The sequence below is a fragment of the Clostridia bacterium genome, from assembly GCA_017438525.1.
Classification (GTDB): domain Bacteria; phylum Bacillota; class Clostridia; order Oscillospirales; family RGIG8002; genus RGIG8002.
This window is the reverse complement of record JAFRVI010000004.1, coordinates 57,672-148,611: the sequence shown is the minus strand read 5'-3', so window position 1 is coordinate 148,611 and position 90,940 is coordinate 57,672. Positions and strand designations below refer to the sequence as shown.

The window sequence follows — 90,940 nt, the reverse complement described above, 5'->3', positions numbered from 1 at the left end:
ACCCACGGGACCCATTTATGGGTAGTAAGTAACAGATGCATGGCTGGCAGGCCAATCTAAAACGCACTTGTGCGTCGCCAGTATTATAAGGGCTATGCCCGAAAATGAAATACCCCCCGTTTTACGGGGGGATATTTATTCGCGCGCTTGACATTGACCTCTGAAGTCGGTATAATTATCATAGGTTTTTGGACGGATTTCCGCTTTGAAAGAGGTGCGTTATGAAATTATTTCAAAAGATGCTTGCCGTGCTGCTTGTTATTGGTTTTGCCGGCGGTCTGTTTAGTATTGTTCCCTCGCTTGTGAGCTCTGTGACCGTCGCCGCAGAGGAGATAGATGAGTATACCGCACTTTATACTTCTTTTGATATGGGCGAGGTGACCGGAGAGAACTATTTCGCCGTTCCGATGCGCGGGTATTACGATGCGGAAAGGGCGGAAAACGTGCGTTCGTCTGCTTTTAACAATTGGGCGATGCAGATGGTGGAGAGTGTTTCCGCTCCGCAGCCGACGCCGGCTTCGCGAATTCCGGAGAACCTCGCCGATTGCGACGCCGCAACGAGCTATATGACAAACACCGAATTTCCGGTCGTCATCAGCTACAAGATGCGCGAGCCGGTCAATGCGGTTGTTTATTCGATTACTTCCACGAATAACTACAACACAAACGCGCCTATGGACTGGACGTTTGAGGGATCTTTCGACGGCGAGGAGTGGATAATGCTCCACACGGTCGAGGAGCAGACATTCACGAAGCGTTCGCAGACAAAAAAGTTCTCTCTCGAGAATGGGGAGTATTACAAGTATTACCGTATGGTAATAACGAAAAAGGCCGGCGGCGAGACCTCGGGCGCGGTGCAGTTCTCAGACTTTACCATACGCGAAAACGCCGGCGCGAATAATCTTACTACAGGCGCCCTGCTTGCGGAGATCGTAGAGGGGGGACCGGCGCAATCCTTCATAGGCGTCAACAACGAGCCGTGGAACGGCGCGCACTGTATGCGGGTTACCGGCACGCATTCCGGCACGGGCAGGGGATATTCGAACGCTTATATCTTCGACCACCTTATGATCCCCGTGACCGCTAACACGTATTTCAGCTATAATGTCTTCCCTGATTTTGAGGATATTCCCGACGCAAAGCCGGAGGATAACTACGACTACGAATACACGAGCCATTACGTCGCGCTCGATATACGCTTCACGGACGGAACCTATCTCAGCGACCTCGGCGCCGTCGATCAGAACCGTCACGGCATCTCCGCGCGCGCTCAGGGCGAGACGAAGGCGCTTTATACGCGCAACTGGAATATGATCGAGACACGAGTCGGCGATTGGGCGGCGGGCAAGACGATAGACAAGATAGCCGTCGTTTACGACAAACCGTCCAACGAAGGAGAAAAGAACCCAATAGCGTATTTCGACGATATTAAGATATGCGACCGCGCTCCTCTGAAGTGCGACTGCCTCGTCGATTACACCGATCCGCGCCGCGGGAGCAACGACGGCGCCGCGCAGACTAACCGCGGCCTGACCTATCCGGCGGTATGCGTTCCGCACGCGTTCAATTTGTGGACCCCATCGACGAACGACGGCCACAGGCAGCTTTACAGATACCATCCGTCGAATCAGATACAGCATTTTATGATAACCCATCAGGCGAGTTTTCATTTGTTTGACTACGCCGCGTTTATGTTTATGCCCAATACCGGCGTGAACGATCCGTCGCGCGGCGGTATCAACTGCGCTTCGAGAAAATGCGATTTTGACCGCAATGACGAGATCTGCCACGCGAATTACTACTCGGTGGTGCTTGCCGAAGGCAGCCCCGCGAGCGGAGTCCGCGTCGAGATCGCGCCGACGGATCACGCGGGCATCGTGCGCTTTACATATCCCGAAAACGCCGCGAACGTAAACGTCATTCTCGATTCCGTCTGCTCATATACCGGTCTGTTGGATATGAAGGCCGAATGGTCGCTGACGCTCTCGGATGACGGAAAGAGCTTCAGCGCGTATATCGATTACGGCTCTCCGATACAGGACACGTATTATCCGAGGATGTATCTCTACGGCTGCTTCGATCAGGCACCGGCCGGCGCCGTCGTAACCGATATGGCTAACCGCGATATCGGCGCCGTCACGTTCGCGAAGGGAACGACCGAAGTCGTCATGCGCCTTGCGACGTCGTATATCAGCGTCGCGCAGGCGGAGAAGAACCTGCGCCTCGAAATCGCCGATACGGACACGCTCGAGGACGTGAAAGACCGGGGCGCGGCGCTCTGGAACGAGCTCCTCGGCGTTATCGAAGCCGAGGGAATGAATGAGGAGGAGACCGTCGCCCTCTATTCAAACCTGTACCGCCTTAACGTGTTCCCGACGAACATGAGCGAGAACACGGGTACCGCCGACGATCCGCATATCGCACATATAGACCTTTATCACAGCAGCGCCGACAACCCCGTTGTTAAAGACGGAGCGCTGTATACCACAAACGGCTTCTGGGATACCTACCGCACTGCGTGGGCGGCATACGCGCTGCTGACTCCGGAGCTCGACGGAGACCTGCTCGACGGCCTCGTCGCGCACTATTACGACGCCGGATGGGTAGGGCGCTGGCTCAACCCCGGCGCCGTCAACGCGATGGCGGGAACGAGCTCGGATGTCATCTTCGGCGACGCCGCGGCGAAGGGTATCGAGTTCGACAGGGAAGGCGCGTTCCTTTCGGCCGTGCGCAACGCTTCGACGCCGTCTTCCGGCAACTTCGGGCGCCCGAACGTGTCGCTGAATCCGTTTGCCGGCGTGGATAACTACGGCAACCTCTGCTGGCATCTCGAAAGCGCGGTAAACGACTACGGCATCGCTCAGCTCGCCAAGTCGCTCGGGCTCGACGCTGAATACGAATACTACCTCGACCGCGCCAAAGACTATAAAAACGACTTTTGCGAAGATCTCGATTTCTTCGTCAAGTACCGCTACGGCGCGTTTTCGTATAACGCGGATACCGACAATCCCTACGACTGGTCGCAGGGATATATCGAAACCAACGGCTGGGGCACGGCCTTCTCCGTCACGCAGGACGGCAACGGACTTGCCCGGCTTTACGGCGGCAAGGACGAACTCGCGGCGAAGCTTGAAGAGCTGCTGAACGCCTCCAACAGGTGGGAGCCCGGCTCTCTCGACTGGCAGCACGAGATGTACGAAGCCCGCGAGGTGCGTATGGGGCAGTATCAGCACAGCAACCAGCCATCTCACCACATACTCTATATGTTCAACTACGCCGACCGGCCCTACAGAACGCAGGCGCTTACGCGCGAAGCGCTCGGACGCCTTTTCGTCGGCAACCGCTTCGGTCAGGGCTACATCGGCGACGAGGACAACGGCGAAATGTCCGCGTGGTATATCCTATCCGCGCTCGGCTTCTATCCGCTGAATATGGGCTCCGGCGAGTACGCGATAACCTCGCCGCTGTATAAAAAATACACGCTGCATCTGCCTACCGGCGACCTCGTCGTCACCGCGGAAAATAACAGCGCCGAGAACGTATATGTTCAGTCGATGAAGATCGACGGCGTTCCGTATTACGACTGTTTCATCACCCATGAGGAGCTGCTGAAAGCGAAGGAAATAACCTTCGTTATGGGAAGCGAGCCGTCTGAATGGGGAGTCGGCAGCGATTTCGCCTCCGCAACGGGCAGGCGCGAAAAACTGAACACCGCCGAGGATTACTCCAAAGAAGCGGCCAAGAGCTATACGTCCGTCACTTCCGGAGCGAATCTCTTCGTCGATAATTCGTCGAGCGTCGCGACCGTAAGCGGCAGCGGCGTTGTAAACTTTACGTTCGCGGAGCCGAAGAAAGTTGAGATGATAACGGTCGCTTCCGGCAGGACGCAGAATATGACGATAGATATAAAGCTTTACGGCTCCGAGAGCGGAGAAGAGGGCAGCTACGCCGAGCTTATAAACGAGCGCGGCGTGAATTATCAGTGGACGCAGTACGTTCGTCCGTTCAAGGTCGCAGAGCCCGCGGAGTATAAGTATTACCGCCTTGAACTGTCCGGAAACGGCTCGTTCCAAATCGGCGAGGTCGAACTGCTCGGCGGTTTCCGCGAGTACGACGAAATAATCGAAGGCGATATCGACGCGGACGGCGAAGTGACCGTAGCCGACGCGCTGGCGGCGCTTCGTATCGCAATCGGTCTTGCGCCGGAGCGCGACGCCGCGGACGTTGCGGATATGGACTCCGACGGCGCGATCACCGTCAGCGACGCGCTGCGCATTCTCAAAAAGGCGGCGAACATTATATGAACGACTGGCAGGCAAGAACGCGCGCGCTGCTCGGCGGTGACGCGGTCGAGAAATTGAATAACGCTTCCGTCGCCGTTTTCGGTATCGGCGGCGTCGGCTCGTACGCCGCGGAAGCGCTCGTGCGCGCCGGAGTCGGGAAGCTGACATTCATCGACGGCGATACCGTCGCGGAAACTAACACTAACCGCCAGCTCGTCGCCGATCGCAATACGCTCGGCAGAAGCAAGGCCGAGGTTATGAAGGAGCGCGCCGACCGCATTTCGGTCGATGTGAAAGCGGAGGCGGTGACCGCGTTTTACTCCGCCGAAAACGCCGCCGACTTTGAGCTGAATAAATACGATTTCATCCTCGACTGCATCGACACCGTATCGTCGAAAATCGAGCTGATATGCCGCGCGAACGCCGCGGGAGTTCCGATAATCAGCTGCATGGGCGCGGGCAACAAGCTCGATCCGACGCGCTTCGAGGTCGCGGATATCTACAAGACGTCAGTTTGTCCGCTCGCCCGTGTGATGCGTTACGAGCTGAAAAAGCGTGGTATAAAATCGCTGCCCGTCGTCTATTCGAAGGAGGAGCCGTCCGCGCCGCCCGCCGACGCCGAAAAGCGCGAAAGCGGCAGACCCGCTCCCGCGAGCGTTTCGTTCGTGCCGTCCGTCGCCGGACTGATAATGGCGGGCGAGGTCGTCAGGAGAATAGCCGGCAAATAAGTATTGCGATAAAAGTACAAGCCCTCCCGGTCCGGGAGGGCTTTTTGCGATTTATATAGGGGTTTAAGCGCTGTAAGAATAGGATCCGGAATCGATTTCATAACTCCCGCCGCCGAAGACGACGGTTCCGGATACATTCGGCGGCAGCGTTACGTCGAGCGTTACCGCGCCGTTTTCTTTTTTCCACGACGCCGAAATATCGCCGTAAAGCGTTTCTATCGTCGCGGAGGCAAACTCCATATCGTCGGGAATATACGGCTCGATGCGGACGCGTTTGTACCCGGGCAACTCGGGAGAAATACCTGCGAGGCGCTTATACGCCCACAGCGCGGGCGCGCTTCCGAGGAAGGCGTGGTTCTGCGAACCGCCGCCGTTGAAGTGTTCGGGGAAGGTCGTCGCGCCGCAGCTTTCGATGAGATAAAGCCAGCCGCCCTGATTGCGGTTTTTTATCAGCCGGTATGCGGCGTCGCTCCTGCCGTTTTCGGAAAGGGCCTCGAGTATGCACGCTGTTCCCATGAATCCGCAGGTGGAGGTCCGGTTTCTCTCTACGTCGCTTACGAGACTTTCGGTGACCGCGGAGCGCAATTCATCGGGGCAGACGCCGAAACAGAGCGCGTGTGCGTTTGCGCTTTGGCTGCCGTTATCGTAATACGCTTCCGCGCCGCTGACGGCAAGATAACGCTTATTGATCGCTGCGCGTATCCTTTGCGCGAGCGCGGAGAAGTATTCCGCGTCGGCGCGCTCGCCGACGGCTTCGGCAAGCTCCGCGAGCAGATCGGCGCATCTGAAAAAGTATACGGAAGAGAGGAAGCGCGGGCTTGCCGGTTCCGCGGCGATCCAGTCTTTATAGCTCATATAGCTTTCGGCAATTTCATAATTCCCGTCGCAGATCTCTTCGAGCAGCGACACCCACGCCTTCATCATCGGCATGAACCGCCTTACGAGCCGCGCGTCCGCGTACTGCCGGTAAAGCGTATAAGGGATGAACACCGCCGCTGCGGGCCAGTTGACATCGATACAGTCGTCCGTCGGCATCGGAAGCTCGACGGGTATCCACCCGTTCCCGCGCTGGCTGTCGTGCATGCTTTCGAGCCATTGCGAGTAGAAGACGTGAGCGTCAAAGCTCACGCACTCCGCCTCGCAAACGGCGTAAGCGTCGGCGGTCCAGCCGCGGCGTTCGCGTTCGGGACAGTCCGTCGGTATGTTTACGAGGTTGGAAAGGAAGCTTTTCCGCGCCGCTTCGCATATCGCGTTGATCTCACCGTCGGAGCATTCGAAGCGCGAGTCGCCGAGCATGTCGCTGTGTATCGGACGCGCGGTTACGGAAACGATTTCCGCGTCGCCGTAAACGCAGACGCAGCGGAAGCCGGTGTACATAAAGCATGGGGCGTATTCCTCAACGCCGTCCGTCGCGAAGGTGTATTTGTTATACGCGCCGCGCCAGTCTGGGAAGACGGGAGCGCCGTCTTCACCGAGCTTTTCCGCGAAGCGGAGCGTGACGGTTTCGCCCGGCTTGCCTTTCATGCGGACGCTGACGAAGCCGGCGAGGTTAGTTCCGAAATCGACAAGCTTTACGCCGCCGCGATCCGTTATCGCCGCTGGCGATAACTCTTCGCCGCTTTTGACCGCGCAAAGCTGCGGACGAAGAAATAGCGGAGCGAGGTCGATTATCGGGTTCGTCTCGCCCGCGGGCTCCCAGCCGGAATCGTCGAATCCGGCTTCGGCCCAGCCGTGGAACGCCTCGCGCGCGTCGAACTCCTCGAATTTGCCGTGCTGCATGCTCTCGTCGTATCCGAGCCTGTAGCCGCCTCCGGTCTTTGATTTCCACTCTGACCGGCGGCAGTCGACGAAGACTTCCGAACCGTCGTTATACTTGATTTTGATAATTATCGACGACGTCCGCGCGAGCATAAGGCCGACTGCGTTCGTGCCTTCTTTCAGCAACGGCTTTACGTCGCGGCAGACGTACTGCGCGGTAAAGTATTCGCTCGCGCCGGGGAAGAGCGGCAGGTCGCCGATGCGTTCGCCGTTGATAAACGGCACGCAGGAATTGCCCTTGTCGCCGAACGCGCCGATAAACGCGTAAGCATAGCGTATATCGGACGCGCTGCCGAGCGTAAACTCGCGCCTGAAAAAGTGAACGGAACCGTAATGCCATATTCTCAGCCAGTCGCCGCGCCATTGGTGGGACTTGAAGAAGCCTGTGACAAAGCTTGATGAAACGGAGGGCGACTGCGCGTCGTTTTCGTCCCACACCGTCACGGTGAAGGAGTATTCGCTCATCGGGCGAAGCGGACGCTCGGGCCTGATTCCGATACCGAACTGCGCGTCGGAAGCGATCTTTCCGGAATCCCAGACCGCCCCGCCGTCCTCGTCGAAAACTTCGACGCGGTAGGCGGTCTGGCGCGCTCCTTCGCCGCCCGAAAGCTTCCAGCCGACGACCGGATTCGGATTTCCGATGCCGAGAGTTTCTTTTGCGTATTCACATGTCGTTGATAAGATCGTAAGCGGCATTTCGCACCTCGCGTTTATGAAAATCAGAGACCTTGCGGTCTCCGATTCCATTTATTTCTTTTCTTTTTTGATATACATCGAGCCGACTATGGAATTTACGAGCCCGGTCGGCAGGAGCTTGTTGAGCGCCGCGAAGAGCTTGTATTTTCCGCCCGCGACGGTCAGTGGCTTCGGTCTGCGCTTCTCGGCGAGTTTAACGATGATTTTCGCGACTTTTTCCGGCGGCATGCCGTTTATCTCGTCCTTCTCCATAACCGCCACGGACGCCTTTATCGTGTCCGAATAGAGCGACTTCTCGCCGTCGTCCTTTATCCTCGCGGCCGTGAAGCCGGTGCGGACGTCGCCTGGCATGACGGCGCTGACGCGGACGCCGAAGGGCTTCAGCTCGCTTCTCATCGCGAGGGTGAGCGAGTTTATCGCGGATTTGGATGCGGAGTAGAACGCCTGATATGGAATTGAGAATATCGCCGCAGCGGAGCTGACGTTGACAATCGCGCCCTTCGTTTCGCGGAGCATGGGAGCAGCGTGCTTCGCACAGATGAACTGCCCGAAGAAGTTGACGTCAAACTGCCGCTTCGCCGCGGCGGTGTCGGTCAGCTCGGTCGCTCCGGAAATGCCGAATCCGGCGTTGTTGACGAGGACGTCGAGCCGCCCGGTTTCGCTCTTTATGCGTTCGAACGCGGCGATGACGGCGCTTTCGTCGGAAACGTCGGCGGGTATATGCTTTATGCGTTCATCCTTCGGCGCGGTGCGGCTGAGGCAATAGACCTTGTAACCGCGGTCCGCGAACATCTTCGCGGCGCAAAGGCCTATCCCGCTTGAAGCGCCGGTTATTGCAACGACCTTTACGTCAGGCATTCTCTTCAACCACTCTCTTGATGATATCGAGGGCTTCGTCGATTATCTCCTCGTTGTGCGTCGCCATCAGACTCGTGCGAAGCAGGCACTCCGTAGGAGTCGTCGCCGGCGGCAGAACGGGGTTGACGTAAACGCCTTCGTCAAAAAGGATCTTGCCGATGGTAAGCGTGCGCACCTGTTCGTAGGTGTAAAAGGGGACGATCGGGACGCGCTTGTTGTCGGTGTCGCGGATAGCGAGACCGCGCTTCTTCATCCCGTCGCGCAGGTATTCCGCGAGATCTCCGAGACGTTCGACGCGTTCGGGTTCGCGTTTCATAATCTCAAGCGCCTTTATCGCGGTCGCGCAGCACGCGGGCGGGATGGAGGCGCTGAATATGAACGGACGGGAGCTGTGTCTGACGAATTCGCAGACCTCGCTGCTCGCCGCCATATAGCCGCCGAGACTCGCCAGCGATTTGCTGAACGTGCCCATTATGATATCGACCTTGTCGGTGAGTCCGAAATAGCTTGCCGTGCCGCGTCCGCCTTCGCCGAGGACTCCGAGTCCGTGGGCGTCGTCGACCATGACGCGCGCCTTATACTTCTCGGCGAGCGCGACGATCTCGGGAAGCTTGCACATGTCGCCGCTCATGCTGAAAACGCCGTCGGTGACGATGAGTTTCCCGGCTTCGAGCGGGACCTCACTCAGCTTCTTCTCGAGACTTGCCATATCGTTGTGCTTGTAGCGGATCGTTTCGGCGTAGCTGAGCTTGCAGGCGTCGTAAATGCTCGCGTGATTCTCGCGGTCGTTGAATATGTAGTCGCCTTTGCCGGCAATCGCGGAAATAATGCCGAGGTTTGACTGGAAGCCGGTGGAGAATGTCACGCACTCTTCCTTGCCGACGAATTCAGCGAGTTCGTGCTCAAGTTGATTGTGCAGGTCGAGCGTGCCGTTGAGGAAGCGCGAGCCGGAGCAGCCGGAGCCGTACTTCTCGAGCGCTTTTACGCCGGCTTCTATGACTTCGGGATGAACGGTGAGACCGAGGTAGTTATTGGAGCCGAGCATTATGCGGCGCTTGCCCTCCATCATTACCTCGATGTCCTGCTTTGATTCAAGTTCGTGGAAATATGGATAAATCCCCATCGCTTTGATATCTTTTACAAGATGGAAATCCCTGCACTTTTTGAATAACGGCATAGTATGACCTCCAAATATTTATACGGTAATTATACACATTTCGAGGTAATATGTCAACATAAATATCTTAGCATACATGTCGGTATTATTCCGTAAAAACGTAGCAAAATAAGCGTAATGCGTACTAAATTATCCCGGAGCGTGTTATGTCAAATAAAATGAAAGAAAACAAACTGTTCCTTGCGGGGTCGGGGTTGGATATCACAAGTTCCGCGTGCCGAAATACAAACGCCGCTGCGCTGCGGCGACTTACGCTTTCGCGGCTGAAGCTGATAGGCGCGACTTACAGAAAGGCCTTACTCGGCTCGCTTCCTGCGACAAAAAACGGAGCAGCGCGCGAATGGCTTTGTGATAACTATTATCTAATCGACAGGGAAGGCAGGTCGGCCGCCGCCGGTTTGAAAAACACCGATCCGCTTCCGACCGGAATAGACGGACTGCCGGTTGTGTATCACATTGCCGCCTCGCTGCTTCGCGCCGCGGGGAAGGCCGGACCCGGCGAGATAGAGGAGTTTTTGTCGGGCGTCCAGACGAAGTATATACTTTCAAACGCGGAGCTTTCCGTGTTTCGCGATATGCTTTCCGCCGCGGTGACGGAAGCGATCGCGAAGGAATGTGCGGCGATTGCTTCTTCGGACGGCGGCAGCGCGGAGCTGATATCGGGATGTGTCGGGACTCTCCGCGTGATGTCAGGCGCGGATATGTCCGAATGCATAGAAAGGTTGAGCGTTTCGGACGCACTGTTGAAACGCGATCCTGCAGGTATATATGCGGATATGAGCGATGATACGAAGAAGTATTACCGCGCTTGCGTGGCGCTTGGCGCGCGGCGCGAGGGAATAAGCGAGGCGGAATTCGCGGAGAATGCGCTGAAAAAGGCCGAATCCGCTTCAGGCGGAAAACGCGAAAAACACGTCGGGCTGTACCTAATCCCGAAGCGCGGCGGCGTCGGCGCGAAAGTATATGTCGCGCTATACTGTGCTGCGCCTTTTGTTATTCTCACGATTCTCGCATTACTGACGAAAAACGCGGCCGTCACCCTGCTGTTGCCCGTTCCGCTTTGGGCTATCTGGTGTGCGGTGCAGGATAACGTAACGTCGTCATTTGTAAAACGCCGCTATGTGTGCTCGCTCGATCCGGAGAGAATCACGCGCGACGTCAGAACGACGGTCGCGGTATCGTGCCTTATTACGTCCGCGGATCAAGTTAAAAAGCTTGCGAAGAATCTGCTTCGGGTGCGGCTTTCCGGAGGCGTGCTCAGATGCGGGCTTCTCGCGGATTTTAAGGAAAGCGCGACGGCGACGCGTCCGGAGGATACACATCTTCTCTCTGTGCTCGAGAATGAAATCCGCAAACTCAACAACGAGTTCGGCGGCGGTTTCTTCGCCGCGGTGCGAAAGCGTACTTTTTCCGGCGGAGAAGGCAAATATATGGGGCGCGAACGCAAACGCGGAGCTATTACGGAATTCGTGCGCTATATCAATACCGGCGTATGTGATTTCGCTTCGCTGACCGGAGACCTGAAAGGTGTAGTCGGAAGCGATTATTTGCTTACACTGGATGCGGACACTTCGCTTTCCATCAACGCCGCAGCCGAACTGACGGCGGTTTTGGAGCATCCACTCAACAAGGCGGAAGTAGTTGACAATCGTGTGATAAACGGATTCGGGATCGCGGTACCAAGGTTGACTACTGATATCGAATCGTCGTCGCGCAGTTTGTTTTCGCGAGTCTTCGCCGGAATGGGCGGGATGCACAGCTATGGCGGCTCGGGCGCGGATCTTTACAGAGATCTTTTCGGCGACGGATTGTTTACGGGCAAAGGATTGATCGACGTTAAAGCGTATTACGCAGTCGTCGACGGAGCATTCCCGAATAACAAGGTGCTGAGTCACGACGTTATCGAGGGCGGCGTTTTGCGGGCGTGCACCGTTTCCGGCACTGAGCTGTCGGACGGGTTCCCGACGACCGTTAAATCGTGGCTGACGCGACAGTCACGCTGGATAAGAGGTGATTTCCAGAACGCGTTCTTTTTGAAGAAGCATCGTAAGAACGAAGGCGGAGAGAGGGTCCGCAATGAGTTCGGGCTGTCGGACAGATTCAAGCTGTTTGACAATATAAGGCGCGGTATTACGCCTCTGTCGGTTTTCATTGCTGTCGGAGTATGCGTTTTTGTATCCGCGCCGCTGAGGATACCGCTGCTTGCTCTTGCGCTTGTTTCGGTTTCCGCCGGCGACGCTGTCGCGGCGGTGCGCGGACTGTTTAAACCGCGGATAGCATTCCGCAGGTATATTACGCGCGGGATACCCGCGTTTCTTGCCGGCTGCGCCAGGATAACGCTTAACGTTATGATGCTTCCGCAGCTCGCGGCGGTTTCGTTCTGTGAGTTGTCCAAGTCGCTCTGGCGCATGACGGTTTCCCACAAAAATCTGCTTGAATGGCTGACCGCCGCGGAAGCCGAGACCGGCAAACGTAACGGAATAATCGACTATTATCTCTATTTTCGCTTTACCGCGGTGCTCGGCGTCGCTTCGCTGCTTTCCGGACGGCTGCCGCTCGCCGTTCTCGGTGCGCTCTGGATGATCGCGCCGGCGGTTTTTTGCGAAATATCCCGTCCGGCGATCAGCAAAGGACGGGACATCGACGAGGAAGACGAGGAGCTGTTGTATTCTTTTGCCGCGGCAATGTGGCGCTTTTTCGACAAGTACGTGACCGAAGAGACGAATTATCTGCCGCCGGATAACGTGCAGTATTCGCCGTACCGCGTTGCTATGCGGACTTCGCCGACAAATATAGGGCTCTATCTTCTGTGTGTGCTCGCGGCGAGAGACCTCGGTTTTATTGACAGTATCGAGCTTTGCCGCCGCGCTTCCGCGACGCTTGAAACGCTGAAAAGTATCCCGAAATGGCACGGAAATCTATATAACTGGTACGACATCAAGACCGCCGAACCGCTGCGTCCGGAATACGTTTCCACCGTCGACAGCGGAAATCTGTTATGCTGCCTTACCGCGCTGAAGGAGGGCGTGAAAGACTACCTCTGGGAATGTTCCGAGCTCGGCGGAGTCGCCGCGCTGTGCGAAAAGCTGACGGCCGAGGCGGATATCTCGAAACTTTACAACCAACGCCGCAAGCTCTTCTATATCGGCTATGACGCCGCCGACGGCGCGTTCGGAAACAATATGTACGACATACTGATGAGCGAAGCGCGTATGACGAGCTATTACGCGATAGCCAAAAAGGTCGCGGATAAACGCCACTGGGGAATGCTCGGCAGACTTTTCGCCGGCGCGGACGGATACGTCGGTCCTTTATCCTGGACGGGAACGATGTTCGAATACTTTATGCCGCATCTGCTGCTGCCGGTCGTTTCGGATTCGCTTACCGACGAAGCGCTGCGTTACGCGCTTTACTGCCAGAAAAAGCGCACCGCCGCGCTGAAGCTGCCCTGGGGAGTTTCCGAAAGCGGTTTTTATTCGTTCGATATGGGGCAGAATTACCAGTACAAAGCGTTCGGCGTGCAGAAGCTTGGCCTGAAACGCGGGCTTGACGAAGAACTCGTTATCTCGCCGTATTCAACGTTTCTCACGCTTGCGTTTTCGCCTGCGGATTCGATAGCGAACCTTAAGCGGCTCGTCAATATGGGGATGAACGGAGAATTCGGACTGTATGAGGCGGTCGACTTCACTGCTTCGAGAACGGGCGGCGGCTTCTCGATAGTCAAGAGTTATATGGCGCATCATACAGGTATGTCGCTTGTTTCCGTGGCGAACTGCCTTCTCGGAAACGTTATGCAGAAGCGATTTATGCGCGACGCCGATATGCGCACCGCGCAAAAGCTGCTCGAGGAAGCGATATATGACGGCGTTTCACTATATAAGGGTGTGAGCGTGGATGCGAAATATAAATTGAAAAAGCGGCCCGAAGAAGGGATGATATGTTCGGAGACCGATCCGTCCCGTCCGCGCGCGCTGCTGCTTTCCAACGGCGAATTTTCCACCGTTATAACCGACGGCGGAAGCGGTTTTTCGAAGTGGGGCGGTATAGATATGACCGTTCGAAAGCGCGACCTGAGGTTGACTCCGTCCGGCGTGTACGTTGTGCTGCGCGAAAGCGGAAATACGCCGTTCGCGATCACCGCAGATCCGATACGCGACGGCGTGTCGCGCCGCGCGGAGTTCACGTCCGCTTCGGCGGTTTTCACCGCCGTTCACGATGGGCTCGAAGCCGCCATGAGCGTAAACGTACACGGAAGGATACCCGCGGAAATCCGCGTGATAAAAGTCGGCAATACCGACAGGCGTAAAAAGGACGGGGAGCTGATGATATACGCGGAACCGGTGCTTCGCGAGCACCGCCGGCATTCGGCGCATCCGGCTTTTTCCGACCTTTTCATCATGTGCGAATATCGAGAGGCGGAGAAGTGTCTGCTTGTGTGGCGGCGCGGAGACGTCGAGGAGGAGGCGTGCGCGGCGTTCGGATTTGCCGGCGACCGTGAGTTTGCCTTTGAAACCGACAGAAGCGCCGTCTTGAAAAAGGGCGTCGGGATATTCTCGCTCGGTGAGGCGTTTTCTTCGGAGTTTTCCTGCGCCGACGGCACGCCGGTAATACCTTGCGCAGCGTTCAGGACGAGGTTCGCTTTACGCGGTGGCGAAAACGAGACGTTCGTATTCATCCAATGCGCCGGCAGAAGCAGGGAAGAAGCTCTCTCGCGATTCCGCCTTATAAAAAAGGAGGGGATTCATAATATGATGAAATCCTCCTGGGAAGCGGCAGGAAACATGTCGGCTTCGATTGACTGCGGCGCGGATGAAAACCGCCTGCTCAACACGATCCTGCCGAGAGTCTTTTTCGATATGCCGAAAACGCGTGCTGCCGCGGAAGCCGCGAGGTTGAACGCGCTCGGCAGGAAGGATTTATGGAGCATGTCGGTTTCGGGCGACGAACCTATAGTTACCTGCGTCGTTTCTGGGGAAGAGGATATCGGCCGCGTGCGGACGCATCTGAAGGCGCACAAAGCCGCGGCGATCAAGGGCGCGAAATACGACCTTTGCTTTATTTACGGTGAGGGCGGAGCGTATGACGGCGGTCTCCGTTTGCTTCTTGAAGAGGCCGCTGCGCCGGATTGCAAAAACGTGTATCTCATTGACGAAAAGAAGGTCGGATTTGAAAAGGCGAGGATGCTTAAAGCGGCGAGCGTCTACTGTGAGGTCTGCGGGACGGAAGAGGAAGCTCCGGAACCGCGCGGAAGGGGTATTTCCGTCATTACGGGCGAGCCCCTGACGGAAACGGAAAAGATAGAGAGCTCAGTCCCGGGCGGATGGTTTGAAAAGGACGCGTTTACCGCGTGCCCTCAAAAGAGCAGCAGTCCTCTTCCGTGGTGCTTTCCGCTTGCCAACAAGTCGTTTGGAACGCTTGTGTCCGACTCGTCGCTTGGTTTCACGTATTATCTCAATTCTCGGCTGAATCAGATCACTCCGTGGAGCAACGACTATATGAGCGACAACACAGGAGAACGGCTCATCGCCGAGTACGGCGGAGAATACCGCGACCTGATACGCGGAAGTCTGGCTCGCTTCGGAAAGGGATTCGCCGAGTATTGCGTCGTGAACGGAAAGCTGGAAGCGCGGACGCGCGTCGCCGTTCATGATAAGCTGCCCGTGAAGATCATTCGCGTGACGCTTCGCAACCGTTCTTCCGATGCGGTCGATCTGAAGCTCGCGTACTGCGCGGAGCCGTTCCCGAACGATTGCGCGCAGAGTATGGCGAAGGTTCACGAGCGCGGCGGCGCGCTCTTTGCGGAGAATCCGTATAATGACGAGTGGCAAGGGACTGTCGCTTGCCTTTCGTGTTCGGCGGACGTATGCTTCGTGACCGGCAAAGACAGCTTCTATTCCGGCCGCTGGGACACGAAAAGCGGTATTGAGGAACGCGCGTGCGCCGCCGCGGTAACGGCGCTTCGGCTGAAAGCGGGGGAAGGCGCGACGGTGTGGTTTTACCTCTCCGCCGCCGGAGGCAAACTCGCGGCCGCGTATCCGCATCTTCTTTTTGCGGAGCGGAAGCAGGAAAGTGAAAAGCGAGCGTCGGGAGGCGATACGGCGTTCGAGATACGAACGCCGTCGGAAAACCTTGACCGGCTTATAAACTTCTATTTGCCTTATCAGACGAAGATATCGCGCGTCTACGGCAGAACGGGCTTTTCGCAAAACTCCGGCGCTTACGGTTTCCGCGATCAGCTTCAGGATGTCTGCGCGCTGTTGTACTCCGATCCGCAGCTTGCGAAAGCGCATATTCTCAAGGCGGCGTCCGCGCAGTTTGAGGAGGGCGACGTGCTGCACTGGTGGCATAAACTTCCGAAGGAAGCGGGTGGATTCAAGGGAGTGAGAACGCGCTGCTCGGACGATCTTTTCTGGCTTCCTTATGCGGTTTCCGAATACGTTTCCGTGACTGATGACGCTGAAATATTAAGCAAAATCGTAAACTTTATTAAAGGTGACAATCTTTCGCCCAACGAGTCAGAGAGATATATTTCTCCGGTTGTGTCCGGAGCGGGAAGTTTGTATGAGCACTGTAAACGCGCGCTTGAGAGAGGATACCGTGTCGGGCGTCACGGATTACTGCTGTTCGGCTCCGGGGATTGGAACGACGGTATGAACAAGGTCGGCGTAAAGGGGAAGGGAGAAAGCGTTTGGCTTACTATGTTCGCCGCCGTCGTAATGGAGAGATTCGCGGCGATAGCCGGCGCATTCGGTGACGCCCCGTTCGCCGAAACGCTGCGCAAAAGGAGCGCGTCTCTGAAGGCCGCGTCGGAAAACTGCTGGGAAAGCGATAGGTATATACGCGGCTATCATGACGACGGCGCGAAACTCGGAAGCGAAGATTGCGCCGAATGCCGCATAGACAGTCTTCCGCAGAGCTTTGCCGTTTTTGCGGGACTTGACGAAAAGCGTTCCGCGATCGCCGTTGAAACGGCAATCAAACGCCTGGTCGATAAAGACGAAAACATGGTCCGTCTTTTTGATCCTCCATTCCGCAATACGAGGAAAGAAGTCGGATATATCAAGCGTTATCCCGCAGGAATCAGAGAAAACGGCGGACAGTACACTCATGCGGCCGTGTGGCTCGCAATGGCGGCGTTCAGACTCGGGAAGCGTAACGACGGGTCGGACATTCTCGAGATGATCGGGCCGATAACGCATTCGTTCGAGCCGCGATATAAGACCGAACCGTATTTTCTGGCCGCGGATATTTACACCGCGCCGCATCGTGAAGGCAGAGGCGGCTGGACGATCTACACCGGCGCGGCTGCGTGGTATTACCGCGCTGTCATAGAGGAGATGCTCGGGTTGAAAAAGCGCGGCGATAAGCTTTATATTTCGCCTCGCGTTCCGGACTCGTGGCGGGATTTTGAGGTGAAAGCGAAGCTGGAAGGGACCGAAGTCGTGATTCTTGCAAGGAACACGGGTGTAAAACGAATTGTTATCGACGGGGTCGAGGTCGATTTCATCCGCCTCGACGGAGGAGAAAAACACGTCGAAGTTGAGTATTGACAATAAATGATCGTATCGACGGCGAACGCGCGGTTTTTGCGAGCTCGCCGCCGAAATTTTTGCGCTTGTATATTAAAAAATATACGAATATATACTTGATTATGCTCGTGCCTTGTGATATAATCAACAATGTATAAGGGTATATTATACGCAATTTTCGGAATCGAGGTCAAAACCTATGGAAGAAAGAAAACTCCTGATGATCGGAAACAGCTTTTCATGGAACGCTTACACATATCTGCAGAGCATCGCGGACGGCAGCCCGATGAAGCTCAAGGTCGGCGATCTGTGCTACGGCGGATGCAGTCTGCAGATGCATAAGAACTTTTTCGAGACCGGCGCGGAGGTATACGGTTATGAGCATACTCGCAGAAGAAGCAACGGTTCCTGTGATATAAATACCGCTCTTGAGAGCGACGACTGGACTCATATTTCTCTTCAGCAGGTCAGCGGACTTGCCGGTAACTTCGATACCTACCAGCCGTATCTCGATTACGTTTACAACTACGTTCACAAACGCGTCCCGAACGCGGAGATAATGATACATCAGACCTGGGCGTATCAGCACGATTCAACACACGAGCATTTCCCTGATTTCAACTGCGATCAGGAGTATATGTTCAAGTGTGTAAAAGAAGCGTACTTCCGCGCGGCCGAAGCGATCGGCGCGAAGCATATAGTTCCGTCGGGCGAAGCGTTTCAGCTTGCCAGAGCGAGCGCTATCGGCGATACTCTCTGCGAGGACGGCTTCCACGCAAACGCTAAAGGGCAGTATCTCGCTGGAGGCGTCTTCTTTGAGGTCGTGACCGGCGGTTCGATTTACGATTCGACCTTCAAGCCGGATAATATTTCAGATGAGGAATTCGCCATCCTCCGCGACTGCATACATAAAGCGTGCGATATTTACGGCAGATGCGAGTGATTCTTTTTCCGCTTTAACCGAACGGATTGAAAGACTGATTTAACGGGGTGACTGATATGGTTAAAAAGACGATTACCGCGCTTATAATAATCGCCATGCTGGCTTCGCTGTTTCCTTCCGCGTGGATACACGCCGAAGGTGATACCGACGCGCTCCGTGCGCAGCTTTCGGAAGCGATTGAGTTCGCGCATTCGCTGCTTTATAAAGACAACAGCGAGCAGACCGAGAAGTATCTTTATGACCGGATTCTTCGCGCGGAGGCGGCGCTGTTTGAAGGTAGCGCCGACGCGGAAACGCTTTACGGGCTTCTGGAAGACGTGTGTAACGGAGTCGACTTCCTCGCGCCGATGAAGGGCAGTGAGCGCGTCCGGCTTATGTCGTTCGATTATATCACTGCCGATGATATCGCGCTTATGGCAAACAGCGTCGGCGTCGTCAGCGTTGACGCCGTGAATAAACCGGAAGCCGCGAGGCAGTCGCTTAAGATCGTTTCCGACGGCGGCATCGTATACGACAACTCCGTTGAAGGCGGCGTTTCCGGTGCCTCTCCGTTCGGTATGGATATGTTCGATACGGACGGACTTCGTATTTGGATATCCGCCGACGCGCCCGCAATTGTTTCTCTGACCGTAGGCAAGCGCGCCGAGGCCGGCTGCTATTCGCTTACCGCTTCAGGTATTCCTGTTGACTGCGAAGGGTATATAACGATCCCGTATTATATGTTCGTTCCCGACACGGACGGCGCTCGGATCGAGACCGACGGGCTGATGAACTATATCCGCATCGCATGTGAGGGCGCGGATACGCTTTATATCGCGGATCTCCACGCTTATCGCGAGACCGTCGACATTTCCGGAAAAACGCCATATTCCGAAGAACGCATCACGACCAGAGGCGGAATCGTCGATAACGCTTATTATAAAATCTACTCCGTTGATTCCTACGGCACCGATGATCCGAAAGCGGTAACAATAACCCTCCAGCAGAACAACTACGCTTTCACGCTTGAACCCGCGGCGGAGGGCGATCCGGCGCAGCTCTGGCAGTTTACGCCGGACCCGTCGGGTAATTCGACTTACAGGATAATCAACAAAGCCACCGCCTACGCCATGACGATGGGTAACGCCGCGACGGTGCTTACATATGACACGATCGATTATAACGATACGACGCAGGAATTCGGTCTCACCGTTTCAAGAGGCGAATTCACCATACAGGTGCGCGGCGTTGCGAAGCTTACTTACGCGGGTACGACGGTCAAAGGCACGGCTTCCAACTCCTTTAAGAAGTTTGTCGTCTGCAAGGTCAACGACGGCGGGTACGTACAGACGTGGGGCGATGAGTTCGACGGCGACAAGCTCGACTCTAACATCTGGCGCGCCGACACAGGATTCTTCTTCGGCGGAAAAAACACCGCGCTTTATATCGATTCAGAAGAGACCGCCTTCGTTGAAGACGGCGATCTCGTCCTGAGAACGCTCAACAGAGATCATAACGGCTACGAGTCCGTCGCTCCGCATATTCTTTCCAGCGGCAAGTACGCTATAAGTTACGGACGCGTAGAGATACGCGCCAAGATGCCGAAGGGATTCGGTATGTGGCCCGCGCTCTGGATGATGCCGGTCGACTCGATGAATATGGCTCGTTCCGAGATAGACCTTATGGAAATGCCCGTCACCGCCGACGAATACGACAGCCAGGGCGACAAGCTCTACGCCAGGCAGATCGGAACTCTGCACTGGACGAATCCGGCCGGGACTGAATACCTTGATAAACGCGTAGATATATACGCCGAGAATTTCGAGGATCTCGCGAACGATTATCACACTTATACGGTTGAGCTGGATACCGATCAGGTGCGTATGTATTTCGACGGTGCGCTGTGTATGTCGCTCAATCTCGACGACGACGGAAAGAAATTCGCGTACGGCGACGTCGCGAGGTATATCATTCTTTCCTCCGGCGGCATCGAAGGAATCAGCAGCGCCGTCCTTGATCCCGACAGATATTACGGCGACAAGGAACTCCGCGTCGATTACGTCCGCGCCTATATCCGCTCCGAGCAGGGAACAGACGATACGCCGGATTTCACTTCCGAGTATTCCACCGTTACGTCGCAGGGCGTCGAGTATCTCGGCAGGGATTCCAACTTCTTTATGTCCAGCTTCCCGATGGATATTTCTCAGGACGGAACGCAGGGGATAATGGCGGATCAGTCCGGCATACTCTGCGTTTTCGATCCGCGCACGGGCGAGGTCCTTCGGACGGTGCCCACCACGATAAACTACAGGGCGTTTATCAGCGCCGCGTATTCTCCGGACGGCAAAAAGTTCGCGGCCGGCACTATGAACGGCTGCGCGGTAATATACGATACTTCCGATTTCTTAAAAGCGCCCGTCAGGATCAACAACGGCGCTACTATGCATTACTGTCTCGCCTTCACAAAAGACGGCGAACATCTGATCGCCGGCGGCTTTAACGGAGGTGCGCAGGCGTTGCAGAACCCCAATAACAGCTCGGTTACTAAAGCGCATTATATCAGAGTTTTCAACGCTTCTACCGGCGCGCTTGAAAATGAGATATTCGTTGAAAGCGACCCGCTCTCCGCCGATCTTTCGCCGGACGGAAGCAAACTTGCGGTTACCACCACGAGCGCCGGCGTGTTTGTTTTCAACGTCGACGACTGGAGCGAATACGCTCACTTCACGACCGAACACGTGAACACCGTGCAGTTCTGCCGCTTTTCTCCGGACGGTTCGCTGCTTGCGACCTCTGACGAAGCGGGCGAAGTCGTTATCTGGAGCGTTGCCGGTAAAAACGCCGTGCGCAGACTCGATACCGTCAACGAAAGCTCGGTCAGGAAATTCGCCTGGTCTCCGGACGGAAAATACATAGTTACCACCTGCACCGACAGCGCCGCCCGCGTTTACGGCGTTGAAAGCGGACGCTGCGTATCGCTGCTCGGCGGCTTTTCCGGACAGATCCACGAGGTCGCGTATTCGCCGGACGGCAGATTCATCGCCGCGGCTTCGCTTGACAGGACGATGAAGCTTTTCTATGCGGACGGGACTTACGTAAGCACTCTGATTCCCGGCGGCCAATCCAATTACGGTCACATCGCGTCTAAGATATGCTTCACTCCCGACGGTAAATACGTTTATACGTCGAGTTATTCTTTCCCGTCCTGCGTCAACAGATGGGAGCTGCCTCAGGCGGTCGACAAATCCGTCCTCAAGGCCGCGATCGATGCCTGCTCCGGGCAGTCGCCCGAGCTTGAGAACGCGAAAGCGGTCTACGCTATGAAGCACGCTTCCGCGAAGTCGGTCGCTTCAGCGGCCGCCGCGCTGACCGGTACCGCGCTTCCGGCTTCTTTCAGAACCGTATCCGTTTCGGCGGACGGCGAATCCTTCGCGGAATCCGCTTCGATATACCGCGGCGGTTGGCTTTATATAAGCGCCGAGGTTTCGCGCGCGTGCGAGCCCTCTGTCGTTATCAAAAAGAACGGCGAGCTTCCGGTCGAAATGCCCGTCGATCAATTCAAGATTTCGTATGACGACGCGGGCGACGGTTACGTCAGACTTCTTTTGAGAACGCATATCACCGAAGGCGAATACACGGTATATTTCGTTGATTCCGACGGCGAAGTTTCCGTGAGCGCGTCCGTCAGCGTGAGCGATGTTGCGACTACCCGCGATTTCTTCTACACGGTATCCGGCGGCGAGGTCACGATAACCGGCGCCAAGTGCGGAACCGAATCGGTTTATATTCCCGACTATATCGATGGTTATCCCGTGACCGCGATAGGCGACTACGCGTTCCAGAACTACGGCCAGACCGTGCTGCACATGAAGCTCCGTCTCCCGTCGACTTTGAAAACCATCGGCGCATACGCCTTCTACGAATGCACCTCGCTTGAGGAGCTCGATCTCCCGAACGGACTTGAATCGATAGGAACATACGCGTTCGGCAGATGCCTGTCGCTGGCGCACATCGACGTTCCGTCGAGCGTCCGAACGCTCGGATACAACGCTTTCTATTACGCCCGCGGCACGTCGTATATAAAGATCGGAAGCGGTCTTAAAAACGTTTCGGGCAATACTTTCTATATGACGGTCAGCAACCGCTGCTTCATCTTTGATGAGGGAGTGCAGACCGTTCAGGGGTATATTTCGTCCAACGCCAGACTTATAAAAAGAGTGTACGTTCCGCGCAGTATGACGAATATGAACAGAAATTTCATATCGAATATGCTCGGTACCGTAAAGCTTTACGGATATCCCGGGACCTACGCGGAAACATTCGCCGCTTCGGACGCGCGCTTTGAGTTCGTGCCGCTTGCGGCTCCGGCGATCACCGGCGTTGAGGAAGGGAAGACCTACGACCTTTATGACGGATCTGTCGCGGCGTCCTGGGATGACGGTCATATTGCGTATCTGAACGGAAAGACCTACTACGCCGGCAGACCGATTACCGAGCCCGGCGAATATACGCTGAAGGTCGTCAACGGATATGATGAGTTCACGACCGAAGTCAGCTTTACCGTTGTCGATACCACTCCGCTCAGGGGCGACGCCGACGGCGACGGAGTCATTACCGTTTCCGACGCGCTGCTTACGCTCCGCGCCGCGGCGCGGCTTTACGCTCCCGCGGAGAAAGTGATAGCCGCCATTGATCTTGACGGCGACGGAGAAATAACCGTTGCCGACGCCCTGGCGGTTTTGAGGATCGCCGTCGGTCTTGATTGAGTTGAAACCGTTTGACAGATAAATGAACGCTATGCGTTCGGAACGGAGGACAATATGATTAAAAGAGCCATTACCGCCATCGTGATATTCGCGTTTGCGATATCGCTGCTTCCGTCCGCGGTGATTTCCGCGGACGCGCCGTCGGATCAACTGCGTCAGCAGCTTTCCGTCGTGATGGAGTCCGTACGCCCGCTGCTTTTTAAAGACAACAGCGAGCAGACGGAGAAATATCTTTACGACAGATATCTTCGCGCAGAAGCGGCGTTGTATAATCGGTTTGCCGCGGAAGATGAGCTTGCCGCGCTCATCTCCGAGCTTTCCTCCGGAATCGAACTGCTCGCGCCCATGAAGGGCAGAGAGGACGTCAGGCAGCTTTCGTTTGACACGCTGACAGACGCCGATATCGCTCAGATGTCTTCCTCGGTCGGCGCGCTTCGTCTCGACGCGGAGCATAAGCCGGAAGGCGCGGCGCAGTCGGTCGAAATATCCGGCGACGGCGTTCTCGTTTACGATAACTCTATTCCCGGCGGGATTGCCGGCGTTTCCCCCTTCGGCATGGACGCCTCCGATACTGACGGCTTACGCCTCTGGGTGAGCGTTGACGCGCCTTCAACCCTCGCGCTTACCGTCGGCAAGGTTTCAGCATCCGGCGGTTATTCGCTCGCCGTTTCGGATATTCCCGTTGAGGGTGAAGGATATATCACCGTTCCGTATTACTTCTTCGTTCCGTTCGACGACGGCGCTGAGATCGAAACCAACGGCCTAATGAACAGTATTCGCGTCGAGTGCGAGGGCGCCTCCGTGCTTCGTATCGCCGGACTTTGCGCCTACCGCGAAATCGTCGACGTTTCAAACCGCAAGCCCTATTCCGAAGAAAAAATAACTTCAAGGGGCGCGATAGAGGACAACGCTTATTACAAGATTTATACCGTTGATTCCTACGGAACCGATTCTCCCAAAGCGCTCACGCTCGGTCCGGTTCCGGATGAGACGGCGCTTCTTTGGGAAGGCGCTATAAATACGAAAGATGAAAGTATGTCTTTCAGTATCGAGCCGGCTGAAGAAGGTCTGCTTACTCAGCTCTGGCAGCTTTCGCCGGATCCCTCCGGGAACGGAACGTTCAGAATAATCAACAAGGCCAGCGCGTGCGCGATGAGAATACCTTCCGCCGCATCGGTCTCTTTCGACAAGGTCGACTATAACGATATTTACGAGGAATTCGCGCTTTCCGCCGCGAAGGGAGAGTTCACAATACAGGTCAGAAGCGTCGGCAAGCTGACGTATACCGGCACTACGCTGAAAGCAACGAACGGATCGGCATATAAGAAGTTTATAATCTGCAAAGTACACGACGGAGATTATGTCAGCACCTGGAGCGACGAATTCGACGGCGAAACGCTTGACAGATCCATCTGGCAGGCGGACAGCGGGTTCTTCTTCGGCGGCGGCAACAGCGCGCTCTACGTCGATTCCGACGACACCGCATTTCTCGAGGACGGCAACCTCATACTCCGCACTTACGCCGGCGATTATAACGGCTACCAGTCCAAAGCGCCGCACCTGAAGACGAACGGCAAATACGCGATGACCTACGGCAGATTCGAGATCCGAGCGAAAATGCCGAAGGGCATGGGAATGTGGCCTGCGATCTGGCTTATGCCGGTCGATTCGATGAATATGGCGCGCTCCGAGATCGACCTTATGGAAATGCCTGTTCAGCACAAAGATTACGTAAAATACGGCGACGACCTTTACGGTCAGCAGATAGCGACGTTCCACTGGAGCGACGCGAGCGGAAAGAAAAACTGGGCGAAACCGCTGTATATCTATTCGGAAAACAAAGTTTCGCTCGATGAGGATTATCATGATTACGCCGTAGAAATCGATACCGATCAGGTTAGGATGTACTTCGACGGCGCGCTTATCGTTACGCTCAATCTTGTCAACGACGGCATCAGGTTCGCTTACGGCGACGTGCCGAGGTATATCATCCTTTCCTCCGGCGGTATACAGGGCGACGACTACTGCGTCGTATATCCGCAGTATGAGTATTACGACAGGGAAATGGTTGTCGATTACGTCCGCGTTTCCGTCCGCGAGGAGCAGTTTACCGACAGTACGCCCGATTTCACGACGGATCACTCCGTGCAGAAAGCGAGCGCCGTCGAATACATGGGAAGAAACTACAATAGCTTTATGTATAACTTCCCGATGGCGATCTCGCCGGACGGAACGCAGGCGGTAATGGCCGACCAGGCCGGCTTCCTCTGCGTCTACGATCCGCGCACAAACGAGCTGCTCGATACCGTTTCAACTGAAAAGTATAACGCCTTCCTCTCGGTCGCGTATTCGCCCGACGGAAGCAAGGTCGCCGCGGCGACCATGACCGGTTCGGTTATCATATATGACACTTCTGATTTTTCAAAGTCGCCTGTGAAAATACACAACGGCGCGACTATGCAGTATTCGCTTTGCTTCACTGCCGACGGTCAGCATATCATAACCGGCGGCTTCAATGGCGGCGCGCAGGCGCTGAAAAACCCGATAAACAGTTCCGTTACCGAGCCGCACTATCTCCGTGTATTCAACGCGGTGAGCGGCGCGAAGGAGCACGAGCTCTTCGTCGAAAGCGATCCGCTTTCGATCGACCTTTCGCCCGACGGGACAAAGCTTGCGGCGACGACCACCAGCGCCGGAATATTCATTTTTAATACCGGAGATTGGAGCGAATACGCTCGCTTCACGACCGAGCACATAAATACGATCAACCGCTGCAGGTTCTCTCCGGACGGGACTTTGCTCGCAACTGCGGATGAAGCCGGAGAGGTCGTTTTCTGGAATGTAGCCGACAAAGTCGCGGTAAGCCGCCTCGACACCGTCAACGAAAGCTCGGTCAGAACCCTCTCGTTCTCGCCGGACGGCAGATATATCGTCACAAACAGCAACGACACCGCCGCCCGCGTTTACAGCGTTGAAAGCGGCAGATGCGTTTCGCTTCTCGGCGGATTCGACGGCATAATCAACGAGGCGGCATATTCGCCGGACGGCAAATACATTGTCGTTTCCTCGTTCGACCATACGCTCAAGCTTTTCGCCGCCGACGGAACGTATATCAGCACTCTGCTTCAGAAAAACGATCTCCAGTCCGAAGGTCACGTTTCGTCCGCGATATGCTTTACCCCGGACAGCAAATACGTGCTTTGCACCGAGATTTCGCTCCCGTGCTGCGTGAACCGCTGGGAGCTGCCCAAAAACGTTGACAAGTCCGCGCTGAAAGCGGCGATAGACGAATACGAGGAGCAGGATGAAAAGCTCGAGAACGCGCAAAAGGTCTGTTCTCTGAAATACGCCACGAGCACGATGGTTTCGATGGCGGTCGCCGACCTTACCGGCGAAAGCGCGGCCGCGACGTTCCGCGCGGTCTCGGTTTCCGCCGACGCCGCGGACTACGCCGCTTCTGCGAACGTTTTCCGCGACGGCTGGATCTACGTCAAAGCCGACGTTTCGATCCTTGCGGATAACGTTTTCGTCGAGATACTAAACACCGCCGAAGAGAGCAGCGTAAGGATACCCGCCGGTCAAATTAAGATGGGCGGTGAGCTTATCGACGCGCCTTATGAAAGCGTGCTCATGCGCACTTATATCGAGAAGGCGGGGAACTACCGCATTCGCCTCGTAAACGCTGACACCGGCGAAGTTTCCTCCGCTGTTACCGTTTCGGTTGATGAGAACGCCACGACGCGCGATTTCCTCTACACCGTAAACTCCGACGATACCGTCACGATTAACTCCTGTAAGTCCGGAGCCGAGTATCTGTATATACCGGATTACATAGACGGCTATCCCGTGACGAAGATCGCCGACTACGCTTTCGCGAACTACGGCAGGACAGTACGCCATATGAAGCTCCGTCTGCCGGCAACACTTAAACGCATAGGCAACTATTCGTTCAGCGAGTGCGCTTCGCTTGAGGAGCTCGAGCTGCCGGAAGGCCTTGAATACATCGGGCAGTATGCGTTCCAGCGCTGCCTCAGTCTCGCATGCGTCGAAATACCCGACAGCGTCACAACCCTCTCTTCGAACGCTTTCCATTACGTCCGCGGAGCGAGATACGTCAAGATCGGCGGCGGATTGACTACGGTGCCGGGAAACACCTTCCCGTCGTCGATAGGCAACAGATGCTACATCTTCGCCGAGGGCGTGAAAACGATCAACGCAAACGTTTCGAATCTGGCGTTTCTGCTTGAGCGCGTTTATATCCCGAGAAGCGCGACGACCGTCAACGCAAACTGCCTGCGCGGACCGTATTACACCGTCAAGGTTTACGGCTATCCCGGCACCGCCGCCGAAACATACGCGGCGACGAGCGACAAACTTGTATTCGTCCCGCTCGCCGCTCCGGTGATAAGCGGCGTCGAAGACGGGGAGACATACGACCTTTACGACGGAGCCGTGAGCGCAACGTGGGACGACGGTCACGTCGCATACCTGAACGGCGAGTATTACGACGCGGGAAAGCCGATCACTCAGCCCGGCGAATACACGCTCAAAGTCGTCAACGGCTACGACGAGTTCACCACAGAGGTGAGCTTTACCGTGGTTGATACCACGCCCGTTCCGGGCGACGCTGACGGAGACGGAGAAATCACCGTATCCGACGCTCTGCTTACGCTGCGCGCCGCGGCGAGACTTTACGCTCCGAGTGAAAAAGTGACGGCTGCCATAGATCTCGACGGAGACGGAGAGATCACGGTAGCAGACGCCCTTGCGGTTCTCAGGAAAGCGATAGGTCTCTGATTTATAAATAATATTTGAAAAATAGTCTGGAGGAACACCAAGTGAGCGACGTTAACGAGTACAACAATGAAGTCGAAGTGATCCAGCAAACGACAACGAGGGAAGAGACGGACAAGAAGTGTCCGTCCTGCGGCGGCGTTATGGATTTCGATCCGGTTTCCGGCGGACTGCTTTGTCCGTACTGCGGGCATCAGCAGGCGATACCGCCTCATGAGTCGAACGAGGAACGCTGCATGGAGCAGGATTTCTACTCGGCGGCCGAAAGGGGAAACTGCGACTGGGGCGTCGAGAAGAAGACCGTCATCTGCAAATCCTGCGGCGGCGAATCGATTTACGACGCGCTGCAGATAGCTGACGTATGCCCCTACTGCGGCTCGAATCAGGTTATGGAGGAGGCCGCGGTCAACACGCTTGCCCCGGGCGGCGTTTGCCCCTTCAGGATCGACGCGAAGACCGCAGGCGAAAGATTCACCGCGTGGATCAAGAAAAAGCTTTTCTGCCCGTCAAAAGCGAAGCAGAGCGCCCGACCCGAATCTTTCAAAGGCGTTTATCTGCCTTACTGGACGTTCGATTCACAGACCGAGACGGACTATACCGCCCGCTACGGCATTGACCACACATACACAGACAGCAACGGAAATACTCACACAACCACGACGTGGTACAACACCTCCGGGCATTATTCCTGCTTCATAGACGATCAGGCCGTCTGCGGCACCACGCGTTATAACGAGGCGACGCTTCGTTCGATCGAGCCGTATGATACCGCGAATAATAAGAAGTACAAGCCCGAATACATAGCGGGATTCATTTCCGAGCGCTATTCCATCGGGCTCAACGACGCGTGGGAGAAGGGAAAAGGTTTCATTTCCTCCCGCCTTGAATCCGATATTACTGATCAAGTCCGCAGAGCGCACCACGCCGATCACGTCAACAACGTCAGAATGGCGACTAAGTATTTCGATATTAAGTATAAATACCTGTTGCTGCCCGTATGGCTTTCTTCGTTCAAATTTAAAGAGAAGATATTTCAATTCATGGTCAACGGCGAAACCGGAAAGGTCGGCGGAAAGTCGCCGGTATCCGCGCTGCGTGTCGCTATCGCGGTCCTTATCGGTCTTGCTCTTGCGGCCGGTTTGCTCTATCTCTACTCGAAGAAGTAATAACGCCTATGAAAAAGCCGTTTGTCAACCATATCGTGTTGACTATAGTAATTCTGCTTTTGTTGGGATTCGGAATAATGACGTGTTTTTTAACAGGGAAAAAACCAAATCCGGAGTCGGAAAACGCGGTTTTGCGGGTTATGTCTTATAACCTGCTCGTAGACAACGACGACTACGATTGGGGCACCCCTTTGGGCGATCGTCCGAGCGGCGCGGTCGAGTATATCCTGCGCGTCAGACCGGACGTTATCGGCATCCAGGAGGCAAGCCGCGGCTGGTATTCGGCGTTCAGAAAACAGCTTAAAGAAGAATACGATTTCGTAGAGCCGGACTTCGGCGACATTACGGACGGCAGCTGCACCGGTTTGATGTTCGACGTGAAAAAACTCCGCCTTATTGCGAGCGAACAGTATATCTATTCCGTTTCAAACAACGAGCGTATGCGTCTTATCGACGTCGGCGTTTTCGAGCGTATATCCGACGGTAAGCGTTTTGCCGTTTCGAGCACGCATCTCGATTCGGAGTACCCGGGCGACAGGACCGCCGAACGCCTCGTGCAGATCGATGAGCTCATCGGGGTCGCAAAGCGTTTCGTTGAGGAATACGGTTGCCCGTATATCTCCACCGGCGATATGAACATAACGCCGGATAAGCCCGAATACAAAGCTCTGACGGAAAACGGAGTTTTCAGCGACGCCGATGCCGCTCCGCTTCCGCACGTCGTCGATCACATCTTTCACACCTCCGGCGCGAAATCGCTCGGCGTCACGCTCGGCGACGACGAGAGCGTCAAAGGCGCTTCGGACCACCTTCCTTTATACGCCGATTTCAATTTGGAATAACGGCTGCTTATATTGCGAGTAAAATAATTAAATATATTTTCAGGAGGCAAAAACATGAAAACCGGCATCAAAAGAATCCTTGCGGCGCTTATTGCGTTCACTATGATCGCAACGCTTTGCGCCGTGTCGCTGCCTGCGGCGGCGAAGACCACCGGCGATAACCTTATCGTCAACGGCGGTTTTGAAGACGGCACGGACGGATGGCTCATCTATTCCGGCACGACGCTGTCTACCGAAGCGCATACCGGCAGCAACGCGTTGAGTCTTTTCGGCTCAAACAAATACGAAAAGGTAGCCAGACAGACCGGTATCGCTCTTGAGGCGAATAAGGATTACACCTTTACCTTCTGGGCGAAGGTCGCGTCGAATTCCGCCCAGGGCGCTTCCAAGGGTTTCCATATGTATATTATGGATAAAAGCGGCGCTACCAAGATAGGAACCGTTTATTTCGGCCTTACCTCCGATTGGAGAGAATACACGGTCGATTTCAACAGCGGCGATTTTACCGAGTGCTATATCAATATATCCACTCCCAGCGCGCCGGACGGCGGTATCGCCGTTATTGACGACCTCGTTATGCAGAAGGTCGAGGATCCCGACACCGCCATGATCAAGAACGGCGGCTTCGAGAACGCCACCATCGATCCGTGGCTCGTTTATTCCGAAACCGCGCTCACTGCGGAAGCGCACGAGGGCGCCAAGGCGCTCTGCCTTAAAGCTCCCGCCGGCTCCGCGAACTACACCAAGGTCGCCAGACAGAACGGCATAGCTATCGAGGCGAATAAGGACTACGTTTTCACCTTCTGGGCGAAGGCGGCTTCCGACAACACCGGAACGAAGGGCTATCACGCCTACGTTTTCGGCGACAGCAGCAACAGACTTGCGCAGAACTCCATCGCCGTAACTACCGAGTGGATGCAGTACACCATTGAGTTCAACAGCGGCGATTTCACTTCCTGCTTCATAAACTTCTCGACCGGCAGCTCGCCCGACGGCACCGCGCTTATCATAGACGATCTGTTTATGGAAGAGAAGGTCGTCGTTGACGACGCGATGATTAAGAACGGCGGTTTTGAGAACGCCACCATCGATCCGTGGCTCATTTATTCCGAAACCGCGCTCACTACCGAAGCGCACGAGGGAAGCAAAGCGCTCTGCCTGAAGGTGCCTGCCGGATCCGGCAACTACACAAAGGTTGCAAGGCAAGAAGGCATCGCCCTTAATGCAAATACGGACTACACATTCACTTTCTGGGCGAAGGCGGCTTCCGACAACACCGGTACGAAGGGCTACCACGCCTACGTTTTCGGCAACAGCAGCAACAAGCTTGCTGATAATTCTTTCTCTCCCACTGCTGAATGGAGGCAGTATACCATTGAGTTCAACAGCGGAGATTTTACTTCCTGCTATATCAATTTCTCGACCGGCAGCTCGCCGGACGGCACTGCTATCGTCATCGATGATCTGTTTATGGAAGAGAAGGTCGTTGTCGATGCAGCTATAATCAAAAACGGCGGTTTTGAGAACGCCGCCATCGACCCGTGGGAAATCTTCAACGGCAGCGCGATAACTTCCGACGCTCATACCGGAAGCAAGGCGCTGATCCTCTCCGGCTCATCTTATTATGCGAAGGTTGCCAGGCAGATGGGATTGAAGATTGAGCCGAATACCGATTATGTTTACACCTTCTGGGCAAAAGCCGCCGAGACCAGCACCGGAGCAAAGCCATATCACGCCTACGTTTTCGGCGGAAGCTCCGGACAGGATAACAAGTTTACCGACAAGACGATAGATATCACTAATGATTGGACACTCTATACCGTCAGATTCAACAGCGGTGACTTTACCGAGTGTTACATCCATTTTTCAGCCGGCAGCTCGCCCGACGGCAGCGCCGTGGTAGTTGATGATTTTGCTATGGAAGTTTCTGCAGACACAACGCTTGTTAAGAACGGCAACTTTGAAGCCGCGACCGTAGACCCCTGGACGCTTTACGAGAACACCGCAGTCACCGTGGACGCTCATTCGGGCGAAAAGGCGCTTTGCCTTCTCGCTACGGGTTCATATGCTAAAGCCGCAAGGCAGAGCGGCATCACCATAAAGCCGAACACCGATTATATCCTTTCCTTCTGGGCGAAGGGCGATCAGACCGCCCAGGGCTCGAAGGGATACCACGCCGGAGTTTATGACGCGGGCGGAACCAAGATCGTGAGCGAGTACATAGCGATACCTTCTGAGTGGACTTTCCACACAATTTCATTTAACAGCGGCGACGTTACTTCCTGCTATATCAACTTCTCCGCCTCCAGCTCGCCCGACGGAGCCGGTATGATAATCGATGACGTCGTACTTGAAGAGAAGCCCGACGAGATACTTATTAGAAACGGCGGATTTGAAGAGAACGGATACTCTCCCTGGACCACCGGCGGCACGACCGCTCTCAGCGACGTTGCTCACGAAGGCGGACATTCGCTTCGCCTAATGGGCAGCAGCTACTATCAGAGCGTTGCCAAGCAGACCGGTCTGATTCTCACAAAGAACACCGAATACATCTTGATCTTCTGGGCGAAGTGGGACTCCGAAGCCGGCGGAACGAAGCAGTATCACAGCTACGTTTTCGGCGACAAGGAGAAGCTTTGTTCCAATTCGATAGCGTTGACTGACGAATGGAGACGCTATGCCATCGCATTCAACAGCGGCGACTATTCCGACTGGTACGTCAACTTCTCCGCGGGCAGCTCCCCCGACGGCAGCGCCATATATATCGACGACGTTGAGATCATTCACAGAGACGGCAGCGGTTATTTCGGCGAATACCCCGAGCAGCTCGTTGAAGGCGCCGATATCAGAATAGTATCTTTCAATGTGCTCGTTGCACAGGAAGACTTCAGTTGGAGCCCCTGGGTGATCGGCGAAAGACCTGAGAAGTTCAAGGCGTTTATCGATTACTACAAGCCCGACGTCGTCGGTCTGCAGGAATGCTCCGAGAAGTGGCACGAGGGCATCAACCGTCTGCTCAGCGATACCTACGAGTTCCTCAACCCCGATTTCGGCGGTCAGGCAGGTATGAACTGCAGCCCGATTATATATGACAAGACCAAGCTCCGCGTTATCGCGAGCGAAGTCTATTCCTACACGATAGGCAACAGCCCGAGATTCCGCCTTATCGACATCGGCGTTTTCGAGCGCATCAGCGACGGCAGAAGATTCATAGTCAGCTCTACGCACCTCGATCCGGGCTGGGACGACGACGATCACACCGAGCAAAGAAACATTCAGGCGGGTGAGCTCGTCGTTAAGGCGAGAGAATATATCAACCGGTGGAACTGCCCCTTCATTTCCACCGGTGATATGAACTGCCCGGCCGGCGATATTCCTTATAATACTATCGTGAACAGCGGAGTATTTGTCGACGCCGACGATCATCCGGATCCCGGCGTTGTCGACCACATCTTCCACACCGTAGGCACCGAATGCCTTTTCACCGCGCGCGTGACCGACGCTGACCTCCAGGGAACGTCCGATCACTATCCGCTCATCGGCGATTTCAAATTGACCGCAATGCCGCAGATCACCGGCATCGAAGTTACCGCGCCCGAAAAGGTAGAATACGTTGAGGGCAGGGAAGAGCTCGACCTGTCCGGCGGAAAGGTAACGGTCACTTACGATAACGGTTCATCCGAAGAAGTCGATCTCACGGCTGAAATGGTCGATGGCTTTGATAACACCGTCGTAGGATCGCAGACACTGACTGTTACCTATAACGGATTCACCGACACCTTTGACGTCACGATAATCGCCTACGTGCTCATCGGTGACATAGACGGCGACGATGAAGTTACCGTTGCGGACGCTCTTGCCGCACTCCGTATGGCTGTCGGTCTTGCCGATCAACCGGAAGGAGATGCGCTCGCCGTTGCCGACGTTGACGGCGACGGTGCCGTGACAGTTTCCGACGCTTTGAGGATTCTGCGAATTGCCGCGGGCATAGCAAACAGATAAACCCTATAATTAAGTACTATCATTTAATTATTCTCAACGCTTTGAACGGAGGGACGATTATGAAAAGAAAGCTTATAGCGATTATCCTTACTCTAACCCTTCTTATGTCACTTGCGACTCTTTCGGGCGTCATTTCAGCTAAAGCTATTGACACTTCGGAGCTTCAGGAGCAGGTGATGAGCGCAAAAGCGCTTATCTACAAGGGCTACGGCGAGCAGTCGCGCAAATATCTTGCCGACCGTGTGCAGCGTGCGGAAGCAGTCGTATATAACGATTATGCGACTGAAGACGACGTTGCCGCCGCGAGTGAAGCGCTTCGCTTTGCGGTCGATTCGCTTGCGCAGATGTATGCCTATGAGCAGATTGCGCTCGACGGGATCGATGTCTGGGACGAAGCAGCGCTTTCTATGATGACGGCTTGCAGCGGCGTCCCGGTCATTGACGCTGTAAATAAACCTGCAGAAGCCGCTTTCTCGATATCTGTTCCCGGAAGTGACGGCAGCGCCTTCTTCTCGAATGAAACGCCCGATATTAACGCCATGCACACGGCTTCGCCATTCGGGAAGGATATGACTAAGGCGGACGGATTGAAGCTTTGGGTTTCTGTCGATGCGCCCGCGACACTGACTATTGTGCTCGGATACCTTTCCTACGACGGCGTCAGTTTTTCAACGGCAGAAGATGTTTACGTTGCGGAAACCGGATATATCCACGTTCCTTTTGACTGCTTCAAAGGCGATAGCATTATCAAGGACGGCAGTTTGAATATGCTGTCTATCCGTGCAGTAGGCGTTGACTCTTTCAGATTTGCGGATCTCAACGCCTACAATGAGATCATCGAAGGCAGCACCCGCACGGCTTATTCCGAAACGAAGGTCGTTTCACGCAATCAGATCAACAACAACGCTTATTATAAAATAATCGAGCCCACGAGCGGCAAGGCCATTACGCTCGGACCGGAGGTCGCTGAAACTGCGATAAGATGGGATAATACTCTTGCCATTGAAGACAGTAATCTCAAGTATTCCCTTCAGGAAAACAGGGAAGGCGACCGCACTCAGATGTGGCAGCTTTCGCCGTCTCCGTCCGGCAACGGAACCTTCAGGTTTATCAATAAGTCGAGTACGAACACGCTCACCATCTCCGGATCCGGAGGCAGCATTGAAGCGAAAGAGCCGAATCTCAACAATACCCTTCAAGAGTGGTCAATAAGCATTTCCGGCGGCAAAGCTACTATACAAGTGCGTAACGTCGGCAAGCTTACCACCGCCGGGGACACCGTAAAGGCAACAACAGGGTCCGCGTACAAAAAGTTTGAGCTTTATGAGACGGTGGAAACCGAATACGTTCAGAGCTGGAGCGACGAATTCGACGGCGATGAGCTCGACCGCAATAAGTGGTCCGTTGATGACGGCTTCTGGTTCGGCGGAACAGTTTCAACTATGCACACCGATGACGACGAGCAGCTCAAGGTTTCGGACGGTATGCTGAATATGACCGTCACACCTGACAGATACGGCGCTTTTGAAATGCAGGGCACTTATATGAGCACCAGCGGCAGGTTCGCTTTGAGTTACGGCAAGGTCGAGATACGCGCAAAGCTTGCTTACGGCAACGGTCAGTTCCCAGCGTTCTGGATGATGCCGACCGATATGATGAATATGGGCGGCGGCGAGATCGATATTATGGAGATCGTCGTCACGGATGATATCAGGGAAAACGGCACGCAGATCGGCACGATACACTGGACTACCGACGACGGATATACTCACTGGTCAAAAGTCCATTATATGGGTATCTACGGTTACGGAGAAAAGTATCTCAGCGATGAATTCCACACCTATGGCGTGGAGATGGATCGCGATCAGATAAGATTCTACTTTGACGGGATGCAGTACAATTCGCTCGTGATAAACAGCGAAGGCAAGGAATTCGCCTTCGGAGATATCGCAAGATATATCATCATAAATAACTCCACCAAAGGCGACGGCGCAAGCATCGTCAGAGAAGCGTGGGGTCTCGAGGATAAATACGAAACCCAGATAGACTACGTCAGATGCTATCTTGAAGCCGGTGAAATGAGCGATAATACCGTCGACTTCACGACTGACGACAGCGTCAACTATTCATCCGGCATAGAGGCCGTTGCCACCAACGACGCGTGGGATATCAATATGCCGATGGATATCAACTGCTACGGCAACGAAGGCGCCGCGGCGGATCATTTCTCAAATCTCTACATATTCGATCCGTATACCGGAGAAACACTCAAATACATCAACCTTGCTTCTGCGATGTCTAAGTACACCAGATCCTTCCGCGTTCTGTATTCGCCGGATGCCACGAAACTCGCTGTCGCAAATACGCAGGGATGCATACAGATTTATGATACTTCCAATTACGATAACACGCCGGTCAGAATCTATAACGGCGCCGTTATTCAAGAGAACGTTCTGTTTACGCCGGACAGTAAATACCTGATAGTCGGCGGTTACAACGGCGGCTCGCAGGCGTATCAGAATCCGCAGACCGGCGGCAAAACTGAAAAGTGGCATTTCCGCGTCTTTGACGCCTCGAGCGGCGCGAAGCTTCAGGATATAGACGTCGGCAGCGATCCGCGCTTCATAGCGCTCTCCGACGACGGTTCTAAAGTAGCGGTAACTACAACAAGCAACGGCACGTTCATCTATAACGTTTCCGACTGGAGCGAATACGGCCATATAACCGAAGGCCACGACGGAGCGATCCGCGGCGCCGACTTTTCTTCGGACGGCAGCCTGCTCGTGACTTCCGACGACAAGGGCGTCATAAACGTCTGGAACGTTTCCGATCTTTCGCTCAACAAGAAGCTCAACAACGTCAACTCCGGCTCGGTAAGGCGCGTAGTCTTCTCGCCGGACGATAAGAACGTCCTCGCGACCGCGACCTACGGCGCCGCGCGTCTGTTTGAGGTCGAGAGCGGAGAGCTTATCTCGCTGCTCGGCGGCTTCGGCAATGTCATCCGCGAGGCGACCTATTCGACGGAAGGCAAATATATCGCCGTCGCTTCCTATGACGGCGGCGCGAAGCTTTTCGCCGCAGACGGCACATATCTCGAAACGCTGAAAGCGGGAGAGACCGACGAGAACGGCGAGGGTTTCATTCTTTCCCGCATCAAGTTTTCGCCGTATAAGGACGATTACGTTATGTTCACCACTCGTACCGATCCGTACGCGGTGCAGAAGTGGGATCTTCCTAAGCAGTACGACAAAACGCAGCTTAAGCTTGCCATGAGCAACTGCGCGGACAAGACCACGCCCGAATACGCTTACGCCGCGAAGATTGCCGGCTTGAAGTATGCTACTCCGCAGATGATCTACAAGGCGTATACCGGCATCGGCGGAACGGCGAAGACCGACGAATTCATCAGCGTTTCTCCCGACAGATACACGACGCCGCCGAGCGTTACCGTCAATAAAAACGCGTTCGTCTACGTTACTGCAGGAGCGTCTCCGGAATACGCGGATCTCGCGCTTAAGATTACGAATACCGATGACGGCACAAGCGAGCTTATTCCCGCGGACGACGCCGGATTCTTTATGGATTATAATGAAAACGACGAAATTGAGGCGTATTGCCGTTACGATTTCAAGGTCAAGATGGCGGAAGCAGGCGTATTCGAGTTCGAACTTGTCGGCCTTGATTCCAACAAGGCGTTCCCGAAGGCAAGCGCTGCCGTCAACGGTGACGCTACCGCCGCGGAAGGATTCCTCTATTCTATAAAGGACGGAGAGGTCACGATAACGAAGTGCATCTCCGGAAGGCGCAACGTCGTTGTTCCGAGTGAGATAGAGGGGTACCCGGTCACCAAGATCGGTTCTTATGCTTTCGACGGCTACGGAACCAACGTTATGCATATGGCCGTTACGCTTCCCGACACGCTTAAGGTTATCGGCAGTTACGCATTCTATAACTGCTGGTCTCTGCGCGAGATAAAGTTCCCCGCAGGACTTGAAAAGATAGAACAGTACGCTTTCAGCAGATGCAGACTGCTCAGCGTCGTTGATATTCCCGCCGGCACGACCGTCAGTTCCAACGCTTTTAACAACGCCGGCGTCGGAACTATAAAGCTCAACTCCGGATCGGGTATCGCAAGCGGCGCTCTTTCCGGTATGTCGCGCGTAAGAGAAATAATCGTTGCTGACGGAATACAAAGTCTCTCGCTCAATATTTCTTCTCAGTATCTTCTCGAAGCTGTTTATATTCCCGAGAGCGTAACTTCCATAAGCGGCGGTATTTACAGTTTTGTAGACAATAACGTAAGCGATCTGCACACAAAATACCTTGCCAAGATCTACGGCGTCGAGGGAAGCTATGCGCAGACTTACGCCGAGTCGTATCCGACAAAGTTTATATTTGTTCCGATAGGCGCTCCCATCGTTCACGGAGTCGAAGACGGCGCGACCTACGACCTCTATGAAGCGCCCGTTTCAGCGACGTGGGAAAACGGACACATCGGATACCTCAACGGCGAAGCGTGCTACAGACACGCCGACGTGACCGAGCCCGGCGAATACACGCTCGAAGTTATAAACGGCTACGACGAGTATAAAACGACCGTGACCTTCACGGTCGTCGATACGACGCCTCCTCCGTACACTATTGGTGATGTTGACGACGACGGAGAAGTCACGGTTACCGACGCGCTCACGGCGCTCCGCATAGCACTCGGGATCGTCGAGCCGGAGGGCTATCAGGCGGAGGCCGCCGACGTCGACAAAGACGGCGAAGTGACAGTTTCCGACGTGCTCCGCATCCTTCGCGTCGCCGCGAAGATTGACGCTCCCTTTGAACAATAATCGTCAATCAACTCAAATTATTACTTCGTCTTTTCCGCAAAAGAAACGGAGGTAAACTATGAAAAGAAGACTCATCGCCATACTGCTTACGCTTGCTTTCGCGCTTTCTATGCTGCCGTTTTCGGCGGCGGTGACCGTCGGCGCTGACGAGCCGGAAGCGATCGACGAATATGCTTACGCCAGATCCCTTCTTTATAAAGGTTACAGCGAGCAGTCGAGAAAATACCTCGCCGACCGCATCGAGAGATGGGAAGCTACTTTTGCGGCGTATAACGACCTTGCGACCGACGAAGAACGCGAAGCCGCATTTAACGAGGTCAAAAACGCCGAGAATATGCTCGAGCCGATGCATGACGTCGAGCTTATTCAGCTTAACGGCTTCAACGGCTGGACGTCCGAGGATCTTGCCTCGATGAACGAGTCCTCCTCGGCTCCCGTTCTCGACAAAGAGCATAAGCCGGAAGGCGTTGAGTTTTCCGTCTCGGTGAGTGGAGATGAAAACGGGACCGTCCTTTCCAACGGCGCGTCGAGAAGCGGCGTCGCCGGTCAGTCTCCGTTCGGCCTTGATATGTCGAAGGCGGATGGTCTGAAACTGTGGCTCGCGCCGAATGACGGCAACGTTTTCAGCTTTACAATAGGACTGCGTTCGGCCGAGGATAACTATACTTACACCGCCTCTGATATTGTTGTATGGGGATTCGGTTATATCTATATCCCGTTTGAAATCTTTACTGCAGCAGGCGATTCGCCGCTCGCGAAGGACGGCAGCATGAACTATATCCGTATAGAGTCGAACGGTACGTCGTTTTCGGTTGCGGATCTGAACGCTTATAATGAGATACTCGAAAGCAGCGCGGCGACCGCTTATTCCGAGACGCAGATCACCGCCCGCAGTCAGATAGTCAATAACGCATACTATAAAATCATTGAGTCTTCCTCGGGTAAAGCGATAACACTCGGGCCTCCCGTTCCTGAAACGGCTATCAGATGGGGAGACAATACTCTCGCGATCGAAGACAGTTCGCTCAAATACTCGCTTGAAGAAAACAGGGAAGGCGACCGCACGCAGATGTGGCAGCTTTCAATGTCTCCCTCCGGCAACGGTGCGTTTAGGATAATCAATAAATCGAGCACAAACGTGCTTACGATTTCGGAATCCGGCACAAGTATCGAGGCGAAAGAACCGAACCTCAATAACACGCGCCAAGAGTGGTCTATCAGCATTACGGGTGGAAAGGCGACTATTCAGGTACGCAATGTCGGAAGGTTAACCGTTTCGGGTGAAACCGTTAAAGCCACTACCAGTTCGACGTATAAAAAGTTCTATCTGTATAAAGTCGTTGAAGAAGAATACGTTCAGAGCTGGAGCGACGAGTTTGACGGCAACTCGCTCGACCGCACCAAGTGGAACGTGAACGACGGTTATTCCGACGGCGCGATTTATCCGGATGACGACGACCTTATCGACGTTTCCGACGGCAATATGCATTTCAAGGGCAGATACGGCAGATACGACGCTTATGAAATGTCCGGAACGTATATGAACACCAGCGGCAAGTTTGCGTTCGGCTACGGCAAGATCGAGATCCGCGCAAAGCTGGCGTACGGCACTGGTCAGTTCCCGGCGTTCTGGCTTATGCCGACCGATATGATGAATATGGGCGCCGGCGAAGTCGACATAATGGAAATGGTCGTCGAAGATGATATAGCCAAAAACGGCACGGTCATCGGCACCGTCCACTGGACGGATGACGAGGGCAAAAAGGACTGGGCCAAGGTTATATATATGAATATCAACGGATACGGCGAGAAGTACCTGAGCGACGATTACCACACCTACGGTCTTGAAATGGACCGCGATATGATCAGGTACTACTTCGACGGAATGCAGTACAATTCGCTTCTTTATAACAGTGAAGGAAAGAAGTTTGCCTTCGGCGATACCGCCAGATATATTGTTTTCAATAACACACCGCGCGCAAGGACATCAGATTCATGGGGCAATACGGTCGACGAATCCTGGGGCGCCGAGAAAGAATACGTCATCGACGTCGACTACGTCCGCTGCTTCCTTGAAGCGGGCGAGCTGACCGACGGCACCGAGGACTACACGACCGATGAAAGCGTAAACTATTCCACCGGTCTCAACGCAGTCGCCGTCAACGATTACTGGGATATAAACTTCCCGACGGACGTCAAGCCCGACGGCACCGAGATCGCTTCCGCCGACCACATGAAGAAGGTCTATATCATGGATCCGGTCACGAACGTGACGAAGCACGTGCTTTCCACCGGATTCGACAGAGCGCTGCGCGTTCTTTATTCTCCCGACGGCAGCAAGCTTGCGGTCGCATCCACGCAGGGGAATATCGCGGTTTTCGATACCTCCGATTACACAAAGGCGCCGCGCAGGATATACAACGGCGCGGTCATTCAGGAGAGCGTGGTATTCACTAAAGACAGCAGCGCCTTGATAGTGGGCGGATTTAACGGCGGCTCCCAGAAGTATTCAAACGGCACCGGGAAATGGAAGTTCCGCGTTTTTAACGCGACCACCGGCGCCAAACTGCAGGAAATCGACGTTGGCAGCGACCCGCGCTTCATAGCGATCACAGACGACGGTTCAAAAGTCGCGGTTACGACGACGAGCAACGGTACTTTTGTCTACAACGTTGCCGACTGGACCGAATACGCTCACCTTGCCGAAGGCCACGTCAGAGCGATCCGCGGCGCGGATTTCTCATCGGACGGACGCCTTCTCGCCACCTCGGACGATAACGGAGTCGTCTGCCTTTGGGACGTCGAGAGCAAGACGCTTATAAAGAAACTCAACAACGTCAACACCGGTTCGGTAAGACGCCTCGAGTTTTCGCCCGACGATAAGAATATACTCTGCACGTCCACCTATGGCGCCGCCCGCTTGTTCGACGTTGAAAGCGGTGAACTAGTTTCGCTGCTCGGCGGCTTCGGCAACGTTATCAGAGAAGCCGCGTATTCGCCGAACGGCAAATATATAGTCGTCGCGTCTTACGACGGCGGCGCAAAGCTCTTTGCGTCCGACGGCACGTATCTCGAAACGCTGAAAGCGGGAGAGACCGACGCCAACCTCGAGGGGTATATCGTTTCGCGCATCAAATTCACGCCCGACAGCTCATACGTTTTCTTCGGTGAGCGCACCTATCCGCATTCGCTGCAGAAGTGGGCGCTTCCGAAGGAGTATGACAAATCCGCTCTGCAGGCGGCGGTCGCGCGGCTCAGTCCCTCTTCGCCGTATTACAGGATCGCCTCGAAGGTTGCCTACATGAAGTACGCGACGCCTCACATGATAGACAAAATGATGACCGCGATCGGTCCGAGGCCTACGGTTATTTACGATTTCATCAGGGTTTCGGCGGACGGTCACGAGTTCTCGGATACCGTTACCATAAACCGTAACGGCTACGTATATCTTGAAACCGTCAACTCGCCTTATTACGAGCATCCGTCCGTCAGGGTGAAGAACCTTGACGACGATACGGAAGTGATAATTCCTCTTGATAAGGATAATCTGCTTTCACTTGAAGCGGACGCAAATTATCTGAAGTTAACCCGCTTTATCAGGGTTCGTATTCCCGAAGGCGGCAGCTACCGCGTGCAGCTTGTTGACGAGGAGCGGGGAAAGTCGTTCGCTGCGGCCGACTTTACTGTCGACGGGACGAAAACAGCGACCGATGAGTTTATGTATTCTATCAATAACGAGCAGGTCACGATAACCGACTGTATCTCCGGTTTGCGCGACGTCGTCATTCCGAACGAAATAGAAGGATATCCCGTCACGGTTATCGGGCAGTACGCTTTTGCCGGCTACGGCCGAACCGTGCATCATATGACCGTTAAGCTGCCTGATACGCTTACTAAGATCGACCAGTACGCCTTCCAGGCGTGCAGCTCGCTGCGCGAAATAGAGTTCCCGTCATCGCTTAAAACGATAGGGCAGTACGCTTTCAACGACTGCAGACTGCTCGGCGCCGCGGATATTCCTGACGGTACTTCGGTCAATACTTACGCGTTCCGCAACACCGGCGTCGGCACCGTGACGGTAGGGAACGGAACGTCCTTTTCTTCCACCGCGCTTAACGGAAACTACCGCGCGAGAGAGCTTATCGTAAGAGAAGGCACGACGAGCGTAAGCGCCAACCTCGGCACACAGTACCTTATGGAATCCGTATATATCCCCGAGAGCGTCACATCTATAAGCGGAACGCTTTTCGGCGGAAACAGAAAGATCGTCAAGCTCTACGGCGTTGAGGGTTCGTATGCGCAGACGTTTGCCGAAAACAATCCGACCAAGTTCGAATTCGTACCGCTCGGAGCTCCCGTTATTACCGGCGTCGAGAACGGAGCGATTTACGACCTTTACACCGATCAGGTGCACGCGTCCTGGAACTGTGGGCATATCGCGTATCTCAACGGCGAGCGCCGCTACGGAGAAGCCGATGTGACCGAGCCCGGCGAATATGAACTCAAGGTCGTGAACGGATACGACGAGTATTCAACTACCGTTAGGTTTATCGTCGTCGACACTACGCCTCCTCCTTACACGATGGGGGATCTTGACGAAGATGGGGAGATAACCGTCGCAGACGCGCTTGCCGCGCTGCGCATTTCCGTAGGGCTTGCAGAGCCGGAGGGTTATCAGAGTCTCGCCGCCGATCTTGACGGCGACGGAGAAATAACGGTTTCCGACGCTCTGCGGATACTCCGCAAAGCCGCCGGTCTGAACGATTGATAAATACTTATCTTCTTTTTCTTCAGGAGGTATCGCTATGAAAAGAAGAATCATTGCAGTATTGCTTTCGCTGACGCTGCTGCTGACCGCTTTTCCCGCGGCTGCGGCGATTTCCGCTTCCGCCGACGGCTACGTCGGGACGTATCCCGAGCAGCTGGCCGAAGGGGCGGATATACGAATCATTTCGTATAACGTGCTCGTCGCAAAGGAAGACTTCAGCTGGAGCCCGTGGAATATTGGCACACGTCCGCAGTTATTCGCCGATTTTGTCAATTATTACAAACCGGACGTAGTCGGTCTGCAAGAGTGCTCAAAGCTTTGGCACGAGGGTATCCGCGAACTGCTCGGCGATAAGTATGAATTTATCTATCCTGATCTCGAAAGAGAGGGGGACGATGAAAACTGCTCTCTGCTTTTGTATGATAAGACAAAATACAACGTCGTCAAGACCGAGCTTTATAAGTATTCGGTATCCAACGCCATACAGATGCGCCATATGTGTATAGCTCTGTTCGAGAGCAAGACCGACGGCAGAAAGTTCGCGGTAAGCTCGACTCACCTCAATTCCGGCTGGGAAGGTTCCGGCGGCGACAATACTCCGCAGAGAACCATTCAGGCGGGCGAGCTGATCAAAAAGGCGCAGAGCTGGCTCAGTAAAAACAAGTGCCCGTTTATTTCAACCGGCGATATGAATGCCACGATCGACGAGGTACCGTATCAGAATATCGCTAACAGCAACGTTCTGTTTGATGCCGATCCGAACCCCATCAGCGGCTGCGTTGACCATATCTTCTGCAGCGTTGAAGCCACCTGTCTGCATACCGCGCAGGTCAGGGATGAGGCAATCAGAGCGGCGTCGGATCACTGGCCGCTTATTGCGGATATCAAGCTCCCTGTCGTGAAGCCCACCTATACGCTCGGCGATCCGAACAAGGACGGCGAGACCGATATCGAAGACGCGCTGCTCGCGCTCCGCTATTCGCTCGGTATCAAAAAGCCGACCGCCAATCAGCGTAAAGCCGCCGACGTCGATCTTGACGGCGTCGTTACCGTTTCGGACGTACTGATCATTATGCGCTACGTCGCGAAACTCATTGATACTTTTTAGTAGTTGATATTTTTCTCCGGAGGAGTTATAATGGATTATGTAAGCTTTCCAGGGCTCGGAATTACGATAAACGTTTCGCCTACCGCTTTTAAGATCGGTTCGGTTGAAATCAAGTGGTACGCCCTCTGCATTATGCTCGGGTTTGCGCTCGCGATCGTTTACGTGCTCGTTCAAGGTAAGAAACAGGGATTTAAGAGCGATATATTTATCGATCTTGCAATCATCGCAATGGTGTTCGGTCTTATCGGAGCGCGTTTATATTACGTTCTGTTCCGTCTGGATCAGTATATAAAAGACCCGATAAGCATTCTTTACATTTGGAAAGGCGGACTCGCAATCTACGGAGGAGTTATCCTCGCCGTCCTCGCGTCGTTCGTATATTGCCGCGTCAAGAAGCAGCCGTTCCTGAAGCTCGCCGATATAGCGGCTCCCGCGTTGCTCATAGGGCAGGGCATCGGCCGCTGGGGCAACTTCTTCAATCAGGAGGCGTTCGGTGTCAACACCGGTCTGCCGTGGGGCATGACCGGCAATATCGTCGCGGAGAATATCCGCAGCGAAGCCGCGGATATCAAAGACAGATTCGGCATACTGCTCGATTCGTCGAAGCCCGTGCATCCGACGTTTCTTTACGAGTCGCTCTGGTGTCTCATCGGAGTGCTTGTGCTTTGGCTGTTCTATAAAAAGTTCAAGAAGTTTGACGGCGAGGTCGCGCTTGCTTACTGCGCGTGGTACGGCTTTGAGCGTATGTTCGTAGAAGGTCTGCGTACGGACAGCCTGATTCTTTTTGCGAACATCCGCATTTCGCAGGTTGTCGCCGCGGTGACTTTTGTAACGGCCGTTGTGCTGATAATAGTGTTCAGAATCAAAAGCAAGCGGGGCAAACGCGGCAAGTCGCTGTCTCAGGAAGATGACGACAGTCTGATTATTGACATACCTACGGAGGACGCTGAATAGTGGCAACGATTCTTGACGGCAAGGCGCTTGCCGCAAAACTGAAAGAGGAAATCAAGAAGCAGGTTTCCGCGCTGCAGAGCGAAGGCGTGTATCCGAAGCTCGCGGTAATCCTTGTCGGGGACGATCCCGCGTCGCAGGTTTACGTTCGCAATAAAAAGCGTGATTGCGAAGAAGTCGGTATAGTTTCACAGAGCATAACGCTCTCCGCGGATACCGGCAGGGAAGAGCTGGCGGGTATAATACGGTCGCTGAATAACGACGCGTCGGTTCACGGAATACTCGTTCAGCTTCCGCTTCCCGAAGGTCTCGACGATTCGGAGATAACTCAGCTTATAGCTCCGGAAAAGGACGTTGACGCGTTCTCGTATTACAACGTCGGCCGGATAATGACCGGCGACTATTCGTTCGTTCCGTGTACTCCTGCCGGGTGTATGGAACTTATAAAGCTCTCCGGTATATCGGTTGAAGGCAAAAACTGCGTCGTGATCGGACGCAGCAACATCGTCGGCAAGCCGATGGCAATGCTGCTTATGCAGGCGAACGGCACGGTTACCGTGTGCCATTCGCGCACGAAAAATCTCGCGGAGATAACGCGCGGCGCCGACGTTCTCGTCTGCGCTGTCGGCAAGCCCGGATTCGTGACCGGAGATATGGTGAAAGAAGGGGCAGTCGTTATCGACGTTGGCATCAACAGATGCGCCGACGGCAAGCTCCGCGGCGATTGCGAGTTCGACTCCTGCGCCGCAAAAGCGTCGTGTATCACACCCGTCCCTGGCGGCGTAGGCCCCATGACGAGGGTTATGTTATTAAAAAACACAATTAACGCAGCAAGTATCCAAGGAGGAAAAGAAAATGCTTAAAAGATCAGCATCGTTCATCATTGCGCTCGTGCTCGTTCTTTCGCTGTTTGCGGGTATAGGCGTCGGCGCCGAAGCGCCCCAGACCGACCTCACGGCAAAGAACGTCATTCTGCTTATCGCCAGCGGCGTAAGTCCGGCGCACGTTACCGCGGCTAAGATCAAGACCGGCAGACAGCTCAATCTGCTGGATTTGACCTACACCGGCACGCTGGAAACGACGAACTCCGATAACGCGATTGCAGATCCGGCTGCTGCCGCGACTGCGCTTTCCACCGGCAAGAGGACGCTGAATTACAACCTCGGCATCGATCATGAGGGTAACTCGGTGCGGCTTATTACCGAAGCTCTGCGCGAAGCGGGCAAGAAGATAGGCGTTATAACCGACAAGTACCTGAACGATGCAACTCCCGCCGCTTTCGCCGTGCATAATCCTCTGAAATCCGATCTCTACGGGATAGCCCGTCAGGAGATTGCCAGCGGGATCGATCTTTTCCTCGGCGGCGGCTCGAAGTACTTTGATAATTACAGAGCCGAAATCAAAGCCGCGGGATATAACTACGTAACTTCTCCCGGAAGACTTGCCGAGCTCACGCTTGACAAGAAGATCCTCGGAGCGTTCAGCAACTATTCGTTCGACACGGGATATCAGGTGCCGACGCTTTCCGCTATGTTCTCAAAAGCAACGGAACTGCTTGAAAATGAAAACGGATTCTTCCTCGTTGCCGAAGGCGGACTTATTGATAAGTACTGCTTTGAGAGAAACATGACTAAGATGGTTGAAGAACTCGTTAAGTTTGACGAAGTCGTCGGACTCGCCAAAGCGTACGTCGACGAGCATCCCGATACGCTTCTCGTCGTAGCCGGCGACGCCGAAGCCGGTGAGCTGAAGCTCAACGACAGGCCGAATTCAGGCAACACCACCAACTCATGCTTCAAGAGATACGGCACCAGCGCTTTGAATACCGCGCTTTATACCTACGGTAAGAACGCTTCCGCGCTCACAGGCGAACACAGAAGCACGGACGTACCTAAGTTTATTGCGACCTCTGTGGGCGTTCATGATTTCGCGCTTGATTCCGCTCCGATGTCCTTCGCTGACGATTATATCGTTGACGAGTTGAACTCTTTCTCTTCCTGGTCGTTCACAAATATCAAGAAGAACAGCCACGTTTCCGGCGTCACGCTTGAAACCACGTCCGCGAACAACTCCGCGGTAACCGCTATGTGCTCTAAGGGCTCGCTGGTCGTTATGGCAAACGCAAGGGTCGGCTTCGCACTCACCGTCACCGCTCCTCTCGCGACTCCGTTCAAGCTTAAGAACGGCGGCAGCGCCGATCTTTCCGCTTACGACGGATTTGTGCTCATCGGATCGGGCCTCGGCGACAACTCCTTCGAGCTTACCGTCGGCAAGGGAACCGATTTCTCCGCTTCGATCACCGTCACGGAGGATATGAAGAACGAATACGGCGAAATCCTTCTTCCGTATTCGGATTTTGAACCCGCGATAACAGCAGAGAACGCGGTCGGCCTGGATACTTTCAAGTTCTCAACGGAAGGATGCACTGCGAAATCCACGATCAAGCTTGACTTCATACATGCTTATAAAGTTGATGAGGGAATGAATTATTACGAGGTCCTCGGGCTCGCTTCCGGCAAGGACGCCTATGAGTACACCGCCGCAAGCTTCTCGGCGTTTGAAACGTCGTTTGAAACTTTCAAGGCGGCTGTTACAAGGGCCGACAGATATACCGCGAAACTTGACCTGCTTAGTAAGATAGACTCGCTCGTGCGTATACCTCTGTCCGCTGAAGAATTCGGTCTTGTTGCGGCCAACGCGGACTCTTTCGGCGTTTCTTCCGCGGCCGTAGCGTTGAACGATGGAGTTCTTGACGTCTACTGCGGTTCCGCCGATGCGTCGGTTACGTTTGATAACCTGCCTGAAATCGCCGGTACTTACGGCGCGATATGTTTCAGACTCGCATCGATATATCCGGATTTCACCGCGGGCGACTTTGCCGTAAAGACGACCTTCACTACCGCCGGCGGAGACAGCTCCGTGACGGTTGAACGCGCGCTGATAACGAGCGGCGAGTATTGCTTCGCGATTCCGGAAGGAGAAATAACTCAACTCAAGCTGGAGTTCATTAACGCTTCAATCGGTGCGGTTATCCGTATCGAGGGCGTCGATCTTCTTTCAAGCGCGAGCGCGAAGTCGGCGAAGGCCGCCTTGCCTTCCGCGCTGGGAATACTCCGCGCGGCTGCGGGACTCGCAGCCGTTGAAAACGGCGACCTGAACGGCGACGGCAGGGTAGACGTGGCCGACGCGCTTATCGCGCTCCGCTTCGAGTGCGGCCTTGCGTAATTCGCGATAACATAATCAAACGCCCGAAGGATGATCCCTTCGGGCGTTTTCTTTTCTTTATATATTCAGTCTTTTATACCTTTGTACAGTTCGTTCATCGGCGGAGTGCAACGCTCGCGTGATTCGGTCCGCGCCGGAATTTCTATATCGTCGAATACCGCTTCACGCTCGTAATATTCTACCGCTTTTTCGATACCGCCTTCGCGGGCGATGGCGGTGAAGCGCCCGGCGATGCGTTTTGCTTTATCCTCCATATCCGCCTCACGCATACGCTCTGTCGAAATCAACGACGGCGAAGTAGTTTTCGTCGAGCGTTTTTACCAAAACGCCGATCTCGCGCTCGAGTTCTCCGTCGCCGGTCTTGATGTCGAACGGCACGACGACGTCAAAAATCAGATTTGTGTGCGTCGGGCCGACGACCATGCGGAAATCGTGGAGAGTCAGGCGCTCGTCTATATGCTCTTTCAGGAGCGCCGCGACCTTCTCGCGCGTTACCGCGACGGTTTCGTCTTCCGTCACTATCGGATCCATATGGATCACCGCGTGGCAGCCGAGTTTTTCCGCGAGCTCACGCTCGATGTTGTCGATGTGGTCGTGCGTTTCGAGCATATCCGCGGAGGCGGATACTTCGGCGTGAAGAGAAACGATAAGCCGGCCGGGACCGTAGTCGTGAACGATAAGGTCGTGGACGCCGAGGACGGCGGGATTTGATGAAACGATTTCGTTTATGCGCTTAACGAACTCTTCGTCCGGCTTTTGTCCCAGCAGCGGACTAATAGTATCCTTCGCGGCGCCGAATCCGGAATAGAGGATGAACAGCGCGACTATGCAGCCGCCCCAGGCGTCCGCGTTGAAGTCCGTGAAGCGCGAAAGGATCGTACTGATCAGGACGACGGTAGTCGTTACAGCGTCGCTGATGCTGTCTTTTGCGGTAGCCCTGATAGCGGGGGAGTCGATCAGCTTGGCGATATGAAGACCGTCGAGGAACATTCCGAACTTGACGGCGACGGAAACGGCGAGGATGACGACGATCATCGCGCTGAAATCGATTGCGGTGGGGTTGAATATCTTCTGCACCGACGAGATGCCGAGCTCGAATCCCATCAGCAGTATCGCCATCGCGACTATGAGGCCGGAGATATACTCTATTCTTCCGTGGCCGAAAGGATGGGTCGGGTCGGGCTTCTTGCCGGCGAGCTTGAATCCGATAAGGGTTACCGCCGAAGAGCCGCTGTCCGCTATATTATTCAGCGCGTCCGCCGTTATCGCGATAGATCCGCTTATCATTCCCGCGGCGAGCTTGAATCCGAAAAGGATTATATTGAGAAATATCCCGACCGCGCCGAAAAGCATGCCGTATGCTCCTCTGACATTCGGGGAAGTCACGTTTTTTCTGTCTTTAATGAATAATCTGGAAAGTAATGCAGTCATACTTTCGCCTCCGTAAAAGCGATTATACCACGTTTTTGACTTAACATCAAGAATTATCGCCGCAAGTATCAAAAAACACTTGAAACGAGCGCGGTTTTAATGTAACATATCATTATAATACGATCACGGAGATGCGATATGATAAATGTAAGAGATTTCGGAAAACTCAGCGACGGCGTGAACGTCACGGCGATTACGCTCGACAACGGAATTCTGAACGTAACGCTGCTCGATTACGGCGCGCGCGTTCAGTCTGTCGTTTTCGGCGGCGTCGACGTTGTGCTCGGTTATGACGACGCCGCGGGATATGAAAAATGCACCGCGTATCAGGGGGCGACCGTGGGCCGTTTCGCCAACCGCATAGATGCCGGCAGATTCACGCTGAACGGCGTTGAATACGACGTCGGCAGAAACTCCGGAAAGGTGCATCTGCACGGCGGCGATGTCGGATTCGACAGAGCGATATGGAGTTATGAAGCGACGGACGGCGTTGAGCCGGCGGTGATTTTTACGCACGTTTCGCCGGACGGGGATATGGGATACCCCGGAGAGCTGCGCGTTTCGGTCGCTTTCACGCTTTCCGGCGGCGGGCTGCGCATTAAATACTCCGCCGTTTCCGATAAAGACACCGTCATAAGTCTGACGAATCACAGTTATTTCAATCTCGACGGCGAAGGCGACGCGCTCGGTCAGTATCTTAAAATCAACGCGTCCGAAATAACGCCGTTGAACGATCTGTGCGTCCCGGACGGCAGCTTTATGAACGTTGAAGGCACGCCGTTTGATTTCAGAGAATTCAAGAGGATCGGCGACGGAATAGACGCGGACGATCCGCAAATCCGAATCGGCGCGGGCTTCGACCACAACTTCGTTATCGACGGGGAGGGCATGCGCGCTGCCGCGTGCGCCTTTTCCGAAAAGAGCGGCATATGCATGGAGTGCCGCACGGATCGTCCCGGGATGCAGCTTTACACCTCGAATTTCCTCGGCGAAAGCGAGGGAACGGGGAAGAGCGGAGCGCCGTATTTCCGCCGTCAGGCGTTCTGCCTTGAAACCCAGGGATTTCCGGACGCGCCGAATAAACCGCAGTTCCCGTCCGCCGTGTTAAAGAGCGGCGAGGAGTGGAAATCCGAAACCGTGTACGCTTTTTCGAAAAAATAGAAAAATCACTTGACTTTTTGCTTTAAATTTGTCATAATATCAACTGTTGCGTCGCGCAACGGTCGATCGGGGTGTAGCTCAGTTTGGTAGAGCGCTTGGTTCGGGACCAAGAGGCCGTGGGTTCAAGTCCCGTCACTCCGACCATACAAATATACCGCCCTTTCGGGCGGTATATTTGTATATATCGTGTTCCGGTGGGACTTGAAACGAGCTCCGATCCGCCTTCAGCGGATCGGCAGCAACGCGCCGGGGGCGCGTTGCGCAAGCGAGAATCAAGGCACATCTATTTGAGATGGAATATGAATACCGGACATTTCTTGTCTGCAAAAACACCTTGTATTATCACGCAAAAGATGATAAAATTATAATACAGTTATCGAATCCGAAAGGGGAACGGTATGAGTAAGTATATTGTCCGCGCTTCCTTGACTTATTCGTTTGCTTTAGACTGCATAATGAAAGGGCAAAAACAGCTAGACCTCTATTATTCGGCGCTGCAGGAAAAGATGACGGTTGAGCGGCTTCTTCTCCGATACACCTTCTGCGTACTGCGCGTTGAAGCCGAATCGCGAAAAGAATGCCTCGAAGCGCTTTCGTACGTCTGGAAGGAGCAATGCCCCGAAAACGCCGGCGATATGAGTTTTTTGATAACTCCGGATACCGGAGACGACGCCGCCGACCTTATGGCTGCGATCTATAAAGGATACTACGGCGTTCTCCCTTATCAGCAGATGACGACCGAGCTGACCGCGCAGATAGCGATTCTTCGCGAGAAAGGCGCGCTTGAAGCCCTTCGCAGGCAGAACTATCTTTTTGCGATCGATTCCGGATGCGGTTTTACGACTCTGCTCTCTTCATTCGGCGATTATCTTAACCGTATGAGCGTTTATGACGATCCCGATAAGAAACGCGCAAATTACGCCGAATACCGTATCGGCGGAGAAACGGAAAACGGAATGTGCACCGCGTACGATACGGCAAAGGATCTTAAGAACATATTGAAAGATAACATCTATAACGTTATAGGTGTTGATATAAGCTACTTTCTCGGCGATGACAAACTCGACGAGCTGAGGGATTTCGTTAAAAAGCTGCATGAGCTGCAGAATGAATTCGTGTTCGTATTCCGCGTCCCGTTTTTGGAGAAGAAGGCGTTGGATGACGTTGCGGCAATACTTTCCGACGTCGCTTCGTTCAGGGTCGTTCAGATACCGCCGCTTCATGACGCGGTGCTGATGGAATGCTTTTACGACGTCATTACAAAGTACGGCTACACGATCGACGACTCGCTTGCCGAAACGTTTTTCGACAGAGTGAGAGAGGAGAAACGCGACGGACGATTTTACGGTTTCAAGACCGTTGAAAAGATAGCGCAGGAAGCTGTCCTTCAAAAGGCCGCGCACGATTCGCTTAATGAAGCGAACGGAGAAACCGCCGCCGGCTCGACTATTTCTCCCGCCGACGTTTACGGCTTTGCCGCCGTCAAAAAGACGGATAAGAGCGGCTATGAACAGCTTTCCGAGCTGATCGGCATGGAGAAGATCACCGAGCGAGTTAAAGAAATCGTTTCGCAGGTGAAGCTTGCCGCTGCGGACGAGCGACTTGACAGGCCTTGTATACATATGCGCTTTCTCGGCGCGCCCGGAACGGGCAAGACCACAGTCGCACGCATTATTGGTCAGATATTCCGCGAGGAAGGCCTGCTGAGAAAAGGCGCGTTCATGGAATACACGGCACGCTCGCTCTGCGCCGAATACGTCGGTCAGACTGCCGCGAGAACGGCGGCCGTATGCCGTGATTCCTACGGCTCCGTGCTGTTTATAGACGAGGCGTACGCGCTGTATCAGGATGACACTCATACCAACGATTACGGCAAGGAGGCCCTGACGACGCTGATCTCCGAAATGGAGAACCACAGAGACGATATGCTTGTCATAATGGCGGGTTATACCGACGATATGGAAACGCTGATGAAGGGCAACGCCGGTCTGCGCAGCCGTATGCCTTATGCGCTTACGTTTGAGAATTACACGCGGGAGCAGTTGTTTGAAATATTTATGCTTATGGTGCGGAAGCATTTCGATTTCACGCCGGAATTCGAGAAGGACGCGCACGACTATTTCCTCTCGCTTTCGGACGAGCTGCTTTCATCGCGCGAATTCGCGAACGCCCGCTTCGTTCGCAATCTCTACGAACGAACGTGGTCGAAGGCCGCGCTCCGCGCATCTCACGCGGGAGTGAACAAGATAACGCTTTCACGCGACGACTTTATCGCGGCAAGCTCGGAGAAAGAGTTCAGCGAGAAGCTCGAACAGAAAAAACGGATTGGCTTCTGATAATGAAACCGGGCCGCGGAAGCGGTCCGGTTTTGCGTTATGACAGCAGCAGCGGCTGAAGCTGTTTTCCTTCAAGCGCCGCCAGGGAAGCGGGGAGCAGCAGACTCATATCCGCGACGAGCGAGTTTTCTTTGTTTTCGGGATCGTCCTGCTTGATGGGTACGAAGTATACGTTTTTAACGTTCAGCAGAGTACCGATGTTTTTGGCGGAAGAGGATAGCCCGTCGTTCGTCGACACCGCAATCAGCAGCGGACGCCTGTTTCTCAGATGCGCCTTTGCCGCCATCGTTACCGCCGTGTCGGTTATTCCTCCCGCGAGTTTGCCGAGCGTGTTTCCGGTGCACGGCGCGATTATAAGCAGATCGAGCAGCTTTTTCGGTCCGATGGGTTCGGCTTGCGGTACAGAGCGGATTATATCTTTGCCCGTTATTTCGGAAAGCGCTTTTCTGAATTCTTCCGCGGCGCCGAATCGCGTGTCCGTTCCGTACGCTGTTTCCGACATTATCGGAGTTATATCAAATCCGGATCCGGTCAAAAGCGGCAGCTGCTCAAGTGTTTTTTTAAGCATGCAAAAGGAGCCGCACATCGCGAATCCGACGCGTATTATTTCCATATCGGATTTCCTTTCGGTATACGTTTGTTACCATTATATTCGCGCCTCCTTCAATAGCGTGCATACCGTGTCTGCAATAAGCTTGCCAGCGGAAACAGGCAGAACCTTTCCGGGCAGTCCCGAAGCTTTGATAATTTTCGCGCCTGCGCCCCATGCGCGCGGATCTTCCATGCCGTAAGGCGCTGACGCAAGCTCTATATAACAGTCGGTTGAGGTTCTGTCAAGCGCGTCTCGCGTGAAAATATGCGCGGGTACCGTGTTGAATATGACATCATAATCACCGCGTATGCCCGTCGTTTCGATCGGCGCGCAGCCGTAAGCGCGGATAAGCTCTATGTCCGTAATTCTCCGTGCCGAAACGGTGACGTCAGAGCCGTGCGCTTTAAGCAGAAACGCGAGCGCTTTGCCGATCCTTCCGAAGCCGCATACGAGCGAACGGGCTCCTTTCAGCGACGTTGCGGCAGCGCCGATATAGACGGTGATCGCCGCTTCGGCGGTAAGCTGCGCGTTTTCGGATGCGAAGAATTCGCATTCGCAGTAGTCTATCAGTACGGCTCCGCGTGAAGTGACAAGCTTTTTCGCCTCATCGTCCGCAGCGCCGGCGAATACCGTTGCGCCTTTCTTGGCGAAATTCGTATTCGTTAGTTTTGCGGCCGTAAAAGGCGGCGCGAAAATGAAGCAGCACGTTTCCGGTACATCGCCGTTGGGGTATTGCGCGGCGCGGATTCCTCGCGCGCGAAGCCGTTCGGCGCACCAGTACAGACGCGGATCGTTTCCGATAAGCGCGAAACTGATCGTTTTATCCATAAAATAACCTCCTCAACTCATTCTATGAAAGAGCGGGGAGGTTTGCGGCACTATTTGTTCCTTTTGCGGATAATGTTTAACAGCGTTTCGCGCGTGTTCAGCTCCGGATGGTCGATCACGGTTTCAAGCAGCCGTTCAAGCGTGCGTCCGACGTCGGTTTCGCGAATGCCCGACTCGATAAGGTCCGAGCCGTTGACGGCGAGGTCGGAAACGCGGTAGGGTTCGCCGCTTTCGGTTATCCGGCGTAGTATCGATAAGTAGTCGCCGGCGTTATCATATAGCTTTTCGGCGATCTCCGCGGCGATTTCAAAAGTTTCCGGCGAGGAACGGCTTATCGCTCGTTTTACGGCGTTTTCTGCCGGCGGCGGCAGGGAATCGAGAACAGAGAAAACACCGTTTATAACGCGCTTTTGACGCGTTGGGAGCTTCATCGTATTAGCGGCGCCGCGTCCGCAGATATCAAAGAAGGCGGCGAGGCGTGCCGTTTCGTTTATCACCAGCGATTTGAGATTTGCAATCTGCGGCGAATTGTTTATACCGAGGAAAGATAACGCGCTTGTTTCAAGCAGTGGGGAGATTCGTTCAGGTGACGGCGAAAGCAAGGTTTTGATAAGCTCGTCGCGTATTCTTTCTACGCTTATTCTTTTGAGTTTTTCCGAGGCAGCGAGCGCGGCGCGCATGGTTTCGGGCTCGATCTCGAATCCGAGCTCGGCGGAGAACCTGAACGCACGCATAATTCGCAGCGCGTCTTCGTCGAATCTCCTCTCCGGATCGCCTACGCAGCGAATTATCCGCGATTCCAAATCGGATATACCTCCGAGCAGGTCGATCACTTTTTCGCCGTCGAAGCACAGAGCGTTTATCGTGAAATCTCGGCGCTTCAGGTCCTCGGTGAGTCCGGATGCCTCTGTAACGTTGTCGGGGCGGCGCGAATCCGAATATCCGCTTTCGCTTCTGTACGGCGTGATCTCCGCCTTTCCGCCCGCGTAAAGCACGGTGACCGTCATGAATCTGCCGCCGGTAAGCATCGAATCGGGGAAGAGCGACAGTATTACCTCCGACGACGCGGACGTCGTGACGTCTACGTCTGCGGCCGTGTTGCCGAGAAGCGCGTCGCGAACACAACCGCCGACCGCGTATGCTTCAAATCCGGCGTTTCTTATTGTTTTTATTATTTCGAGCGCGTGTTTTGGTATCGGTAACATAACTCTCACCGCGAGAATTATATCACATTTTGCAAGAGATTTGAAGAAAAATGAAATTAGGGGTTTAATTATTTGAAGAAATGTAATATAATATATAAAATGCTAATTAGTGGCAGCATGCCGATTTGATAGGAAGTAATCTGATGGAGAATAAACACAACGTTCTTGAAGGCGTATCTTCTATCCATTTCACCGGTATCGGCGGAATAGGGATGAGCGCGCTGGCCGAGATCCTCGAGCGACGCGGATACAGAATCAGCGGCTCGGATATCAACACGTCTCCGATAACCGAACGGCTCGAGGCGCTCGGCGTGACAATTGAAAAGGGCAACTGTGCCGAATTTGTCGACGACTGCGATCTGCTCGTTTACACCGCCGCGGTCAAAGCTGACAATCCGGAGCTTGCCGCCGCGAAGGAAAAGGGGATCCGCACCGCCGAGCGCGCGGAACTTCTCGGCAGCGTGCAGCGCGGGTTTTCCGAATCCGTCGCGGTTGCCGGTACGCACGGTAAGACGACGGTAACTTCTATGATATCGCTTATTCTTTTGGCGGCCGGCTTCGATCCCTGTGTTTGTGCCGGCGGAGTGATCCCCGCGATCGGCAGCAACGCGCGCGCATCCGACAGCGATTGGTTCGTGTGCGAAGCGTGCGAATACGTCGATTCGTTTCTGAATCTTACTCCGAAATATTCCGTGATAACAAACGTCGAGCACGATCACACCGATTACTTCCCGACGATCGACGACGTTATCAGGTCTTTTTCGAAGTTTATCGAACAGACAACCGGCGCGGTAATAATCAACGCTTCTGACGAAAACGCCGCAAAGGCACTTTCTTCAGCGGGCAGGGAAGCGATAACCTTCGGGCTTCACAGCGGAGATTATTACGCCGACCATATCGCGTTTGAAGCCGGACATCCTTCTTTCGATCTCATCGAAAGAGGCGAAAACGTCGGCAGAATCAAGCTTTCCGTACCAGGAGTCTTCAACGTTGAGAACGCTCTTGCCGCTATCGCGCTCGCGCGGACTGTCGGTATTGATATGCGCTCGATAGTCAGCGGTCTTTATGACTTTACCGGCGCGGACAGACGCTTCAGACACGTCGGAACTTGCAACGGCGCCGACGTTTATGACGATTACGCCCATCACCCTCACGAAATGTCGGTTACGCTTAAAGCCGCTAAACTGTTCGGCAAGAATCGGGTGATATGCGTTTTTCAGCCGCACACATATACAAGGACCGAGGCGTTCAAGGAAGAAATGGCGCAGGCGCTTTCCATCGCCGACGTTGTCGTCCTCGCGCCGATATACGCCGCTCGTGAAACGAACACGACGGGTATTTCTTCGGATGACATTGCGGATCTGATTCCGGGAGCGTTTTCCTGCGGAAGTTTCGGCGAGATAGCCGATTACCTCCGTTCCGAAGCCGGCCCTGACGATATGATAATCATTATGGGTGCGGGCGACATAAACGCTGTTTCCAAAATGATTATCAACCAGAATTGAGGAAGTGAGTTGACAATGTTCCTTGCAATCGACGTAGGTAATACAAACATAGTTCTCGGCGTATTCGACGGGGAAAAGCTTATTTCTTCGTCCCGCGTTTTCACGCGCAAGGACGCGCTCGCAGACGAGTATTCGGTGCTGCTCAACGATCTGTTCCGTCTTGACGGGATCGACCCGTCTGAAATAGACGGATGCGTGATTTCCAGCGTTGTCCCCAAACTCACCGACAGACTTGTTGAAGCCGTAGAAAAAATAGCGTCCTGCAAGCCCGTCGTTGTAGCCGCGGGACTGAAAACCGGTATAAACATTATGATCGATAATCCCGCGCAGCTCGGCAGCGACATGGTCGCGAATGCCGCCGGCGCCGTTTCGCGTTATCAGCTCCCCGTCATAATAATAGATCTCGGCACGGCCATGACTTTCTCCGTTGTTGACGAGACGCGCACATTCCTCGGCGGCGTGATCACTGCAGGAGTGCGCACGTCCCTTGACGCGCTCACCGAAAGGACCTCACAGCTGCCCGATATAAACGTCGAAGCTCCGGCAAGCGTGATAGGCAAAAACACGGTCGACTCCATGAAGTCCGGAGTCGTTTTCGGAGCGGCGTCGCTTATCGACGGGATGATCGATCGCATTTCCGAAGAAAAAGAACGCACCTTCACGGTCGTCGCTACCGGCGGTATGAGCAAATACATTGTCCCGCATTGCAGAAACAAGATCGCCATCGATACTGATCTGATGCTTTACGGGCTTCTTGAGATCCACAAGCGCAATTCATAAACGGCAGCGCGGAAAAAGGATACTTATGATCAAAGAACAGTCCACCGCAAAAGGATTCGCATTCATGTCAACGGCAAATCTGATTTGCCGTAGTTTGAGCATACTCTATATCCCGATACTTACCAGATTCCTCGGCGACGTAGGCAACGGTATATACAGCGCGGGATATACGGTATTCACACTCCTTTTCGAAATTACGTATATGGGAATTCCGGTCGCTATTTCACGTATGGTCGCGAAATACAACGCCGAGAAACGCTATTTTGATTCGCTGCGTACGTTTAAGTTTGCGGCAGGTCTTCTTGTTTTGCTCGGACTGATTTGCGGCGGTGTTATGGCGGTATTCTGCCGCCCTATCGCCGATAAGATACTTGATACAAAAGACGCCTGGATGACAATTCTGCTCCTTTCGCCCGCGATCCTCTTCAGCTCCTTCTCCGGAGCGATACGCGGTTTCTTCCAGGGGCAGAAGAATATGACCTATACGAGCGTCTCGCAGATAATCGAGCAGATTCTCAACGCAATTACGACGCCGCTTCTCGCGTATCTCTTCATTGAATACGCGAAAGGGCAGGGGATGGATCGCGGGATGCAGCTCGTCTACGGCGCGGGCGGCGGCGCGCTCGGAACGTTCCTCGGCGCGCTCGGCAGTTCGCTGTATCTTCTGTTTGTTCTCGGCAGGCACTATAAGCCGATAAAGGCGGAAGCGAACAAGGATTATATCGAGAATAAAACTCTCTTAAGAGAGAGTAATATGAAGCTGGTAAAGATAATCATCTCTACCGCGATTCCGATAGTGCTCGGCGCGGCGATGGTCTATCTCGCTAATCTGATAGACGTCAGTTTTATAAAGCGCCGCCTCGTCGCCGCCGGATTTGCCGATGAAAACTTGAGAAACACGATCTACGGTATTTTCTCAACGCAGTACCATAAGACGACGAACATAGTCCTCGGCATTGCCGCAACACTTCCGGCGACTATACTTCCGGGTATTTCACAGGTCGCCGCAAAGAACGACAAATCCCTTCTTGAGCGCAAAATGAAAAACTCCGTAAGAGCGTCGTTCCTTATAACGATGCCTTGCTGCGCCGGTCTGGCGATACTTGCAAATCCGATCATTTATCTGCTTTTCCCGGGGAACCGTGTCACGCCGGTCGCCGGAGTCGCGGATCCTCATGTTCTGATAATTTCGGGCGTATGGTCTATAATAATCGTCAGCATCGTCCAGGTCATGACGTCGATACTGCAGGGAACGGGAGATTTTAAAACCGCGCCTATCAATATGACAATCGGCCTTGCGGTCAAGCTCGCTTTGAACTACCTATTGATTTCCACTAAACTTAATATTATGGGGGCCATCATCAGCACGTACGTTTGCTATCTGCTTGTTCTGGCGCTTGATTACGCCGCTGTCGTTCGCAGAACGGGAATAAAACTGAATCTTCCCGGGCTTTCGATGAGACCGCTTTTGGCGACCGCCGTAATGGCCGCGGTTGTTTTCGGGATTATGTACGGCGTTCGGTATCTCCTTATCCGTACAGGCAACTATGCATATATCACGAACGCCGTCCTTGCCGCGGTGTGTGTCGCTGTCGGCGGATTGACGTATTTCATTTTTGCCTTGAAGTTCAGGGCTGTTGATAAAGGCGATCTTTCGACCGTGCCGATTGTCGGCGGATTCCTTAAAAAGCCGTTCATGACACGCTTTGTCAATAAGCTGGTAAAATGACTGCGTTTGCAAACAGTAAGGAAAAGGTGAACTCAATGAAAAAACAGAAGTCGATGAAAGTATTTACCGTTCTGCGCTACGTGTCGCTCGGAGCGATACTCGGCTATATGGTGGCAGAAGCGGTGATACACGGGTTCATAAACCGTTATGCCGAAGTGCCCGCATTTCATGCGCTCTGTCCGTTTGAGGCGTTCGGCAGATTTCTTAATACGATAACAGGGCTCGAATTCTTCTCTGATCCTTTTGCCTCGGCGAGCGTGTTTTTCCTGTTTCTTATTTTGATGGCGATACTGCTCAACCGCGTTTTCTGCGGATTTCTCTGCGCCTTCGGCGCGCTGCAGGAGTTTATTGGTAACCTCGGTGCGAAAGTTCTTAAAAAACGACCGACAATTCCCGCGAAGGTCGATAAAGCCCTTCGCACTCTGAAGTACGTATTCCTTGTGCTTTCCGTCCTGCTTGCGTATTTTACCGGAATCGAGTTCTTCCGCAGTTTTCTCGGGCTAGCGCAGGGCTCGGATGCTTTTGCATACATAGATCCGTGGATCGCTTTCAAGAGCATACTTTCCAACAACCTGATAGTAGGCGGATATATCGCAAGCTTTGTTGTGCTTGTTATTTCGCTCGTGGGTTCGTTTTTCTTTCAGAGGTTCTACTGCAAGTACGCTTGCCCGCTCGGCGCGCTGTACGCTGTTTTCGGCAGCTTAAGCGGACTTCACGTTTTCCGCAACGTCAAGCCGGAATGCGAAGATTGCGCACTTCAGTCCGCGCCCGACGCGCTCGTCGATGAATCCGTCACTCCGATAGACAGCGAAGAGGCCGAAGAACTTGAAGAGATCGACGAAAGAGAAAATACTGAAGAAGCCGTTGAGATAGACTATTGTAACGATGAATATGACGAAGGCGATGAGACATTCGATGATGAAGACTATCAGGAATATGATGTCGAGCCGGAGACGGACGGCCGTAATGAATCCGGAGACAGTTACTGCGTAAACTGCGGGAAATGCTCCGAAGCTTGTCCTATGGGCATCGACGTCGCTTCCGTCAACGGCAGGATGGATTTCGCCGAATGTATAGCATGCCAGCGTTGCGTAGCCGCGTGTCCGAAGAAAGGCGCTCTGCAGACGAAGTATTTCAAGGCAAAATCCCATCCCATCATCATAATGCTTATAACCTTCGTGGTTTTCTTCGGCGGCGTATTTGCGCTTAATTTCATAAAAATCGATCGTGGCGGTCCCGCGAAAGAGCCGATATACGACTCCGTCAGAATCGCTCCCGAAGCGCCTTCAGACGGGAGTTTTTCCGTGAAGCAGCTTATGGATGCGACCGGTAAGACGTTTGATGAGATCAAGGCGGAGTATCATCTTAACGATTCCGTTACCGAGAAATCGACTTATGCCGAGTTCAGCAACGGTATGACGCTCGCGTATTTCAAGGAAAACAGCGTAGACGAATACGACGAGATAATCCGCTTCTTCGGCTTGTCTTCCGACGATACGCTCGGTAAGTCGCTCGGGGAAGTACTTGACGCTGCGCCGATCAGCGTAAGCGCGGAATACCTCGGCTTCGATCCGGAAAAAATCGGCGATTTCGCCGCTTATTTCGGAGCTTCTCCCGACGATAAGTTTGCGACGATCAGCAAGCGTTATTTTGAAATATACGACGAGTACTACAAATACATAAACACAAACGCGGACGAATGGAACGCATATATAGCGCAGTACGGCAGCTGGTATGAATGCTCTTACGGGGCGAAGGGGCAGCCGGTCAAGAATTTCTACGAGCTGAGCACCGAATGCGTATATGAAAAAGACCTCGCTCAGTATCTTACCGCCGGCAGATTCACGGTTCAGTGGATGCTTCAGCAGGACGGAACTACGTTATCAGAGTTTAAAGAGACTTATCATCTTGACGACAACGTGAATTTAAGGTCGTCATACTCCGACTTCTATAACGCGATAAAGCTTTCGTTCTATAAAGAAACCTTCGCTAAAGAAGCAGAAGAAACCGGCGTGGACAGTTTCCCCGAAATGATTGCGATTTACGGGTATACGCCGGAAACCATCGACCTCGAAATGACGCTCGGAAAGCTGCTTGACAGCGGAACCGTTGAGCAGGCAGCGCGATTCATGGGCTGCGAAACCGACGCCGAGGTAGCGAACTTCGCGGAACAGTATGAGGCCGCCTCTGCGGACGTTCCGTTCGCCGATATCCACGCGAATTACAACAAGGCGATGGACGATTACTATAATATGCTTTATCAGTATTACAGCGGAGAAGCTTACTATTGATATGAAGCGAAACGGCGTACTTGTTCTTGTTATAGCGTTGTTCTGCGTCGCGTCGGCGCTTATTCCGTATGTGTTTACTTCAAAATCCGTTAAAGAGGCGTTTAACAGCGCCTCTTTTTCCGTACCGGAAGGGGAGACCGAACGGGCAGGGGAAAAAGGGGAGACCTTCGCGGTATGGATCGCCTCAGTCTATAATCTTAATTATCCCACCAAATATAATATGACGTCAGATGAGCTTGCGTCGGAAGCCGCGGAAATATGCGAAAAATGCGTTTCATTGGGGCTTAATACCGTCTATTTGCAGGTTCGTCCGAGCGCGGATTCGCTCTGTAAATCCGAAATATTCCCGTGGTCCGACGTTCTGACAGGCGTTCAGGGAAAGGATCCCGGATGCGATCCGCTGGAACTATTCATAAATGAAGCAAAGAAAAAGGATATTCGCGTGCACGCGTGGATAAACCCTTACCGCGTCACCGTCGGATCGCTAAAGTATCCGAATACCGACCTTGATTCGCTCGGCGAAAATCACCCCGCGCGGTTGCATCCTGAATGGGTTGTCCGGTACGGAGGCGCGCTGTATTTCAACCCCGGGATTCCGGAGGTAAGGCAGCTGATAATCGACGGCGCGGTCGAAATAGCGGAGAATTACGACGTTGCGGGCGTACATATGGACGATTATTTCTATCCGTATCCGATAGATTCGGACGGGCAAACGCTCGAATTTGACGATTCGGCGCAGTATGAGCGGTACGGCGTCGAAAAAACGCTCGAAAACTGGCGCAGAGACTGCGTAAACGAGCTTGTAAAAGGATTGTATACCTCTCTGAAAATTGTCAACCAAGAGCTCGAATTCGGTATTTCGCCATTCGGGATTTGGGCTAACGACGACGGCGCCAACGGCGGATCCGCGACCGAGGCGTCTACCGAAGGATATTATGATTTATTCGCGGACGCGACCGCGTGGATCGACGGCGGATATATCGATTATATTTGTCCGCAGATTTACTGGAGCTTTGAAAGTGAAAAAACTCCATTCAAAAACGTGTATGAATGGTGGTCTGAAACCGTTAAAGGAACCGGCGTCAAATTGATACCGGGAATAGCCGCGTACAGACTGAATGAGACCGAGACTCCGGGATGGGACCGGATAACGCAGGTCTCGGAGCAACTACGGTACGTTCGGGAGAAAGCAAACGCCTCAGGAGCAGCGTTTTACGGATACGAGCAATTAGCTGTTGAAAGTGAAGCTGTAAGTATGTGCGCGGCTGAAATAAAAGCGTGGAAAAACGAATAAAGATTTCGAATAATAAATTGAGTAATATAAATATCAGAACTAATAGATTATTTATTTGAAAATTCATTTAAGTAAACACAAATATGATTTATAAAAGAAATAATAATACAAACAATAAGAAATTATGTAATCGGGCGTTTGAAGGCGCAAAAATGCGCAATCAAGCAGATGAAACCTTAATAACCACTGAAAACCTACCTCGTATTATACAAAATATTGATTTTGTATAATTGCTTATGTTTTTTCGGAGGCGGTTGAAACCTCTTCCCTCCGTATTTACGTATAAAAAAACCGACCCGTTTATCCGGATCGGTTTTTCTTATTATCAGTATTATCAGTTCAGATTGTTTCTCAATATCTGTTCGGCCGCTTCTTTATCAAACTGCTGCGCATAAAGATTGTGATAATACCCGTTTTGCGCAAACAGTTCTTTGTGGGTGCCTCTTTCGATAATTTTGCCGTCTTTTACGACGAGAATGATATCCGCCCGTCTTATCGTGGAAAGTCTGTGAGCGATCAAAAACGACGTTCTGCCGACAAGGACTTTTTCGAGCGCGTTTTGTATTTTCTGTTCCGTAAGCGTATCGATCGAAGAAGTCGCTTCGTCGAGTATCAGGATGCGCGGATCGGCGATTATCGCTCTGGCAAAGGAAATCAGCTGTTTTTCGCCGGTCGAAAGGAGGTCTCCCCCCTCTCCGACGTCACTGTCGTATCCGTTGTCCATGCGCTCGATTATTTCTTCCGCCTGAACGCTGCGTACGGCGGCTTTTATCGTTTCCATATCGGCATCCGGATCGCCGTAGCGAAGATTATCCAGCACGCTGCCCGAAAACAGATGCGGCGTCTGAAGCACGTAACCGATATTGCTGTGAAGCCAAAGCTGCGAACGCTCGCGGTAATCGCGCCCGTCGATCAGCACCTGTCCGGACGTCGGCTCGTAAAAACGGCATACGAGGTTTACTATCGTGCTTTTTCCCGCGCCCGTTTCGCCGACAATCGCGACGGTCGTTCCCGCGTCGATTTTCAGGTTGAAGTTCTCGAGTACGTACTCGTCGCCGTCGGGATACATGAAGGAAACGTCTTTAAACTCGATGTCGCCTTTCAGCGGCTCCCAATTCTCGCGCTTCGGCATGAATGCGTCGCCGTATTTCTCGATGACTTCCTGTGAATCGACAATTTCCGGTTCCGTTTCGATAAGGCGCGTCACACGTTCGATGTTGACCTGCATATTTATCATAGTGGCGATGATATGCGCGATATTCTGTATCGGGTCGACGAGGCCGATCGCGTAGGAAGCGAACGCTGAAAGCGTGCCGATCTCCATAAGCTGCTCAATAGAAAGCTTGCCGCCGTACCACATGACTACAGCTATCGCGAACATGCAGAAAAACGTAGTAGTCGCGACGAAAAGCCCTCTGAAACGCGCAGCTTTTGTGGATATACGGTTCATTGCCCGCGTCGTTTCGGAGAAATCGTCGAACATCTTATCTTCGATAACAAGCGATTTCGTGGTCTTCGCGCCGGTAATTCCCTCGTTGTATTTGCCGGTGATCTGCGAGTTGGTTTCTCTTACCTTTCGATTCGCGAAGACGAGCTTGCGCTGGAAAACGGCAGCTATAAGCGTAACTACCGGCACGACGGCCAGGATAATAAGCGAAAGTTTCCAGTTAAGCGAAAACATAACTATAAATGAGCCGACGATATAAATTACAGCCCATACGCCGTCGACCAGATGCCAAGACAGCGTTTCACCAATTCTCGCGGTGTCGCTCATAACTCTTGAATGGAGATATCCGACGGAGTTGCGGTTGAAATACGAAAACGGGAGCGTCTGAAGCTTGTCAAATGCGTCGCGCTTCAGGTCGCGGCCGATAAGCATTTCGGCGGTACATGCCTTACGGAGCATTATTACCGTCGTCGCCGTCTGCAGAAGTATGACCGCAAGATATACAAGTATGAATATCCATATCCTGCTCAGCGTGCCGTTTGCTATGTAATTGTTTATCGCGTAGCGCTGGAACAGCGGAAGCACGATATCAACCAACGACGTAATTCCCATGGCGACCGCGACGGTGATCAGCAGTCGTTTATGCCGCAATATGTACGGGAAAATCTTCTTCAGCCCGAAGAACGGGAGTTTTACGTCGTACGGGCTTGTCGATTGCTCCTTGCTCATACTCTCCCCTCCTCCGTTATCGACGATTGGGCGTCGTATATGCGCTTGTAGATGCCGTCCTGCGCAACCAGCTCGGCGTGGGTGCCGAATTGTACGGCCTCGCCCTTTTCGAGCACGAGAATCTTATCCGCCTCCATAAGAGAAACTATGCGGTGCGAAATAAGAATAACGGTTTTACCGTTCGTCTTATCGCGCAGTGCTTCGCGGATTTTCTTGTCGGTTTCGGTATCGACGGCGGAAAGCGAATCGTCGAATGCGATGATAGGCGTGTCGAGCATGATGGTGCGGGCGATCGCCACGCGCTGCTTTTGCCCGCCTGAAAGGGTAACTCCCCTCTCGCCTACTATCGTATCATAACGCTGCGTCATTTCGCCTACGTCGCCCGCTATGCTCGCTATCGAAGCGGCGTGTTCTATACGCTCTTCCGAAGCTTCGGCGTCCGTCAAAGCGATGTTCTCGCCTATGGAACGTGAGAAAAGGAACGGCTCCTGAAGAACGAGTCCGACGTTTTTGCGCAGCCACGACGCTTTTATATCATTGATATCTACGCCGCCGATCGTAATGCGCCCGCTGCCTTCGGGAAGCGGATAAAGTCTGTCGAGGAGCTGAATAAGCGTTGATTTGCCGGAGCCGGTCGCGCCGAGTATACCAAGGGTAGTTCCCGCCTTTATTTCAAAGCTGACGTTCTTGATGACCGGCTTGTCCTCAAAGTAACCGAAGGACACGTTGTCGAATACGATATCCCCGTGCATATCGGGTTCTGTGGCACCGGGGCGGTCGGTTTCTTCTTCGGAATCGAGAATATAACGCAACCTGCCGATCGAAACGCGCGCTTTGCTCATCTCGGAAATTATCCTTCCGAGACCTCTCACGGGCCAAACGAGCATGCCGTTGTAGGAAATGAACGCGATCAGCTCGCCGGTGGTTATCGTTCCGTTTACCGCAAACACCGTTCCGACACAGACGATCGTCATGACCTGAAGACAGCTCATGAGGTCGCCTATGCCCCAGAACCAACTGAGGATATTGCCGAGCTGTACCCACAGTCCCGTGTACTTCTCGTTCTGCTTATTGAACTTGTCTTTTTCGAACTTTTCCCTGCCGAACGCGCGAACGACACGAACGCCGGTGAGATTCTCCTGCGCCATTGCGGAGAGGACGCCCTCCTGCTCGTCGACTTCGGTAAACTTATTGCGTATCCTATGGCGGAAATAGTTTGTATAAAACAGAACTACGGGTACGAACGCCGTCGCTATAAGCGCAAGCGTTACGTTCATCGAGAACATCATAAACAGAGAGAATATGATAAGGAACACGATACGGAACATATTGACGAGCTGTTCCGAAATGAAGTTCCGGAATGTGTCGACGTCCGACGTGCAGCGCTGGATAATATCGCCGGTTTGATTCTTGTTATGCCATGTGAAAGGCAACTTCTGAATATGCATGAACAGCGTGTTTCGCATATTCTCTGCCAGCGTTTCGGATCCGCGGGCGGTCGCGACGCGTGTCAGATAACGGAAAAAAGCCGTCAGAAGCGCTGTTGCGAGGATAACCAGCGCAATTACCCAGAGGTTCATACGCAGATATTCGCGTCCGCCTAAAAGCGAGGCGAAGTATCCTGTTATCGCGGTGGGCTGTCCGTCGCCGATAAGCGTGTCCACGGTGTATCTTATCACCTGAGGGAATATGGCGTCAAGCACAGTGACCATAACAGAAGCGATTATTGTAAGCGCAAAAAAGCCAGCCGCGCCTTTCATGAAACGGCTGAGCACGCTTTTGTTTTTAAGATTTCTGTTTTTCATTTCACTCGGGGTCACTTTCGGTTGATAGTCATATTATAATATCATTAGATAAATTTGTCAATATTAAAGGCGCGGAACGCTTTGTTCCGCGCCTTTTGGTGCATTATTCAGAGAATTATGCAGACCAGACCGTTGCAGCCGTCGTTTATTACGCGCTGCAGAGTTTCCTGGATCTTAAAACGCGCGTCCGAGGGCATGCGGTATATCTTGTTGTTGAGGCCTTCATTCACCAGCTCATGAAGCGACTTGCCGAAAATATCCGAATCCCAGATTTTCTCGGGATCGGATTCGTATTCGGAGAGAAGGTAGTTGACAAGCTCTTCGGACTGTTTTTCAGAGCCGACTATCGGAGCGACTTCGGTGCGGACGTTCGCTTTCATCATATGTATCGAAGGTGCGGACGCCTTCAGTCTGATGCCGTATTTCCCACCCTGCTTCACGATTTCCGGCGGTTCAAGCTGCATATCCGAAATTGTCGGATTAACGATACCGTAGCCGGTCGATTCCACTTCTCGCAGAGCGCTTTCGAATTTGCTGTATTCTTTTTTCAGCCGCGAGGTTTCCATAACGAGTTCGATGAGATCGGATTCGTCGGCGATCTCCGTTCCGCTGCTTTCGCTGATTACTCTGTAAAGGAGCCGATCCTCTATCTTGAGATCGACGGTACCGGAGCCGCTGCCGAGGTCTATTGAAACGACCGAGGCGTGAGAAATATATTCGTTTTTCGCTAACGCTTCAACGGCGTTTGCCACTTCCCTGACCTTCCGTAGCGAAAGCATATTCGCTTTTATATCCGTATACACGGAGGCGCGAAGCCAATGATCCGCAGGTAAGGAATTAACCCATCGCGGAAGAGATATGCCGATCTCTTTAACGGGAAACTCGAGAAGCACCTTTTCTATTATATCTCTTATCTGCTCTTCCTGAAGCTCGATGACGTTCATCAGAAGCACCGGCACTTCGTATTTATCCTCAAGCTGCTTGCGAAGCGCGATCGTATCGGGGTCGTTCGGAAACGCCGAATTGAGCAGTATTACGAACGGCTTGTCGAGCGCTTTCAATTCAGCCGCGACGCGTTCTTCCGCGTCTCTGTAGTCGTCGTATGACAACTCCCCTATCGTGCCGTCCGTTGTGACCATGATACCGATTGTCGAGTGATCGCTGATGACCTTCTTTGTTCCGATTTCAGCCGCCTGTTCAAACGGGATCTGTTCCTCAAACCACGGGGTCGTGACCATGCGCGGCGCATCGCCCTCAGTGTAGCCGAGGGCGCCCGGAACAACGAATCCCACGCAGTCGACCATTCTTACCCTTGCGCTCGTATTGCCGGCAAACGCGACCTCGACCGCCTCGTTCGGTATGAATTTCGGCTCGGTAGTCATTATCGTTCTGCCGGCGGAGCTTTGGGGAAGTTCATCCGTTGCCCTTTCGGCTTTCACGCCGTCCGGTATATTCGGGATGACAAGCTTTTCCATAAACTTTTTGATAAAAGTGGATTTGCCCGTTCTCACCGGTCCGACGACGCCTACGTAAACGTCTCCCGAGGTGCGCTTTGCAATATCGGCGTAAATATTAGTGTTAATCATCTTATTCACTCCTTTCACCTCTTCAACGGAATAATAAGCATTTTAGCCGTTGTTATTTCATCGCCGTCAAGCGTGTTTTCGGATATTACTTCGCTGAAAGAAGCGCCGTATTTCTTTGAAATATCCCATGCGGATTCGCCGCTTTCGGCGAAGTACAGGATTATCGGACAGCGGCCGCAGGATTCCTTTTCACCCGCCGAAGCGACTTCGCTTACCACGCGCAATCTGCGTTCGGCGCAAACCGATGCCTTTATGGCTACGTCGCACCGCAGATCGACGCTGTTTTCACCGGAAATATTGTAGCTGACCGCAGCGACAGAAACGTTCGTTTCGCATCTGAGTTGGAAATCGCAGTTGTACGGGAATGAGAATTCAAACGGTATGTCGGCTTTTTTGGAACATACGCCACTGCCATCGGAAACGTAAATAATATCGGCATTGACGATCCCCTCGGCCTTCAGGCATCCGTTATCTGCGGAAACGCGCATAATTCGCGGCGAAGTGTAAACATTGATTATCGAAGATACGGCGTTTTCGGTTTTGATCTGCCCTTTGACATTCTTCTCATCGTGATAGAAGTCATAGCAGGTTAGATACTTTGCCTCGACGTATTCTTCGGTAAGCTCGCTGCACGGAGAGAATACGTCGGTGATGATTTCGTATTCGGATGTTTTGTAAGCGTGCAGGATCGCGTTCATCACGACCTCGCAGTCTATCACCCTGTTTTTCCCTTCTGAACTTTGCTCTGCTTCGGCGTAAACGCTGACTATCTGTAATTCAGCGTCACAGACGTAGCCCTCATCAAGATTCGGGATATCAAAGATGTGACTGACCGGGAAACTGAATTCACAGTCGACGAGTTTTCCGTCGGATGCGAGGCATACGGGCTTGACGGTCAGATCTCCTTTGATAACGAATCTGCCGTTGGATACCGTTGCGTCGGCGACCTTCGCTTTTGCTTCTGCGTAAAGGAGCGCGGATATTTCCGGAAGTGTTTCCGGCAGCTCGATCTCCTCGGTGACGCGTATTTCACGTTCTGAACTTTCGGCGTTTGATATGGCCGAAATACGCTCTTTTCGCGCTTCGATCCCATTGGAAACTGTTTCGACGATCTGAAGGACGGACTTTTTGACAGCGATAACGGACGTTGTTATTTCCGCTTTGACTGCGATTTTGCGCGGTCCCGACGCCCTCACGGAATTGATGCTTCCTACGGTTTCGGTTGAAACGTCATAGTCCGCGTCAGGTTCGCTGACGGCGAACGTGTGGGAAAACTCCTTATGTGTCACGGCGCAGCTGACGGAGTCGTCTGACGATTTGTAGAAAATCCGTATCTCAGCTTCTCCCTCAATCGTGATGCGTCCCGCAAGCATATCTCTGGAGGCCACACGCGGAATTATTTCACTTCTCAGTAATTTCTGAACGTCCGGAAGATAATCCGGCAAATAGACTTCCGTTTCGAGTCTGCACTCGCTTTTTTCTTCCAAAACCGGCTCTAAAATATCGATATCGCCGCTTTCGAACAACAGGCCCATAGCATAATCCTCCTTACAGCGTATTTGTGCCTTGTACAAGAAAGTATATTGCCGGCGTGACGATACTATTACATTTGAGCAAACAAAAATACCCGCGGAGACCGCGGGTATGAATGATACTGCGTTCAGATCCTTACCGAAACCTTGGGGATGGCGGCCGCGGCATAGGCGGCGAAACGTCCTTCCGCAATCGCATCTCTTATCTCGACCATAAGGTGATTGTAGAACCAGAGGTTGTGTATTACCGCGAGGCGCTTGCCGAGCGCTTCGTCGGCCCTCAAAAGATGGCGGATATACGCTTTGGAGTATCTGCGGCAGGTCGGACAGCCGCACCCGTCCTCAATCGGCGAAGCGTCGGTAACGTATTTGGCGTTATTGAGATTGATTATGCCGTTATGTGTGAATAGATGTCCGTGCCTGGCGTTTCTGGCGGGCATAACGCAGTCGAAAAGATCGACGCCGCGCGCGACGCCTTCGATTATATTAGCGGGAGTGCCGACCCCCATAAGATAACGTATCTTATCCGTGGGCATATGCGGCTCGACCTGCTCGATGATATGATACATCTCTTCGTTTGATTCGCCTACGGCGAGTCCTCCGATGGCGTATCCGTCAAGGTCCATTTCGGCAATCCGCTGCATATGCGCAACGCGCAGGTCGTCAAAAGTGCAGCCCTGATTTATCCCGAAAAGAAGCTGCTGCTTGTTTATGGTATCCGGAAGCGAATTGAGACGCTCCATTTCCGCTTTGCAGCGCGCGAGCCAGCGCGCGGTGCGTTCGCATGAAACGGCGGCGTAGTCGTACTTCGCGGGGTTCTCGACGCATTCGTCGAACGCCATCGCTATTGTGGATGCAATATTTGACTGTATGCGCATACTGTCTTCGGGGCGCATGAATATCTTCCGTCCGTCGATATGAGAGGCGAACGCCACACCCTCTTCGCTTATCTTACGCAGGGGCGCAAGCGAAAACACCTGGAATCCGCCGCTGTCGGTAAGCACCGGACGGTCCCAGCTGAAAAACTTATGTATTCCGCCGAGCGTCTTTATCACCTCGTCGCCCGGACGCAGATGCAGGTGATACGTGTTAGACAGTTCGACCTGGCAGCCGATCTCCTCGAGGTCGGCGGTAGACAAACCGCCCTTTATCGCCGCGGCGGTCCCGACGTTCATGAACGCCGGTGTTTCGACTGTGCCGTGGACGGTTTCGAATCGGCCGAGGCGTGCGTTTCCTTCGGTTTTCAGCAGAGTGAATTTTGCCATAAATTACCTCAATATAAGAGCATAGCGTCGCCGAAGGAAAAGAATCTGTATTTCTTTTCAACGGCTTCCTTGTACGCGTTGAGTATTATCTCGCGGCTCGAAAATGCCGAAACGAGCATTATCAGCGTGCTTTCCGGCAGATGAAAATTTGTTATCAGCGCGTCGATGCATTTGAATTCATATCCGGGATAAATGAAGATGCTCGTCTCCCCGCTGTCTGCGCGTATTTCGCCGAACTTTGACGCGACGGTTTCGAGGGTGCGGCAGCTGGTAGTGCCGACGGAGATAACGCGTCCGCCGCGCCGCTTGGCGGCGTTGATTTTAACGGCGGCATCCTCAGGCAGCTCGTACCACTCGCTGTGCATAACGTGTTTCGTAAGGTCGTCTTCTTTAACGGGACGGAACGTGCCGAGACCGACGTGAAGCGTAAGAAAAGCGGTATCGACGCCTTTGGCGCGTATTTTTTCAAGGAGTTCATCCGTAAAGTGGAGACCGGCCGTCGGCGCAGCGGCAGACCCGTCGTATTTCGCATAGACCGTCTGGTAGCGTGACGGATCGGAGGCGCGGCTCTTTATGTACGGCGGCAGCGGTGCGGTACCGACACGGTCGAGTATTTCGTTGAAAATGCCATTATACTCAAACTTGATCAGGCGGTTGCCGTCTTCGATAACGTCGGTTACCCTGCCTGTCAGCTCGTCTCCGAAAACTATCGGCTCGCCTTCCTTCGCTTTGCGCGCCGGACGCAGCAGGCATTCCCAGACGTCGTCTCCCCTGTCGCGGAGCAGGAGAACTTCGAACTCTCTGCCCGCCTCGTTCCTGCCGAATACCCTCGCGGGTATGACTTTCGTGTTATTCAACACCAGACAATCGCCCGTCTCAAGCAGGTCTATTATGTCGTTAAAATGCTTATCCGACGTTTCTCCCGTATGTCGATTGACGGTCATCAGACGGGAGAAATCGCGCTTTTCCGCGGGCGTCTGTGCGATGAGTTCTTCCGGAAGATCGTAGAAGTAATCGGAACGTCTCAACTCACCCATAGATGCCTCCGCCGATAAACTCGCGCAGCAGCGAATCGCCGGGGATCATTCCGGAATCGGCGTCCGGGCACCTTTCATATAGTCTTGTCAGCGCTTCGATATCCGGATCGTGCGCATATTTTCTGAAGGCGGCGTTGATAAGCTTGATCATTCTTTTGCGCAGCATAAACGGCTCATACGGCATAAGGGTATCTATTACGTAATCGGCGGAATCCTTATGCGGAGCAATGTGTTTATCTTCACCGGCGCATACACTCTCCCACATATCCACGGTGCCTTCGAGCGGAGTTCCCCTGAATTTGCTGTCGCGTATTATGCGTCGGGCGAGGCGGAGGTCCCTGCCTGATATGACTTCATCGTCAAGCGCGATCGAAGAAGCGGTTGAAACGTAGACTCTGACTGTGTCGATTTCGTTTCCGACCGCGATAACGTCCTTGTTGAGCGCGTGAATTCCCTCTATGATCAAAGCGCCCCTGGAAGACAACTTTTCTTTCTGCGATTTGTAGACCTTGCGTCCGCTTACAAAGTCAAATCGCGGCAGATACGCTTCGCCCCGAACGAAAAGCTGGTTGATTTTATCGAGAAGCAGCAGTTCGTTGACAATAGTAGGAGACTCGAAGTCGAATCCGACTTCGTAGGCGTTCATCTCGTCCTTGTCAAAGAAGAAATCGTCCGTCGACAGCGTAACGCAATCCATACCGCCTGCAACGAGGTTCTGACGGATAAGCTCCGCGGTCGTGCTCTTTCCGGAACTTGACGGCCCGGAAATCAAAAGGATGTCGCGCCGCTCATCGCTGTACAGCACGCGGTCGGAGATTGCTTTGAGCCTGGATTTGTATTCGTTTTCAGCCGCGTCGATATAGCCGCGCGGGTCCTTTTCGAATTCAGACACTATTTCTTCAAGTTTGATTATTCTTCCGCTCATATCATATACTCCTTGCAGAATAAAATTCTTTGATAAAAGATGAGTTTTGTTTTATCTTATCCGGTTTCTCTATGTATTCGTACGGGTATTTATAGTTGCATATGCGTTTGATTGTCTTACCGCCGTCGGCAACAAGCTTCGTGATCCCGCCTGAGCCTACGGAAATTACTGTTTCGGCGTCGCTCATCATAAGTATATTATAAATGCTTTTTTTGCCGCTGAGAGCATATCCTTTGTTTTCAAGGTTGCCTCCGGCGCGCTTCTGTCGGTACATATAGTATTCACGGTATCCGGCTTCGTGAAGGATCTTTTCGGCGGCGTCAAAGGAACTCTCGGCAAGGCCATGGTCAATACTCAGCGATTCTTCGTAGTAGTCGGAAGAACGCTTCAAAGCAAGCGTGTGCATCGTTATATCGTCCGCCCCGAGCGCGATAAGGTTTCTTACGGTATCGGAAAACACTTCTGCGGTTGAATACGGAAGTCCGGCGATAACGTCACAGTTGATATTGTCAAACCCTGCGTTTCTCGCGGCTTTGAAAGCATTGTAAAACTGTTCGACGGTATGACGCCGTCCGTTCTTTTCAAGAACCTCGTCCGAGAGTATCTGAGGATTTATGCAGATTCTTGTCACGCCGGACGATTTAAGAATATCGAACTTATCCGCGGAAGCTACGTCTGCCCTGCCGAATTCATAAGTGAATTCAGTGCGGTTGGGAAAGTGTTTATTTACAGCGCTGCAAAGTCGACGAGTCTGATCAGCCGAAAGGATCCCGGGCGTTCCCCCGCCCACATACACAGCGTCGTTTATCAAAGACGCGTCTTTGATAATCTCTGCCGCGGTTTTCAACTCATCTATCAGTATATCCAGATAGGGCTCGACGAGCTTTCCGGCGCGTTCTATCGAATGGCTGACGAAGGAGCAGTAATTGCATCTGCTCGGGCAAAACGGGATTGAAACGTAAAGATTGCAGCGTTTTTCATTATCGCGCGCCAGAAGGTCTTTCTGTTCTGACGCAACCGCTACGCAGGACCGCGCTTTTTCCGGAAACACCTTAAGATCGTCTACGTAATGCCTGTACGCGTCTTCTTCGCTGCCTCCGGCAAGCAGGATATCGGTCGCTATTTTCGCCGGACGGACGCCGCAGAGCACGCCGAACGGCAAAGAAATACCTGTAACGGCGCCGCAAGCGTTGTATACGCACACGCCGAGGCCGTGTTTACAATCCTTGACATAATCGCACGAGTTGTTGTTGACAATAATATCCGCGGCTTCGGTCTTCCCGCCATAAGCAACGGAAGCCGATAGCCGCGTTACGTCTTCGCAGCGCGACAGTTTAGTTGTAACAGCGGCATCCGTAGAGTCTCTGAAAAACATGCGCGCGACGTTTTCGGCGTACTGAATATAGGAATGTCCTATATGTTCAAACTTCATATGACGTCTCCGGAAGCTATACTCTCTTTATCTCGGTTACTCCGCTTATCTTTTCAAGCCGCGCGCAGATCTGCTCCAGATGTGAGGAACTTTCAACCTCGAGTGTTATGTCGGTAACAACGGAGCCGTCTTTGGATAATCTCGAGTTGACAAACGTGAGGAGTAAATGCATCTGAGCGCAAAGCTGAGTTATATCCGCAAGGAGCCCGTATCTGTCGTGAGCGATTATCTTTATCGATGCAATGAAACGTTCGTTTGCGCTTGCAGCCCAGGAAGCGCTTAAAATGCGCTCGTTGCCGTTGGTTTTAATGTGATCGTTGATAACACGGCAGTCTTTTCTGTGGACGGAAACGCCGTATCCGCGCGTTACAAAGCCAATAATGTCGTCACCGGGCACGGGATTGCAGCATTTGGCGAATTTGACAAGGCAATTATCCAGCCCTTCTATGATCACGCCGCCCGAGATCTTCTTCTGCGCGGAAACAGCGTGGGATTGTATTGCAACATCGCGGAACTGCTTCGTGAATTCTTCTTTAATTTTCGGAATCATTCTCGAAACACTGATGCCGCCGTAGCCGATAGCGTTGAAAAGCTCAGTAGCGTTCGGATACTTATAAATCTGCGCGATCCCGTCTAAAAACTCTTCCCTGCTCTCGTCGGGAACGCTGATAAAGTTCGCGCGAAGCTCAACCTCGAGCATCGATTTACCCTGCTCGATATTCTCCTCACGGCGCTCTTTTTTGAACCATTGACGTATCTTGTTTCTGGCTTCGCTCGTCTTGATTATCTTCAGCCAGTCGCGGCTCGGACCATGGCCTTCGGCAGACGTCGTGATTATCGAAACTATATCGCCGTTTTGCAGTACGTAGTCGAAAGGCACGATTTTGCCCCCGACCTTTGCGCCGACCATGCTGTTGCCGACGCCGCTGTGAATCGCGTATGCGAAGTCTATGACGCATGAACCCGTGGGCAGATTGATGACGTCGCCTTTCGGAGTAAAAACGAAAACTTCGTCGAGGGAAAGGTCGAGCTTCAGTGACTGCATAACGTCTTCGGGATCGTCGTCTTCCTGATTTTCGAGCAGACGTCTTACCCAGGCGAGGCGCTCTTCCAGATCCTTGCTGTTTTTTTCGCCGGACTTATACTTCCAGTGTGCAGCGATTCCGTATTCAGCCGTATAATGCATATCCCATGTGCGTATCTGGACTTCAAAGGGAATGCCTTCGTTGCCGACGACAGTGGTATGTATCGACTGATACATATTCGGCTTCGGTGTGGAAATATAGTCTTTGAAGCGCGATGTAATCGGCGTAAACTCATCATGCACGATGCCGAGTATCGCATAGCAGTCTGCAACCGTATCAACGATGATCCTGTACGCGAAAATATCGTAGATCTCATCAAGAGACTTGCCCTGCATAAACATTTTGCGATAAATCGAATAGACGCTCTTGCGCCTGCCTTCGATATGAAGCTTTATACCGGATGTGGAAAGACGTTCCTCAAGCTTAAGGCGTATGGATTCAAGTATTTTGTCTCGTGACTGACTGCGTTCCTCAAGGGCTTCTTCTATCTCGCGGCAGCCGATGGGATCGAGGACGTGAACGGCTCTGTCTTCGAGTTCGTGTTTTATGCGCTGGATACCAAGCCGGTGCGCAAGCGGGGCGAAGATTTCCATAGTTTCCTTCGCCTTGTCGCGCTGTTTCTGCGGGTCGAGCCCTTCGATCGTACGCATATTGTGGAGGCGGTCTGCAAGCTTTATGATGATAACGCGCGCATCCTTCGCCATCGCGATAAGCATTTTGCGCATATTCTCCACCTGCTGCTCGACGTAAGTGAAGTAAGAGATTTGACCGAGCTTCGTTACACCGTCGACAAGCTCCGCAACCTGATCACCGAACAGCTTGCGAATATCTTCTATCGTCATATCGGTGTCTTCTGCAACATCGTGAAGCAAAGCTGCCATGATCGTCTCGTTATCGAGATTGATATCCGCGAGGATTATGGCGACTTCGACGGGATGATGAATATACAGCTCACCGGTCTTTCGACGTTGTTCACCATGCGCTTTGGATGCGGTGTCAAAAGCAAGCTTTATTCTGTCGTATTCATATGGAAGACCTGTGGAGCGCAGTTTATCTTCAAGTTGGTTCCACATAGTTTCGAGTTCAGACATTTTGTTTTATTCTCCTCAAGAGTTCGGAATGCGAAAGGTCGGTCTTCGGAGCGTCTTTGATCACGCTGAAATCAAGTGAAGAACCGTTGTTGGATACGTTTACGAGCGAAAGCTCGGAAAACACGGAAAGTATTATCAGCAGTTTGAGGGTGGATATCGGTTCACCGATCGCCGAAAGCTCGGAAGCGAACGCATCGGGGCGGATAATGCCCTCTCCGGAACGAAGAAGCGCCCTGTAAACGCGCTCAAAGTCGGAAAAACCGGGGACATCGTTTTTGTCCTCAAGCATACCGCTTGCCTTAACGACTCTGAAACGCTCGATATCAGCGTCGAATGTGCCGGCAGGCGAAATATCTTTGACAATGATTTGGAGGTTCTCCTGTCCGTTATACTCGTTTATGCCGAGCGTGAACGCGACATCGACAGCGTCGCCGACGGAAACATCAAGACCTTCGGGAATCGCATTGTAATAAATCGCATCGTATCCGAGACGTCCGCATCGCAGGGATATGCGGGTATGCTTTTCACCGACAAGCTTCAGGTACGTAAGTTTTGCGTCGCAGAGTATGAAAACCGGCTGCGCATTTCCCTCTCCATAAGGTTCAAGCACCCCGATACTCCTCACGGTATCAATAGAAAGCTCGTCGGGGTATATTTCCGTGTCTATTTCCAGTTGCCTCGGAGGAATATCGATCTGCGAGGTAATCTCGTTGATCTTCTTTCGGAATTCGGGGATCTTTTCAATTTCGATACCGAGTCCGACCGCATACTCATGCCCGCCGAAATTTGTCAGCAGCTCTGAACAGTCGGATACGGCTTTATGTATAGAGAATCCGGATACGCTTCTCCCGGATCCTTTACCGGTCCCGTTGGCAAGGGTGAAAAGTATAGCGGGTTTTTCATATTTCTCGGTAATCTTTGCCGCAACGATGCCGATAACACCCTGGTGCCAGCTTTCGTTATAGAGTACTATAATTTTATCATCTTTATAGCTCTCGTCACTTTCGACTGTTTCAACTGCCTGGCGGAATATCTCGGCTTCGGTTTCCTGCCGCGTCTTGTTCAGTGAGCAGAGTTTTTCGGCTATCAGTCCGGCAGCGTATTCGTCATCTTCGAGCAGAAGCTTCAACGCGGTTTCGGCACTCTCTATCCTGCCGGCAGCATTCATCCTCGGAGCGAGTATGAAAGAAACCGAGAATGAGTTGAATCGGTTTGCAGATACGCCGGCTTTACTCATGAGTTGAGAAAGACCGACATTTACGCCTGAACGGATATATTGCATTCCTTTGATAACGAGATTGCGGTTTTCGCCTGTGACGGGCATCATGTCCGCGAGCGTACCGAGCGCGGCAAAGGCGATGTATTCCTCGTTATGCTCCTTGACTCCAAGAGCGCAGATAAGCTTATAAGCAACTCCGACTCCCGAAAGCTTTGAATAAGGATACGCGTCTCCGGGACGCTTGGGATTGATTACAGCAGTGCAGTCGGGGATGGTCTCCCCAACTTCATGATGGTCTGTAACTATCATATCGAGGTTGATGGACCTTGCGAACTCCGCCTCTTCAACAGCCGTGATACCACAGTCAACTGATATAACGAGAGAGCATCCGAGCTCCTTTAGGCGCCGCAGCGTGTCTACACTGATGCCGTATCCCTCGCCGTCGCGGGACGGAATATGATAGATTACGCGTACACCGGCGCGCGAAAAATACTTGAATAAAATTGCAGTGGCGGTTATTCCGTCCACGTCATAGTCTCCGATTATCCCGATAGTTTCATCAGAACACATTGCATCGCGTATTCTCGCGACGGCCCTGTCCATATCAGTCATAAGCATCGGATCCGGCTCGGATTCGTGCTTCGGGGAAAGGAATTCTTCCGCTTCCGCGGTGTCCTTAAAACCGCGCGAAGCGAGCACGCTCGCGGTTACGCGCGATAAATGCAGTTCGGACATGATCGAACGCTCCGCGGTTTTGTCGGGGATCTTGACTATCCAGTTCTTTCGCATAACTTCCCTCTTATATCGTAAAACTTCATTAACTAACCAAAAGCGCGGGAAGGTGCTTCCCGCCGGAGTATAGCATCATCTCTCGCCCGAATTGAGCGAGAGATGATGCGGTATTGAATCACATGCTATTTAATTTCCACATTAACTGCCGGGGCGGATGCGCCGTCGGAAACGTAGACCCAGACGTTCTGGAGCTCACCGAAATTGATGGAAACCGGGTATTCGCGTACGCCGGCAGATGTGGCGGAAAGTGTTACCGCAGCTTCAACTCCGTTACTCTTTGCGAGTTTAACTGAAGCAGAAGAACCGCAAATCGTCACACGGAGCGACTTTGAAGTTATGGCCGCGGTCTTACCGGACGGGACGTTCTTCAGGATGATATCTTCCGGCAGAATGGTTATGCTGTCTGTCGTCATTCCCGTGAATTCGATTGTAACGCCAACAGTTGTTATACCGGAAATATTCGTAACGCCGGTAGGCATATCAAGCGTAAATTCAGTCGTGTAGCTTCTGGAATAAATCCTTGAGAAATCCAGCGTGCCGATCGTTATAGACGATATCTCCTCATAAACGTCGTCGACAGCTGCGATCTCAATATCCTCAAGCTCGGAGTAGGTTTCATCGCCTATCGAATAGGTCAGCTTGTAATAGTCGTCTGTAAGCATCGGCGTGTTCGTGAAATCAAGCTTCAGTTCAACGACCTTACGCCTGATGATCGGCACGGATACGGTAACCTTATCGACATCCGCAGTTGCGGAGGCAAAGTCGACATCCTCGCCATTTGCGTCAACGAAGCGAATCGGACAGTCCCTAAAGTCGATAATACCGACGCTGTCCTCTTCAATCTGAACATCGACCACAGCCCTCGATACGCCATCGATGACCGCCTTCGGGCCGGTAATCTTGACACTGTCGGTTGAAAGGGATGGAGAAGCGATATAATACCCTTCCGGAGCAGCGTATCCGCCGTCGTCAACTTCGATCAGAAGCGTCTTGCTCTCAGTAACGTCGAGAACAATAGTAGTAGTCGCGGGCGAAACGGAGATTATCTTAACGAACTCGCTGTTCGACGATACTTCTATCGCTTTTTCATAAGTGCCGGATTTTGTTTCGCCGGTCAGATCGATCTCCGCAGTAACGCTTTCGGTGTTAAGCGACGGGACTTGACTGCGCGGCGCTTTTACTTCAACGTCAACGGTTTCAATCTTGCCGGAAACTATTGAAAGCGATACAGCGTCCTGCGAGCTTGTATTTATGCGAACTGGGACTTTTTGTATGACGATGGTGGTATCGGGATTGGCGTAGATGATTACAGCGGCCCAGAGGGCAACGGCAACAACGAACGAAATGATATAAAGCAGTATCTTGTCTTTTGTAAACCACGACTTAGCTTTAGCTTTGAGATCGGTTTTCATTATTGCTTGCCCCCTTTCTGCGAACGGAAGAACCTCCCGCGTTCGCCGGTGTTCTGAAGCAGTATCGTTCTCAACTTGGAGTTGAGCTGGTCCTTTGAAAGATTTTTCTGCAGACCGCCGCCGAGGGCAACGGAGATATAGCCGGTCTCTTCAGATACGATTATCACGACGGCGTCGCTGTTTTCGCTCATACCGATTGCGGCACGGTGACGCGTGCCAAGCTCCGCGCTGATCGTCATGTTCTGTGAAAGCGGAAGCAAGCAGCCGGCTGCGCAGAGCTTGTTGTCACGGATAACAGCAGCTCCGTCGTGAAGCGCGGCGCCCTTGAAAAAGATATTCTCAAGAAGCCGTGCGGAAATATCCGCGTCGATCGAGGTACCTGTCGCTATGATGTCGCCGATCGGTGTCGTACGCTCTATAACGATCAGCGCGCCGGTTTTCGTCTCTTTGAAGTATCCGACCGCCTCGCAAATGGAGTCGATCATATTGAGCGTTTTGATATCAGCATCTTCACCGGAAGATCTGAATCCGAAGAATTTGCGTAAACGTCTGCCGCCGAGGCGTTCAAGCGCACGCTTCAGCTCAGGTTGGAACAAAACGATAAGGGCAAACAAACCAATTTCAAGCGTGTTGCGGAGGATGAAGTTCAAGCTCCGCAGCTCAAGCCAACCGGAAACGAAAAACGCCGCAACGAGCAACGCCACGCCCTTCAAAAGCTGAATGGCACGGGTTTCTTTGAAAAGCTTGATCGCTTTATACACGACGAAAGCAACGATCAGTATGTCGAGTAAGTCGTTCCACTGAACGTATATCGGCGATAAACCGAATAGTTGTATCGTCATACCCGATTTGTCTTCCTTTCTCTTTATGCTTGAAAATCAACAGTTTAAAAGGTCTGTAGTTTCCTGCTTATATTTTAGCATACATTTTCCTAATACGCAAATAGTTTTGTAGATTATTTTAATATTTTTTGCGTGATTTTGAGGAAATAATCGATTTCGCGCGCCGTATTGAACGCTCCGACACTCAAACGGACCGTTCCGTACTCTGAAGTACCGAGTTTCGCATGGGCGTCGGGCGCACAATGGTATCCTGCGCGAAGGCATATTCCGTAATTATCATAAAGCCGTGCGGCTTCAAATGAAGTCTTCCCTTTCAGGTTGAACGTAAGCACCGGCGAGTCGTTCAAGGAAGGCGCGGAAGTGTAAAGAATAACCCCGTTTATGCTTTCGAGCCCGCGATACGCTCTTTGAACAAGAGAAATCTCGCGCTTGTGAAGGTTCTCTGCTCCGATAGAATTCAAATAGCTTATCCCCTCACGTAGTCCGCTGATCGCGGGAACGTTCAGCGTCCCGCTTTCAAGCGCGTCCGGAGTGTAATCCGGCTGATCCGGAGATAACGAATTGCTCCCTGTCCCGCCGACAAGCAAAGGTTTAGGCGCTGCACCGTTTATAATGATAAAGCCGGTGCCTTGCGGTCCGTACAGTCCCTTGTGTCCGGGCGCGCACAAATAATCTATTTTATCTGCATCAACGTTGATTTTCAGGTAACCGGCCGACTGCGCGGCGTCAACGATGACGCGCGTTCCCGCCATGTGCGCGGCAACGCATATTTCGCGCAACGGTATCGTTTTGCCGCATACGTTTGACGCGTGTGAAACAACAAGCCATTCCGCGCCGTCGGCAAGCATTTTTTTGAACTCCGCGAGTGTTGCGTCGGCGCTGTCAAAGTCCACCTTTGCTTTTCTGACGGTTACCCCGTTCAGACGATGAAGCGGGCGTCTGACGGAATTATGCTCATAATCTGTGGTAATAACGCGGTCTCCGGAATTAATCAATCCGAAAATGCAGGTGTTAAGCGCCGCGGTTGTGTTATTCGTAAACACAACGCTGTCTGTTGACGGCGCGTTAAAGAATTCTTTGATTGCCTTTCTGCAACGGTAAACTTCGGCGTCGGCGGCGCGGGCAAGCGCGTGCCCTCCCCTGCCGGGATTGCCGCAGCGCCTTCGCGCCGTATTGATAACGGCGTTAATAACGGCGTTCGGCTTTGGAAAAGTCGTCGCCGCGTTATCAAAGTATATCAATTCAATCACTCACTTCATATTTGAAGGCGTGTGCATCAAGTATCCGTTCCGCTTCGGAAAAGCTGCCGCTGTTCAGCACAAGTTCTATACAGCAACCGCATCTTGCGTTTCCTCCGCGTACCGGACGGGAAATTATGCCATGAGATTTCAAAACGTCCGCGGCGTTGAGCGCGGTCGACATTGAACGGAAAATAATCTTTTTCATATTGATCACCCGTCTATTATATGCGGCTCCGCCGTGTGCGGGATCGGCCCGCGGCTTTATCGTGATAATAAAAAAACGCCTTTCGCGGAGCGTATGGCTCGCGCAAAAGGCGCAGCGTTAAAGAATTATAAGAATTGTTACGTTTTGCCGTTTAACGTGCAAACGGCAGTTGCCGAAATGCCTTCGCCTGAACCGGTGAAACCGAGTCCTTCCTCCGTGGTCGCCTTGACACTCACGCACCCGGTCTCGATCCGGCACGCCGAAGCGATATAGCGTCTCATTTCATCGATAAACGGAGCAAGCTTCGGGCGCTGCGCAATGATCGTAACATCTATATTGCCGATTGTATACCCGTTGTCAAAAACAATGTCAACGACGGTGTTCAGCAGATTCATACTGTTTGCGCCTGCGTATTTGTCGTCGTTGTCCGGGAAAAGTCCGCCGATATCTCCGAGCGCCGCGGCTCCGAGTAAGGCGTCCATAAGCGCGTGCAGCGCGACGTCGGCATCTGAATGCCCGAGCAATCCTTTTTCGAACGGAACGTCAACGCCGCAAAGAATCAGCTTTCTGCCTTCGACGAGGCGGTGTACGTCATATCCGAAACCGGTTCTTATCACTTTATTATCCCCTTCCGCAAGGAATGTACCGTATTTCAAGTCTGACGGCACGGTGATTTTGATATTCTCCTCGTCGCCGCCGCAAACTGCGACGTTTTCACCTGCCTCCTCAAGCATGGCGCAGTCGTCCGTGAATCCGCTGTCGGCAAACTTGTCAAGCGCTTTGACGTAAAGCTCCGTTTTGAAGATCTGCGGTGTTTGCACACGGTAAACGGCGCTTCTGTCTACTGTTCCGGTAACGACTCCGTCCGAGACGGTTTTAAGAGTGTCAAAAGAAGGTATAACAGGAACAGCAGATCCGTGTTCATACGCGGTTTCGGCACATTCATTAATCAGTTTTTGCGAAACGAACGGTCTGGCGCCGTCGTGAATGGCGATATACTCGCAATCGGAAAGCCGGTTCACGCCGTTTCTGACGGATTCAGCGCGCGTTTCGCCGCCCGCGACGACCGCCTTCAGCTTTGAAATGCCGCAGCCGTCAAGGATTTCCCTGACGGCGGCGACGTTATCACTTTTTGCAACTACAACGATTTCGGAAACGTTACCGTTCGCCTCGAAGGCAAGACAAGTTCGCGCTATCACCGGCATACCGCCGACGAGCGCAAGCATCTTATCGATTCCGCCCATCCTGGCGGAGCTTCCCGCGGCGGCGATAACCGCTCCGATACGTCCGGTCATAGCGACATACCGAGTTCGACGGCTTTGACGTTGGAGGGTATCAGGTGCGCTTTCTTTTCGGGAACGGCCTTTTTAAGTCCGGCCTCGATTTCCGGAACGCCGAAAATGCTGGTCTCTTTAAGAACCTTGCCGAGCATTATCATGTTGGCGAGACCTTTCAGGTCGTTGTTTCTCGCGAGTTCGGTCGCGGGGATCGCGAATGATTCCACGCCTTCCACTTCCTCCCACTCGGAAATGAGCGAGCTGTCGAGGAATATCTTGCCACCCTTTTTCACGCAGCCCTTAAACTTGTCGTAAGAGGGCTGGTTCATCACGATGATCATATCGGGACGCGTCACGAGCGGAGAAGCGACGGGCTCTTCGCAGAGGCAGACGGTGCAGTTGGCGGTGCCGCCGCGCATTTCGGGGCCGTATGACGGCAGGTGCGAAACGTTGATGCCGTCAACCATTCCCGCGTAAGCGAGCACCTTGCCGGTGAAGAGTATACCCTGCCCGCCGAAACCGGCGATTATGATACTGGTGTCAATCATTTCGCTTCCTCCTCTGCGGTGACGTCTTTATAAACGCCGAGCGGATAATACGCCATGAGATTCTCGCGAAGCCACTCAAGCGCTTTGACCGGGGTGAGTCCCCAGTTTGTCGGACAGGTAGAAAGGAATTCGACGAGCGAAAGGCCCTTCTTCTCCTGCTGCATGGTGAACGCCTTGCGTATGGCTTCTTTAGCGTGGCGGACGTTCTTGACGCAGTCGACCGCGACTCTTTCGACGTAAGCCGTGCCGGTAACCGTAGCCATCATTTCGCATACGCGGATGGGGTTGCCGGAATACTTGACGTCACGGCCGTAGGGAGTGGTCTGCGTGACCTGTCCGGGCAGACTCGTGGGAGCGACCTGACCGCCGGTCATACCGTAGATAGCGTTGTTGACGAAGAAAATGCATATATTCTCTCCGCGCGCGCCGGAATGGATAGTTTCGGCGGTACCGATCGCGGCGAGGTCTCCGTCTCCCTGATAGGTGAAGACGGTCTTGTCGGGATGCGCTCTCTTAACGCCGGTAGCGACTGCCGGAGCGCGTCCGTGAGGCGCCTGGATCATATCGCAGGAGAAGAAGTTATACGCGAGGACGGAGCATCCGACCGGCGCGATACCGATGGTATCGCCGGCGAGTCCCATCTCGTCAACGACCTCCGCGACGAGGCGCGTGATTATTCCGTGAGTGCAGCCGGGGCAATACGACAGCGGCGCATCGGTCAGCATACTTGTCTTTTTGAATACGATGCTCATTTCGCACCTCCGTTGATCTTTTCAAGCTCGGCGATAATCTCTTCCGCCGTGGGAACGATTCCGCCGGTGCGGCCGAAGAAGTATACGGGCTTTTTGCCGTTGACGGCGAGACGGACGTCGTCGACCATCTGCCCCATATTCATTTCGACCGAAAGGAACGCTTTTGCCGTTTCGGCACGCTTCGCTATGATCTTTTTCGGGAACGGCCAAAGCGTGATGGGCCGAATTAGTCCCGCCTTTATTCCCATATCTCGCGCGGTATTGATCGCGCTTTTGGCGACTCTGGAGGTAGCGCCGAACGCGGTTATGATGATATCGGCGTCCTCGGTCTTATACTCTTCGTAACGGACCTCGTTTTCCTCTATCTGCGCGTAGCGCTCATATCTCGCTCTCACCTTGTTTTCAAGCTCCGCAGGGTCGAGGTAAAGCGAGTTGATGATATTGTGCTCACGCTTGTTTCCGTGACCGCAGGCGGCCCAGGGCTTATCGGCCGCCGAGACTTCCTTCGGCTCGGGAAGCTCCACGGGCTCCATCATCTGCCCCAGTATGCCGTCGCCGAGGATAAGGCAAGGCATACGGTATTTTTCCGCGAGATCGAAGGCGTTATAGGTGATATCCGCCATCTCCTGAACTCCGGACGGAGCGAGGACGATGACGTGAAGATCGCCGTGGCCGGGGGCTTTCGTCGCCTGATAATAGTCGGACTGAGAGGGCTGAATTCCGCCGAGTCCGGGGCCGCCGCGCTCGATATTCATAATAACGCACGGAACGTCGGAACCGCAGATATAAGAAATACCCTCGGTTTTAAGACTGATTCCGGGCGAAGACGAAGAAGTCATCGCTCTCGCGCCTGAGCCGCCGGCTCCGAGCACCATGTTTATAGCGGCAATTTCGCTCTCCGCCTGGAGATACGTTCCGCCTATTTTGGGCATACGCTTCGCGAAATACGCCGCGACTTCCGTCTGAGGCGTTATCGGATAGCCGAAGAAGTGTCTGCAGCCGGCTCTTATCGCCGATTCCGCAACGGCTTCGTTGCCCTTCATCAATACTTTTTCGCTCATTCTGTCATCTTCCTTTCTACTTTTCGACAGTTATAGCCGTATCCGGGCACATGGTCGCGCAGAAGGCGCAGCCGATGCAGCTTTTCTCGTCGGTCATTTCGGCGACGGGATAGCCCTTTTTGTTGAATTTGCTGTCAGAGAGTTTGATTATCTTTTTCGGACAGGCGTCCGCGCAAAGACCGCATCCCTTACAGACGTTTTCGTCTACTGTGATTTTTGCCATTTTCTTACTTCCCTTCAGATTGAGTATATGTCAACGATCATTGATCGTTGTGGCCTTACCAATAACGCTTTGTCGTTATTTGAATCGTCATAACGGGAGAATCGACATCTCCGCATTCGATACCGGTCTCTACGGAGGTATAAAGCAACGGGAGATTTGACGCCTCGGAAAGAGATTTCGCTTTTTCGACCGATTCTCTGACGAGCTCGGCGGTAGTCTCGGCGCCGAGGTTGGTGTTGTTAATGATTCCGGTAAACGGCAGTTTGCCCGCGTTCTCGATATCACGCATGAGCTCGATATTATCAGCGGTTGTCAACGTCAGCGTGCGCATGAAGTTGACAACGTACCAATGCTGCCAGGAACCGCTTTTCGCTATTCCCTCGGCATATTGACCGAGCGCGAACGCGCCGGAATCGTCGCCGCCGACGTCCACGATAACGTTGTCGTAGATTCCGGTATAGATATTGCTGAATTCGCCGGTCAGCGCAGGTGTATCAAGATTCGTATTAGCGAACACGGGAGCAACGACGGTGATACCGTCGGCACGCATTTTATCCGTGAAGTCTGCGGTACGGAAATACGGATTAACGACGTCAAGATCGAATATCGCCGCGCTTCCCTCTTTCAGAAGCTTATACGCCAGATTTATTGAAATATTCGTTTTGCCGCAGCCGTAGTGACCGCTGATTACGTATATGCTCATTGTGATTCCTTATGCGAGTTTTGCGGCTATACGAAGGACCCGCAAAGCGTCGGAAACGGTGATTTCGCCGTCTCCGTCCATATCGCCGATGCGTATTGCTTCGGACGTTTCCGGAACAAGCTTCGCGGCGATGCGAAGAACCGCAAGAGCGTCCGCGACCGTTACTTCGCCGTCTCCGTCCATATCGCCCTGTATAAATGCCGAATTAACCACTGTGAACGCTATCGTAACGACAACATTATCATTAGTTACTACAAGCAGATGTTCTCCCTCGGCGGTTATCTCCGTACCTTTGACATATTCTTCGCCGTCGAGCGTAGCTGATGTCGCAGTCTTCCAACTCGCCGCCGGCGCACCGTCCGCGAGATCATAAACGGCTCCGTCTTCTACGCCGGTAACCTTAGGATCGGCGGCGGTAGGATGCGCGAGGACAGGTTCGGAAAGCGCCGATTCTCCGACGGCATTCACCGCGGAAATGCGGATCTCGTATTCCCGACCGTTGACAAGTTTCCCGACTCGCGCGGTCAATCCCGAACTCGTCGTTGAAAGCTCCCCATTGACATACACATTGTATGAAATCATCGGAAGATCGCCTTTGTCAGTCATTTTCCAGGAAATAATAGCGCTTTTCGATGCATCCCTTACTTCGAGACTGTGCGGGATACCCGGGACGCGTCCGGGATAGGCCTGAATATGCTCCGCGACTTTTTGCGCGATGAAGTCGTATCCGGATTCCTCGGGATGCACGTAGTCGTCGCGGAATTTATCCTTCTGATCTGCGGTCAGAGTGTGCATATCGATAACCGGACAGTCCTTTTCCGCGGCTACTTCCTTTTGAAGTCCGGATATTTCGGTTACTCTTGCGGGAACGATGCCGTAACTCCCGTTTTCGAAAACCGTGGGGGATGTCATTACGTAAACGGTCGGATGAGTAGGAAGCGCGCGGTAGGTATCAATCAGATCGGAAAGCTCGCTTTTGAACTTGTTTATTCTCGGATTACTGCCTTCCCAGTTAAACTCCTTGCCGTCGTTCGTGCCGAGCATGATAACGACTATGTCGCAATCGTACTGCAGACTCTGCTGATAAATATCAAGACTGATATACGGCTTCTTGCCGTCAGAAAGCATGGTAGCGCTTCCCTCGCCGAAATTCGTCACCTCATAGTTGGAGCCCAAATATCCCTCGAGCTTTGTCGGATAACTCATCGAGCTCGTAAGCCCGTAGCCGTACGTTATGCTGTCGCCGATGCAAGCTACTTTGATCACCTGCGCCGCTTCGGCAACGAACGGCGCAAACGCGCAAACGGAAATGACTATCGAAAGCAAAACCAGTAATGACAGCGCTTTTTTCATATCCTTACCCTTTCTTACGCGAGCTTAGCGGCGATACGAAGAACTCTCAAAGCGTCGGAAACCGTAATCGCGCCGTCGGCGTCCATATCTCCGACGCGGAGAGCGTCGGGTGTTTCGTCGGCAAGTTTCGCCGCGATGCGGAGTACCGCGAGAGCGTCCGCGACGGTGATCTCGCCGTCGCCGTCCATATCACCTGCGGCGGTTTCGCGAGCGATAACCGTAAAGGTGACAGTAACGGTTACGTTTTCGTTAGTGATGACGAGGACGTGCTCGCCCGGGGCGGTTATTTCGGTATCTTTAGCGTATTCAGCGCCGTCGAGGGTTGCGGACGTTGCTTTTTTCCAGCTTGCCTTCGGCGGTGCGACCTCGGAGAGATCGTAAACGCCGCCGTCTTCAACGCCGGTAACCTTCGGATCGTCCGCCGTCGGTTCGAGTATTACGACCTCGGACCGCTCTGATTCGCCGTTTGCGTTAAGCGAAGTAACCGTCATTTCATAAGTAACGCCGTTCGTAAGCTTAGTTACGGTAAACGTTGTGCTGCGGCTGTTTCCGTAGAATTCGCCGTTAATGTAGACGTTGAACGAGAGAAGCGGCAGTCCGCCCTTCGGTCCGGTGCTCCACATAACGATAGACCTTCCGCTGGAGTTTCTTAAAACGTAAGGGTCTTTCGGAGCTCCGGGAAGCGTTCCCTCGTTAGCGACGATAATATCGTCGATGTAATCGGCGATCAAGGCGTATCCATCGGCATTCGGGTGGATTTTATCCTCGAAATACTGCTCCATATCCGCGGTGAACGTGTGCAGGTCTATAAGCGGAGCGTTGATCTCCTCTGCAACTTCACGCTGAAGCTGCGCGATCGTATCGACGTTAGATGGTATGAAGTCGTGGTGGCATCCCTCGAAAAGCGTCGGGGACGTCATAATGAACACCGTGGGTTTGCTCGGCAGATCGCGGTATGTCTGAACAAGTTGTTTCAGTTCGCGCTTCAGAACGGCCGGAGAAGAATCGGGATGCCAGTTATAATACTTGGCGTCGTTCGTGCCGAGCATTATCAGAACGATATCGCCTTCATATTCAAGACTCGGCTGATACTCGATATATTGCGTATAAGGGGTATCTCCGGTGCTCATAAGCGTCTTGCCGCCCGCGCCGAAGTTCCTGACTTCGTAGTTTTCCTGAAGAAGCACGCCGAGCTGCGACGGGAAGCTTCGCGGATCGTCGAGACCGTATCCGTATGTAATGCTGTCGCCTACGCATGCGATTTTCGCCTTGTAAACGGCTTTAACCTCTGTCGGAAGGATAATGAGAAGCGACATCATGAGCGATAACGCTGTAATAAGCGAAACCAATCTTTTCACACGCTGCCCCCCTTTCGGTTGTGAATATAAAATGAAAAGATTTATCACGCAAGTTTCGCGGCGATGCGCAGTACCGCGAGAGCGTCCGCGACGGTGATCTCGCCGTCGCCGTCCATATCTCCAATACGCAGAGCGTCGGGTGTCTCATCAGCAAGTTTCGCGGCAATGCGCAGTACCGCGAGCGCGTCCGCGACGGTGATCTCGCCGTCGCCGTCCATATCTCCGGGCATAAAGGATGAATCAATAACCGTGAAGGTTACGGAAACGACGACGTTATCATTTGTAACGACAAGAGTATGTTCGCCTAAAGTTGTTATTTCCGTGTCTTTCACGTATTCGTTACCGTCGAGAGTGGCTGAAGTAGCCGTTTTCCAGCTCGCCTTCGGCGCTCCGTCCG

General features: G+C 53.2%; 52 protein-coding genes and 1 tRNA gene (1 of these 53 running past the window's edge). 23 read left to right on the top strand and 30 right to left on the bottom strand.

Translation table 11 applies throughout. The annotated features are described in order from the left end of the window. Nucleotides 1-221: 221 nt before the first annotated feature. A complete protein-coding gene (locus tag IJL83_00825; protein MBQ6552153.1) occupies nucleotides 222-4,304 on the top strand; it encodes a GH92 family glycosyl hydrolase in 4,083 nt (1,360 codons plus the stop codon). Next, nucleotides 4,301-5,011 (top strand): tRNA threonylcarbamoyladenosine dehydratase, encoded by a 711-nt coding sequence (locus IJL83_00820; GenBank protein MBQ6552152.1) that lies wholly within the window; start codon nucleotides 4,301-4,303, stop codon nucleotides 5,009-5,011. The genes IJL83_00825 and IJL83_00820 overlap by 4 nt, the downstream gene beginning before the upstream one ends. Nucleotides 5,012-5,074: 63 nt before the next feature. Here the strand turns inward: IJL83_00820 and IJL83_00815 are convergent, their stop codons facing one another. Genes IJL83_00815 through IJL83_00805 form a run of 3 tightly spaced genes read right to left on the bottom strand, consistent with a single transcriptional unit; the run spans nucleotide 5,075 to nucleotide 9,560 of the window. Beyond that, nucleotides 5,075-7,525 carry a family 78 glycoside hydrolase catalytic domain gene (locus IJL83_00815; protein ID MBQ6552151.1) on the bottom strand — a complete coding sequence of 817 codons (2,451 nt, stop codon included), beginning with the start codon at nucleotides 7,523-7,525 and terminating at the stop codon, nucleotides 5,075-5,077. A 51-nt stretch (nucleotides 7,526-7,576) separates the two neighbouring features. Beyond that, on the bottom strand, nucleotides 7,577-8,383 hold the full coding sequence (locus IJL83_00810) for an SDR family oxidoreductase (GenBank protein ID MBQ6552150.1): 807 nt from the start codon (nucleotides 8,381-8,383) through the stop codon (nucleotides 7,577-7,579). Next, nucleotides 8,376-9,560, bottom strand: a complete 1,185-nt coding sequence (locus IJL83_00805; GenBank protein MBQ6552149.1) for an aminotransferase class I/II-fold pyridoxal phosphate-dependent enzyme — start codon at nucleotides 9,558-9,560, stop codon at nucleotides 8,376-8,378. Before IJL83_00805 ends, IJL83_00810 begins: the two co-directional genes overlap by 8 nt. Before the next feature lie 194 nt (nucleotides 9,561-9,754). Here IJL83_00805 and IJL83_00800 point away from each other — a divergent pair, with 194 nt between their 5' ends. From IJL83_00800 to IJL83_00740, 13 genes are all read left to right on the top strand, one after another. Then, nucleotides 9,755-17,110 carry a DUF3131 domain-containing protein gene (locus tag IJL83_00800; protein MBQ6552148.1) on the top strand — a complete coding sequence of 2,452 codons (7,356 nt, stop codon included), beginning with the start codon at nucleotides 9,755-9,757 and terminating at the stop codon, nucleotides 17,108-17,110. Nucleotides 17,111-17,288: 178 nt separating this feature from the next. Beyond that, the gene (locus tag IJL83_00795; GenBank protein ID MBQ6552147.1) at nucleotides 17,289-18,032 is read left to right on the top strand and encodes a DUF4886 domain-containing protein; all 744 of its coding nucleotides are present in this window, start codon (nucleotides 17,289-17,291) and stop codon (nucleotides 18,030-18,032) included. A gap of 56 nt (nucleotides 18,033-18,088) precedes the next feature. Beyond that, nucleotides 18,089-22,777 carry a leucine-rich repeat protein gene (locus IJL83_00790; GenBank protein MBQ6552146.1) on the top strand — a complete coding sequence of 1,563 codons (4,689 nt, stop codon included), beginning with the start codon at nucleotides 18,089-18,091 and terminating at the stop codon, nucleotides 22,775-22,777. Between the two features lie 54 nt (nucleotides 22,778-22,831). After that, nucleotides 22,832-27,574, top strand: a complete 4,743-nt coding sequence (locus tag IJL83_00785; protein ID MBQ6552145.1) for a leucine-rich repeat protein — start codon at nucleotides 22,832-22,834, stop codon at nucleotides 27,572-27,574. 41 nt (nucleotides 27,575-27,615) lie between these two features. Continuing rightward, complete coding sequence (locus IJL83_00780) at nucleotides 27,616-28,737, top strand: hypothetical protein (protein ID MBQ6552144.1); 1,122 nt, start codon at nucleotides 27,616-27,618, stop codon at nucleotides 28,735-28,737. 140 nt (nucleotides 28,738-28,877) lie between these two features. Continuing rightward, a complete protein-coding gene (locus IJL83_00775) occupies nucleotides 28,878-29,579 on the top strand; it encodes an endonuclease/exonuclease/phosphatase family protein (protein MBQ6552143.1) in 702 nt (233 codons plus the stop codon). A 54-nt stretch (nucleotides 29,580-29,633) separates the two neighbouring features. After that, the gene (locus IJL83_00770; protein MBQ6552142.1) at nucleotides 29,634-33,581 is read left to right on the top strand and encodes a carbohydrate binding domain-containing protein; all 3,948 of its coding nucleotides are present in this window, start codon (nucleotides 29,634-29,636) and stop codon (nucleotides 33,579-33,581) included. Between the two features lie 59 nt (nucleotides 33,582-33,640). Next, nucleotides 33,641-38,419 (top strand): leucine-rich repeat protein, encoded by a 4,779-nt coding sequence (locus IJL83_00765; protein MBQ6552141.1) that lies wholly within the window; start codon nucleotides 33,641-33,643, stop codon nucleotides 38,417-38,419. A gap of 58 nt (nucleotides 38,420-38,477) precedes the next feature. Then, on the top strand, nucleotides 38,478-43,187 hold the full coding sequence (locus IJL83_00760) for a leucine-rich repeat protein (GenBank protein ID MBQ6552140.1): 4,710 nt from the start codon (nucleotides 38,478-38,480) through the stop codon (nucleotides 43,185-43,187). Nucleotides 43,188-43,224: 37 nt separating this feature from the next. Next, on the top strand, nucleotides 43,225-44,295 hold the full coding sequence (locus tag IJL83_00755) for an endonuclease/exonuclease/phosphatase family protein (protein MBQ6552139.1): 1,071 nt from the start codon (nucleotides 43,225-43,227) through the stop codon (nucleotides 44,293-44,295). Between the two features lie 30 nt (nucleotides 44,296-44,325). Beyond that, on the top strand, nucleotides 44,326-45,249 hold the full coding sequence (locus IJL83_00750) for a prolipoprotein diacylglyceryl transferase (protein MBQ6552138.1): 924 nt from the start codon (nucleotides 44,326-44,328) through the stop codon (nucleotides 45,247-45,249). Beyond that, nucleotides 45,249-46,109: a bifunctional methylenetetrahydrofolate dehydrogenase/methenyltetrahydrofolate cyclohydrolase FolD gene (folD, locus tag IJL83_00745; protein MBQ6552137.1), complete on the top strand. Its 861-nt coding sequence runs from the start codon at nucleotides 45,249-45,251 to the stop codon at nucleotides 46,107-46,109. Before IJL83_00750 ends, folD begins: the two co-directional genes overlap by 1 nt. Next, nucleotides 46,102-48,471 (top strand): alkaline phosphatase, encoded by a 2,370-nt coding sequence (locus IJL83_00740; GenBank protein ID MBQ6552136.1) that lies wholly within the window; start codon nucleotides 46,102-46,104, stop codon nucleotides 48,469-48,471. Before folD ends, IJL83_00740 begins: the two co-directional genes overlap by 8 nt. A gap of 65 nt (nucleotides 48,472-48,536) precedes the next feature. Here the strand turns inward: IJL83_00740 and IJL83_00735 are convergent, their stop codons facing one another. Continuing rightward, nucleotides 48,537-48,725 (bottom strand): hypothetical protein, encoded by a 189-nt coding sequence (locus IJL83_00735; protein ID MBQ6552135.1) that lies wholly within the window; start codon nucleotides 48,723-48,725, stop codon nucleotides 48,537-48,539. A 7-nt stretch (nucleotides 48,726-48,732) separates the two neighbouring features. Beyond that, nucleotides 48,733-49,902: a cation transporter gene (locus tag IJL83_00730; GenBank protein ID MBQ6552134.1), complete on the bottom strand. Its 1,170-nt coding sequence runs from the start codon at nucleotides 49,900-49,902 to the stop codon at nucleotides 48,733-48,735. 138 nt (nucleotides 49,903-50,040) lie between these two features. Here IJL83_00730 and IJL83_00725 point away from each other — a divergent pair, with 138 nt between their 5' ends. From IJL83_00725 to IJL83_00715, 3 genes are all read left to right on the top strand, one after another. Beyond that, nucleotides 50,041-51,063 carry a galactose mutarotase gene (locus IJL83_00725; GenBank protein ID MBQ6552133.1) on the top strand — a complete coding sequence of 341 codons (1,023 nt, stop codon included), beginning with the start codon at nucleotides 50,041-50,043 and terminating at the stop codon, nucleotides 51,061-51,063. A 67-nt stretch (nucleotides 51,064-51,130) separates the two neighbouring features. Beyond that, a tRNA-Pro gene (locus tag IJL83_00720) sits at nucleotides 51,131-51,207 on the top strand. Between the two features lie 254 nt (nucleotides 51,208-51,461). Further along, nucleotides 51,462-53,399 (top strand): AAA family ATPase, encoded by a 1,938-nt coding sequence (locus IJL83_00715; protein MBQ6552132.1) that lies wholly within the window; start codon nucleotides 51,462-51,464, stop codon nucleotides 53,397-53,399. Nucleotides 53,400-53,436: 37 nt separating this feature from the next. Here IJL83_00715 and IJL83_00710 read toward each other — a convergent pair whose 3' ends face one another. Genes IJL83_00710 through IJL83_00700 form a run of 3 tightly spaced genes read right to left on the bottom strand, consistent with a single transcriptional unit; the run spans nucleotide 53,437 to nucleotide 56,024 of the window. Next, nucleotides 53,437-54,012 carry a dipicolinate synthase subunit B gene (locus tag IJL83_00710; protein MBQ6552131.1) on the bottom strand — a complete coding sequence of 192 codons (576 nt, stop codon included), beginning with the start codon at nucleotides 54,010-54,012 and terminating at the stop codon, nucleotides 53,437-53,439. Nucleotides 54,013-54,045: 33 nt separating this feature from the next. Beyond that, a complete protein-coding gene (locus tag IJL83_00705; protein ID MBQ6552130.1) occupies nucleotides 54,046-54,819 on the bottom strand; it encodes a hypothetical protein in 774 nt (257 codons plus the stop codon). Nucleotides 54,820-54,869: 50 nt separating this feature from the next. Further along, on the bottom strand, nucleotides 54,870-56,024 hold the full coding sequence (locus IJL83_00700; GenBank protein MBQ6552129.1) for a hypothetical protein: 1,155 nt from the start codon (nucleotides 56,022-56,024) through the stop codon (nucleotides 54,870-54,872). Between the two features lie 143 nt (nucleotides 56,025-56,167). Between IJL83_00700 and murC the strand changes: the two genes are divergently transcribed. Genes murC through IJL83_00675 form a run of 5 tightly spaced genes read left to right on the top strand, consistent with a single transcriptional unit; the run spans nucleotide 56,168 to nucleotide 63,623 of the window. Beyond that, nucleotides 56,168-57,529 (top strand): UDP-N-acetylmuramate--L-alanine ligase, encoded by a 1,362-nt coding sequence (gene murC, locus IJL83_00695; protein MBQ6552128.1) that lies wholly within the window; start codon nucleotides 56,168-56,170, stop codon nucleotides 57,527-57,529. Between the two features lie 15 nt (nucleotides 57,530-57,544). Next, nucleotides 57,545-58,309, top strand: a complete 765-nt coding sequence (locus tag IJL83_00690; GenBank protein MBQ6552127.1) for a type III pantothenate kinase — start codon at nucleotides 57,545-57,547, stop codon at nucleotides 58,307-58,309. A gap of 25 nt (nucleotides 58,310-58,334) precedes the next feature. Further along, a complete protein-coding gene (locus tag IJL83_00685; GenBank protein ID MBQ6552126.1) occupies nucleotides 58,335-60,038 on the top strand; it encodes a polysaccharide biosynthesis protein in 1,704 nt (567 codons plus the stop codon). Between the two features lie 35 nt (nucleotides 60,039-60,073). Then, complete coding sequence (locus tag IJL83_00680) at nucleotides 60,074-62,329, top strand: 4Fe-4S binding protein (protein ID MBQ6552125.1); 2,256 nt, start codon at nucleotides 60,074-60,076, stop codon at nucleotides 62,327-62,329. Nucleotide 62,330: 1 nt separating this feature from the next. After that, nucleotides 62,331-63,623 (top strand): family 10 glycosylhydrolase, encoded by a 1,293-nt coding sequence (locus tag IJL83_00675; GenBank protein MBQ6552124.1) that lies wholly within the window; start codon nucleotides 62,331-62,333, stop codon nucleotides 63,621-63,623. 334 nt (nucleotides 63,624-63,957) lie between these two features. Here the strand turns inward: IJL83_00675 and IJL83_00670 are convergent, their stop codons facing one another. The 22 genes from IJL83_00670 to IJL83_00565 form a co-directional block, all read right to left on the bottom strand. Next, the gene (locus IJL83_00670; GenBank protein MBQ6552123.1) at nucleotides 63,958-65,799 is read right to left on the bottom strand and encodes an ABC transporter ATP-binding protein; all 1,842 of its coding nucleotides are present in this window, start codon (nucleotides 65,797-65,799) and stop codon (nucleotides 63,958-63,960) included. Continuing rightward, a complete protein-coding gene (locus IJL83_00665) occupies nucleotides 65,796-67,604 on the bottom strand; it encodes an ABC transporter ATP-binding protein (GenBank protein ID MBQ6552122.1) in 1,809 nt (602 codons plus the stop codon). Before IJL83_00665 ends, IJL83_00670 begins: the two co-directional genes overlap by 4 nt. 107 nt (nucleotides 67,605-67,711) lie before the next feature. Next, nucleotides 67,712-69,190 (bottom strand): stage IV sporulation protein A, encoded by a 1,479-nt coding sequence (gene spoIVA / locus IJL83_00660; protein ID MBQ6552121.1) that lies wholly within the window; start codon nucleotides 69,188-69,190, stop codon nucleotides 67,712-67,714. 14 nt (nucleotides 69,191-69,204) lie between these two features. After that, the gene (locus IJL83_00655; GenBank protein MBQ6552120.1) at nucleotides 69,205-70,725 is read right to left on the bottom strand and encodes a DUF3794 domain-containing protein; all 1,521 of its coding nucleotides are present in this window, start codon (nucleotides 70,723-70,725) and stop codon (nucleotides 69,205-69,207) included. 125 nt (nucleotides 70,726-70,850) lie between these two features. Beyond that, on the bottom strand, nucleotides 70,851-71,987 hold the full coding sequence (tgt, locus tag IJL83_00650) for a tRNA guanosine(34) transglycosylase Tgt (protein MBQ6552119.1): 1,137 nt from the start codon (nucleotides 71,985-71,987) through the stop codon (nucleotides 70,851-70,853). 8 nt (nucleotides 71,988-71,995) lie between these two features. Continuing rightward, complete coding sequence (gene queA / locus IJL83_00645; GenBank protein ID MBQ6552118.1) at nucleotides 71,996-73,015, bottom strand: tRNA preQ1(34) S-adenosylmethionine ribosyltransferase-isomerase QueA; 1,020 nt, start codon at nucleotides 73,013-73,015, stop codon at nucleotides 71,996-71,998. 1 nt (nucleotide 73,016) lies between these two features. After that, complete coding sequence (locus IJL83_00640) at nucleotides 73,017-73,949, bottom strand: hypothetical protein (GenBank protein ID MBQ6552117.1); 933 nt, start codon at nucleotides 73,947-73,949, stop codon at nucleotides 73,017-73,019. A gap of 1 nt (nucleotide 73,950) precedes the next feature. Then, nucleotides 73,951-75,381 carry a coproporphyrinogen dehydrogenase HemZ gene (gene hemZ / locus IJL83_00635; GenBank protein ID MBQ6552116.1) on the bottom strand — a complete coding sequence of 477 codons (1,431 nt, stop codon included), beginning with the start codon at nucleotides 75,379-75,381 and terminating at the stop codon, nucleotides 73,951-73,953. Between the two features lie 16 nt (nucleotides 75,382-75,397). Next, nucleotides 75,398-77,557 (bottom strand): bifunctional (p)ppGpp synthetase/guanosine-3',5'-bis(diphosphate) 3'-pyrophosphohydrolase, encoded by a 2,160-nt coding sequence (locus IJL83_00630; GenBank protein MBQ6552115.1) that lies wholly within the window; start codon nucleotides 77,555-77,557, stop codon nucleotides 75,398-75,400. Continuing rightward, a complete protein-coding gene (gene recJ / locus IJL83_00625) occupies nucleotides 77,550-79,565 on the bottom strand; it encodes a single-stranded-DNA-specific exonuclease RecJ (protein MBQ6552114.1) in 2,016 nt (671 codons plus the stop codon). Before recJ ends, IJL83_00630 begins: the two co-directional genes overlap by 8 nt. A 125-nt stretch (nucleotides 79,566-79,690) precedes the next feature. Further along, a complete protein-coding gene (locus tag IJL83_00620) occupies nucleotides 79,691-80,980 on the bottom strand; it encodes a hypothetical protein (protein MBQ6552113.1) in 1,290 nt (429 codons plus the stop codon). Continuing rightward, nucleotides 80,980-81,822 (bottom strand): diadenylate cyclase CdaA, encoded by an 843-nt coding sequence (gene cdaA / locus IJL83_00615; protein ID MBQ6552112.1) that lies wholly within the window; start codon nucleotides 81,820-81,822, stop codon nucleotides 80,980-80,982. The genes IJL83_00620 and cdaA overlap by 1 nt, the downstream gene beginning before the upstream one ends. 113 nt (nucleotides 81,823-81,935) lie before the next feature. Further along, complete coding sequence (locus IJL83_00610; GenBank protein MBQ6552111.1) at nucleotides 81,936-83,072, bottom strand: aminotransferase class V-fold PLP-dependent enzyme; 1,137 nt, start codon at nucleotides 83,070-83,072, stop codon at nucleotides 81,936-81,938. A gap of 333 nt (nucleotides 83,073-83,405) precedes the next feature. Further along, nucleotides 83,406-84,563: a 2-C-methyl-D-erythritol 2,4-cyclodiphosphate synthase gene (locus IJL83_00605; GenBank protein MBQ6552110.1), complete on the bottom strand. Its 1,158-nt coding sequence runs from the start codon at nucleotides 84,561-84,563 to the stop codon at nucleotides 83,406-83,408. Then, a complete protein-coding gene (locus IJL83_00600; GenBank protein MBQ6552109.1) occupies nucleotides 84,560-85,093 on the bottom strand; it encodes a 2-oxoacid:acceptor oxidoreductase family protein in 534 nt (177 codons plus the stop codon). The genes IJL83_00605 and IJL83_00600 overlap by 4 nt, the downstream gene beginning before the upstream one ends. Then, complete coding sequence (locus IJL83_00595) at nucleotides 85,090-85,845, bottom strand: 2-oxoglutarate oxidoreductase (GenBank protein MBQ6552108.1); 756 nt, start codon at nucleotides 85,843-85,845, stop codon at nucleotides 85,090-85,092. Before IJL83_00595 ends, IJL83_00600 begins: the two co-directional genes overlap by 4 nt. Beyond that, a complete protein-coding gene (locus IJL83_00590) occupies nucleotides 85,842-86,906 on the bottom strand; it encodes a 3-methyl-2-oxobutanoate dehydrogenase subunit VorB (protein ID MBQ6552107.1) in 1,065 nt (354 codons plus the stop codon). Before IJL83_00590 ends, IJL83_00595 begins: the two co-directional genes overlap by 4 nt. Before the next feature lie 16 nt (nucleotides 86,907-86,922). Continuing rightward, nucleotides 86,923-87,129: a 4Fe-4S dicluster domain-containing protein gene (locus tag IJL83_00585; protein ID MBQ6552106.1), complete on the bottom strand. Its 207-nt coding sequence runs from the start codon at nucleotides 87,127-87,129 to the stop codon at nucleotides 86,923-86,925. Nucleotides 87,130-87,184: 55 nt separating this feature from the next. Then, nucleotides 87,185-87,832 carry a hypothetical protein gene (locus tag IJL83_00580; protein MBQ6552105.1) on the bottom strand — a complete coding sequence of 216 codons (648 nt, stop codon included), beginning with the start codon at nucleotides 87,830-87,832 and terminating at the stop codon, nucleotides 87,185-87,187. A gap of 9 nt (nucleotides 87,833-87,841) precedes the next feature. Continuing rightward, nucleotides 87,842-89,185: a hypothetical protein gene (locus tag IJL83_00575; GenBank protein ID MBQ6552104.1), complete on the bottom strand. Its 1,344-nt coding sequence runs from the start codon at nucleotides 89,183-89,185 to the stop codon at nucleotides 87,842-87,844. Between the two features lie 14 nt (nucleotides 89,186-89,199). Continuing rightward, nucleotides 89,200-90,543, bottom strand: a complete 1,344-nt coding sequence (locus tag IJL83_00570) for a hypothetical protein (protein MBQ6552103.1) — start codon at nucleotides 90,541-90,543, stop codon at nucleotides 89,200-89,202. 44 nt (nucleotides 90,544-90,587) lie between these two features. Then, nucleotides 90,588-90,940, bottom strand: partial view of a hypothetical protein gene (locus tag IJL83_00565; GenBank protein ID MBQ6552102.1) — the 3' portion only. Its footprint extends 1,039 nt past the window's final position; the window shows 353 of its 1,392 coding nt (coding positions 1,040-1,392); its start codon lies off the right edge, out of view; the stop codon is at nucleotides 90,588-90,590.

Bases quoted from the DNA above. Each gene is read 5' to 3' on its own strand.
- IJL83_00795 (MBQ6552147.1), top strand. From the start codon at position 17,289: ATGGAAGAAAGAAAACTCCTGATGATCGGAAACAGCTTTTCATGGAAC.
- hemZ (MBQ6552116.1), bottom strand. From the start codon at position 75,381: ATGAAGTTTGAACATATAGGACATTCCTATATTCAGTACGCCGAAAAC.
- IJL83_00710 (MBQ6552131.1), bottom strand. From the start codon at position 54,012: ATGGAAATAATACGCGTCGGATTCGCGATGTGCGGCTCCTTTTGCATG.
- IJL83_00685 (MBQ6552126.1), top strand. From the start codon at position 58,335: ATGATCAAAGAACAGTCCACCGCAAAAGGATTCGCATTCATGTCAACG.
- IJL83_00675 (MBQ6552124.1), top strand. From the start codon at position 62,331: ATGAAGCGAAACGGCGTACTTGTTCTTGTTATAGCGTTGTTCTGCGTC.
- IJL83_00735 (MBQ6552135.1), bottom strand. From the start codon at position 48,725: ATGGAGGATAAAGCAAAACGCATCGCCGGGCGCTTCACCGCCATCGCC.
- IJL83_00580 (MBQ6552105.1), bottom strand. From the start codon at position 87,832: ATGAGCATATACGTAATCAGCGGTCACTACGGCTGCGGCAAAACGAAT.
- IJL83_00690 (MBQ6552127.1), top strand. From the start codon at position 57,545: ATGTTCCTTGCAATCGACGTAGGTAATACAAACATAGTTCTCGGCGTA.
- IJL83_00785 (MBQ6552145.1), top strand. From the start codon at position 22,832: ATGATTAAAAGAGCCATTACCGCCATCGTGATATTCGCGTTTGCGATA.
- IJL83_00670 (MBQ6552123.1), bottom strand. From the start codon at position 65,799: ATGAGCAAGGAGCAATCGACAAGCCCGTACGACGTAAAACTCCCGTTC.
- IJL83_00755 (MBQ6552139.1), top strand. From the start codon at position 43,225: ATGAAAAGAAGAATCATTGCAGTATTGCTTTCGCTGACGCTGCTGCTG.
- IJL83_00620 (MBQ6552113.1), bottom strand. From the start codon at position 80,980: ATGAAAACCGATCTCAAAGCTAAAGCTAAGTCGTGGTTTACAAAAGAC.
- IJL83_00590 (MBQ6552107.1), bottom strand. From the start codon at position 86,906: ATGAGCGAAAAAGTATTGATGAAGGGCAACGAAGCCGTTGCGGAATCG.
- IJL83_00770 (MBQ6552142.1), top strand. From the start codon at position 29,634: ATGAAAACCGGCATCAAAAGAATCCTTGCGGCGCTTATTGCGTTCACT.
- IJL83_00790 (MBQ6552146.1), top strand. From the start codon at position 18,089: ATGGTTAAAAAGACGATTACCGCGCTTATAATAATCGCCATGCTGGCT.
- IJL83_00815 (MBQ6552151.1), bottom strand. From the start codon at position 7,525: ATGCCGCTTACGATCTTATCAACGACATGTGAATACGCAAAAGAAACT.
- IJL83_00665 (MBQ6552122.1), bottom strand. From the start codon at position 67,604: ATGAAAAACAGAAATCTTAAAAACAAAAGCGTGCTCAGCCGTTTCATG.
- IJL83_00725 (MBQ6552133.1), top strand. From the start codon at position 50,041: ATGATAAATGTAAGAGATTTCGGAAAACTCAGCGACGGCGTGAACGTC.
- IJL83_00775 (MBQ6552143.1), top strand. From the start codon at position 28,878: ATGTCTTATAACCTGCTCGTAGACAACGACGACTACGATTGGGGCACC.
- recJ (MBQ6552114.1), bottom strand. From the start codon at position 79,565: ATGCGAAAGAACTGGATAGTCAAGATCCCCGACAAAACCGCGGAGCGT.
- tgt (MBQ6552119.1), bottom strand. From the start codon at position 71,987: ATGGCAAAATTCACTCTGCTGAAAACCGAAGGAAACGCACGCCTCGGC.
- IJL83_00630 (MBQ6552115.1), bottom strand. From the start codon at position 77,557: ATGTCTGAACTCGAAACTATGTGGAACCAACTTGAAGATAAACTGCGC.
- IJL83_00825 (MBQ6552153.1), top strand. From the start codon at position 222: ATGAAATTATTTCAAAAGATGCTTGCCGTGCTGCTTGTTATTGGTTTT.
- IJL83_00705 (MBQ6552130.1), bottom strand. From the start codon at position 54,819: ATGGATAAAACGATCAGTTTCGCGCTTATCGGAAACGATCCGCGTCTG.
- spoIVA (MBQ6552121.1), bottom strand. From the start codon at position 69,190: ATGATTAACACTAATATTTACGCCGATATTGCAAAGCGCACCTCGGGA.
- IJL83_00810 (MBQ6552150.1), bottom strand. From the start codon at position 8,383: ATGCCTGACGTAAAGGTCGTTGCAATAACCGGCGCTTCAAGCGGGATA.
- IJL83_00605 (MBQ6552110.1), bottom strand. From the start codon at position 84,563: ATGACCGGACGTATCGGAGCGGTTATCGCCGCCGCGGGAAGCTCCGCC.
- IJL83_00805 (MBQ6552149.1), bottom strand. From the start codon at position 9,560: ATGCCGTTATTCAAAAAGTGCAGGGATTTCCATCTTGTAAAAGATATC.
- IJL83_00640 (MBQ6552117.1), bottom strand. From the start codon at position 73,949: ATGAGCGGAAGAATAATCAAACTTGAAGAAATAGTGTCTGAATTCGAA.
- IJL83_00595 (MBQ6552108.1), bottom strand. From the start codon at position 85,845: ATGAGCATCGTATTCAAAAAGACAAGTATGCTGACCGATGCGCCGCTG.
- IJL83_00655 (MBQ6552120.1), bottom strand. From the start codon at position 70,725: ATGGGCCTGTTGTTCGAAAGCGGCGATATCGATATTTTAGAGCCGGTT.
- IJL83_00575 (MBQ6552104.1), bottom strand. From the start codon at position 89,185: ATGAAAAAAGCGCTGTCATTACTGGTTTTGCTTTCGATAGTCATTTCC.
- IJL83_00600 (MBQ6552109.1), bottom strand. From the start codon at position 85,093: ATGATTGACACCAGTATCATAATCGCCGGTTTCGGCGGGCAGGGTATA.
- IJL83_00730 (MBQ6552134.1), bottom strand. From the start codon at position 49,902: ATGACTGCATTACTTTCCAGATTATTCATTAAAGACAGAAAAAACGTG.
- IJL83_00740 (MBQ6552136.1), top strand. From the start codon at position 46,102: ATGCTTAAAAGATCAGCATCGTTCATCATTGCGCTCGTGCTCGTTCTT.
- IJL83_00715 (MBQ6552132.1), top strand. From the start codon at position 51,462: ATGAGTAAGTATATTGTCCGCGCTTCCTTGACTTATTCGTTTGCTTTA.
- IJL83_00765 (MBQ6552141.1), top strand. From the start codon at position 33,641: ATGAAAAGAAAGCTTATAGCGATTATCCTTACTCTAACCCTTCTTATG.
- murC (MBQ6552128.1), top strand. From the start codon at position 56,168: ATGGAGAATAAACACAACGTTCTTGAAGGCGTATCTTCTATCCATTTC.
- IJL83_00585 (MBQ6552106.1), bottom strand. From the start codon at position 87,129: ATGGCAAAAATCACAGTAGACGAAAACGTCTGTAAGGGATGCGGTCTT.
- IJL83_00700 (MBQ6552129.1), bottom strand. From the start codon at position 56,024: ATGTTACCGATACCAAAACACGCGCTCGAAATAATAAAAACAATAAGA.
- IJL83_00820 (MBQ6552152.1), top strand. From the start codon at position 4,301: ATGAACGACTGGCAGGCAAGAACGCGCGCGCTGCTCGGCGGTGACGCG.
- cdaA (MBQ6552112.1), bottom strand. From the start codon at position 81,822: ATGACGATACAACTATTCGGTTTATCGCCGATATACGTTCAGTGGAAC.
- IJL83_00760 (MBQ6552140.1), top strand. From the start codon at position 38,478: ATGAAAAGAAGACTCATCGCCATACTGCTTACGCTTGCTTTCGCGCTT.
- IJL83_00750 (MBQ6552138.1), top strand. From the start codon at position 44,326: ATGGATTATGTAAGCTTTCCAGGGCTCGGAATTACGATAAACGTTTCG.
- IJL83_00680 (MBQ6552125.1), top strand. From the start codon at position 60,074: ATGAAAAAACAGAAGTCGATGAAAGTATTTACCGTTCTGCGCTACGTG.